The 115,343-nt window shown below is 41.5% G+C and carries 103 protein-coding genes (1 of these 103 running past the window's edge); 55 read left to right on the forward strand and 48 right to left on the reverse strand.

Annotated features, from left to right (window positions below; genetic code table 11):
• The 6 genes from JWQ34_RS17795 to folP all read right to left on the reverse strand — a co-directional run.
• Positions 1–1,203, reverse strand: a 1,203-nt coding sequence (locus JWQ34_RS17795; RefSeq protein WP_299359594.1) for a DUF6377 domain-containing protein, incomplete at its 3' end; no start/stop codon positions are given.
• 366 nt (positions 1,204–1,569) lie between these two features.
• Positions 1,570–2,778, reverse strand: a complete 1,209-nt coding sequence (locus JWQ34_RS17800) for a formylglycine-generating enzyme family protein (protein WP_299359597.1) — start codon at positions 2,776–2,778, stop codon at positions 1,570–1,572.
• The gene (locus JWQ34_RS17805) at positions 2,727–4,433 is read right to left on the reverse strand and encodes an arylsulfatase (protein ID WP_299359599.1); all 1,707 of its coding nucleotides are present in this window, start codon (positions 4,431–4,433) and stop codon (positions 2,727–2,729) included. The genes JWQ34_RS17800 and JWQ34_RS17805 overlap by 52 nt, the downstream gene beginning before the upstream one ends.
• Positions 4,434–4,487: 54 nt before the next feature.
• Positions 4,488–5,978 (reverse strand): sulfatase, encoded by a 1,491-nt coding sequence (locus tag JWQ34_RS17810; protein ID WP_299359602.1) that lies wholly within the window; start codon positions 5,976–5,978, stop codon positions 4,488–4,490.
• A complete protein-coding gene (locus JWQ34_RS17815) occupies positions 5,951–7,342 on the reverse strand; it encodes a sulfatase-like hydrolase/transferase (RefSeq protein ID WP_299359604.1) in 1,392 nt (463 codons plus the stop codon). The genes JWQ34_RS17810 and JWQ34_RS17815 overlap by 28 nt, the downstream gene beginning before the upstream one ends.
• 405 nt (positions 7,343–7,747) lie before the next feature.
• Positions 7,748–8,602 carry a dihydropteroate synthase gene (folP, locus tag JWQ34_RS17820; RefSeq protein WP_299360181.1) on the reverse strand — a complete coding sequence of 285 codons (855 nt, stop codon included), beginning with the start codon at positions 8,600–8,602 and terminating at the stop codon, positions 7,748–7,750.
• Between the two features lie 158 nt (positions 8,603–8,760).
• Between folP and JWQ34_RS17825 the strand changes: the two genes are divergently transcribed.
• Genes JWQ34_RS17825 through JWQ34_RS17840 form a run of 4 tightly spaced genes read left to right on the forward strand, consistent with a single transcriptional unit; the run spans position 8,761 to position 12,000 of the window.
• The gene (locus JWQ34_RS17825) at positions 8,761–9,303 is read left to right on the forward strand and encodes a DUF1599 domain-containing protein (protein ID WP_299360182.1); all 543 of its coding nucleotides are present in this window, start codon (positions 8,761–8,763) and stop codon (positions 9,301–9,303) included.
• Positions 9,300–10,451 carry a BT_3928 family protein gene (locus JWQ34_RS17830; RefSeq protein WP_299359606.1) on the forward strand — a complete coding sequence of 384 codons (1,152 nt, stop codon included), beginning with the start codon at positions 9,300–9,302 and terminating at the stop codon, positions 10,449–10,451. The genes JWQ34_RS17825 and JWQ34_RS17830 overlap by 4 nt, the downstream gene beginning before the upstream one ends.
• Complete coding sequence (locus tag JWQ34_RS17835; RefSeq protein WP_299359608.1) at positions 10,448–11,506, forward strand: ABC transporter permease; 1,059 nt, start codon at positions 10,448–10,450, stop codon at positions 11,504–11,506. Before JWQ34_RS17830 ends, JWQ34_RS17835 begins: the two co-directional genes overlap by 4 nt.
• Positions 11,503–12,000, forward strand: coding sequence for a shikimate kinase (locus tag JWQ34_RS17840; RefSeq protein ID WP_299359611.1), 498 nt, complete (start codon positions 11,503–11,505; stop codon positions 11,998–12,000). The genes JWQ34_RS17835 and JWQ34_RS17840 overlap by 4 nt, the downstream gene beginning before the upstream one ends.
• A gap of 3 nt (positions 12,001–12,003) precedes the next feature.
• Here JWQ34_RS17840 and JWQ34_RS17845 read toward each other — a convergent pair whose 3' ends face one another.
• Both JWQ34_RS17845 and JWQ34_RS17850 read right to left on the reverse strand, forming a co-directional pair.
• Positions 12,004–12,372, reverse strand: a complete 369-nt coding sequence (locus tag JWQ34_RS17845; protein ID WP_299359614.1) for a response regulator — start codon at positions 12,370–12,372, stop codon at positions 12,004–12,006.
• 243 nt (positions 12,373–12,615) lie between these two features.
• Positions 12,616–14,238 (reverse strand): hypothetical protein, encoded by a 1,623-nt coding sequence (locus tag JWQ34_RS17850; RefSeq protein ID WP_299359616.1) that lies wholly within the window; start codon positions 14,236–14,238, stop codon positions 12,616–12,618.
• A 213-nt stretch (positions 14,239–14,451) separates the two neighbouring features.
• Between JWQ34_RS17850 and JWQ34_RS17855 the strand changes: the two genes are divergently transcribed.
• Positions 14,452–15,036, forward strand: a complete 585-nt coding sequence (locus tag JWQ34_RS17855; protein WP_299359618.1) for a hypothetical protein — start codon at positions 14,452–14,454, stop codon at positions 15,034–15,036.
• Here JWQ34_RS17855 and JWQ34_RS17860 read toward each other — a convergent pair.
• The 7 genes from JWQ34_RS17860 to rsfS form a co-directional block, all read right to left on the reverse strand.
• Positions 15,026–15,376 (reverse strand): DUF2304 domain-containing protein, encoded by a 351-nt coding sequence (locus tag JWQ34_RS17860; protein WP_299359619.1) that lies wholly within the window; start codon positions 15,374–15,376, stop codon positions 15,026–15,028. The genes JWQ34_RS17855 and JWQ34_RS17860 overlap by 11 nt on opposite strands.
• Positions 15,377–15,378: 2 nt before the next feature.
• Positions 15,379–16,089, reverse strand: a complete 711-nt coding sequence (locus JWQ34_RS17865; protein WP_299359621.1) for a glycosyltransferase family 2 protein — start codon at positions 16,087–16,089, stop codon at positions 15,379–15,381.
• Positions 16,090–16,190: 101 nt separating this feature from the next.
• Complete coding sequence (locus JWQ34_RS17870; RefSeq protein ID WP_299359622.1) at positions 16,191–18,689, reverse strand: DPP IV N-terminal domain-containing protein; 2,499 nt, start codon at positions 18,687–18,689, stop codon at positions 16,191–16,193.
• 184 nt (positions 18,690–18,873) lie between these two features.
• Positions 18,874–21,786, reverse strand: a complete 2,913-nt coding sequence (locus JWQ34_RS17875; RefSeq protein WP_299359623.1) for a hypothetical protein — start codon at positions 21,784–21,786, stop codon at positions 18,874–18,876.
• 119 nt (positions 21,787–21,905) lie between these two features.
• Positions 21,906–22,544 carry a lactate utilization protein gene (locus tag JWQ34_RS17880; protein ID WP_299359625.1) on the reverse strand — a complete coding sequence of 213 codons (639 nt, stop codon included), beginning with the start codon at positions 22,542–22,544 and terminating at the stop codon, positions 21,906–21,908.
• A 99-nt stretch (positions 22,545–22,643) separates the two neighbouring features.
• Complete coding sequence (gene ftsH, locus JWQ34_RS17885; RefSeq protein ID WP_299359626.1) at positions 22,644–24,755, reverse strand: ATP-dependent zinc metalloprotease FtsH; 2,112 nt, start codon at positions 24,753–24,755, stop codon at positions 22,644–22,646.
• A gap of 52 nt (positions 24,756–24,807) precedes the next feature.
• Positions 24,808–25,182 (reverse strand): ribosome silencing factor, encoded by a 375-nt coding sequence (rsfS, locus tag JWQ34_RS17890; RefSeq protein ID WP_299359627.1) that lies wholly within the window; start codon positions 25,180–25,182, stop codon positions 24,808–24,810.
• Positions 25,183–25,237: 55 nt separating this feature from the next.
• Here rsfS and JWQ34_RS17895 point away from each other — a divergent pair, with 55 nt between their 5' ends.
• The 4 genes from JWQ34_RS17895 to pfkA all read left to right on the forward strand — a co-directional run bounded on the left by JWQ34_RS17895 (position 25,238) and on the right by pfkA (position 29,255).
• Complete coding sequence (locus JWQ34_RS17895; RefSeq protein ID WP_299359631.1) at positions 25,238–26,011, forward strand: biotin--[acetyl-CoA-carboxylase] ligase; 774 nt, start codon at positions 25,238–25,240, stop codon at positions 26,009–26,011.
• A gap of 2 nt (positions 26,012–26,013) precedes the next feature.
• Entirely contained in the window at positions 26,014–26,466 is a 453-nt protein-coding gene (locus JWQ34_RS17900; protein WP_299359634.1) for a protein-disulfide reductase DsbD N-terminal domain-containing protein, read from the forward strand.
• 4 nt (positions 26,467–26,470) lie between these two features.
• Positions 26,471–28,195, forward strand: a complete 1,725-nt coding sequence (locus JWQ34_RS17905; RefSeq protein ID WP_299359636.1) for a protein-disulfide reductase DsbD — start codon at positions 26,471–26,473, stop codon at positions 28,193–28,195.
• A 79-nt stretch (positions 28,196–28,274) separates the two neighbouring features.
• Complete coding sequence (gene pfkA / locus JWQ34_RS17910; RefSeq protein ID WP_299359638.1) at positions 28,275–29,255, forward strand: 6-phosphofructokinase; 981 nt, start codon at positions 28,275–28,277, stop codon at positions 29,253–29,255.
• Positions 29,256–29,318: 63 nt separating this feature from the next.
• On the opposite strand, the gene JWQ34_RS17915 is transcribed toward pfkA, so the two are convergent.
• Positions 29,319–29,846, reverse strand: a complete 528-nt coding sequence (locus JWQ34_RS17915; RefSeq protein ID WP_299359643.1) for a 5'(3')-deoxyribonucleotidase — start codon at positions 29,844–29,846, stop codon at positions 29,319–29,321.
• Positions 29,847–29,983: 137 nt separating this feature from the next.
• Between JWQ34_RS17915 and JWQ34_RS17920 the strand changes: the two genes are divergently transcribed.
• The 13 genes from JWQ34_RS17920 (at position 29,984) to JWQ34_RS17980 (ending at position 37,528) form a co-directional block, all read left to right on the forward strand.
• Complete coding sequence (locus tag JWQ34_RS17920) at positions 29,984–30,658, forward strand: 30S ribosomal protein S16 (protein ID WP_299359645.1); 675 nt, start codon at positions 29,984–29,986, stop codon at positions 30,656–30,658.
• Positions 30,659–30,733: 75 nt separating this feature from the next.
• Positions 30,734–31,258 (forward strand): ribosome maturation factor RimM, encoded by a 525-nt coding sequence (gene rimM / locus JWQ34_RS17925; RefSeq protein WP_299359648.1) that lies wholly within the window; start codon positions 30,734–30,736, stop codon positions 31,256–31,258.
• A 99-nt stretch (positions 31,259–31,357) separates the two neighbouring features.
• Positions 31,358–31,813 (forward strand): hypothetical protein, encoded by a 456-nt coding sequence (locus tag JWQ34_RS17930; protein ID WP_299359650.1) that lies wholly within the window; start codon positions 31,358–31,360, stop codon positions 31,811–31,813.
• The gene (locus tag JWQ34_RS17935) at positions 31,810–32,241 is read left to right on the forward strand and encodes a hypothetical protein (RefSeq protein WP_299359652.1); all 432 of its coding nucleotides are present in this window, start codon (positions 31,810–31,812) and stop codon (positions 32,239–32,241) included. The genes JWQ34_RS17930 and JWQ34_RS17935 overlap by 4 nt, the downstream gene beginning before the upstream one ends.
• Complete coding sequence (locus JWQ34_RS17940; RefSeq protein WP_299359653.1) at positions 32,238–32,438, forward strand: helix-turn-helix transcriptional regulator; 201 nt, start codon at positions 32,238–32,240, stop codon at positions 32,436–32,438. The genes JWQ34_RS17935 and JWQ34_RS17940 overlap by 4 nt, the downstream gene beginning before the upstream one ends.
• A gap of 58 nt (positions 32,439–32,496) precedes the next feature.
• Positions 32,497–32,913 carry a glyoxalase/bleomycin resistance/extradiol dioxygenase family protein gene (locus JWQ34_RS17945; RefSeq protein WP_299359655.1) on the forward strand — a complete coding sequence of 139 codons (417 nt, stop codon included), beginning with the start codon at positions 32,497–32,499 and terminating at the stop codon, positions 32,911–32,913.
• A 98-nt stretch (positions 32,914–33,011) separates the two neighbouring features.
• The gene (gene trmD, locus JWQ34_RS17950; RefSeq protein WP_299359658.1) at positions 33,012–33,683 is read left to right on the forward strand and encodes a tRNA (guanosine(37)-N1)-methyltransferase TrmD; all 672 of its coding nucleotides are present in this window, start codon (positions 33,012–33,014) and stop codon (positions 33,681–33,683) included.
• A 95-nt stretch (positions 33,684–33,778) separates the two neighbouring features.
• On the forward strand, positions 33,779–34,342 hold the full coding sequence (locus JWQ34_RS17955) for a sigma-70 family RNA polymerase sigma factor (protein WP_299359661.1): 564 nt from the start codon (positions 33,779–33,781) through the stop codon (positions 34,340–34,342).
• A 43-nt stretch (positions 34,343–34,385) separates the two neighbouring features.
• A complete protein-coding gene (locus tag JWQ34_RS17960) occupies positions 34,386–34,865 on the forward strand; it encodes a hypothetical protein (RefSeq protein ID WP_299359664.1) in 480 nt (159 codons plus the stop codon).
• A gap of 5 nt (positions 34,866–34,870) precedes the next feature.
• Positions 34,871–35,119 carry a hypothetical protein gene (locus JWQ34_RS17965; RefSeq protein WP_299359667.1) on the forward strand — a complete coding sequence of 83 codons (249 nt, stop codon included), beginning with the start codon at positions 34,871–34,873 and terminating at the stop codon, positions 35,117–35,119.
• A gap of 129 nt (positions 35,120–35,248) precedes the next feature.
• Positions 35,249–35,596: a 50S ribosomal protein L19 gene (rplS, locus tag JWQ34_RS17970; protein ID WP_175270515.1), complete on the forward strand. Its 348-nt coding sequence runs from the start codon at positions 35,249–35,251 to the stop codon at positions 35,594–35,596.
• 264 nt (positions 35,597–35,860) lie between these two features.
• Positions 35,861–36,883: a ParM/StbA family protein gene (locus JWQ34_RS17975; protein WP_299359673.1), complete on the forward strand. Its 1,023-nt coding sequence runs from the start codon at positions 35,861–35,863 to the stop codon at positions 36,881–36,883.
• Positions 36,884–36,907: 24 nt separating this feature from the next.
• Entirely contained in the window at positions 36,908–37,528 is a 621-nt protein-coding gene (locus JWQ34_RS17980; protein WP_299359676.1) for a polymer-forming cytoskeletal protein, read from the forward strand.
• Positions 37,529–37,610: 82 nt separating this feature from the next.
• Here JWQ34_RS17980 and JWQ34_RS17985 read toward each other — a convergent pair whose 3' ends face one another.
• From JWQ34_RS17985 to JWQ34_RS18000, 4 genes are read right to left on the reverse strand one after another with little or no spacing between them, the layout of a single operon-like run.
• Positions 37,611–38,273 carry a phosphatidylserine decarboxylase family protein gene (locus tag JWQ34_RS17985; protein WP_299360184.1) on the reverse strand — a complete coding sequence of 221 codons (663 nt, stop codon included), beginning with the start codon at positions 38,271–38,273 and terminating at the stop codon, positions 37,611–37,613.
• Between the two features lie 18 nt (positions 38,274–38,291).
• A complete protein-coding gene (locus JWQ34_RS17990) occupies positions 38,292–39,098 on the reverse strand; it encodes a phosphatidate cytidylyltransferase (RefSeq protein WP_299359678.1) in 807 nt (268 codons plus the stop codon).
• Positions 39,099–39,101: 3 nt separating this feature from the next.
• The gene (locus JWQ34_RS17995) at positions 39,102–39,308 is read right to left on the reverse strand and encodes a hypothetical protein (protein WP_299359680.1); all 207 of its coding nucleotides are present in this window, start codon (positions 39,306–39,308) and stop codon (positions 39,102–39,104) included.
• 1 nt (position 39,309) lies between these two features.
• Positions 39,310–40,236 carry a CPBP family intramembrane glutamic endopeptidase gene (locus JWQ34_RS18000; protein ID WP_299359682.1) on the reverse strand — a complete coding sequence of 309 codons (927 nt, stop codon included), beginning with the start codon at positions 40,234–40,236 and terminating at the stop codon, positions 39,310–39,312.
• 42 nt (positions 40,237–40,278) lie between these two features.
• Here JWQ34_RS18000 and dusB point away from each other — a divergent pair, with 42 nt between their 5' ends.
• Both dusB and apaG read left to right on the forward strand, forming a co-directional pair.
• On the forward strand, positions 40,279–41,289 hold the full coding sequence (gene dusB, locus JWQ34_RS18005) for a tRNA dihydrouridine synthase DusB (RefSeq protein WP_299359685.1): 1,011 nt from the start codon (positions 40,279–40,281) through the stop codon (positions 41,287–41,289).
• A gap of 115 nt (positions 41,290–41,404) precedes the next feature.
• Positions 41,405–41,791 (forward strand): Co2+/Mg2+ efflux protein ApaG, encoded by a 387-nt coding sequence (apaG, locus tag JWQ34_RS18010; RefSeq protein ID WP_299359687.1) that lies wholly within the window; start codon positions 41,405–41,407, stop codon positions 41,789–41,791.
• Between the two features lie 148 nt (positions 41,792–41,939).
• Here the strand turns inward: apaG and JWQ34_RS18015 are convergent, their stop codons facing one another.
• The 4 genes from JWQ34_RS18015 to JWQ34_RS18030 all read right to left on the reverse strand — a co-directional run bounded on the left by JWQ34_RS18015 (position 41,940) and on the right by JWQ34_RS18030 (position 44,194).
• Positions 41,940–42,632 (reverse strand): zinc metallopeptidase, encoded by a 693-nt coding sequence (locus JWQ34_RS18015; RefSeq protein WP_299359690.1) that lies wholly within the window; start codon positions 42,630–42,632, stop codon positions 41,940–41,942.
• Between the two features lie 136 nt (positions 42,633–42,768).
• Positions 42,769–43,677: a prohibitin family protein gene (locus JWQ34_RS18020; protein ID WP_299359692.1), complete on the reverse strand. Its 909-nt coding sequence runs from the start codon at positions 43,675–43,677 to the stop codon at positions 42,769–42,771.
• A 13-nt stretch (positions 43,678–43,690) separates the two neighbouring features.
• Complete coding sequence (locus tag JWQ34_RS18025) at positions 43,691–43,876, reverse strand: DUF6358 family protein (RefSeq protein ID WP_299359695.1); 186 nt, start codon at positions 43,874–43,876, stop codon at positions 43,691–43,693.
• A gap of 3 nt (positions 43,877–43,879) precedes the next feature.
• On the reverse strand, positions 43,880–44,194 hold the full coding sequence (locus tag JWQ34_RS18030; protein WP_299359698.1) for a rhodanese-like domain-containing protein: 315 nt from the start codon (positions 44,192–44,194) through the stop codon (positions 43,880–43,882).
• A 124-nt stretch (positions 44,195–44,318) separates the two neighbouring features.
• Between JWQ34_RS18030 and JWQ34_RS18035 the strand changes: the two genes are divergently transcribed.
• The 3 genes from JWQ34_RS18035 to JWQ34_RS18045 all read left to right on the forward strand — a co-directional run bounded on the left by JWQ34_RS18035 (position 44,319) and on the right by JWQ34_RS18045 (position 48,847).
• A complete protein-coding gene (locus JWQ34_RS18035; protein WP_299359701.1) occupies positions 44,319–45,437 on the forward strand; it encodes a DUF4407 domain-containing protein in 1,119 nt (372 codons plus the stop codon).
• A 234-nt stretch (positions 45,438–45,671) separates the two neighbouring features.
• On the forward strand, positions 45,672–47,540 hold the full coding sequence (locus JWQ34_RS18040; protein WP_299359704.1) for a M61 family metallopeptidase: 1,869 nt from the start codon (positions 45,672–45,674) through the stop codon (positions 47,538–47,540).
• A 2-nt stretch (positions 47,541–47,542) separates the two neighbouring features.
• Positions 47,543–48,847 (forward strand): M20/M25/M40 family metallo-hydrolase, encoded by a 1,305-nt coding sequence (locus JWQ34_RS18045; RefSeq protein WP_299359706.1) that lies wholly within the window; start codon positions 47,543–47,545, stop codon positions 48,845–48,847.
• A 49-nt stretch (positions 48,848–48,896) separates the two neighbouring features.
• Here JWQ34_RS18045 and JWQ34_RS18050 read toward each other — a convergent pair whose 3' ends face one another.
• From JWQ34_RS18050 to JWQ34_RS18070, 5 genes are read right to left on the reverse strand one after another with little or no spacing between them, the layout of a single operon-like run.
• Positions 48,897–49,967, reverse strand: coding sequence for a PA0069 family radical SAM protein (locus JWQ34_RS18050; RefSeq protein WP_299359708.1), 1,071 nt, complete (start codon positions 49,965–49,967; stop codon positions 48,897–48,899).
• A gap of 29 nt (positions 49,968–49,996) precedes the next feature.
• Complete coding sequence (locus JWQ34_RS18055) at positions 49,997–50,632, reverse strand: response regulator transcription factor (protein ID WP_299359711.1); 636 nt, start codon at positions 50,630–50,632, stop codon at positions 49,997–49,999.
• Positions 50,604–51,425 (reverse strand): ATP-binding protein, encoded by an 822-nt coding sequence (locus tag JWQ34_RS18060; protein ID WP_299359713.1) that lies wholly within the window; start codon positions 51,423–51,425, stop codon positions 50,604–50,606. Before JWQ34_RS18060 ends, JWQ34_RS18055 begins: the two co-directional genes overlap by 29 nt.
• Positions 51,398–52,057, reverse strand: coding sequence for a hypothetical protein (locus JWQ34_RS18065; protein WP_299359715.1), 660 nt, complete (start codon positions 52,055–52,057; stop codon positions 51,398–51,400). The genes JWQ34_RS18060 and JWQ34_RS18065 overlap by 28 nt, the downstream gene beginning before the upstream one ends.
• A gap of 28 nt (positions 52,058–52,085) precedes the next feature.
• Positions 52,086–53,009: a hypothetical protein gene (locus tag JWQ34_RS18070; protein ID WP_299359717.1), complete on the reverse strand. Its 924-nt coding sequence runs from the start codon at positions 53,007–53,009 to the stop codon at positions 52,086–52,088.
• 224 nt (positions 53,010–53,233) lie between these two features.
• On the opposite strand from JWQ34_RS18070, the gene JWQ34_RS18075 reads away from it, so the two are divergent.
• The 8 genes from JWQ34_RS18075 (at position 53,234) to JWQ34_RS18110 (ending at position 59,152) form a co-directional block, all read left to right on the forward strand.
• On the forward strand, positions 53,234–53,440 hold the full coding sequence (locus tag JWQ34_RS18075; RefSeq protein ID WP_299359719.1) for a hypothetical protein: 207 nt from the start codon (positions 53,234–53,236) through the stop codon (positions 53,438–53,440).
• A gap of 24 nt (positions 53,441–53,464) precedes the next feature.
• Positions 53,465–53,980 carry a phage tail protein gene (locus JWQ34_RS18080; protein WP_299359722.1) on the forward strand — a complete coding sequence of 172 codons (516 nt, stop codon included), beginning with the start codon at positions 53,465–53,467 and terminating at the stop codon, positions 53,978–53,980.
• Positions 53,981–53,983: 3 nt separating this feature from the next.
• Positions 53,984–54,793 carry a caspase family protein gene (locus JWQ34_RS18085; RefSeq protein WP_299359725.1) on the forward strand — a complete coding sequence of 270 codons (810 nt, stop codon included), beginning with the start codon at positions 53,984–53,986 and terminating at the stop codon, positions 54,791–54,793.
• Between the two features lie 33 nt (positions 54,794–54,826).
• Positions 54,827–55,453, forward strand: coding sequence for a hypothetical protein (locus JWQ34_RS18090; protein ID WP_299359727.1), 627 nt, complete (start codon positions 54,827–54,829; stop codon positions 55,451–55,453).
• Positions 55,454–55,503: 50 nt separating this feature from the next.
• Positions 55,504–56,583 (forward strand): metallophosphoesterase, encoded by a 1,080-nt coding sequence (locus tag JWQ34_RS18095; RefSeq protein WP_299359730.1) that lies wholly within the window; start codon positions 55,504–55,506, stop codon positions 56,581–56,583.
• Between the two features lie 49 nt (positions 56,584–56,632).
• Positions 56,633–57,256, forward strand: a complete 624-nt coding sequence (locus tag JWQ34_RS18100) for a thiamine phosphate synthase (protein ID WP_299359732.1) — start codon at positions 56,633–56,635, stop codon at positions 57,254–57,256.
• 27 nt (positions 57,257–57,283) lie between these two features.
• Positions 57,284–57,853, forward strand: a complete 570-nt coding sequence (locus JWQ34_RS18105) for a thiamine diphosphokinase (RefSeq protein ID WP_299359734.1) — start codon at positions 57,284–57,286, stop codon at positions 57,851–57,853.
• Between the two features lie 144 nt (positions 57,854–57,997).
• Positions 57,998–59,152: a DUF6515 family protein gene (locus JWQ34_RS18110; protein WP_299359737.1), complete on the forward strand. Its 1,155-nt coding sequence runs from the start codon at positions 57,998–58,000 to the stop codon at positions 59,150–59,152.
• 390 nt (positions 59,153–59,542) lie between these two features.
• On the opposite strand, the gene murF is transcribed toward JWQ34_RS18110, so the two are convergent.
• Both murF and recQ read right to left on the reverse strand, forming a co-directional pair.
• Positions 59,543–60,862, reverse strand: a complete 1,320-nt coding sequence (gene murF / locus JWQ34_RS18115; protein WP_299359740.1) for a UDP-N-acetylmuramoyl-tripeptide--D-alanyl-D-alanine ligase — start codon at positions 60,860–60,862, stop codon at positions 59,543–59,545.
• A 57-nt stretch (positions 60,863–60,919) separates the two neighbouring features.
• Positions 60,920–63,076, reverse strand: a complete 2,157-nt coding sequence (gene recQ / locus JWQ34_RS18120; protein ID WP_299359742.1) for a DNA helicase RecQ — start codon at positions 63,074–63,076, stop codon at positions 60,920–60,922.
• A 487-nt stretch (positions 63,077–63,563) separates the two neighbouring features.
• Here recQ and JWQ34_RS18125 point away from each other — a divergent pair, with 487 nt between their 5' ends.
• Positions 63,564–66,065, forward strand: a complete 2,502-nt coding sequence (locus JWQ34_RS18125) for a M14 metallopeptidase family protein (protein ID WP_299359744.1) — start codon at positions 63,564–63,566, stop codon at positions 66,063–66,065.
• A 76-nt stretch (positions 66,066–66,141) separates the two neighbouring features.
• Here JWQ34_RS18125 and JWQ34_RS18130 read toward each other — a convergent pair whose 3' ends face one another.
• The 3 genes from JWQ34_RS18130 to JWQ34_RS18140 all read right to left on the reverse strand — a co-directional run bounded on the left by JWQ34_RS18130 (position 66,142) and on the right by JWQ34_RS18140 (position 70,986).
• Positions 66,142–68,583, reverse strand: coding sequence for an outer membrane beta-barrel family protein (locus tag JWQ34_RS18130; protein WP_299359747.1), 2,442 nt, complete (start codon positions 68,581–68,583; stop codon positions 66,142–66,144).
• Between the two features lie 398 nt (positions 68,584–68,981).
• Positions 68,982–70,628: a PspC domain-containing protein gene (locus JWQ34_RS18135; RefSeq protein WP_299359749.1), complete on the reverse strand. Its 1,647-nt coding sequence runs from the start codon at positions 70,626–70,628 to the stop codon at positions 68,982–68,984.
• A gap of 25 nt (positions 70,629–70,653) precedes the next feature.
• Positions 70,654–70,986 (reverse strand): PadR family transcriptional regulator, encoded by a 333-nt coding sequence (locus JWQ34_RS18140; protein ID WP_299359751.1) that lies wholly within the window; start codon positions 70,984–70,986, stop codon positions 70,654–70,656.
• A 186-nt stretch (positions 70,987–71,172) separates the two neighbouring features.
• Here JWQ34_RS18140 and JWQ34_RS18145 point away from each other — a divergent pair, with 186 nt between their 5' ends.
• Genes JWQ34_RS18145 through JWQ34_RS18155 form a run of 3 tightly spaced genes read left to right on the forward strand, consistent with a single transcriptional unit; the run spans position 71,173 to position 76,907 of the window.
• Positions 71,173–74,313 carry a SusC/RagA family TonB-linked outer membrane protein gene (locus JWQ34_RS18145; RefSeq protein WP_299359753.1) on the forward strand — a complete coding sequence of 1,047 codons (3,141 nt, stop codon included), beginning with the start codon at positions 71,173–71,175 and terminating at the stop codon, positions 74,311–74,313.
• A 13-nt stretch (positions 74,314–74,326) separates the two neighbouring features.
• Positions 74,327–75,988 carry a SusD/RagB family nutrient-binding outer membrane lipoprotein gene (locus tag JWQ34_RS18150; protein ID WP_299359755.1) on the forward strand — a complete coding sequence of 554 codons (1,662 nt, stop codon included), beginning with the start codon at positions 74,327–74,329 and terminating at the stop codon, positions 75,986–75,988.
• A 31-nt stretch (positions 75,989–76,019) separates the two neighbouring features.
• Positions 76,020–76,907 (forward strand): hypothetical protein, encoded by an 888-nt coding sequence (locus JWQ34_RS18155; RefSeq protein ID WP_299359758.1) that lies wholly within the window; start codon positions 76,020–76,022, stop codon positions 76,905–76,907.
• Positions 76,908–77,031: 124 nt separating this feature from the next.
• On the opposite strand, the gene JWQ34_RS18160 is transcribed toward JWQ34_RS18155, so the two are convergent.
• From JWQ34_RS18160 to JWQ34_RS18175, 4 genes are all read right to left on the reverse strand, one after another.
• Complete coding sequence (locus JWQ34_RS18160; RefSeq protein ID WP_299359760.1) at positions 77,032–77,952, reverse strand: LD-carboxypeptidase; 921 nt, start codon at positions 77,950–77,952, stop codon at positions 77,032–77,034.
• A gap of 84 nt (positions 77,953–78,036) precedes the next feature.
• Entirely contained in the window at positions 78,037–79,194 is a 1,158-nt protein-coding gene (gene bshA, locus JWQ34_RS18165; protein WP_299359762.1) for an N-acetyl-alpha-D-glucosaminyl L-malate synthase BshA, read from the reverse strand.
• A 129-nt stretch (positions 79,195–79,323) separates the two neighbouring features.
• On the reverse strand, positions 79,324–81,132 hold the full coding sequence (locus JWQ34_RS18170; RefSeq protein WP_299359764.1) for a serine hydrolase: 1,809 nt from the start codon (positions 81,130–81,132) through the stop codon (positions 79,324–79,326).
• A complete protein-coding gene (locus JWQ34_RS18175) occupies positions 81,119–82,750 on the reverse strand; it encodes an amidohydrolase (protein WP_299359766.1) in 1,632 nt (543 codons plus the stop codon). Before JWQ34_RS18175 ends, JWQ34_RS18170 begins: the two co-directional genes overlap by 14 nt.
• Positions 82,751–82,871: 121 nt before the next feature.
• On the opposite strand from JWQ34_RS18175, the gene mutL reads away from it, so the two are divergent.
• The 6 genes from mutL (at position 82,872) to JWQ34_RS18205 (ending at position 90,075) form a co-directional block, all read left to right on the forward strand.
• Positions 82,872–84,728 (forward strand): DNA mismatch repair endonuclease MutL, encoded by a 1,857-nt coding sequence (gene mutL / locus JWQ34_RS18180; protein WP_299359768.1) that lies wholly within the window; start codon positions 82,872–82,874, stop codon positions 84,726–84,728.
• A gap of 30 nt (positions 84,729–84,758) precedes the next feature.
• Entirely contained in the window at positions 84,759–85,484 is a 726-nt protein-coding gene (locus JWQ34_RS18185; RefSeq protein ID WP_299359770.1) for a rhomboid family intramembrane serine protease, read from the forward strand.
• Positions 85,485–85,490: 6 nt separating this feature from the next.
• Positions 85,491–86,351, forward strand: coding sequence for a rhomboid family intramembrane serine protease (locus JWQ34_RS18190; protein ID WP_299359772.1), 861 nt, complete (start codon positions 85,491–85,493; stop codon positions 86,349–86,351).
• Positions 86,352–86,521: 170 nt separating this feature from the next.
• A complete protein-coding gene (locus JWQ34_RS18195; RefSeq protein WP_299359774.1) occupies positions 86,522–87,460 on the forward strand; it encodes an endonuclease/exonuclease/phosphatase family protein in 939 nt (312 codons plus the stop codon).
• Between the two features lie 190 nt (positions 87,461–87,650).
• Positions 87,651–89,114 carry a cysteine--tRNA ligase gene (gene cysS / locus JWQ34_RS18200; protein WP_299359776.1) on the forward strand — a complete coding sequence of 488 codons (1,464 nt, stop codon included), beginning with the start codon at positions 87,651–87,653 and terminating at the stop codon, positions 89,112–89,114.
• A gap of 97 nt (positions 89,115–89,211) precedes the next feature.
• On the forward strand, positions 89,212–90,075 hold the full coding sequence (locus JWQ34_RS18205) for a hypothetical protein (RefSeq protein ID WP_299359778.1): 864 nt from the start codon (positions 89,212–89,214) through the stop codon (positions 90,073–90,075).
• Between the two features lie 148 nt (positions 90,076–90,223).
• Here the strand turns inward: JWQ34_RS18205 and JWQ34_RS18210 are convergent, their stop codons facing one another.
• Together JWQ34_RS18210 and JWQ34_RS18215 are read right to left on the reverse strand one after the other, a co-directional pair.
• Positions 90,224–91,186: a MoxR family ATPase gene (locus tag JWQ34_RS18210; RefSeq protein ID WP_299359780.1), complete on the reverse strand. Its 963-nt coding sequence runs from the start codon at positions 91,184–91,186 to the stop codon at positions 90,224–90,226.
• A 6-nt stretch (positions 91,187–91,192) separates the two neighbouring features.
• Entirely contained in the window at positions 91,193–92,563 is a 1,371-nt protein-coding gene (locus JWQ34_RS18215) for a peptidylprolyl isomerase (RefSeq protein ID WP_299359783.1), read from the reverse strand.
• Positions 92,564–92,737: 174 nt separating this feature from the next.
• Between JWQ34_RS18215 and JWQ34_RS18220 the strand changes: the two genes are divergently transcribed.
• Entirely contained in the window at positions 92,738–93,301 is a 564-nt protein-coding gene (locus tag JWQ34_RS18220; protein WP_299359785.1) for a hypothetical protein, read from the forward strand.
• A gap of 1 nt (position 93,302) precedes the next feature.
• A complete protein-coding gene (locus tag JWQ34_RS18225; RefSeq protein ID WP_299359787.1) occupies positions 93,303–93,881 on the forward strand; it encodes a non-canonical purine NTP diphosphatase in 579 nt (192 codons plus the stop codon).
• Between the two features lie 132 nt (positions 93,882–94,013).
• Here JWQ34_RS18225 and JWQ34_RS18230 read toward each other — a convergent pair whose 3' ends face one another.
• Positions 94,014–96,713 carry an OstA-like protein gene (locus tag JWQ34_RS18230; RefSeq protein ID WP_299359789.1) on the reverse strand — a complete coding sequence of 900 codons (2,700 nt, stop codon included), beginning with the start codon at positions 96,711–96,713 and terminating at the stop codon, positions 94,014–94,016.
• Between the two features lie 47 nt (positions 96,714–96,760).
• On the opposite strand from JWQ34_RS18230, the gene tilS reads away from it, so the two are divergent.
• Genes tilS through JWQ34_RS18245 form a run of 3 tightly spaced genes read left to right on the forward strand, consistent with a single transcriptional unit; the run spans position 96,761 to position 99,924 of the window.
• Positions 96,761–98,101, forward strand: a complete 1,341-nt coding sequence (gene tilS / locus JWQ34_RS18235) for a tRNA lysidine(34) synthetase TilS (protein ID WP_299359791.1) — start codon at positions 96,761–96,763, stop codon at positions 98,099–98,101.
• Positions 98,098–98,586: a hypothetical protein gene (locus JWQ34_RS18240; RefSeq protein WP_299359794.1), complete on the forward strand. Its 489-nt coding sequence runs from the start codon at positions 98,098–98,100 to the stop codon at positions 98,584–98,586. The genes tilS and JWQ34_RS18240 overlap by 4 nt, the downstream gene beginning before the upstream one ends.
• Before the next feature lie 33 nt (positions 98,587–98,619).
• Positions 98,620–99,924: a DUF3472 domain-containing protein gene (locus JWQ34_RS18245; RefSeq protein ID WP_299359796.1), complete on the forward strand. Its 1,305-nt coding sequence runs from the start codon at positions 98,620–98,622 to the stop codon at positions 99,922–99,924.
• Positions 99,925–100,071: 147 nt separating this feature from the next.
• Here JWQ34_RS18245 and JWQ34_RS18250 read toward each other — a convergent pair whose 3' ends face one another.
• A complete protein-coding gene (locus JWQ34_RS18250) occupies positions 100,072–101,037 on the reverse strand; it encodes a 2-oxoglutarate and iron-dependent oxygenase domain-containing protein (RefSeq protein ID WP_299359799.1) in 966 nt (321 codons plus the stop codon).
• Positions 101,038–101,124: 87 nt separating this feature from the next.
• On the opposite strand from JWQ34_RS18250, the gene JWQ34_RS18255 reads away from it, so the two are divergent.
• Both JWQ34_RS18255 and JWQ34_RS18260 read left to right on the forward strand, forming a co-directional pair.
• Complete coding sequence (locus JWQ34_RS18255; RefSeq protein WP_299359801.1) at positions 101,125–102,555, forward strand: S41 family peptidase; 1,431 nt, start codon at positions 101,125–101,127, stop codon at positions 102,553–102,555.
• Positions 102,556–102,663: 108 nt separating this feature from the next.
• Positions 102,664–104,553, forward strand: a complete 1,890-nt coding sequence (locus tag JWQ34_RS18260; protein ID WP_299359803.1) for a DUF6600 domain-containing protein — start codon at positions 102,664–102,666, stop codon at positions 104,551–104,553.
• 553 nt (positions 104,554–105,106) lie between these two features.
• Here JWQ34_RS18260 and JWQ34_RS18265 read toward each other — a convergent pair.
• The 6 genes from JWQ34_RS18265 to ileS form a co-directional block, all read right to left on the reverse strand.
• The gene (locus JWQ34_RS18265; RefSeq protein ID WP_299359805.1) at positions 105,107–105,472 is read right to left on the reverse strand and encodes a hypothetical protein; all 366 of its coding nucleotides are present in this window, start codon (positions 105,470–105,472) and stop codon (positions 105,107–105,109) included.
• A gap of 134 nt (positions 105,473–105,606) precedes the next feature.
• A complete protein-coding gene (locus JWQ34_RS18270; protein ID WP_299359807.1) occupies positions 105,607–106,908 on the reverse strand; it encodes an ammonium transporter in 1,302 nt (433 codons plus the stop codon).
• Between the two features lie 45 nt (positions 106,909–106,953).
• A complete protein-coding gene (locus tag JWQ34_RS18275; RefSeq protein WP_299359809.1) occupies positions 106,954–107,109 on the reverse strand; it encodes a hypothetical protein in 156 nt (51 codons plus the stop codon).
• Between the two features lie 414 nt (positions 107,110–107,523).
• Positions 107,524–108,129 (reverse strand): lipoprotein signal peptidase, encoded by a 606-nt coding sequence (locus tag JWQ34_RS18280; RefSeq protein ID WP_299359812.1) that lies wholly within the window; start codon positions 108,127–108,129, stop codon positions 107,524–107,526.
• On the reverse strand, positions 108,130–108,513 hold the full coding sequence (locus tag JWQ34_RS18285) for a TraR/DksA C4-type zinc finger protein (RefSeq protein ID WP_299359814.1): 384 nt from the start codon (positions 108,511–108,513) through the stop codon (positions 108,130–108,132). It abuts the gene before it with no gap.
• Complete coding sequence (ileS, locus tag JWQ34_RS18290; protein WP_299359817.1) at positions 108,514–111,897, reverse strand: isoleucine--tRNA ligase; 3,384 nt, start codon at positions 111,895–111,897, stop codon at positions 108,514–108,516.
• Positions 111,898–112,360: 463 nt separating this feature from the next.
• Between ileS and JWQ34_RS18295 the strand changes: the two genes are divergently transcribed.
• From JWQ34_RS18295 to recO, 3 genes are all read left to right on the forward strand, one after another.
• Positions 112,361–114,247 carry a hypothetical protein gene (locus tag JWQ34_RS18295; protein WP_299359818.1) on the forward strand — a complete coding sequence of 629 codons (1,887 nt, stop codon included), beginning with the start codon at positions 112,361–112,363 and terminating at the stop codon, positions 114,245–114,247.
• Between the two features lie 411 nt (positions 114,248–114,658).
• The gene (locus tag JWQ34_RS18300) at positions 114,659–115,024 is read left to right on the forward strand and encodes a diacylglycerol kinase family protein (protein WP_299359820.1); all 366 of its coding nucleotides are present in this window, start codon (positions 114,659–114,661) and stop codon (positions 115,022–115,024) included.
• On the forward strand, positions 115,014–115,343 hold the start of the coding sequence (recO, locus tag JWQ34_RS18305; RefSeq protein ID WP_299359822.1) for a DNA repair protein RecO. Its footprint extends 396 nt past the window's final position; only the first 330 of its 726 coding nucleotides appear in the window; its start codon is at positions 115,014–115,016; its stop codon lies beyond the right edge, outside the window. Before JWQ34_RS18300 ends, recO begins: the two co-directional genes overlap by 11 nt.

Genomic DNA, 115,343 nt, shown 5'->3' on the forward strand with positions numbered 1-115,343 from the left:
ATCAATGTATTCAGAAATAAGATTAAAGTAATAGCCAATATATTCTTCTTTTATTGTATTTGCTTCGTTTAATTCGATAATGGTATTTTGCAGATTATGGTTTGTTTCTAAAATTATTTTATCAGCAGTTCTTAACTTTTGCAGTTGCTTGTAAATAATAACCGCAAACACTATTACCACACATATCAATACCGTTAACAATGATGCAAAGAAAAACAATGCGCGTTTTTGTTCCATTTCATTATTTATCCTGTCGCTGGCAATAACGGGTAATATGGCACTTACCTGCAATTTCCGCTGCCTGGCACCGTAAAATATAGCATCGTCCATAGCTTGTTTAATGTATACATAGGCATTTTTCACATCGCCGTTTTTATACAATAATTGGGCTAAAGTCGTCATTGCTGCAGCTTCCTTTGTAGACGACCGTACATCAGCCATAGCAGCGGTAATTAATAGCTCAATGGCCTTATCAGGTGTATTTTTCCGTATGTAGATATCACTTAAAGTTGAGGCAGTAACTGCAAACTCGTGGTCTGTTAAACGGTAATGGTCAATAAGCATTTTTAACTCATCAACAGCCTTACTTGTATTGCCGGTTTTTAAATATTTTAATCCGTTATAATAAATATATTCAAAAGAGTTTCTGTTACACAATGCAGCTGCCGAATCAATATATTTTCCTGCATTGTCATTATAGATGAGCGTGAAATAGTTATCCTTATCAAAATCCGCCAGGTCATAGTACGTTCGGGCGGTCAAAAAATAATATTCCTTTTTAGCTTCATTATCCAGTAATTTAACATTAACAGTTTTTAACGAGTCGAATGTTTCTTTAAACATGCCTGATGAAAGCAGGATAAATCCAAGCTTGATTCTGCTGAAGGCAATTTTTACCGGGTCATTTAATAAACGACCTGTTTGCTGTAGTTTTTGCGCATAGCTAAATGCCTGTGCATAATTAAAGCTTTTATATTCATGATAAAGTTTTAAATAAATAGCATATTTTAAGTTCAGATCTCCGTTGCTTGCTGCATATAAACTATTTTGCAACTTTTCAATTCCTTTCAGCTTTTCATCATCATACGATTTTTTTTTATCCAATGTAGAATTGAGCTTTGATAAAAGGGTATCATAGCTTTTATTTGAAAACGCAGTATGAAACAATAATAAAAATGGAATTATGGCTAATATCCGTTTCATGATAGCGTGTAATTGTAAGCTCTTTTATAGTTGGTTAAGATTGCAGGCTATGCCTGGACAACGTTTTTTAAAAGTATAAAAAAATATTGAAGCACTTATATATTTTTCCGAGTTGGCCGTGAAAAACGCCGACATAGATCCACAAGTGATGTTTTAAATAACCAGGAAATAGAGATCAGGCAGTGTTGTGAAAAAAATAAGCTGAACAAGCTTAAAATATTTACTGATAATGGCGTCAGTGGCCTGGATTCTAACCAATTTCAGAAATGGTTAAATGGGCTATTAAATATAATACACAATGATCAGGATCTGACGAGCATCTGTTATAATTAATATTTGGCAACCGAATTATAAAACAAATAATGTTTAATCTTGCACGCACCTAAAGCCCAAATGCTCCATGCCGCTATCCTCGGTGCTTTTCATCCTGCGGGCAACGCGGTAGCCTGAGCAATAGCTGTCATTACACAAGAAAGAACCGCCACGGATAACCCGCTTTTTTGCATAGGGCTCGTCCGGATCATAGCTTGTAGCTGGTCCTTGTGGGTTGGTAACTCCCTGCGGTTTGTTTATGGTTTCATAGTATTTGTTGTTGTAATAATCGGCACACCACTCCCAAACATTACCGGCCATATCATATAAGCCATAGCCGTTAGGTTTAAATGAGGCTACCGGTGCAGCAAAAAAGAATTTATCCTTCAACGTGTTTTTATTTGGGAAATCGCCTTGCCAGGTATTGGCTTTGGGTGTTCCGGCATCCACCGCCTCATCACCCCATGGATATATTTTATTGTTCAAACCTCCGCGAGCGGCCCATTCCCATTCGGCTTCAGTTGGTAAACGCTTGCCGGCCCATTTGCAATAAGCTACGGCATCAAACCAGGATATGTGTACTACCGGATAATTCTCTTTACCTTTAATATTACTTTCCGGCCCATGCGGGTGTTTCCAGCTGGCTCCGTTTTTCCAGGTCCACCATTGGCTGTAATCATTTAAGTTTACCGGGCGGGCGGGTTGGTTAAATACCAATGAGGCGGCAACCAATAATTTATCATCAGGCTTGGGCGTGCCTGGGGGTACTTGTTTTTTAAGTTCTTCCCAATCCGGTTTCTTTTCGGCAGTGGTAACGTAGCCAGTTGCTTTTACAAACTTGTCAAATTGCGCGTTGGTTACTTCGGTAGCATCTATCCAAAACCCGTTTACGGTTACTTTATGTTTGGGATATTCATCAGGGCTGGCTTGTTTATTATCGCCGCCCATGCCAAATGTGCCGCCTTTTATCCAAACCATTCCTTTATGTGATTTATCAATGGCCGTCTTACTTCCTGCCGGACCTGATAACCCCGGAAACCTGGCAGGGATATTAGACTCGCAACAAACCGCGGACTTAGTTGCCGCAACCGGCTTTTTAACAACGACAACTGTGTTGGGTTTTTGTTTACAGGCGGTAAAGCCAATTGCCAATATAATTGCCGAAAATATTAAATACGAGTGTTGTTTAAAAACCATATTGCAATAGTTGCTTATTTTTTTCTTTGACCGGGTTTTGGCAATACCATGTGGGTATGCGCCCATTGCTGCCAAAGGCTGTCTAAATGTTTTACCTTATCGGGATGTTGATCTTTAAGATCATTTGTTTCGCTTCTGTCCTCGGCCAGGTTAAATAAATGCCAGTTATGGTCACTTGTCGATACCAACTTCCAATCACCAACTCGTGCATAGCGTGCCTGGAAATGCTCATTAAATATTTCTTCGTGCCCTGCAATGGCTTTTCCTTCAAACGAAGATACTAAACTAATACCCGGTGTTGGCGGTATAGGATGGCCTTTGTATGTTTTTGGATAAGTTGCTCCTGCCAGCTCTGTAAACGTTGTCATAAAATCCATTACGTGGCCTACCTGCTTGTTAAAGCTGCCTTTTGGCGCGGTTATACCCTTTGGCCAAAACGCTATCATAGGGGTATGCAAACCGCCCTCGTACGACTCTGCTTTCCATAACCTGTAAGGCGTATTGGCCACATTGGCCCAACGCTGCCCAATTGATGAATAAACTAATTCTGTACCCGGAATATTATCTTTCTTTAACGAATAGCTGATCTTTCTTCCATCGCGGGTTTCGTCAGGCCGGTCAAAACCGGGACCGTAGCCTGCCGCGCTCTCCGCGCTGGCACCATTGTCTGATAAGAAAACAATCAGCGTATTATCCAGTTGCCCGGTTTGTTTTAAAGCGTTAATAATACGACCAATTCCCTGGTCCATACAATCTATCATGGCGGCGTGGATAGCCATCAATTGTGCATCATAATCCTTATCGGGATTATTCTCCCACTTCAGATCGCCGTTCCAGCGTGGCGAAAGTTTGGTGGTTTTAGGGTCGATCAACCCTAACTTTATCATTTTTTGATAGCGTGCTTCACGGATAGCATCCCAGCCGCCTTTGTACACGTCTTTATATTTAGCAATGTCCTGCGGTTTAGCCATTAACGGCCAATGCGGCGCATTCTCTGCTACGTATAAAAAGAAAGGCTGTTTGGTTTTGGAAAAACCCTTAATATAAGCTACCGCAGTATCGTTTATCGCATCGGTATGATAATAGTTTTTAGGTACCGAGGTAATTGGTTTAGTGCCGCTAACCAAACTAAACGGATCAAAAAAATCAACCACACCCCAAATAGTGCCAAAGTATTTCTCGAACCCACGGCTAGTTGGATACTGGCTGATGGGTGAAAATTCGGGGTACACTTTATGATGATCCAGCCAGGCTAGTTGTTCTTTTGCATCAGGCTGACCGTTGGTGTTTGACACATGCCACTTGCCCGACATAGCGGTATGATAGCCAGCCGTTTTCAATACCTCGGCCAGCGTAACCGCGTTTTCGGTGATATGGCCCAGGTAGCCGGGCTCATCCTCGGCATCCGTCATTTTACCAATACCAGCCTGATGATTGTATAAGCCCGTAAGCAACGATGCACGCGTTGGGCAGCAGCGCGATGTATTATAAAAATTAGTATAACGGATTCCGTTCTGTGCCAAGTAGTTAATATTGGGCGTATTGATCTCACCGCCATAGCAACCCACATCACTAAAACCCAGGTCATCAGCCAGGATCACAATAATGTTGGGGCGTTTGGGTTGTTGCTGAACGGGCTTTGGTTTATTAGTCCAGGCAATTAAGCAGGCTACGGCAATACCAACAATCGGCAGTAATAAATAGCGTTTGTTATGTTTCATGGCAATAGGTTATAAAGCGCCTAAATTATTATTTATTTACGGTTTCTGTATTTATTAATCCACCGCGCCGGTTTTAGGCTGACGGCTGAACGCTTTCATTTCGGTTGCTATACCTTCGTCATTTTGTTGTTTCATAAACTCGGTCAGTTTAGCTTTTAACTTAGCTTTGGTCGGGGCATACTTAGGGTCATCGGCCAGGTTCTTCAAATCAAAAGGATCATTTACCACGTCATACAATTCTTCCTCGGGGCGCACCTGGTAATAATTAGAACGAGCCGCGTTGGCCTCCTGCCACTCTTTAAAAAACGGCATCCTAACTACCGTGTTCTTAAACTTTTCGGTAAAATTTAAATTGTGGATATACAAAAACTGCTTGCTCCTTGCCGACCGGATAGCATAAGCATCACTACCTTGAATAATGCCGCGCGTGGTTTCCTCGGCAAAAACATAATCGCGCACATGTGTTTGCTGCCCTAATAATACCTTTTTAAAGCTGACACCGTCAAACCCCATGTTACCGTTTCCGTCTTTTGACCCGGTGTTTATTTTAGTGGGATCGCCGCCTGCAATATCTATCAGTGTAGGTGTAATGTCAATATACTCCAGCATGGCCGGGTTGCGGGTACCCGGCTGGATCCTTCCGGGCCATTTGGCTATAAAGCCTGAATGCAGGCCCTGATCATACAAAGTCCATTTGGAGAAAGGGAACGAGTTGCCCTGTTCTGTAGCGAACATGATGATGGTATTGTTTTCCTGGCCGGTGCGTTTAACAATGTCTAAACAAACGCCTATCAAACTATCCAAATAGGTTATCTCGGCAAAGTATTTTGCCATGCGCCTGCGGGTAAGTTTGGTATCAACCATGTTGGGGCCCAGTTTTACTTTTTCCGGATCATAGGCCGATTGGTTACCGCGGGTATAAGGCTCATGCGGCTGATTGCTGGTAAACATTAAATAGAAAGGTTTGTCGGTTGATTTTTTTACCCACTCGTCAGCCTTGCTCAAATCAATATCTATACCAGAGCCGTTGTCTTCATCGCGGCCGCCCAAAAAGTCAAACGGGTATGATTCGTCTGGGGCGTAATGCCTTTTACCTATAATAGCCGCGTTATAACCCAGTTGTTTTAAATATACCGGCAATGTTTTTATGCCCTTATAGATCATGGTATGGTTAGGATACGCGCCGTTGCGTACCGGGCCTAATCCGGTTAAAAGCGATTGCCGGGTTGGCGAGCATACGGGTACCATATTAAACATATTATCCAGACAAACACCTTCGCGGGCCAGGCGGTCCATATTAGGGGTATGCACCTGGGTGCTGCCAAAGGGGCCAATATCGGTCATGGTCAGATCATCAGCCATGATAAATACGATGTTAGGACGCTTATCCTTTTGTTTTATAGGTTTGGCAGGCGATGGCTTTAATGCCAGTAAAGCGCCTGCACCTAAAAGTACTGTCGAGATCATTACGCCTTTTATAACGTGTCGTTTGTTAAATATCATCATCATCATAACATTTATTTTAAACGTGGCATGGTTAACCACCAGGCCATTAGTTTTTCTTTTAATTGGGCTACCTTTTGAGGCTCGTTAGCTGCCTCGTTGGTTGTTTCTTTTCTGTCTTTAAGGATGTTGTATAGCTGTATATCGCTGCCATCATTATTCATTAACAGCTTCCACTCGCCTGATCTGACAGCTAAATTAGGGCTTTTATCTATCGGCCTTGGATAAGCAAAGCCGGTAGCATTGCGGCCATACTCCCAAAACAGATCTTTGCCTCTTAACGATGGTTTGCCTAGTAATGCCGCGCCCCGGTCCATGCCATCGCCTTTATAACCTACAGGTAAACTGACGCCTGCAAATTTGGTAAGAGTTGGTAGTAGATCGGTCGAGCTTAGTTCAGAAGTTTCATCAATCGTTCCGGCCGGTACGTGGCCCGGCCACTGTATAATAAATGGCATACGCGTACCACCTTCATATAACGATAGTTTAGACCCTCTTAATCCCATAGCCCGGCTTCCCCTAAAACTTGGCAGCGGACCATTATCGCTGGTAAAAATTACGATGGTGTTTTTATCAAGCCCCATAGTTTTCAAGCCATCCAATAGGCGGCCTATTTGCACATCGTATTCTTTTAATACCAATTTAAAGGCGGCCTCTTCTTCGGGGTTCATAGGATATTTGCCGGTGTATTCGGTTTCTTTTCGTGGCACCCAGGGCGTATGCACATCATCGGGCCAAAAATTTACAAAACAAGGCTGGCCCTTATGCTTTTGCATAAAAGCTAAAGTTTTATCAACAAAGTATTTAGTGCGATCCCATCTTTTAATGCTGTCTTTGTCAGACCAGATCCAGTTGGTAGCGGTAAGCAGAGGATCAGGGTCGGGGCTCTCATAGGTGCTGTTATGCTCATCAATGCCATAGTTTTCAAATCCCGGCGCATTTTTTACATCGCGGCCACCACCCATGTGCCACTTGCCGAAATGCCCGGTTGCATACCCCGCGTTTTTAAATATGCGCGCGATTGATGGTGCGGACGGATCAAGGAAATCGGCCTGCTCGGCATTTTTATTGTGTTGCCGGTTATCTAAATAAGTAGAGAAGTTCCAACGTGCCGGGTTCATGCCGGTTAACATGCCCACACGCGATGGTGAGCATATTGGCGCGGCGCTATAGTACTGCGTAAACTTGCGCCCGTTTTGGGCAATGCGATCTATATTGGGTGTAGGTACAAAGTTGCCGCCGAAACAAGCGACATCGCTAAAACCCATATCATCCGTTAAAATAATAATAATATTGGGGCGATCTGCTGCTACTTTCTTTGGCACAGGCTTGTTTGTCCAGGATATTAACCCGGTTGCTGTTAGGGCCGCAACCAACATTAATTTATACACACTTTGCTTTTTCATTTTATAAAGTTGATCTATTTTTTAGTGCAGCCTTTATTGTCATCAAGTTTTTACAACTATTGAAGGCATGTTTTACTATTAATTGGGCGCTATTTATGATATCTGTGAAGATACGGTGTTTGTATATAAATGATGGTGGCGCTATTTTGTCAGCACCTGTTTTTTGCAGTACGAGTTTAAGATTTAGGCTAAAAAAGTTGTTTCATCTGTTTTATTTTTAGCTGTTTCACACCCCTAAAGCCGAACAAAATACAAGAGATTGATTATCAATAAATAAACTAACTAGTACACGTAAAGTTACTGACGTTTAGGTTGTTTCATTTTGTTTCATCTCGTTTTTACAAAAGGCTATTTATCAATTAGTTAACTCAAAACTTGTTTTACTATTTCGTGAAACAAGCACAATCAGGTATTCACAACCTCCCAGATCTTCACAACCTCAACAGCTTCTTTAACATCATGTACCCTCAATATATTAGCGCCCTTAGTAAGGGCGATGGTGTTTAAAACCGTAGTGCCATTTAAAGCATCGGCAGCAGTACCGCCCAGTAAACTATAGATCATTTTTTTGCGTGATACACCTGCCAGTATAGGTAAGCCTAACCGGTTAAACTCATCCAACCTGTTTAATAACGCATAACCATGTACCGGCTTTTTGGCAAACCCAAAACCGGGATCAATAATTACATCATTTATCCCTAATTGTTTAAGCTGGTTATAGTAGTCAACAAAATAGTCGAGCACCTCATTAAACACATCCTCATAATTGGCAAGGCTATTCATGGTTTTAGGGTTGCCTTTCATGTGCATCAGTATGTAAGGCGCGTTTAAACGGGCCATAGTAGTAAACATATCCGCATCTAATTGCCCGCCTGATATATCATTAATAATATGTGCCCCCGCTTTTATAGCCGCCTCGGCAACTTGCGCGCGAAAGGTATCGATTGATAAAATAGCACCAGGGAGCTTAGTAACAATAGCCTCAACAACTGGCAACAGCCGGTCCATTTCTTCCTGTACAGAAATATCGTCAGCGCCGGGGCGCGATGAATAAGCGCCCAGATCAAGAAACGTAGCGCCATCGGCCAGCATTTTTTCGGCTTGCTGTAAGGCATCTGCTATAGAGGGTTGACGGCTATCGGCATAAAAAGAATCGGGCGTAAGGTTAATTATGCCCATTACTTTTGGTGTGGATAAATCTATGAGTTTACCCGCTACGTTTAGCGTAGTCTTTTTATGAAAAAATGTATCTTTAGCCACTGGTTGTAATAGCAATTTCAAGTTTAAACGTTGTAAAGTTAGCTTATATCTTTAAACTTTTGATTTGACTAATACAACCCCTTTCCCATGACGCAAGCAAGGCCGAAGGCCGGAGGTCTTTAGGGTTATATTATTATTCATATAACTGTAAAAAGAATATCTTGAACAATACATCAGCCGAATACGAAGCCGTAATTAATATCTGCAAAGGCCTTTTCATGAAAAAAACGCATGATTATGGTACCGCCTGGCGCATATTGCGTTTAGAGTCTATAACCGACCAAATATTTATTAAAGCGCAGCGGATACGTACGCTCGAAGAAAAACAGATCTCAAAAGTAGGTGAGGATATTACCGGCGAATATATTGGCATAGTTAACTATTGCGTTATTGCCATGATGCAGCTGGAGTGTACCGCCGAAACCCCGGTTGAGCTTGCACCCGACCATGTGGGCCGCTTATTTGACGACAAGGTTAAAGAAACAAAAGAGCTGATGTTTGCCAAAAACCATGACTACGGCGAAGCCTGGCGCGATATGCGCATAAGCTCATTAACTGATCTGATATTAATGAAGCTGTTGCGGGTTAAACAAATTGAAGACAATAAGGGCCTTACCCTTGCATCCGAAGGAATAAAGGCTAACTATCAGGATATTTTAAATTACTCGGTATTTGCGTTGATCAAATTGGGCGTACAATGAAGAATGGATTATTGTGGTTCTGCCGGATCGCTGTAGGCTTGCTGTTTATCTTCTCAGGCCTGATCAAAGCTAATGATCCGCTGGGCTTCTCCTATAAATTAGAAGAATACTTCGAGGTTTTCCATATAACCTTTTTAAACGAGTTGGCGCTTTGCTTTGCCATTTTGCTTTGCGCTATGGAAATGATATTGGGTTTTGCTTTGCTTATAGGCGTTCGTGCTAAAAAGGTAGCCTGGGGCTTATTGCTGATTATTATCTTCTTTGCCTTTTTAACATTCTACTCGGCGTTTTTTAAAGTGGTGCAAACCTGTGGCTGCTTTGGCGATGCTATTCCGTTAACACCATGGCAATCATTCAGTAAAGATTTGGTATTGCTGCTGTTGATTATAGTAATATTTAAAAACAAAGAAAACATAAAGCCAATATTTGGCCCTAAAACCGGCGAACGTTTATTTATTATTTCTATAGTGCTATCGGTAGGTTTTGGGTTTTATACATATAGCTTTTTACCTATAGTTGATTTTTTGCCGTATAAAGTTGGCGCTAATATCCCGGACGAAATGAAAACCCCGCCGGGTGCCGTGCCAGATGAGTTTGAGTCGACTTACAACTTAAAAAATAAAAAGACAGGCGAAACCCGGTCAATGACTGATAAAGAATACCTTAAAACCGGTATCTGGAAAGACAATAACTGGGAGATACAAGGTACCCCGGAAAGCAAACTGATTAAAAAAGGTTTTGAGCCTAAAATACGCGACCTTTCTATACAAGATGCACAACGTAATGATTATACAACAGAATTGCTCGGCAATCCGTTTTACAGCCTTTGGATAGTAGCGTATGATCTAAAGAAAACCGATGGCGCGGCTATAAACCGTTTAAACGCATTGGCCGCTAATTTAACGGCAAGTTTTAATATGCGTACCATATTGCTTACGTCGGCTTCGCCGGCAGACGCGGCGGCTTTTGCAAAGCAATACCATTTAATAAGCGAGATATTTTATGCTGACGGTGTTCCGCTAAAATCAATGGTGCGGTCAAACCCCGGTATCATCTTACTTAAAAACGGCACTATTATTAATAAATGGCATTACCATACCGTGCCTGATTACGACCATTTGGTAAAAGAATACTTGCAGAAACAATGATCAACTACCTCATTCGTAAATTTTTTTATGGCTCGGCAGTAATGCTGGGTATTGTGGTAGTGGTTTTTTTTCTGTTCAATATTTTACCTGTTGACCCTGCCCGTATGACGCAAGGCCAGCGTGCTGATGTGCAGTCGCTGCAAACCATACGCAAAGAGTTTGGGCTGGATAAACCCATACCTGTTCAGTTTGCTTATTATATGAATGATCTATCGGCTATAGGTATTCATTTAAATACGCCTGTAGAACGGTTACGCTATCACTATATCCCGCTGTTTGCTATATCATCAGCCAAGGTAGTTGCCTTAAAATGGCCCTATTTAAGGCGATCTTATCAAACCAGCAAAGATGTTGTTTCGCTTTTGTTGGAAGTGGTACCTAACACCTTGATATTGGCTACAACGGCTATGCTGTTTGCTATTGTTATTGGTGTGTTTTTAGGTATTATAAGTGCTATACATAAAGATACCTGGATAGACCGCTCGGCACTAGCATTTTCAACTTTGGGTATCTCGGCACCCTCCTTTTTTGCAGGAATCATCATTGCCTGGATATTTGGGTTTGTGTTGAGTAAGTATACGGGCCTTAATATGTCCGGCAGTTTATATAGCTATGATCCGTTTAAAGGCGAGGTAATAACCTGGAAGAATTTAATATTACCCATGGTTACCCTGGGGTTTAGGCCGCTTGCTATTATTGTGCAGCTTACCCGCAATGCCATGCTGGATGTTTTGGGCCAGGATTATATCCGCACCGCTAAAGCTAAAGGATTAAATAATAACACGATCATATATCGCCACGCATTAAAGAACGCGCTTAACCCGGTTATAACTGCTATTGCTACCTGGTTTGCATCTTTGCTGGCGGGCTCTTTTTTTGTGGAGTATGTGTTTGGTTACAATGGGTTGGGCAAAACAACGGTTAACGCGTTGGAAATGTCGGACTTCCCGGTAGTGATGGGCTCTATTTTATTTATCGCTTTTATTTTTGTGGTGATAAATATTTTGGTTGATGTTGTTTATGTTTGGATAGACCCAAGAGTAAAATTACAATGAAGCTATTTTTTATAGGATTTATGGGCTGCGGCAAAACCACCTGGAGCCGCAAGCTGGCTAACCACCTGGGCTACGAGTTTATAGATCTTGACCATATACTGGAGGCCAAGGTGGGCATGACCATTGCCGAATATTTTGAAGCGCATGGACAAGATGCTTTCCGGCAATTGGAGTCGTCTATATTAAAAGAAACCGACTACCCCGAGAGTGTCGTAGTATCAACAGGTGGCGGGCTGCCCTGCTTTTTTGATAATATGGAGTGGATGAATGCTAACGGGCAAACCTTGTATATAAAACTATCGCCTAAAACTTTGGCCGAACGACTAGATAAAGGCAAAACGACACGCCCCTTAATTCAAGGTTTGCATGGGGATGCATTGGTAGCATTTATTGCTGTTAAACTAGCTGAGCGTGAAGAGTTTTATGAGCAGGCAACCCATATTGTAAATGGGATAGATATGTCTGTAGAAATATTAGCTGAAGTAGTTAAGTAATATTTAGGCGGCCTCTACGCTCATAAGGGCGGTTGATAACTCAACACGTCTTACAGGTTTAACCAAATAGGCAATGGGCTCTGTACGCATGGCATCGCAAACAATTACGGTATCTGTAATTGATGATTGATAGATAACCGGAATATTTAAATACTTTTTAATATAAGCACCCAGGTCAATCCCACTTTTTTGGCCGCTCAGCATAATATCGGTTATAACAATATCGATATCTTTGCCTTCTAACTGCAATACAGCATCTTCATACGACTCTGAAACACCAACCACTGCATGCCCCAGCTTAACAACCAACTGCTTAAGCGCAGCCGCTATTATTGGCGAGTCTTCTACAATAAAAATGTTTAGTTTAAACATGCTAATACTGCTAAAATTTACTTAGTGTGAGACGCGATAATGCTGAATAAGGTTATAAAACGCTTACGCTGCTTAACTATTATGTAAAACTAAGGCATTAAAAAGATTTTGATCCATTTTGCATGTGGACAAATAATGGACAAATAAATAGAGCGGCAGGTTGTAAAACACAAAGGACAGCATGTTGTGTTTAGCCATAAAATGAAAAAACAAAGGTGGACATCTAATAAAACGCAGGCCTTTTTATATAGACCCTACAATGTTTTCTATATTTTCGTCCTTGTTAAGTTCCATTTTTTTACGCAGGCGTTGCTTGGATTTTTTTATCCCTTCAATCGTTATCCCCAGCATATTAGCCATTTCATAATTGCTAAGCTGCAACTTAATAAGCGATAGTATGCGTGCATCGGTAGTAGTAAGATTTGGGAACTTTTGTTTCAGGGTAGTGAAGAAACCGGTATGCACCTTTGCAAATAACTTTTTAAAACTGTCCCAATTTTCATCGGTCATTATATGGGCCTTTACCAGGTTTTCCAGGTTCTCCATATCTGATGCGGCAATATGTTGCAATTGCAGATGTTCGATCTCGGCCCTAAATTCTTCTATTATCTCGTTTTTTTGTTTAAGATTATCCGTAAAATAAAGTAACTCCAATTCAGCGTTTTTCAATTCCTCATTAAGCAATTGTTTTTCTGATACTAAAAGATCTTTTCGTTTCCTTTCTTTAATGTATAGCAAAACAGCAATGGCCACCAATAAAATAAATACTACAATAAAAGCATTGCGCTCAAGGGTTTGAAATTTGGCTTTTGCATTAAGACTGGTTATTTGCTTGTCTTTTTGCGCGGTTTCATATTTTAGCTGTAGCTCGCTTATTTGTTTTACATTATCAAGTACCTTTAATGAGTCGCGCATGCTACGCATGCGGGTATAATATGTTAAGGCATTCTTATAATCTTTGGTAGCGATATAACAATCATATATATGCCCGTGTATTTCCATTACCCGATATGGTTCTTTCAAATCGCCTGCTATTTGTAACGCCTTATTTAATAATTCAATACCTTTTGCAGTATGCCCCTGGAAATAATTAGCCTGGCCAAGCCATGAATATGCGTATGTTAAAGAGCGCTGCTGATTGTATTTAGTAGCCAACTCAACCCCCTTGTTACCATAATAATAAGCTTTCTCAAAATCGCGCTGATCTTTATAGTACTGGCAAATATTATCGTAAAAGCGTATGCGCAACCGTTCGTACTTAGGGCTCGACTCGGCTATTTTTAAAGCAGCCAGGTTAAGGTCAATGCTTTTATCAGTACCAGGCTGATGATTATTTAGGCTAACTCCGCGTGTAAACATGGCCTTTAGGCCCAAATAAGCAATGATGTGCGCGGTATCCTTATCAGCAATTGACATATTTAACCCATTATCAGCGGCCTTAAAAGCCATAGGGTAATTATTTGTTTCTTTATGCAGATTAGCTATAGTGCCCTGTATTTGAATTTTGGCCGGGCGCACATTATATTTTTCAGCATCAGCCAGGCATTTCATGCTTAGCTGCATGGCTTCTTTATGATTTGCAGCCTGCCAATAATAGTTGGCTTCAAATAGCTCGGCATATACCAGCGCTGTATTATCGCCGGTTTGTTTTTGTAGTTGATAAAGCCTTTTTGCAACTATTTGTAAAGAGTCATTATTAATAGTTTCAACGCGCTTGCCGGTAGTTATCAGTTTTTTAATTTCGGCGGCGGTTTTACTTGTCGATTGCTTATTAATTAACGGAGAATTGGTGTTGTTACAAGCTTGGAAGGAAATTATGAGGCATATACCTATAAAAAAGCAACGCTTTTGAGTCTGTTTACACATCAGGAAATAAAGCGAATGGTTAATGCTTGTGTAACAAATATACTAATGGTTAACAACATTTTCATTACAGGCTACAGTAATTTTTAGTGACAAAACAGACTCCTGTAAAAAGGAGCTTTTTGCGTTTCAAAAGGGGGAGAAAAATGCCTATAATTGAAGCTGCAATTTGTAGCTGATAGAAAAATAGTATCCCGTATGATAAAGCATATTTTAATGAGAATAAAAGGGTCTTTAGAGATCTGGTTTAACTTTTATGTCTTAAAAAAACGAAAGCTAACCATAGGCTCATCAAAAATTAAACTGGCAAAAGAATGGATACTGTCTGAATATGATGCTCTGGATGCCAGCAAAGCATCAGACTGGCAACGCCTGTTTGGCGATAACCGCCTAACCAATATACTGGCCGAACATGTTTGGGAGCACATACCTGACGAAGAGACTTTCTTATCCAACCAAAACTGTTATGATTACTTGCAAAAAGGCGGCACATTAAGAATTGCGGTGCCCGATGGTAATAATCCAGATAAAGAATACATAGAATGGGTGCGTGTTGGCGGTACCGGCGTTGGTGCCGATGACCATAAAATACTGTACACCTATGATGTAATGAAAAGCCGCCTGGAGAAAGCTGGCTTTAGGGTTGAGTTATTAGAATATTGGGACGAAAACGGAAAATTTAACTATACCGATTGGACACTCGATAGTGGTATGATTCACCGCTCACGTAGATATGACCCACGTAACCAAGCCGGTAAATTAGGCTATACGTCTTTGATTGTGGACGCGGTTAAGGATTAACTTTTTCGTTATATACCTTCGCCTTCAACAACGCTATATCCTGCGCCATTTGTTTGTTTTGTTTATGCAGTTTTGATGCTACTACGCTTAGGTGCAGTAAATAAACCAATATGGCAAAAATGCAGGCGGTAAATACCAGGTTAGGGGCTTCGTAAACCCCAAAGAGTTTTGACATCACCTCAAGTCCACCTCGCCAAAAAGAAAATATAACCAGTATGAATGTGCATACGCACCATACTATGGCATACTCCTCACGCAGTTTGCTTTTAATGATCAGCCTTGAAATATAAAGCAGGAACAGTAAGCTGGTAATAATAGTAATGATCTGTATGCGGGCCATAGTTATTGGGGTTTACGTATTGCGGAAAATAGCATAGCGATGGTAACTTTTATACAATAATACAAAGAAGCAAAATTTCTGATAGATGATTGACCACTCAATCGGTTGGCCATAACAACCGGAGTTTCTTTTATACTTAAACCGGCTTTTGAGAAATATACCAGTGATTCAGGTTCAGGGTATTCGTCCGGGTAATCAATCGCTGCCAGTTCAATCGCTTTTTTATCAAATAAACGGAAACCCGACGTGCTGTCAAAAATATGCATCCCGGTAAATGCCTTATTTAGCCAATGGAAATATCCTATCCCCAGTCGGCGAGTAGATGATGATTGAAAACCCTCCTTCTCAATAAACCTCGAGCCAATAACCAGGTTAGCACCGGTAGCTTCATAACAGGTTATTAATTTTAATAATTCTTTAGGCGGATGCTGTCCATCTCCATCCATTTGTACGGCAAGGTCGAAGTTATATTGCAATGCATACAGCAATCCGCTTTGCACGGCGCCACCTATGCCCAGGTTAATGGGTAGATCTATCACTTTTACTTTATGTTGTTTTGCAACAGCAAGTGTGTTGTCGGTTGAGCAATCATTAACTACAATCACGGTTATATCATATCCCGGAATAATCACCCCATCCAATTCTGCCAACAATGCCGGCAACGATGCCTGCTCATTATAACAGGGTATGATGATGAGTAATTTGTTCGGCATCCGGCAGGTAATAAAAATATGTCGTAGTAAAATTAATAAATTTTGTAACGGAGGCACAAGGAGACGCAATGCTTTGCGTCTCCTTGTGCCTCGGGTTTGATTTATCTTTTCTTTCCGTTCATTTCAACCTCTCGGGTCATTTCTAAAATATCTACAGGTTGCGAATAATCGCCTAGTAAATGCTGTACAAAATAATCAGCCTTGCGCCAAAAAAAGTATTCGGACATATCGCCGTAGGCATGGCGCTGGCCCGGTAGTAATACATACTCAAAACGCTTGTTGGCTTTTATCAGCGCGTTAATTACACGGATACTGTTAGCCGGGTTTACGTTGTTATCAATATCACCAGTTGATAGCATCAAGTTACCTTTAAGGTTTTTGGCGATGTCCGGGTTTTTATCAATGGTGTATTGGAATGTGGTATCACCTTTGGCGGTAATTACTTCTTTTATACCATTGTGCTTTTCGCTCCACCAGCTGTTATATACCGCGTTATCGTGGTTGCCCGATTCGGACACGGCCACTTTATAAAAATCAGGATATACAAACATCGCAGCAGCACTCATAAAGCCACCACCAGAGTGGCCGGTAATACCAACTTTGGTAATATCAATAAAGTTAAAACGGTCTGCTAATTGCTCAACTGCTGCTTTCTTGTCGGCCAGGCCATAATCGCGCAGGTTGCCATAGCCGAAGTTATGGTACCATTTAGAGCGCTCCGGACTGCCACCGCGGTTACCCACGCTCACTACAATAAAGCCCAGTTGCGCCAGGCGGTCAACATAGTTCATGCTGGCTGCGCTTACGCTAAAGCCGGAGTTTACCGCTTCTGTTTGGGGGCCCGGATAAACGTATTCTATGATAGGGTATTTCTTAGTCGCATCAAAATCATAGGGCTTGTACATTACCCCGTACAAATCGGTAATACCATCATCAGCCTTAATTTTAAATGGCTCAGGAAACTTGTAACCTGTCGCCATTAATCTTGATAAGTCGGCAGTTTCAAGGTCCATTATTTTATAACCTGCATTATCATACAAAGCCGATTTTGGCCCTGCGTTTACTCTTGAATAGTTATCTACAAAATAACTTGGCCCATCATTTATATTGCTGGTATGGTTAAAGTTGCCCGGGTTTAGCAGTTTAAGGCCGCTACCATCCAGGTTAACACGATAAAGGTGCACATAGTAGGGGCTTTCGCCCGGCTCGCGCCCAGATGCCGTAAAGTACAACACGCGGTTCTTCTCGTCTATCCGCACAATATCATCACAGTGGAAAGACCCAGAAGTAATGCGGTTCTTCATTTTACCGGCATCATCATATAAATAAAAATGTGCCCAGCCATCTCGTTCGCTCCATTCAATTAGTTCTTTGCCGCCGTTTATAAGGCCGGGGGTTGATATCTCTACATAAGTATTCATCCGTTCATCAGCCTGTATGTTTACTTTGCCCGTGTGTATATCTACGTTGCAGATGTCCAGCTTCTTCAAGTCGCGGCCAATGCGGTAGAAATAGAATTTATCCGCCGTACCCAGCCATACGCTGGGCTTAAACTCATCGTCACGATTTTTGGCTAAGGCAGGGGCCTGCCATGCACCTATCGATTGATCCTTAAATAAAGCGACATTTAATTTCTTAAACGTCTTAGTGCTAAAATCAAATAGCAACATTTCGCTGGTTGAGGTTTCTTTCTCGCCAGGCATAAGGTATTTGTAGGTTTGCAGGGTTGGGCGTGGTTCGGCAATGCTATTTATTACCCAAAGGTCTTTAACTTTGCGTTGGTCGTTACGCTCCATCACAAAATATTTCGAGTCGGGCGACCATAACACACCAGCCGGGCGCCTTTTTTTGTTGGCTCCTTTATCTGTAATTGACTCATCATCGCCACGGCCGCTGCCGTAGGCATAAAACTCAATGCCGTCTTTAGTTAACTGATGATCTACAATGGTGGTATCAGTCTCGTCCTTTACTGCTTTTTTGTAGTTGTCTTTATCCATCCAATACAGGTTAAAGTTTTTAGAGAACACAATTGCCGAACTATCAGGTGCTATAGATGCCCAGATAGGCTTTGGTTTAACTTTATTAAAATCCTTCAACTCGGCCAGCTTATTGTTCTGCAGATCATAAGTAAAATAAAAGGTTTTCTTCTCCAGCGAGTCGGCAGCCTTTTTATCCTTGCGGTCTTTTTTCACCACATCAATAGTGCTCTTCAGTTCAAACTGTATCGATTTCTCGTTATTAGTGAACTTTAAATTCTCTATAGGCAGGTGTTGGGCATCAAAAGGGTCCTTTACAATCAGCGTTATTTCGGCAGCCAACCTGTCATTATCAAACATTTTTGTTTTTTTCCTCGTAGCGGGATCAACGATGTACCAGCTTTTTATCTCGCTGGTTTCATACACATACCAAAACCGATTGGTCAATTTTAACCAATGCGGATCTACCACCTGCGAGAAAACCATTTTACGCAATTTATCGGCGTTAAATTTAGAAGCCAGTTGGTAATTGCCTTTAGCGGGCGCGGGTGCTGCAACAGGCGCTTGCGCTTTAACTTGCAGCAATAATAATAGGAACAGAACGGATAAGTAAATTTTCTTCATGCGAATTGGATAAGCGTTTTTTTAAGAGATCAGTTCAGCCAAATAAATTGGCTGCCTAAAAGTATAAAAAGATGCGCTAAACAAAAAGCAGCCATAGCTAAGCTATCGTAACATTTATATAGCAATTGCTTAAAAGACTCGCAAGTGATTTAAAACGCGACCTTATCAAAAAAACCAACAACCATTACATCCCAATCCCCGGCCCCGGCTGTATAGTTAATGATTGCAGGTTGCTTTTAAGCGCCTGGCTTTTGGCCGCTTGCCCGTTTTTATTATAATAACTAATTAACCAAGGGTATGCCTTAAATAGGTAAGGATTGTACTTTATAGCAGTTTCATAGCTGGCTGCCGCTAATGCCGGATCAGTAGTTTCTTGTATTTTGCCTTGCGTGTACGCATATTCACTTGAATATGCGTTATCTCCATTTACCGGGAATCCTTTTAGTGTTTCGGCAGCTTTTGCGGTGTTGCCGGTCGCGGCCAGTAAACGGATGTTCCGTAATCCGTTGTCGCTACCACGGCCATTTCTTCCGCCGCCAAAACCCATATTAGGCGTTGCCGGCACCTGGTATTTAGCAACCGAATCTTTTTGGCCCAGTTCATTATAAAATTCAGCAATTTGCAGGTCGAACCCGGCACGACCATTACCACTGGCTTTTAAAATGCGTTGAGCCTGTTGCAGGGTGACAATCGCTTTATCGTATTGTTTGTTTGCTGCCAGTGCATCGGCGTATAGGGCCCTGTATTCAAAGTTCTGCGGCTTTTGCTCTACAAGGTGTTGCAGTATAGCAATCGGCTCGGCATAGCCTAATTCTGATTTAAGCGAGGCCACAAAAGCGGCAGCGTCATCGCGCTGATCCCTTAAATAAGTAGAAACGGTGGCACCATTTTTTACATATTCCTCGGCGGCTACAATTGCATTGGCAATTTGCCCGTTGCGGCGATACATTTCGCGTAGTTGTGCATTGATCGCGGCCAGTTCCTGATAATCATCCTCTAACTTATAAGCTTTATTTAAAAACATTGCTTGCTGACTTACCGATGTAGGTTGATCTATTAGTTTGGCATTATAGCGAGCTAATACCAAATCGGCATGAGCTACATAAATAGGCGCATATTTAGGGTTTATAGCTTCGGCCTTGTCCAGCCATTGTGCCGAGGCGGTAAAATCTTTCTGTGCCGATTTTAGCCTGGAATAAGCCAGGTAAGTTGGCAGGTATTTGCTGTCATACATCAATGAGGTGTCCAAATAAGCCGATGTTCTGGTTGATGCGCCGCCTCTTCTTGTTCCACCAAGATTTAAATATACCTGCGCCCAGTTATCAGCCATCGCGCTTTTATCGCCTGCTAAATAAGCTCGTTGCTTTTTAACCAGCTTGTCAATAAACGCGTACATACCGGGATCTTTGGTTTTAAGATCGTTGGTTGTATTCATCGATTTAAAATCGAGCGGATGCACTTTTACCGGCTCAAAATAGGCCGGGTAAGTTTGCGCAAAATACTCCGACTCGTTATTCTGCGAGTAATAATCCAACGTTCTGTGCTCGGCCATAGCTTTATAATAATGGGCTCTAACCTGCCGGGCCTCCTCATCGGTTAATACGGCAGCGTGATAAAGATGAGTGTACTCATGCAGTATAACGTTGCGCTCTTCATAAGCGCCTCGCTCTACATATTCCATATCCGCGCAGCCGCTGCCTACGCCCCTTATATCCATCCACTGGCGGTTATCAAACGTGGTCATGTACCTAAAGCTGGGCGAATGCATAGTTATTGCCAGATCGATATGTAATGGCGACACCCGGAATGATTGCCTTTGTTTAGACAGGAATGGAAAGTAAACCACCGCGGCATACATTTGATTCCAAACCATAGCCTTTGCCAAATTGCCCGGATAATAAGATATGTCCGGAAAAACCTGCTCGAAGTTTTTCATGTCGGTGATCTTTACATTTTGCAGCACACGGGTTACCGAATCATAAATAGACAGGTAAGGGATACGTTTAGACTTAATCACCGCCGACAATCCATTATGGGCCGGGCCATAATGCTTTTTGAGCAGCAATATCTGGCTAAAAATATGCTCAGCCGAGTCTAACCTCAACTTTCGGTTCATATCAAAAGCACTGTAATAAAATGAGCCGCGATACATTAATGGCAGTACAGATGTTGGATATTTTTGCTGTACAGTACGGGTATAATAAATAGCTTCGTTTATTTTATTGGAGCTGAATAGCGCATCGGCTTTTTCAAGAGCGCCTCTTACTTCATCGTCATCTTTCTGCGCATAATCGGCATAAGTCAGATTTGTATGGCCGTTACCCCAATGCCAGTTGGTTGCAAAGTGCAGAGGATTAACAGCCAATGCTACTTCCCATTGTGCCGCCATGGCATTTAACTGCGTAGCATCAACCCTGCGCCAAATGGCATAACCGTAGCTAAAGCGCGCATCGGCATTATAAGGATCAATAGCCAATGATTTTTTCAGCGGAGCCTCTGCTTGCTCAGGGTGCTGATCCCAGAAATAAACATCAGCCTCTAATTGATACGCACCGGCGCTTGCAGCATTTTGTTTTTCTATCTTTTTGGCGATGGCAAGGCTTTCAGGATATCTTTTTTGTAAAAGCGTGGCCCGGCCCATTATCAATTCTGTTGCCTCGGAGTTGGGGTTAGTTTTTAATATTTTTTTACAAGTGATAATAGCTTCAGGGAGTTTCCAGGCTTGTATCTGCAAAGTGGCTTTAAGCTGTAAGGCTTTTATATTGTTGGGCTCGCTTTTTAGTACGTTGGTTACCAAATTCTCTGCATCAAAGTATTCATTGTGTAGTATCAAATAATCTGCTTTTAAAAGCTTGTAGGGCGGTGTAGGGCCTCCGGTATTTATTAATTGCAAGGCCTTGTCCCATACCCCAAGCTTTAGCATTTGGTCTATTTGCTTAATTTTAGCCGAGCCAGTAGTTGTAGGAGCATGCAAAAGCTGAGCTTGCATTTGTTTAAGATTTGCCAGGGCTAATGTGGCATTGTCAGGATCGGTAGTTTGAGCACTAGCGGTTTGTATAGCTATGATACAGCTTAAAATGAGAATCAGTTTTTTCATCGCACTTAAAAGTAGTGATTTTTTAAAGAATTAATTACATAGGCATCCTCCGGGTCTTTAGGAGACACTAGTAAATTATTGCAAAACCGTCAGTAGAGACAAATAGTAAATGAGATGGATTATCCCTCCAACAAAAACACAAACAACTCTTTAGGCCCGTGTGCACCTAAAACCAGTGTTTTCTCAATATCGGCTGTACGGCTTGGGCCGGTTACGTTTGATATCATGGATGGAATATTAGTGCCGTATTTTTTCTTTATCAATGCAAAGCCATCTTTCAGATCAGGAACTAATTGCGAGGTATAAGCCAGCACAATGTGCACACCGGGATAAATACTTAGCCTGCGGCCGGCTGCGCTGGCGTTTGATAGCATAATACTGCCATTACGTGCAATAAGCGCCTCGCAAAGGGTAAGGCCAACTTCGGCTTGCTCAAAGTCTTTGTCGGTTTCAAAGAAAGGGTATTCATATCGGGAAAGAATTTCTTGCAGCGTAGGTTCCCAGCAATATATTTTGCGCCAGTTGCGCTGCTCGGCTAGTTCTAATAAGGTTTCAATAAATTGTACTTCATCCTCACAAAAAGCAAACTGTCCCTGCACGGCCATAAATTCTTCGGCAAACATTAAATCCAAATTTTCGGGCGCGGGCGGATACAGTGGCGTGTTCTCCAGGTTAGGGTATGGGTTATCCCTTTTCTCCAGCAATGCCTGGCGTACCTTTTTTAGCAGCTTTTCTTTAGATGTGGTAATGTTTTTCATTGTTGGGTTTCGAGCTTTGCGTCAAAAATAGCATAAAATTAAAAAGTCCTTAGCGTTGAGTTAAAAAACTTTTAGCTAAGGACTTTCGGTTGTTGTAATTTATTCGCCCGAACTGGCTTCTTTTTCTTCTGGATTTCTTTCGAATGTTCCTGAGTGGTCCGCAACACCCTCGTGCGATAATGCTTGTGCTGCAGGCTCCTGGTTTGACTCAGGTACACCGTTTACAAACTCATCATAAGTAGTACGATGCTCGAATGGGCGCTTACCCAATATTTCTTCCAGATCAGACTGGAACAATATCTCTTTCTCCAACAACTTGTCAGCCAATTTAATTAAGCCTTCTTGTTTATCCAACAGCAGTTGCTTGGTACGTGCATAAACCGCGTTTATTTGGTTGCGCACTTCGTTATCAATTAGCTCTGATGTTTTCTCAGAGTATGGTTTGTTAAACTGGTATTCGCCCTGCGTATCATTAAATGATACGTTACCAACTTTTTCATTCATACCATAAATAGTAACCATGGCGTATGATAGTTTGGTTATGCGCTCCAAATCGTTTTGCGCACCGGTTGAGATCTTACCAAAAGTAATATCCTCGGCAACACGGCCACCCATGGTCATACACATACCATCTTCTAACTGCTCAATGGTATATAAAAACTGCTCTTTAGGCAGGTATTGCGCGTAACCCAACGCGGCAACGCCACGCGGAACGATAGATACCTTAACCAACGGATCAGCATGCTCCAAAAACCAGCCTGCAATAGCATGACCCGCTTCGTGGTAAGCCACAATGCGTTTTTCTTCGGGAGATATGATCTTGTTCTTTTTCTCTAATCCACCAATTACACGGTCGATAGCATCCTGGAAATCCTGCATATCAACAGCCTCTTTGTTTTTACGGGCGGCAATCAATGCGGCCTCATTACAAACGTTGGCTATTTCTGCACCGGCAAATCCCGGAGTTTGTGCCGATAGTTTTTTAGCGTCAACACCCTCAGCCAGCTTAACCGGTTTTAAGTGTACTTTAAATATTTGTTCGCGGCCAATCAAATCAGGTTTATCTATGGATACTTGTCTGTCAAAACGTCCCGGACGCAATAATGCCGAGTCCAGTACGTCAGGACGGTTAGTCGCTGCCAGTATAATAATACCGGAATCTGTACCGAAACCATCCATCTCTACCAATAACTGGTTCAATGTGTTTTCACGCTCATCATTACCGCCTACGATATTGTTTTTACCACGGGCGCGGCCAATGGCATCAATCTCATCAATAAAAATAATACATGGCGCTTTGTCTTTTGCCTGACGGAACAGATCACGTACGCGTGATGCACCCACACCCACAAACATCTCCACAAAATCAGATCCTGATAGTGAGAAGAAAGGCACTTGGGCCTCGCCTGCAACAGCTTTAGCCAATAAGGTTTTACCCGTACCCGGCGAACCTACCAATAAAGCGCCTTTAGGTATTTTACCACCCAGGTTAGTATATTTTTTAGGGTTTTTCAAGAAATCAACAATTTCCATAACCTCTTGCTTGGCTTCTTCCAAACCGGCAACATCATTAAAGGTTACAGATACCTGCGCTTCTTTATCAAACAAGGTAGCTTTTGATTTGCCGATATTAAATATCTGGCCGCCAGGGCCGCCACCTGCGCCACCACTCATGCGGCGCATAATAAACATTAGCACACCGGCAAATAAGATGATCATGATAACGCTTTGTACCAGGCCGTTTGATAAAAGGCTGTCATGCGGTACATATTTGACGCTTACCTTTTTTGCATCAGGCACATCCTTTTGCGCGTCATCAATAGATTTTTTTAAGCTTTCATATGATGCATCAGTAAAAGTAAACTGGGCTTCATTACCGGTAACACCAAAAGAATGCTGTGCTTTAACAACCTCGGCATATTGTGGTTTTTTTAAGCTGTCTTTTTTAATGTGTACTTCGGCAACTAAATAATCGCCGTTTTTATAGGCCTCAACATAATCAACATCACCCGGTTTAAGCATTTCTGTTTCAAACCGTCTAAAATCAATCAAAGTGCCGCCGTTACTGCCAGAAAAGTATGCTACACCAATAAATGTAGCTATAGCAACAGCATATAACCACATAAAATTAAATTTCGGGGGTTTAGGTGTTATCCTTTTATTAGGTATTTTACGTATCGGTTTTGGTTTATCCAATTTTTTATCTTCCATCTCTATTTAAAATCTCACTTACAACTAACACTTATAAGTTATTACTGCGTGATTAAGCGCTTTTATAACTTTTAATCTCGGCATCGCCCCATAGCTCCTCTACGCCATAATACTCGCGCTTATCTGTGCGAAAAACATGTATCACTACATTAATATAATCTAATAATATCCATTCGCCATATTCAAGGCCCTCTTTGCGCCAGGGGTCTTGTTTTAGCGCTTTGTATACTTCTTCCTCAATACTGTTAGCAATTGCTTTAACCTGTGTGGCCGAGTCTGCATGACATATCACAAAGTAGTCTGTCACCGAACTATGTAGATTACGAAGGTCTAACCTGACAATGTCGTTACCCTTTTTTTCCTGTATGCCATGTATGGCTAATTCAGAAATGTAAGCTGATTCATTTATCGCTTTATTTTTTACCATCAAAAAGAATTAGTTTTGAACTTTGAACGTTTTTGAGTTTAGCATTATTATAACATTGCAAAATAACATATTTTCAGGATTATTTGTTGGACAAAATTTACTGACATTAAAAGAAGTTGACTCTACCAACAATTTCCTTAAAAACATATTGTCAAATTCTAAGCCAGTACCAGAGGGAACGGTCATTATGGCAGAAACACAATTTGCCGGCCGGGGCCAGCAAAACAACCAATGGCACAGTGAGCCCGGTAAAAACCTTACTTTTAGCATATTATTAAAACCAACATTTTTGGCCGTTGCAGATCAGTTTGATCTTACACGCGCCGTAAGTTTGGGCGTTTATGATGCATTATGTCCGATATTGGGCGATCAGCTTAAAATAAAATGGCCTAATGATATTTATTATGGCGATAAAAAATTAGGGGGAATGTTAATTGAGAACTTATTGCAGGGCCAGCAAATAAAAAGTGCCATAATTGGTATAGGGCTCAATATTAACCAGGAAATTTTTCCGGATGGCGCAAGCAATGCTACTTCTGTAAAACAGATATTACAGAAGGATTACGATTTACGTTTTATATTAGCAGAGATTTGCAACAACATCGAGGCATATTACCTTAACTTAAAAGCGGGTAAAATAGATTTTGTAAGGAATACCTATTTAAACCGACTATATTGGTTTAAACAAAATAAACGTTTTAAGGCCGCCGGGACGGAGTTTAACGGTACAATTACCGGTGTAAAAGAAAATGGTTTATTGGTGGTAGATAGTAATAATAAAGAAACAACATACAACCTAAAAGAAATAGAATTTTTAAACAACAAATAGTTATGAAAAAATTATTGGCCATAGTTGCCGCAATAATTATTACTACCGGCGCATACGCGCAAATTGTGGCTCCGGTTAAATGGGCCTATGCTGCTAAAAAGACAAGCGCTACCGAAGTAACCGTTTTCTTAAAAGCATCAATAGCCGGCGGATGGCATATATACTCTATGAATGTTAAAGATGGCGGGCCTATTAAAACATCGTTCACTTTTGCTAAATCAAAAGATTACACATTGGTTGGCAAACCCAGCGAGCCCAAACCGAGAACCAAGTTTGAAAAAGCGTTTAATATGGACGTAAGCTATTTTGAGAACGAGGTTGTTTTTCAACAAAAAATTAAATTAAAATCGCCAAAGGTTACGGCTATTAAAGGCCAATTGGAGTACATGACCTGTAATGACATGAAATGCCTGCCGCCTGATGATGTGAGTTTCTCTATCCCGTTAGGTAAATAATTATATGATAACAGCCGCTAAAAGCTTTTTCACCAAAGCCATATTATTAATGTCGCTTGTGGCGATGACGTTTTTTACTGTCGGGATAAATACGGCTAAAGCGCAAGGGGATACTAGCGGTGTAACTTTCACCAGCATACCCACGGCTGCTGATAGTATTGCTATGCGCAAAAAGGCACAACAGGCAGCTGTTGAGAAAGCAAAAGCAACCATATCGGCTCCTGCCGCAGAAAAACCAAAAACCCTTTGGGATATTTTTATAGCCGGTTTTGTTGGGGGTTTTCTGGCGGTTATAATGCCGTGTATTTATCCATTATTGCCATTAACAGTTAGCTTTTTTACCAAGAAAGCAGGTAGTCGGGCAAAAGGGATAAGAGATTCGTTGATTTACGGCTTGTCGATCATCGTTATATACGTTGCTTTAGGGGTTTTAATATCCGCTGTATTTGGCTCGTCTGCTTTGAACGAGCTGGCAACAAACGGCATATTTAATATCTTCTTCTTCCTGCTGTTGGTGGTGTTTGGCATATCGTTTTTGGGGGCTTTTGAAATTACCTTACCCGCGTCATTAGGTAACAAGCTCGATCAAAACTCTGATAAAGGTGGTATTGCAGGCATTTTCTTCATGGCGGCTACCCTGGTGGTGGTATCTTTTTCATGCACCGGCCCTATTATTGGCACTTTATTGGTTGATGCCGCATCAAAAGGCGACAGGCTTGCCCCGGCAGTTGGCATGTTTGGATTTTCATTGGCGCTGGCATTGCCGTTTACTGTTTTCGCATTATTCCCTTCGGCTTTAAAATCACTGCCAAAATCGGGCGGATGGTTAAATACAGTAAAGGTTGTATTGGGTTTTTTGGAAATAGCTTTCGCTTTAAAGTTTTTATCAAATGTAGATCTGGCTTACCATTGGAACTGGTTTGACCGCGAGATATTCTTATCGCTATGGATAGCGCTGGGCGTATTATTGGGTCTTTACCTTTTAGGCAAGATCAGGTTTTCGCATGATAGTGCTACGGATTATGTTTCTGTACCGCGTTTCTTTTTATCGGTAATAGTATTCGCATTTGTGTTTTATATGATACCGGGTTTATGGGGAGCGCCATTAAAATCAATCAGCGCGTTTTTGCCGCCTATGGCTACGCAGGATTTTGATCTTTCGCAAATCCCAGGCGGTGGCAATAACTCAAACGGAGCGGCAATCAAACAATCATCCTTTGTAAAAAAATATGCGGACAACTACACCCGCATTAAAACACGCGGGCTGGATGCGTGGTATGATTATAAGCAGGCTTTGCAGGTATCAAAAGAATTGCATAAACCTATAATGATAGATTTTACCGGTTTTAACTGCGTTAACTGTCGCAAAATGGAGGCTAATGTATGGTCTGACCCCGAAGTGTTTAAGCGGTTAAAAAACGATTATGTATTATTACAGTTAGTGGTTGATGACAAAGCGGCGCTTGATCCTGCCGATTACTTTACATCAACCTACAGCGGAAAAAAGATAACCACTTTGGGTGGTAAATGGAGCGACCTGGAAGCTTCGCGGTTTAACGCTAACTCGCAGCCATTTTATGTATTGCTGGATAGTGACGGTAATATGCTTGCAGACAAAAACGGCAAAACAATCCCTCCTTCGCCCGCTGATTATGATGTAAATAGCTATTTAAAGTTTTTAGATAGTGGAATTACAGCCTATAAAAACACACAACAAGGCAAAAAATAATGTAAATTTGCGGCGCAAACGGCAAGCTGATTAAAAAATTTGCCGCGAACAGAATAGAAACATCTGCCAGTAAATTACAATGACCCCGATAAAAAAAATAGGACTTTTTACGTCCGGTAGTGACTCTCCAGGAATGAATGCCGCGATTAGGGCGGTTGTACGTTCAGCTATATTTTATAATATTGAAGTTGCGGGTATCCGCCATGGATTTGAGGGAATGATCAATGGGGAGATCATCCCAATGGGTACAAAATCGGTATCAAATATTATACAGCGTGGTGGTACCATGTTAAAAACCGGGCGAAGCGAACAGTTTAAAAGCCCCGAAGGCCGCAAGCTGGCGTATGAGCAGCTTAAAAAAAATGATATACAAGCATTAGTTGCTCTTGGTGGTAACGGTACTATAATCGGAGTTAAAGAATTTAATGAAGAATATCCGGATATTGCTGTTATAGCTGTGCCATGTACAATAGATAATGACTTGCGCGGGTCTGATTTTACCATAGGTTATGATACCGCTATCAATACGGTAATTGAAGCTGTAGATAAGATACGAGAAACAGCCGAATCGCACGACAGGCTGTTTATTGTTGAGGTAATGGGCCGCGACTCGGGCATGATTGCCTTACGTACCGGCATGGGTGTAGGTGCCGAAGCTATTATGGTGCCCGAAACCAAGTCTGATTTGAATGCTTTATTTGACAGGTTAGAAAGAGGCCGCAAAGACAAAACATCCAAAATTGTAATGGTTGCCGAAGGTGACGAACCGGGCGGTGCTTTCGAGATTGGCCGTGCCATAATGGAGCGCTATCCGCATTACGATACCCGTGTATCTGTATTAGGCCACATCCAGCGCGGCGGTAAACCAACTTGTATGGATAGGGTATTAGCCAGCCGTTTGGGCGTGGCAGCTGTTGAGGCATTAATGGCAGGCCATACCGGCGAAATGGTAGGCCTTATTCATAATGACATTGTATTTACTCCGCTAGGTCAATCAGTTAAACATCATCATGATGTTAATGCGGAGTTTATACGTATTGTTGAAATGCTTTCTTTATAACAGTTTTGAGTTATGGTGATGAGTTTTGAGTAAGTAATTTAACTCAAAACTCACTACTTAACTCTACAATAACTTCTCAGCTACTTCCTTCCAGCTATTTACACGTTCGTACCCGGTTAATAGTAAGTTATGTGGCGATGTGTACAAAAGTTTACGGCCATTAAAACGGGTAAAGTTTTTGGTGCGGTCATCTATCATGATATCCGTATTCACAATCTTGTAGCCGCAAAACATAATATTGGTCCATGATATAAAAGGGAAATGATCGCCCAGCCAGGCCTGCTTATCTTCTAACGAGTTAGGGAACTCTGTTGCTGCTGATACAATAAATACATCGTACTTTTTAGTTAACTCTTCAATAACCTCGCGGCTATCGGCTATTACTTTCAAATCCCTGAAAAAACCTTTGCGATTAATGTATTCGCGCAGGGTATGGTCCAGTTCGGGCGGCAGCAATTCTCTAAACTCCTTGCCATGCATTTGCTCAAGGGTGTAATTATATCCGTGTTCTTGCTGATAAATGGTTATAAACTTGTCAATGGGGTCGGCAATAACCTCGTCCATATCTATTGCAATACTTAACCTATTCATGGCGGCAAATTTCGCCTATTTGGGCCTAATAACCTCATTTTGAAGTTTGTTTTTTTATTGTAAATATAATTGCTACCTTTGCGTCCCCGCTGAAATAAACTCCGGGGGAATGTTGAACACATAATTTAAAAACAAACATGGCAACTAAAATCAGATTGCAAAGACATGGTAAAAAGGGTAAACCTTTTTATTACATTGTAGTAGCAGACGCTCGTGCTCCGCGTGACGGACGCTTTATTGAGCGTTTGGGTTCATATAACCCAAACACAAACCCTGCAACTATTGACATTAACTTCGACAAAACTCTTAACTGGGTTAATGATGGTGCACAACCAACAGATACTTGTCGTGCTATACTTGCTTACAAGGGTGTTATGTATAAAAAACACTTACAAGGCGGTGTAAAAAAAGGTGCTTTAACCGAAGATCAGGCTGCAGCAAAATTTGCTGAATGGTTAGATCAAAAAGATGGTAAGATCACCGGTAAAAAATCAGACTTAAATACAGCTAAAGATACAGCCCGCAAAGCTGCGTTAGTTGCTGAAGCTAAGAAGAAGGAAGATAAAGCTGCCGCGATTGCTGCAAAATACACTCCTCCTGCTGAAGAAGTTGAAGAAGAAGCACCGGTTGCCGAAGTTGAAGAAACTCCAACCGCTGAAGCAGAAGTTGAAGAAGTACCAGTTGCTGAAGTTGAAGAAACTCCAACCGCTGAAGCAGAAGTTGAAGAAGTACCAGTTGCTGAAGCCGCTACTGAAGAAGCACCTGCTGCTGAAACAGAAGTTCCGGCTGCAAAAGCTGATAGCGCTGAGTAATTTAGCTACAAAAAACTTATATAATGGCGAAGCAACCGATAGGTTCTTCGCCATTGTTATTTAAACGCATTTATAATGAAAATTGAAGATTGTTTCCGCATAGGTAGTATATTAAAAACCAAAGGACTTAAAGGCGAAATACAAATGTATGTAGATTTTGACGGCTTGGACAATATAGACTTCAACGCCATATTTGTGGAGATAGCCGGCAAGCTGATCCCATTTTTTGTAGAGTCGGTTAAATACCATCAAAACGGCCAGGCTTACATATACCTGGAAGATGTTGACACTATTGAGAAAGCGTCACCCCTGGTAAAAAAAGACGTTTACCTGCCCAATAAACTAAAACCTAAAAAGAAAAAAAGCGACTTTACGCTAAAGGATCTGATAGATTTTACCGCTGTTGATGAAAATGAAGGGGAGTTGGGTAAAATAACCGCAATACATGAATACCCCCAACAACTAATTGCCGCGGTAACCTACAAAAACTGTGAAGTGCTTTTCCCGCTTAATGAAGAAATTATAGTGGCAATTGATATAGTGAAAGAAATTGTAACCGTTGATTTGCCGGAAGGGTTGCTGGATATTTATTTGGATTAATCCCCTAGCCCCCAGAAAAGGGTATAAAAAAACATTTTGTCAAGCATGCTTGACATTTGTAAAGTTTGTTTTACATTTGGTAAATTAAACTTTACAAATATGAAAACACGCTTTTTATTTCCGCACCAATTCCGACTGATTGGGATAATGCTATTAGTTGTTATTACCATAATTTGCGGTATCCACAATTATCAAACCGGCGGCATCTTTAATTCTACCTTTCTGGGCAATCTTAATCCCATCCCTCACGATGTTTGGGTGCGAATGATCTATAATGACATTCTTCAGGTCGGTATCATTCTCGGTTTACTGTTTATTGGCTTTTCTAAAGAAAAAATTGAAGACGAGCAGCTGGCTCAATTACGACTTGATTCTTTGCAATGGGCCGTGTATGTTAATTATGGATTATTTATCCTATGCATCGTGTTTCTGTATGACTGGAAATTCCTTTCGGTAATGATATTTAATATCATTACGCCGCTTCTGTTTTTTATTATCCGCTTCCGCTGGAAAATTTATTCTATTAACCGTGACTTTAAAAATAGCTTAGCATGAAAGAACGTTTTTTATTTCCATATTGGTGTAAGTACCTGGGCATAGTATTGTTTCTTGCCCACCTGCCTATATACATCGTTAAAAAAATGATGCATGTACAATTTGATAACAATGACCCAAGCCTTTTTAGCGGGCAGCATATTTTCTATATCTCCACTGCATTGTCGATGGTAATAGGTTTACTAATGATAGCTTTTTCTAAAGAAAAGATAGAAGATGAACAAATCTCGCAACTAAGGCTCGAGTCATTGAAATGGGCTATATGTTTTAATTATTTATTACTGATAATCAGCCTTACGTTTACCAAGGGCTATGATGCTATAGATATCCTTCGAATGAATTTATGGTTACCGCTGATGGTTTTTATCCTGCTGTTTAGGTGGAAAATGTATCGTAACAATAGGTTAATAAAAGACGACGCGATATGAAAACCAACATCCGCGTAGAGCGCGCCATAAAAAACATAACCCAGGCAGATCTCGCTGGCCTGATAGGTGTATCCCGTCAAACCATTAATACTATAGAGAGTAACCGGTATGTGCCGTCAACAGTACTGGCGCTAAAAATTGCACGTGTATTTGGTAAACCTGTTGAGGAAATATTTATTTTAGAGGAGGGAGATTAGCTCCGCGGCCCCCTAAAGGGGGAGAAAAGACATAGATTGTTAATTTATACAATGTAAAATGGAAACTAAAACAGCCTTTGCGCCCTTGCTTACCATCAAAAGGGGTGTAACCAATATTGATTTTTACAAAAAAGCCTTTGGCGCAGTTGAAAACTGGCGACTGAATAATGATGATGGAACAATGCACGTAGCCGAATTTATGATAGACGGTGCCATATTCCACTTGCATGAAATGATGCCGAAAAGCCCTGCAAAGGTAAGCCCCGAAATATTTAATACCAGTACGGTAACTATTGGTTTATTTACTGCCGATGTTCATGGCGTATTCAACCAGGCTATTGCAGCCGGCGCTACCATTATTTCGCCGGTAACCGATTACGAATACGGCTACCGCCAGGGCGAATTGAAAGACCTTTTTGGCCACCATTGGGTAATACAATGCCACATACCTGCATCGCCTGATTGGAAGGGATAGAAAGAAGAATTAAAAGGTTAGAGTCAAGAATTAAGAGGCTTTTTGTCTTGATCTTGACTCTTAATTCCTGACTCTAACAAAAAAACTATCTTTGCGCTATGCGTTTTGATATCATCACTGTATTGCCCGGTTTGTTAGAAAGCCCTTTTGCTCACTCTATTTTGCAGCGTGCGCAAAAAAAAGGCATTGCCGAAATACACGTCCATAACCTGCGCGATTACTCGACCGGTAAACAAAAAAGCGTTGATGATTATCCTTACGGCGGCGGCAGTGGCATGGTAATGACCATTGAGCCATTTGCCAAATGTATTGAAGCCTTAAAAGCCGACCGTGAGTATGATGAGGTGATCTTTATGTCACCTGATGGGGAAACGCTTAATCAGTCTATGGCTAACCAGCTATCCATCAAAAAAAACATTATTATACTTTGCGGGCATTATAAAGGCATTGACCAGCGCATCCGCGATATATTTGTTACCCGCGAGATCTCGGTTGGCGATTATGTGTTATCGGGCGGCGAATTGCCTGCGGCTATTGTGGTTGACGCAGTAGTGCGATTAATTCCCGGTGTATTGTCTGATGAAACATCGGCTCTTTCTGACTCTTTCCAGGACGGCCTGCTGGATGCCCCGGTATATACCCGCCCAGCCGACTGGAACGGCCATAGGGTGCCCGATATACTATTAAGCGGCAACACCCCCGAAATAGAAAAATGGCGCTTTGAGCAGGCGGTAGAACGGACAAAGCAAAGACGCCCGGACATTATGTAGAGACGCATACTTCACGTCTTTCAGGCACACCCATTAAACTTTTGTACATTTAGGTTGCAACGTAAATGCAATAACTGCATTATACTATAGCAACCATGACCCCCGAACAGGAACGAACCCTTGTTGAGCAGTGCCATCAAAACCCCGCGGCTTTTAGCGAGGTGTTTGATATTTGGTATAAACCCTTGTTTGGCTACATTATGCGGCGTACCGGCGATTACGACCTGTCTAAAGATATCGCGGCCGAAACATTTCTGAAAGCATTTTTAAAAATAGGGGGCTTTCAATGGCGGGGTATAGGGTTGTCGTCCTGGTTATACCGAATTGCTACTAATGAGCTTAACCAATATTATCGCAGCAGTAAATATTTGCCACAATCATTGCAAGAATTGTTGGAAAACCCGCAAATGGAAAAACTGCTGCACCAGCAAACGGATAACGAGCGCGAAATAATGGAACATGAGCTGAAGGCCCATAACGATTATAATTTAATAAGGTTAAACCTGCTTAAGCTGGATGTTAAGTACCAGGAGGTTATAGCCCTGCGGTATTTCGAACAAAAATCAATAAATGAAATGGGGCTGATATTGGCTAAAAATGAAGGCACGGTAAAGTCATTGATATCCCGCGGGTTGGAAAAATTGCGTAATATGCTTTAACACTGCAACCAAAACAAGTTTTGGCATTATAGATATAGTTAACATGAAAGATAAGGACGAATTTTTAAAGCAAATGGAAAGTTTACAAGTGCCGCAGGTTGACCCGGCAAAACACCAGCAAATGGTGAAGATGGCCATCATGAACGCGGGGCGATCTGCTACTTTAGGTGTATGGCTAATAGTTGTGCCCTGCTATTTTTTACTATGTGTATGCATGTATTATTATTTCCACGTACATACAACCTGGTTTGGGGCTCTTTTCCAGCTGATAACCAGTTTGAATAAAACCCCCGGGTTTGATTTTATGGCGCCTGTTGTATTGTTTGTGCTGCCAATTATTGCTATCGTTGTTAATAGCCTGGCTATAACTCATTTTCAATTTAACGGTGTAAACAAAGTAAAGGAGTTTAACATCACCATAAAAATTAAGTTTTTAAACATACTGCTTATACTAATAAGCCTTTTAATTATAGGCGTTTTTATAAGTTTTACTATGGTTCAAAATATATCAATTAGCAATTAAGCATCATGAAATTAAACTGGTTTACACGCAAGGGGTTTATTTATTGGCCGGCATCGATAGTAGGATGGGTTATATTAGTATTGGCCGCGGCTTACGCTGTATATACTTTTATTGATATCGACAGCCGATCGCACTCAAATAGTGATACGCTTATCAATTTTGTATTTAACCTTTTACTAATAGGATTGGTTTATACTATCATCGCTTATTTTACCGAATCAAGGCCACAAATTCATCGGCGCGACGACGAATAATTTGAAGCTGTTTTGTTAATAAAAAAGAATTTGTTAATTTTTTAAAACAGACTTTTTATTATCAAAAATAATCCCTATAATTGCAATCCGATTTTTACGGTTTAAAAATCGCGTTTAGAGCTTAAAATCATGGATTTAGTAAAATTTGTAGAAGAGCAAACAGTAACAGTTAACAAGTTTCCGTCATTTAAAGCGGGTGATACTGTAAGCGTACATTATAAAATTAAAGAAGGAACCAAGGAGCGTATCCAGGTTTATCAGGGTGTAGTTATCCAACGTAACAGTGTTGGTGTGTCTGAAACATTTACCGTACGTAAAGTTTCAAATGGAATTGGTGTTGAGCGTATATTCCCTGCCAACTCGCCGAATATTGATAAAGTAGAAGTTAACAGCCACGGTAAAGTACGTCGCTCTAAACTTTACTACCTGCGTGCCCTTACTGGTAAAGCAGCTCGTATCAAATCAAAAAGAGTATAATTACAACAATACTTATAAAAAGCCTTCCCGGATAAACCAGGAAGGTTTTTTTTTGCCTTGTGGATAAAAGAATTAGGTATCATTGTAACAAGCAAGCAGTAAAAACCGTATATTATTTTTTTTTATAGCTTAATTTTATAAATTTGGTGAACCTGGGTTTTATAATGGGTTGATTTCCACTACAAAATTGTATAAATCCGGCAACTGAAAAATTTAACTTAGAATTTAGTATATCATACAGCATCTTTAACCTAAAACAACAGCATGTTACTATCTCAATCTTTTTCCAGTTTAATTGAAAACAATAATTCAGCGTTAAATAACACATCTTCAGACCTGTTAAACGGCTTGAAGGTTTTCCACAACAACCAATGGTACATTTGTGGTAATTTAGCTTTAAACGAAGGCCTTTCACCTCATAAACTGCTTAATTCATCTCCGGAAGACCTGGATTATCAATTATTAATAAAGGCAGCCATGTTATTGGTTACTGATGATGTTGAGCAACCGGTAACAATTACTACAGGTTTCCCTTATGCTACTTACCGCATTTATAAAGATGTGGCAATTGAGGAATTAAAAAAGACACATATAGTTGAGTATGATGCGTCAACTTTTGGTGGTAATGGTAAAAGAACGTCAATACTTGATGTAAAAAATGTTGATGTGATCCCAGAGATAGTTGCTTGCTCTATAGCTTTGCGTAAAGGCGAAGAAGCAGCAAAAGGCAGTTTCTTTATACTAAGCTGCGGCTTTGGAACGTTTGAATCTGTGTTAAGCATGGACTCGGGCGTGGTTGAGCAAAGTATGATAAGCACACACGGCTTACGTTATGCTATTAACTACATGGCCAATGAGCTGCAGAAGAGCCATTACCTGGAGATGCGCACCATTAATGCATTAGATGATGCCTTCCAGAAAGGTTATTTGTTTATTAACAGAAAGAATATTGATGTCAGAGAAATCCGCAAGGCCGCTTTAAGATCATATTATAATGAGGTAATATCGCCTAATTTAAGGAACGTTATTACTGATAAAAACTTGATGAAAACCAATAAAGTTTACCTGTGTGGTGGTGGTATGTACTACCAGGATCTGGTAGATTGCTTTAAAGCCGAGTTTGGCGAGATAGTACAATTAGAAGTTGTAAGCGACCCGGCTACGTTAGCGAGTAAAGGTTATGCCTTAAACTCATTACGTGTGTCAGGTGGTTTAGAAAGATCATCGATCGGTATTGATATCGGCAATGCAACAACCGTTGTAACCCGTTTCAGTAACGACCAATAATAATATAGTACTAACTAATACCCCATGTTAAGCCTTTTTAAAAAAGAAACTCCGACAGTAACTGACTCTATCAGTAATATCAAGGACCTTGTTTGTGAAGGCCATGATTATTTTTCTGATGAGTTGATCATACTGGATGAGCACCTTGCCGGCAATTTATTTTGTGCCGAAAAAGTTGTTATTGAGCAACATGGTGTACTTACGGGTAATATCACCTCAAAAACCTGCACCGTTACCGGTGTTGTAAATGGCGACATCCTATCATTAGATCTGCTGGATATTAGAAGTAATGCGGTGGTTAGGGGTAATATACAATCGGCAACAGTAAATATTGAGCCGGGAGCTGTAATTAATGGCTATATAACCGTTGGCGAAGATATTGAAGCGCTTACCGAGCAGTGGAACAGAACTAAATTCTCGACTGACGATTATCTTACTACTAAATTAAACAAAGAGCTGACTGCTTTAAACAAGGCAAGCGATGCCAACGATATTGTTGTAGAACAAAAAATTGAGCCGGGTCTGGTTGCCGCTATTACCAAACGGGAAGTTAAACCGGACATAGTAGCTGCACAACCAACACTGGCCGCGGCCGCACCACAAAAAGCTAAAGAAGAACCGGTTAATAACCAGCGTTGGTGGTAATAAAATATTTATTGCTGGTTAGAGCAAAATAAAAGGGACCTGATATATCAGGTCCCTTTTTATGTTTTGATGCTTGTTGTTATTAAGCCGGAAGCTCTGCTATAACGGTAACACCGCCTTTTACAACCTCGCCAATTTCTACGTTTATTTTTGAACCTAGTGGTAAAAACAAATCAACCCTTGAGCCAAATTTAATGAACCCGAATTGATCACCTTGCTCAACCTTGTCACCTTCTTTTACATACCAAACAATACGGCGGGCCAAAGCACCTGCAATTTGCCTGAATAGTACTGGTGTGCCCGCACTGTTTTCGGTAACAACGGTGGTACGCTCATTTTCGGTTGATGATTTTGGGTGCCAGGCTACCAAATATTTACCGGGGTGATATTTAAAATATTTAACCACGCCACTTATTGGGTTACGGTTAACATGCACGTTTATAGGCGACATGAAAACAGAGATCTGTATGCGTTTATCTTTTAGATATTCGGTTTCGGTGGTTTCTTCAATTACTACCACTTTGCCGTCTGCCGGGCAAAGCACTACTTTATCATCTTGGGTGATATCAAATAATGGGTTCCTGAAGAACTGTACAATTATTACAAACAGGGCGAATGACAGGATATAACCTAACCATCTTACAAAAGTATATTCGGGTAAATAAAACTGAATAGCGGCGTTTAAAACAAAGATGAATAAGATGCAAAGTGCAAGTGAGGTATATCCCTCTTTATGGAAACTCATTTTTTTCATACGGCAAAATTAAGCATTTGTAATGAAGTATAGGTAAGCATATACAATTGGCGCGGCAATTAATAATCCGTCAAACCTATCAAGCAGGCCGCCATGGCCCGGCAATATACCGCCCGAGTCTTTAACATCAATGCTGCGTTTAAACATAGATTCTATCAGATCGCCGGTAGTACCAAAGCAACTGATAAGTATGCCTATCCATATCCAATGCTCTAAAGCAATATCAGTATAATATAAGCTGATGATATAAGCTGCTAATGCTGTGATCAATATTCCACCGATCAAGCCCTCCCAGGTTTTTTTTGGCGAATGGCGCTCAAATAGCTTGGTCCTTCCAAATTTACTGCCTACCAAATACGCCCCGGTATCATTGGCCCAAAGCAGCAATAAAAACACCATCGGGAAATGGAAGTTGAACGTACCGCCAACGTAAGCCAGCGCATGGAAAAAGGTAAAAGGTATGATAGTAAATATCAACCCTAAATAAGTGTAAGCAATATTGGTAAAGGGCGAGGCGTGTTTTTTAAATAACTCCTGTATAAATACGGCGCTTAATGTAATTGGCAGCAAGAATAATAGTTTATGATAATCAGCATCATAAGTAACCAACGCAAATACGATATAAATGAAAGCGCCGTTTAAAAGTCCGGTTAGTTTATCGGGTTTAACGCCGGCTTGGTTTATCAAGCCATAAAACTCCCACAAAGCAAAGCCGCTTAACAGTAAATAAAACACCCCGAATACATAATGATCCAGTAAAACGGAGGCGAGCATCACAATAATAAAAAAGAAGCCCGTTATAGCGCGTATCCTCATACTTTAAATTTGGTTCAGGATCATTAGTTCAATAGCGTTACTAAAATCCTGTTGGTGTATATAAACCTCAACATCGCCAAAATCGCGGTGTGATGAAGCTTGTTTATTTAATAATACCGCATCAATCTGGTGCTCGCACAGCACCTGTTTTACAATTTCTGATTGGTAAAAATCAGTCGAAGCAAAAATCTTGATCCAGTTCTTCTCCATTTTATAATATGGGCATTTTTTGTTTGCCCGTTGCTATAATACGGTACAGATACAACAAAAATAAAACAATTATCAGGCTAAAAAGGTAGCTGCCATAATTAAATATATGCTGATCATCAGGGTTTACCTTTATCATTTTATTTTGATACAGGTAACTTACAATAACGGCGGTGCCATTATTAATAAAATGCGCCCATACCGCAGGCCATACACTGCCACTCCAAACCACAAAATAGCCAAATAGTACACCCAAAAACATCCGAGGTAAAAAGCCAAAAAACTCCATATGGAAAGCGCTGAATAATGCCGCGGTTATCCATACAGCGGCATGCGCGTTGTTTGTCCATTTGGTAAAAATGGTTTGTATACATCCTCTAAACATAAACTCTTCAACAATAGCGGTAAGCAGGCCAACCACCAGCAATTTAAATATCATGCTGCTAATGGTTTTCATTTGTAATAAAACGGCGGTAAGCTTTTCGGCCTGGTTCTCGGTTTCGCGCATCCATCTTTGCAATCCATCTAAAAAATGTGGCAATACCATTTTTTGATTAAAATTGCTCAAACACTCAATTAATGGGGTAGATATAACCATTACACAAAAAACAATAACCCATAGCAAGGGCGGAAATTTAAACGAGGGCCTTATATATTGCTGCGGATCTTTCATCACCCAAATGGCGAAAATAAATGATGCCGCTATAATTGGTATGGTTGTACTTACAATTTGCAGTAGCCACAAAGCATTAGCTGTAACGGGGTTGGCCAGGTTAAGCCGGGCAATATCCATTAATGCGTCAACCCCATATATGGCAATAACGGCAGCGGACCCAATTAAATAACCCACGCCAATAACACCTATAGTTATAGCAATAAAAATTACAAATTGTAGGGACGGGTGATAGTGTTTATTAGTGGTTAATGTCATTTGGCTTAAAAATTGTATTTTTGTAGCGCTTAAAGATAAGCCATGTCTGTACAAATAGGAAATATTGATTTAGGAGAATTCCCGCTGCTGTTGGCACCGATGGAAGATGTGAGCGATCCGCCTTTCCGTTACGTATGCAAACAGCATGGCGCGGATATGATGTACACCGAGTTTATCTCGTCCGAAGGATTGATTCGTGATGCCGCCAAGAGCCGTAAAAAACTGGACATTTTTGAGTACGAACGCCCTATTGGTATACAGATATTCGGCAGTGATATTGAGCACATGCGCGAAGCGTCAGAGATCTCATCGCAAGCAGGCCCGGATTTGATCGATATTAACTATGGCTGCCCGGTAAAAAACGTGGCTTGCCGTGGCGCGGGCGCAAGTTTATTGCAGGATATTGATAAAATGGTAGCCATGACCAAAGCGGTTGTAGAGGCTACGCACTTACCTGTAACTGTAAAAACCCGCTTAGGCTGGGACGATAATACCAAGAACGTACAAGAAGTTGCCATGCGTTTGCAGGATGTAGGCATAAAAGCCCTAACCATACATGGCCGTACCCGTGCGCAAATGTATAAGGGATCGGCAGATTGGTCTTTGATACGCGAGATCAAGAAAAATCCGCAGATAGAGATACCCATTTTTGGTAATGGCGATATCGACTCGCCTGAAAAAGCGGCAGCCTGGCGCATGGAATATGGCGTAGATGGCATGATGATTGGCAGGGCGGCTATTGGCTATCCGTGGATCTTCAGAGAAATTAAACATTATTTTAAAACAGGTGAGCACCTGGACAAACCAACCTTTGCCGAGCGTATTGATGCCTGCCGTACCCACCTGGTAAAATCAATAGAATGGAAAGGCCCTAAAACCGGCGTTTTTGAGATGCGCAGGCATTATGGTAACTATTTTAAGGGGATTGATAACTTTAAAGAATACCGCATGAAACTGGTTACGGCCGGTACTTTTGAGGAGTTGGAAGACATTTTACAGGAGATTGAACACAACCCAAGGTTCGATAATTCCGTATCTACTGTAGAGATTTAACATTTTAGTTTTTTCGCTTTATATAAAAAAATATATATTGCTTAAAATTATGCCATTAATATGGCTTAATTTTTGAGTTGATGGTTTTATAGTTGAATTAAACGATACTTATCTAATGGTTACTTTTATAACTGAAGGAGTTAAGGTTTCGGTAGAAACCATTTACCAGCCGGAATATTCAAACCCGGCAAACGATCATTTTATGTTTGCCTATAAAGTTAATATAGAGAACATGGGCAGCTATGCTGTACGCCTGATGAGCCGTCATTGGCATATCTTTGATTCGAACGGAGCCAAACGCGAAGTAGAGGGCGAAGGTGTGGTTGGCCTGCAGCCGGTAATTGAGCCGGGCAGCTCGCACGAGTATGTATCAGGCTGTAACCTTAAAACAGATATGGGCAGCATGAAAGGCGAATACCAAATGATGCGCCTGATGGATAACGCCGTTTTTGATGTACAAATACCAGAGTTTTATTTGGTAGCGCCGTATAGAATGAATTAACCACCGCCCTGAAGGGGAGTAAGAACGCAGGGTTTATAGATTATAATATAAAAGGCCTCAGTTATGTTTAACTGAGGCCTTCCTTTTTTTGTTTAAGCGTTTCAAAAGCTCCCCCTTTAGGGGGGCTGGGGTACGAGACTCTTAGCGTTTAATTCCTCCTATTCGTTAACATCGAAGCATAATACAACAATGCCGCTAATGAGCCTAAGGCGGCAACCACATAAGTCATAGCGGCCCACCATAGGGCATCTTTGGCCTGCTCGTGTTCTTCGCGGGTTTGCATAACGGTGTAATTGTTGTTTAACCAGGTCAGGGCACGGTTACTTGCATCAAACTCTACAGGCAGCGTAATAAAAGCAAACAGGGTAACAATGGCCAAACCGGCAACGCCTACAGCTAATACTATTGGGCTATGTGCAAAAAACAACAGCATCACACCAATAAACAAAGTAAATTGTACCAGGGTTGATGCTGCATTGGTTACCGGTACCAATGTGGTCCGTAAGCTTAACCAGCTATAACCCGTGGCATTTTGCACGGCGTGCCCGCACTCGTGTGCCGCTACTGCGGCCGAGGCTACACTACGGCTATAAAACACATCCGGACTTAGGTTTACCGTTTTTGTTTCGGGATTGTAATGATCTGTTAGCTGCCCTTCTACGGATATTACCTTTACATCATAAATGCCATTATCGCGCAGCATTTTCTCGGCAACCTCCTGGCCCGATAAGCCGGACAATAAACCGATCTCTGAATATTGTTTAAATTTACTTTTAAAACGCCATTGCACAATTAAGCTTACAACAGCAATTACTATCATTAATAACCATGCTGATCCCATATCTATATATCTTAAAATGAATGTTTATCTTTTTAGAATGGGTATTTCAAAAAGTATTCCGATGTATAAACGGGATGAAAGCACTGACAAAATAACAGGCGCAACTGCTTGCCTCAATTTGAAAATTCGTGCGCTTCTACTTATCACTCAACATAATCGGATTGCCACCTTTACCGCCACCCATAATAATGATCTTGGTATTTGGCGATAGCGCGATATCTTTTTGAGCGCGGATATATTCGTATTGTAATTGTTTGTCAGACAATCCGGTTGACAGGATCTTCTGATAATCAGCAATACCCTGTGCTTCTACACGCTTAACATCTGCTTCCTGGCGTGCTTTAGCTAGCACAAATTGCATTTTTTGCGATTCCTGCTCGGCTTGTATTTTTGACTCGATGCTGGCGCGAACAGTGGCCGGCAAAGTAATATTACGTACTAATATTTGCTGAACATCTAGACCGTTCTTAGCAAAATTGTCGGTAATGGTTTTATTGATCTTAAATTGAAACTCCTGGCGTTTGGTAGAATACAGATCAACTGCGGCATAACTAACCGCGTTATCTCGTATAGCGGTCCTGGTTACAGGGCGAACAATTTTATTTACATAGTCATTACCAATATTTTGCAATATAAATGGCGCTTTTGATGGGATAACTTTATAAAGTACCGATAGATCAATAGTAACTTCTAATCCGTCAGACGATAACACTCGAATAGCATCGTCACCCTCAACAGGGCCTTCGTTGCTCTTGGCGCTCATGGTATAATTTTCTGTCTGTACGCTAAAGGTTGTAACCTGCACCAGTGGATTGATAACATGTAACCCACTTTCCAAAACATTGTCCTGCACCTTGCCAAAAAGTGATTGCACACCAACGGTACCAAATTCTATCTGTTTAAACATAGACGAGGCTAAGCCCAACGCTAATATAACACCGCCAACAATGGTTACCGTACCGCCAAAGCGACTACCCGGTTCTGGCGAACGTTTAAGCACGGTACCTGCTACAAGTACAATGACACCTAAAATTAAAAAGAGCATATATTTATTTGAGTTAAGGTTTAAGCGTATTACGTATTTCTTTCATCAACTTTATTTTTAGTATGACGAAGATGGTGCCGCCAAAGGTGGCCGCCATTATAAAATCATATCGTTTACCGGTTATACCCAGGTATCCCAATATCAAACAAAAAAATATGCAGAAGGTATAAAACGAGCTTAATGCTATTTTTTTGCCCATGGTTTAATATACTGAAAGATCGGGGTCAATCTCGGCAGCCCAGGCTAATATACCGCCTTGCAGGTTCGACAGGTTAGTATAACCCAATTGCTCTAATTGCATAATTGCTGCCGCGCTGCGTTTACCGCTGCGGCACATTACCACAACCGGTTTATCTTTGCTTACTTTATCGGCTTCAATTAGAATGCCGCCTAACGGTATTAACAGGCCGCCAATATTTGATGTTTCGTATTCAAAATCTTCCCTCACATCGATCAGTTGGAAATCTTCGCCGCTATCTAATTTTTCTTTAAGTTCTTGTACGGTTATTTCTTGCATGGTATTATAAATTGTTTTTACAGATCAAATGTAGTTGTTATGTATAAATAATTACGTCCTTATTTTGTAACAATCGGGGCTCAAGTGCGTTTCATATATGTTTACCATATTTAGAGTATAATAAATGGATAAAGTTACCCGGTTTTTTTGGTTTTGTTCGGGCGCACACGTTGATACCTTAAAAAAGTATCCTATTGAGCATAATAAATATGTAGGTATTGGCGCTACCATATTCTTTACGGCGCTATTTGCTTCACTATCGGGCGGTTACGCCATGTATTTTGTTTTTAATGGAGATGCTTTCGCTGTAGGTTTTGCCATTCTGTTTGGCTTGCTATGGGGAACCGCCATTTTTAACATGGACCGTTATATAGTATCCAGTATTAATAAAGAGGGTACCACCAATCAGCAGATCATACAAGCGTCGCCACGGATCTTATTGGCCATAATGATTGGGATAGTAATATCGCGCCCGCTGGAGTTAAAGGTTTTTGATAAAGAGATTCGCCAAAAACTAAAAACCGCCTACCTAAAGGGCCAGCATAGTAAAATAGATACCCTGCAAAAAACGTACAACGAAAAATACACCCAGGAACTGGCAAAAAACACCGAACTGAAAAAAGAAAAAGACTCGCTGGAAAAAGACATTAACCGATCACGCAGCCAGTTGAATGAAGAGGTGTTTGGCGAAAAAAGCAGTCAAACATCAGGCATAGTAGGATATGGTACTTACGCTAAACAAAAGCAAACCATTTTACAGGAAAAGGAGGACCGGTTAAAATTGGTTACCGGCGATGCTGAAAAAATGGACGATTATTTAAGCCGGCGCAAAGAGTATGAGGGCGTTAACGCTGTAAAAATGTTTAGCAGCACTCAATTAGATAGCCTTGCAAAAATAGCAGGCTTTGCCGACCGTAACTGGGCCCTTGGCCAACTAACCTATAATGAAAACGGCACCCGCGACCTGGATACTTACCTGGCTATATCGTTTATTGGTTATCTGTTCATCCTGTTTGAATGTTTGCCGGTGTTTGTAAAGCTGATGTCGCCCAAAGGGCCTTATGACGTAGCTATGGCCAAAACCCACGAAGCAAATGTGTACTATGCCGAGCGGGATAAAGAGCGCGATATAACGGTTATAGACTCCGTTTATAAAGATCATGTAAACGAAGACATAAAGCGGCGAAAAAATACACTTACCAACCGGTCGGATAACGATAGGGACAGGCATAGGTATGATTAGGTGGGCGGTTACTCACCCCGACATCGCTACGCTTGTCGACCCTCTCTTCGCTGTGCGGAAAGAGGGTAACTAAAATCGAATAACCCTCTTTCCGTCAAAGGCGAAGAGAGGGTGGTCGAGCGAAGCAAAGACCGGGTGAGTCAACGGCGCGCTGATTAACTCACCTTTATCTCCAAAGCCCTCTTTTGCTATTATTTATATTTAATCGTATTTTGAGCACAATTCACTAATACGATGAAAAAAATATTTCTACTCTTTTCCCTTGCTGTATTAATTGCAGGTGCTTCATCAGCGCAAACAGCAATCAAACCCATTTATTACGCAATATCGTTCCCTAATGCGGTGCATCACGAGGCCGAAATTACAATGACTATATCGCAGGTTCCCGGCTTTATACGTTTGCGCATGAGCCGGTCTTCTGCTGGCCGGTATGCCACGCACGAGTTTGGTAAAAATGTTTACAATGTAAAAGCAGCCAATGTAGACGGCTCTCCGCTTGAAGTAAAGCAAATAGAAGGCGATATATATGAAGTTAAAGACCATGGCGATGTAGTAAAAGTAAGCTACACTTTATTTGCCAATTGGACAGACGGCACATACGCCAGCATTGACCCAAGCCACGCCCACCTGAATATGCCCGCCGCTTTTATGTGGGTGGAGGGAGCAGATAAAAGACCGTTAAAGTTTGAGTTTGACGATCTTGATAAATATGGCTGGAAAGTTGCCACTCAATTAAAGCACGAGGGATCAAACATCTATTCGGCGCCTGATATGCAGTATATGATGGATAGCCCTACCGAGCTTTCGGCATTTAAAGAAACCAGTTGGGATGTGCTTAATACCGATGGTAAAAAAGAACGCATTAACCTGACCATTCACTCTACTGATGATCAGGGTGTTATTGACAACTTCGGCAAAATGGTGCAAAAAGTAGTACTGGAAGAAAAAGCGGTATTCGGCGAGCTGCCAACCTATGATTATGGCGAATACACTTTTTTAGATGACGTATACCCAACCAACGCCGGTGACGGCATGGAGCATCGAAACTCTACCTGTATTGTTGATGCTGCAGATAAGGTTGCGGGTAATGAAGTAGACCTGTTAAGCACTTTCTCGCACGAGTATTTCCATAGCTGGAACGTTAAACGTATCCGCCCAAAATCATTAGAGCCTTTTAACTTTACCCATGCCAACATGAGTAATGAACTTTGGTTTGCCGAAGGCTTTACCCAATATTACGGCGAGTTGTTATTGGTTCGTGCCGGGTTCCATACGCCCGAAGAATATACCCGGGTTGTAGGCGGACTGGTAAATTCTGTTTTAAATACTCCCGGCGCTGCACATTATCCGGCGGTTGAGATGAGCCGGAAATCTGTTTATACGGATGCGGGTGTATCTATTGATCCTGCAAATTATGGCAACAACTTTTTAAGCTATTATTACTACGGCGGAGCAATAGCATTAGCACTTGATCTGCGTTTACGCAGCGAGTTTAATTTAACACTCGATGATTATATGCGCACCGTTTGGCTGGCACGTGGCAAAGTAATGAAACCCTACACAGTGGCCGATCTGCAAACCGACCTGGCTAAACTAACCAAGAACCCCAAATTTGCCGACAGCTTTTTTAACCAATACATTTATGGCTTAGACAAAAACAACTACGAATCCTTGTTAGCAAAAGCAGGTTTTATTTTACGCAAAGTCGCACCGGGTAAAGTATGGTCGGGCTTGCCAACGCAGACTATACGTGGCCGCTCCGGACAGGCTATTGCTATGCCGGGAGCCGGTTATGCCATTATAGCAAATACAGTACAGGGTACGCCTTTTTATAAAGCTGGTATTGATGCCGGCGATGTGCTGTTAAAGGCCAATGGACAAGACCTAACCGATGCCGCCTTATTTGCTAAAGTAATTGCCGATAAAAAACCCGGCGACAAGATCACTGTTGATTATAAGAACCGCACCGGGGCGCATACCACAATAGTTACGCTGGAAGAAAACCCGTACCTTGAGGTTGTAACTGCCGAAAAAGCCGGCAGCCAATTAACCGCAGATCAAACCACATTCAGAAACAACTGGCTATCATCAAAAGCAAAATAACCATGAAAAAGTTTGTTACAGTAATTGCATTAATAGTCACATCAACCTACGGCTTCGCGCAGGATATTGACCGGTTGATACAACAAAATGATGTAGAGCGCATAATAAAAACGCTATCTGCCGATGATATGGAAGGCAGGGGCACCTTTACACCGGGTATAGAAAAGGCCGCGAAATTTATAGAGAACGAGTATAAAACCATCGGACTAAAACCAATGGAGGGGAACCCGGGCTTTCGCCAAAACTTCACCATGATAAAATCTACACCGGTAAAAAGCGCGGTTAGCATAAACGGCGAAAGTATCCCGGCGAGTAATTATGCCATAGTGTCTAAGGCTTCATTTAATTGGAGTAATATGGCCGATGCCGAGGTTGCGACTGTGACGCCGGATATGGATTTCAGGCAAGAATATCGTAAATATTTTACCAGGGGCAAAAGCACCCTGGTAATAGTCGACCCAAAATTCGAAGAGTTTTTTAAACAGCTGCAACGTTATATTAATGGCGGCACAGCCTTTAAAGATGCACCCATAGCGCCACCGATGGTTTTGGTTTTGGGTAAATACGATGCTGTAAAATCTTTTAATATTAGCGATGAAGTTAAACGCGATGAGTTACCGTTGTTTAATGTAGCCGGTATAATCCCTGGTAAAACCAAGCCTGATGAATTTGTAATATTCTCTGGCCATTATGATCATTTGGGTATACTTAAAGATGCCAATATGATGCAGGGCGATAGTATTGCCAATGGTGCCGATGATGACGCATCGGGCACTACAGCCGTGATCACACTGGCTAAGTATTTTAAACGGCTAAACAATAATGCCCGTACTTTAATATTTGTTGCATTTACTGCAGAGGAAATAGGCGAGTACGGCTCAACGTACTTTGCTAAAACGGTTGCGCCTGAAAAAGTAGTGGCCATGTTTAATATCGAGATGATTGGCAAGGAAGCTAAATGGGGGCCAAACTCGGCTTTAATAACAGGCTTCGAGCGGTCAGACTTTGGGCCGATACTGCAAAAGAACCTGGAGGGTACCGCCTTTAAATTTTATCCCGATCCGTATACAGATCAGAATTTATTTTATCGAAGCGACAATGCTTCATTGGCAAGAGTAGGTGTGCCTGCACATACCATATCAACCGACCAGATTGATAACGATAAACTGTATCATACCGTTAAAGACGAATTTAGCTCGTTAGACCCGGTTAATATCACCTCTACAATAAAAGCTATCGCGTTAAGTTCTCGTACAATAGTTTCGGGGCAGGATACACCTACAAGAGTGGCTAAGCTGGAGCGGTAGTTGAAGATCATAGAAGTCGAAGTTTTTTAAACTTAAGTCTGATAATTAACTAAAACATACTCGTCTGCTTCCCGCCCTTTGGTGTAAACAAAGTATAATCATGCGGCGGCATTTCGCGGCCCGATAGAAACCGCGTACAAGCCATTCGATATAGCTGATGGATCGATTGCGCCACCGGCCCTTCGCCGCGCATACGGCGGCCAAACTCGCTATCGTTTAAATTACCATCATGGCAGGCCCGTATCATATTTAAAACTTTTTCGGCACGATCCGGGTAGGCTTTATGTACCCAATCGGTAAAGATCTCGCCGATACTACCATTCAGGCGCACAATGGTAAATCCGGCACCCAATGCGCCTCTATCTGCCGATGCCTTGATAATATCAGGGATCTCATTACTATTCAACCCCGGAATTATCGGCGCAACCATTACCCTAACCGGTACCCCTTTTTCTGATAGTTTCTGAATAACAGCTAATCGTCCATTAGCCGTAACTGTGCGCGGCTCTAGTTTTTGCCGCAGCGACTCGTTTAACGAAGTGATTGATATATTAACGTGTACCAAATTCAATTTTGCCAACTCCGTTATTATATCCAGGTCCCGGATGATGACATTATTTTTGGTGATAATACTTACCGGGTTTTTGTATTGCAGAAAAACCTGCAGCAGGCCACGGGTTATTTTTAACCGCCGCTCTATAGGCTGGTAGCAATCGGTGTTGCCCGATAACAGAATAGATACCGGCTGATAGTTTCGCTTATTAAAATATTTCTCCAGCAATTCGGGCGCGTTACGTTTTACAATTATTTTGCGCTCGAAATCCAATCCTGCGCTAAAGCCATAATATTCGTGCGTATTACGTGCGTAACAATAAATACAGCCATGCTCGCATCCCTGGTAAGGGTTAATGGAGTACATGTGGCTCAAATCTGGGCTGTTCGATTCGCTTACTATTTTCTTGGGCGTTTCTTCAAACAATTGCGTGGCGCTATTTTCAAGCAACGGTTCATCCAACCCCTCAATATGATCTAATACATATTTGCGCTTTAAAAATTTGTTGTCGGTATTAACCTGCGCTCCACGCCCCTTAAAAAACTCCGGATTATCCTGATATGCCATAATACAAATTTGCTAAAAATATTAGCAAATTACAATTCTATCAGGTTATTTTTTATGGCATATAAAACCAAGCCAACGCGGCTTTTTATTTGTAATTTTTCAAATAGCTGGTCCCGATAACCATCAACAGTACGCACGCTTATACACATTTGGTCGGCTATTTCTTTGTAGGTAAGTTCGGTGCCCGACAGTTTTAAAAACTCCAGTTCCCGGGTATTTAGCTTTATAGCCTCTGTTTGTTTATTAAAATTATTAATTAAATGCCGGGTTACAAATGTTGGGTAATAGGTTTCGTTATTTGAAACTTTATCCAGAGCTTGTTCAAACTCCTCGGGCTCGGCATCCTTTAATAGATATCCTTTAACGCCTATTTTAACCATTGCTAATACCTTTTCGGCATCTTCAAACATAGATAGTATAATAATATGTACATCGGGATAATTACTGCGGATCCATCGCGCTGTGGCAATACCATCCATTTTGGGCATATTAATATCTAATAATACAATATGGGGCTTTAATTTAGGGGTAAGTTTTTGCATCAGCTCGTCCCCATCGGCGGCTTCAAAAAGTATTTTATATTGAGAGAATTTATTAATAAGCGATGCTATTCCGCTTCTAAAAAGGCGGTGATCATCAACCAATGCTATCTGGATGGGTTCCATCTGCGCTTAAATTTGTAAAGGTTTTTAGGCTAATTTTAACACAACAACCTTTACCCGGCCAACTGTCAACAATTACAGTTCCACCAATTAAAGTTGCCCTATTCTCCATGTTTTTTAACCCCAAGCCGACTTGCTCCTGCAATTGCGTGGCCAAAAACCCTATTCCGTCATCTTCGACGGTTAAATTAAATAATTGAGCCGAATATTGCAAGCTGATTTTCAAATGTTTAGCGGCCGAGTGTTTTAATACGTTGTTAATAGCCTCTTGAAATATTCTGAAAATTAACAGTTCGCGCTGTTCGCCTAGATCATAAACAGCCCCTTCAACAGATAACCCTGCAGCTATAATACCGCTTTTGTTAATTCTTTCAATCTCAATTTCAACTGTTTTAACAAAACCAATGGTGCGGATATATTCAAAGCTTAAGCTTTTCGACAGGTCGCGCAGATCATTTATGGTTTGAGCTATCAATTCCCGGCTTTCTTTAATTTTTGACCGCTTCTCCATATCGGGCATGTTGTCGGTTAGAGCCAGGTTAAGTTTTACAAAAGATAGCACCTGGGTTATATTGTCATGTATTTCCTGGCTGATATGGCTCAGGGTTTGTTCCTGTATTTCTATCTGAGTTTTAAGCAATTCAGACTCGAACGATAATTTCATTTGAGCTTTTTCATCAATATGTTTCTTTTTGCGCCGGTTATAAACGCTGATATAAATAATAATGAAGGTTGGCGCCAGTAAAAAAATTAGCGTGGTTAGTATAATTAAACTTCCGAAGTTGTTGTTAACCATTTTTTGCAGATAAAAGCATAGCTCCAGCAGCCATATAAAATAATATTGAGCACCTTAAATATAAGATAAGTTAGGTGACCTTTGTTAGGGCCTATCGTTATTGTTTCTAACTGTTTAGAAAAAATATTGCAGCCCGTATCTCCAAAATAAAAAAGTAAGGTGCCCGCTACCCACCAAAACTCGGGCGAGTATTTCAGATCAACATACAGGTCATCTTTAAGTAGTAAATAATAATAATATAAACTATACAAAACAAACATTGCAGACATTATTACGCAGGTAACATAGTCATACGATAAAAACCCTGGATTTATAAGTCCATATATATGTGAAACAATGAAAATTGCAAACCCGGGAATAATAATGGGTTTGCAATTAACATATTTACCAAGGAGATTTGCCAACATCGTAAAAGTGAAGCCGGCTTCAAAAAAAATAAAAATATTATAAAGCCACTGATTATTATGGTATCGCTTTCCAATATATTTCCCTGCAATTTCGTTAACACAGGTTAGCAACAGGTACAACACCATACTGCGCCATACCAGGCTCCGGGCTCTTAATAAGCATATTACAGCTACCAGGAAGCAAATAACTTCGGCTACGATACTTACGGTGAAAAAGTTTGGCATAGTTTATTAGTAGTAATAATGATATTTATTATTGCCCCATAGGCGGATTGGGGTCACAATTGCTCGGGCAAAGTTCGCCATTATCTTGCCCGCCCGGGCCGGCGATCACTAAAGGCCTAAATTTTGCTAAAGCTTTCCTGGCTGTGCCGCAATCAAAATAATCTTTATGGGTTTTAAATAACGGTATACCGTGCGATTGTGTCGGCACCCATATAAATGCTTCTTTATTTTTAACCTCCTGTTTGTTTATATCAGGGTCAGTGGGGCCATGTTTCGCAAAGTAAAGCCGTATCCCGTCATGCGGGTGCGGGTCGTTAACAAAATCTTCTAACAGATCAAGGTCAAACCATTCACTGTTGGTTGTCATAGTGTCCCAACCAAATTTTTGCACCATTTGTTCGGCCTTGTTCCTGTCTATATAATGCGGGCCCGGATCGGTACATGGGGGCTCGGGTCTTCTATTATGATTATATAACTGTTCTCCTCTTCTGTAAAACCTCTTTGTATACAATTTCTCTTTTGATGCAGCCAATATGGCCACATCAGCCGGATCATGGTCAAAGTAATCATGATGAAAGCTACCTGAGATAACAGCGGTGTTGGGCCCTGCTTTCCTGGTTGGCATCATTATTATCGTGTTTCTTAACCGACCCGGGCCGACACCCAAATTACTGGCAAAATAAATCCGCATGCCATCAGTTGGGTCCGCGCTGTGCCTTGGGTCGGCCTTCTCCTTTAACAATAAGTCAACAATGCGTTTAAACGTTGCTGCATCAAACCACATACTTTGCCGGGTGGGGCCAGTGTCCTGCCCGCGATTTTGCTGATAAAAATCGACCATCTCTTTGGCCTCGTCTTGTGGTATGCCATTTAACGATATGCCCTGGCCGTGCACCTTTGTTTTACCTCCTAATAAAACAAAGCAAATAATAAATAGTCCTAGTTTTTTCATGATGTGGGGTTTTGGGTTAACAATAAATTAATTAGGGCTAAAGTACAACACAATTATTGGTAACCACCCCGTGTTTTCACGGTATTTACTGTGTTAAAAACCTGTATCATTACCGTTTAACCCACATTGCGCCGGCTGTGCGCTTTATTCAATTTTGGGTTGTGCTATCAATAGTGATGGCATCCGGTTACGCCGAAAACGGTTTAGAGTAGGCACAACTTATCATGAACACTAAAGACATTATTGACAATCGCGGCGACATATCGTTGGTAGATACCGCCAAAGCACAAACCGAATTCTGCAGCATCTGGCCCAGCGTAAAAAGCGGCCTTGTGATTTTACAGAACCTAATTAAAAACCCCATAGCAAAAGGCGCCATTGGCATTGTAATAGCCGCCGGGGATGCTGTTTCTAAACAAATATGTAGTTAATCAGACCATAAAAAAGAACTCAAAATGGACCAACTATTTGATTGCCCGATAGGTGCTATAGTAGCATTCGCTGGGCCTAAAGACAAAATTCCAACCAATTGGATTTATTGCAATGGTGCTTTGCTTGACAGAACGTTACCACAATATGCAGCGTTATTTAACGCCATTGGCGACACATGGGGTGGCGATGGAGCAAACAAGTTTGCGCTGCCAGGTTTGCAAGGCTTGTTTTTAAGAGGAGTTTCTGACGATTCTGGCATTGACCTCGAGGCAGGCGTTAGAGACAAATCAAGGCCGGACCTAAACAGCTCTGGCAATGGCGGCAACGCGGTAGGCTCTAAACAGCCGGACCAAGTGGCAAGTCATAATCACGCTGTAAACCCCGCACATAATTTTATGGATAATTCTATAGGTCCAAACTCTGTGGACGGCGGAGGCAACGTTAATTATGGGCCAATGCAAATAACCACCGCTAACTATGGCGGCAGCGAAACCAGGCCTAAAAACGCATACGTGTATTACATCATTAAATTCAAGTAAACCATGGACAGGGCGTTATTAGTGGGTATTAATAAATACCCTACAGCACCATTAAATGGTTGCGTTAATGATATTGTTGACATGGCCGGCTTTCTTGTTGATAAACTAAGCTTTGGCAATGACAATATCAGGTTATTGGTTAATGAGCGGGCTACAACTGATGCTATTATTGAAAGGTTGGGATGGTTGTTAACCGGAGTACAAAGCGGCGACAGGGTTTTGTTTTATTACAGTGGCCATGGTGTACAACTACCTACCCGGAACCCACAAGGCGAGGTAGACGGATTGGACGAAGCAATTTGTCCTGTCGACTTTGACTGGACCGACCAGCATGCAATCAGGGATAAAGACTTTCACAGGATATTTTCGGCGGTACCTGCCGGGGTTGAGTTTGTTTGGGTATCAGATTCTTGCCATTCGGCCGATTTAAGCAGGGAGTTTTTATTACCAGAAATCAAAATTAAAACAATCATCCCACCTGCGGACATCCAATGGCGGATAAACACGGCGATATCAAAAAAGGTCTCAACAATGGGATTTAAAAACGCCGCCGAGAGCTTGAATGTAGCCCTTGTATCCGGCTGCAAATCAGATCAAACATCAGCTGATGCGACCTTTAATGCACGCGCAAACGGCGCGCTATCCTATTTTTTACTGCTGGAGTTAAAAAAAGCACAAGGCTTGAGTAAACCCCTCAATAAAATTGTCGAGAATGTGAATAATACCCTACGTCAACAACGGTATGAACAACAGCCTCAAATAGAGGGCAGCATGTTTGTACAAAACAGGTCATTCCTGCAATCGGGAAGTTAAAAATCAATCCTTATCAAATTAATACTAAGTATCATGAAAAAAACAATGCTATTATTATGTATGCTGTTTACCAAAGCGGCTTTCTGTCAACAAGCCGACCTCAACAAGGTAACATTTGGTTTTGGCGCCGGTTATAGCCATACGTTCAACAAAGTGTACGATTATTCATTAACTACCGATGGGAATTATAATTTGAAAGCACAAGAACTAAGCAAAAATGCTTTTGTAATTTCATCAGTAGTTATGGTTAAACTGGGTAAGATATTTGTTGATGATGGCAACCAATTATTTAAACAAAACACTACCAAGGGGGTCGCTAAGGCGCCTGCCGACCTCCTGGACCGGATGTCAGTCAATATTTCTTTAAATTTGATTAACGTAACGTCTGATGTGGCTTTTAACAAAAGCATTGACGGGGGATTGGGGTTAGGATATTTCCTTAGTGAGAATTTACAAGTTGCCTTGTTTTATGACATTACTCAAAAGCGCCAGTTGCGGGATTATGTCATTAAATCTTATGAAAACCTTCCTGTACCCAGCAATGCTAATACAGTTTACAACGCTTTGGATCCCAATGATGATAAATTATTTTATAACAAAACAATAAGCGGGTTTTCGCTTAAACTGGTTTTCTCATTGGCTAATAAGAAAGACAAGTAATTAATTACGCAAATTTAAAACAGAAATGCTATCCAAATGTAATTGATCACATGCGCAAACTACTTCAACGCCTGTTAACCAAACCTGTTATAGATTTGGCTAACAGGCTTTCTTCAAGGCCTGATAAAACGCAGGTGGATAAGGCGCTAAGCGATCTTTACCAAAATATCACTACTAACCCCGGCGAACGGGGGCAGGTAATTGAGTTCGATGCGGCAAAAGACCGTTTTATTATTTTATCAGATCAGCATAAAGGCGCACGCGATGGCTCTGATATTTTTGCCAAAGCCGCCAAAAACTATTTGGCGGCTTTAGATCATTATAACCATAAGAGGTTTCTTTATATCAACCTGGGCGATAGTGAGGAACTTTGGGAAAACATTTTCTTAACCATCAAAAGGCATAATAAAAACACATTTGAGGCCGAGAAGAAATTTTTAACCCGAGATGCATTTATCAAAATATTTGGCAACCATGATCTGTATTGGGATAATGACCCGCTTGCTGCCATAAGCCTGATGCAAATTTACGGGCAGAAAGTAAAAATATATGAGGGCGCTATCTTGCAAACTATTATCGACCATAAAAAACTAAACATTTACCTAACCCACGGCCACCAGGGCGACTTGCAAAGCGATGGCAACTGGTTCAGCAAATGGTTTGTGTCTGATATTTGGGCACCGTTTCAATCCTACCTTCGTATTAACCCAAACACCCCGGCAAATAACGACCAGTTAAAGACAGATCATAACCGTTTGATGTATGATTGGAGCTCGAAGCGAAAAAACACCTTATTAATCACCGGGCATACGCACCAGCCGGTGTTCCGCTCGTTAACCGAGTTGGAGGCGCTTTATGAAAAACTGTCGGCCGCTACCGGCGATAAGGCCGCGCAATTACAGGCAAAAATTGATAAGCTGCATTTAAAAGAATCGCGTCCACCCGATTTTAAGGGTTATTTAGATACTTACTTTAACAGTGGCTGTTGTTGCTTTGATGATGGCGATATAACCGGCATTGAAATTGCCGATAGCTATATCCGCCTTATTAAATGGGAATATAAAGGCAATAAAAGCGAACGCGTAGTGTTGGAAGAATGCCTGTTAAAAGATTTAAAGCTACAGCCTTAGATTTAGCGTTTCCATTGCTTAATTTCGAAGCTGGTTTTATAGCCCACGCGTGAAAAAATATATATCTAAATTTCATTACCTAACACAAGACCTGCCCAATCGCACCCATATTGAGCAGGCACAAATTGCCTGCGAGGCCGGGGCAAACTGGCTGCAGTATCGCTGCTTTACTAAAAATGATGACGAGCTGATTATTGAGATCAATCAAATTGCCGGCATCTGCGATGATTGGGGCACTACATTAATCCTCACTAACCATTATCATTTACTGGATAAGGTAGACGCGCAAGGCGTACATATAGAAGACTTTGAAGCTGATTTTGTCGCTATCCGTAATCAGATAGGCGAAGATAAAACGCTGGGTGCATCAGCAACGAACGTCAAACGTCTACTGACAACCCAAACTACCGGCGTGGTTGATTATTGCGGATACGGCCCATTTGCACATACCAATACCAAACCCAATGATAAGCCATTGCTAGGTTTTGAAGGATACCGGCAATTACAACGGCACCTAATAAATATACCGGTCATCGCCGTAGGCGGCATACAACTGGCAGATGTTGAACCGCTATTGGAAACGGGTGTTTATGGCATTGCGGTATCGGCTGCGATTAATTTAGCACTAGACCCAAGTCGGGCCTTTAAAGAAATTTACAGAAAAATATATTGACAAGCATTACAACTAATCACTAACCCCATGTCCTCTCACCACATTGTTCGCGAAAAACAGGAGCCGGCCTTATTGGTACTAGGCTTGGATAACTTTGAGGATGAGCATTTGGGCCAATTATTAGAGTGGAGCCCAACTTTAATAACCACGCCTTTTATTGCCGAGCAGCTAAACGCGTTTGGCATTAAGATAGACTGGGTATTAACCGATGATGCCGGCGAAGACCTTCAATCAGACATTAAACATTTACCCGTTGGCGATAACACCATAATTACTGCCGCCTTAAATTATTTAATAGCACAAGGCTACCCGGCGGTTAATATAGTGACCGATGAATTTGAGCTAAATAATTATCTGCCTTTTGCCGACAAAATAAACCTGGTGATGTTTTATGATCAGCAAAAAATATATGCGATCAACTCGGGTTTTAATAAATGGAAACCTGGGGGCGAACGCATTAAAATATTATCACCAGCAAATAACCTTAAAGCAAGCGGATTGGAAAAAACAGGCGATAACGAGTTTAAAACAATTTCCGATGGCTTTTTTAGTCTCGAATTTAATGCGCCGCTAATATTTATTGCAGAAATACTGTAACCTTTTACCCCTAAATACATCTATTATTATACTTGAATTTAAGTATAAACGTTATATATTGTGCTAATTAAACCGTTTGCAATTTTATAAGTCTAAAAAGTAGTAATCGGCACTATTAATGCTGATGAAATATTAACCAAAAACATGAAAAAGATATATAATAACGTAATTGGAATTGCTTTAGGCGCACTGATATGCCTGGGCCTGGCACTTCCGGCTCACGCACAAAGAGGCGGCGAGCATGCCGATACTAAGACTTCGGGAGGAGGGTCAACCCCACCTCCGGCAGCGCCTGCACCACAGCGCCCTGCTCCGCAACCGGCGCAGCAACAGCCGCAAGTTCAGCGCAGTAATCCGCCACAACAGCAGCAACAACCGCAAGTTCAGCGCAGTAGCCCGCCACAGCAGCAGCAACAACCGCAAGTTCAGCGCAGCAACCCGCCACAACAGCAGCAACAACCTCAAATGCAGCGCAGCAACCCGCAGCAGCAACAACAAAGCAATGGCTTTGGCAGTCAAAGAGGTACCAATGCAGCAGGAGGGTCTACTACTTTTTCGCCCCGCGGACAGGAACACCAGCAGGAACAGGTTTTCAGGCCTGCTAACCCTAACGGTACCCGCCGTTACCCAGGTATAGGGCAAAGAAATAATACCTATACGCCAAAAGGATATGGTGATTCATACCGTAGCGATGGTTACCGAAGCTATCCTGGTTTAGAATATGGCAGAAACCGTATTACAGTAAGGCCGCGTGGTTTTTATTATAATAACCGTGGTTATTACGGCACTTATTACAGACCTCAATTGGGCTTTAGCTTAAGTGTTTTACCTTACGGATATTATCCGTTTTATTTTGGGTCAGACCAATACTATTATAGCGATGGTTTGTATTACAGACAACAACAAGACAATACCTATAGTGTAGTTGAGCCTCCTCTTGGTGCAATCATTAATAAATTACCCGCAAAAGCACAGGCAATTGCTATTAACGGCATGCAATACTATGAGTTAAATGGTGTTTATTACCAGCCAATTACCAAGGATGACGGTACATTAGTTTACCAGATTGCAGGTAAAGACGGCGAGTTAAACACTGCCGATGTTGGCACCGCACAAGATGACCTGCCACAAGTTGGCGACTTGGTAGATAACCTGCCGGAAGGCTGCAAGGTAATAAGACTTAACCACCAAAAATACTATGTATCGCAGGAAGGGTATTATTTCCAGGATGCGATTGATAGCAATGGCGACAAAGTATTTAAAATTGTAGGTACCCCAACTGACGCGCCGGGCAACTAATAATTAATCGACATAAAATATATAAAAGGGTGGGGGCTTAGGCTTTAGCCCTTTTTTGTTTTAAACATTATAGCTCTTGTAAAGGCATTCAAGAAAACACCGATACCCCCTGACGCTTATACACAGAAATAAAAGGATGTTTGTTTAACGCGAGGGTGAAACAAAACAGGGCTGATCTGGCTTCATCAAAATCCTTTCCGTGATCAAAAGCAACCGGGTGTCTGTAGTGTTAAAACGAGTCGCTGTCCGAATGCCGCTGACTCGGATGATTATATAACGAAGCGATAAATAACAAAGCCCACCGTTACCATACCCACCCAATTACTCAAACTCACTCATGAAAAAGGGCTGCATTCTTAGCGGCCATTAGCGCTACTACTTATATAATAGTTAAAGCAACTCCACCAACCGCTCCAAGGCCATACCCCTCGACCCTTTAATCAGTATAGTTGAATTTCTTATAGGATGAGCCTTTAACGCGATCATAGCATCTTCGGCTGTTTCGTAAAAAAATATCTTTTGCCTTTCACCTTTTACCTTTTGCCTCAAAAATTCTTTGCCGATAAATATCCGCTCATCAACTTCTGTAACCAACGCTTTTTCTATAACAGCTTTATGTTCGGCAGCAGCCTCAGTACCCATTTCAAACATATCGCCCAGGATTAAGATTTTACGGGTGGCGGTTATTTTACCGATGTTGTCGATAGCTACCATCATACTACTGGGGTTGGCGTTATAATAATCGCATATCAAAGTATTTGTAGCCGTCTGCACAATTTGCGAACGGTTATTTTTAGGTTGATAACCCTCAATACCCGCATTGATCTTGGTAACCGGCATTTTAAAATAAACGCCCATACAGATAGCCGCTAATATATTATCCAGGTTATAAGCACCGGTTAATTGGGTTTTAACGCTGTAGCTTTCGCCCGAACTGTTATTGGTCCAATCCAAAGAAAGTAACGGCGCGTTTTCTGTTATCTCGCCACTTACTAAATCGTCAATAGCATCCCCATAAAAAACAGGCGGAGTAGCAAACTTGCGTGCAGCCGCCATATCCATTAAAACAGAACTATTGCTATTTATAAAAGCGACCCCGCTATCCCGGCTCAAGAAATCATATAACTCGCCTTTTGCGATCTTCACTCCTTCAATACTACCGAACCCTTCCAGATGCGCCTTGCCTACATTAGTAATTAACCCATGCGTTGGTTGTGCAATGCTGCAAAGCAGTTCGATCTCTTTTATATGATTGGCGCCCATTTCAATAACCGCCATTTGGTGCGATGCATTGATACTTAAAATAGTTAATGGTACACCGATATGGTTATTCAAATTGCCCTGCGTAGCCAGCGTATTAAAATGTTGCGATAATACGGAGTTAATTAACTCTTTAGTAGTGGTTTTGCCATTAGTGCCGGTAAGGCCAATAACCGGGATGGTTAATTGTTTACGATGATAACGCGCCAGGTCTTGCAAGGTGGTTAGCACATCGGCAACCAATAAACACTGATTATTGTGCTTATAATCGGGGTTATCAATTACCGTATACGCCGCGCCTGCTTCCAATGCTTGCTTGGCAAAGGTGTTGGCATCAAATTGAGCACCTTTAAGGGCGAAGAATAAACTGCCCGGGGCTATTTTACGGGTATCGGTAGTGATAACCGGGTGTTGCAGGTAGTGTTGATATAGTTGTTCCGTAGTTGTCATGCCATTAAAGTGTATTCAGGTGTACATAGGTACAGTACAAAGTTACATATGGTAAAGTTATTCATTTCTATTAATCCAACCCAATACAGCTTTTATTTCGCCATAAGTAAAATCAGCACCTAGTATTTCCTTTAAAGGCGCTAACCTATCGGCACCGTAACTTTCAATTGCATCTTGTATGGCGGGCATCTTATCAGGTAGCACCATCTCCGAAACATCCAACTCACCCGATTGCACGAAATGACTCAAATGGCTTTCCACTGTCGATACTGAAAGTCCTCGCTCGGCGGCTATCTCGGCTATGGTTTTATCTTTTTGATAAAGCTCTAAACTTACCCGGCGGGTATCACTGGCGCGTGGTGTGCTTATGCGTTCGGTTTTAGCTTTGCGCTCACGCTTTTTACTTTTCTGGGCGATCTTTGAATTTAAGCCACGCTCGTGCGCATAAGCTTTAACCGGCTCTAAAAATTCGCGGCCATATCGCGCCAGCTTAACATCGCCAAAACCTGATATAAACCGCAGCTCATCTAAACTCTGCGGCAGGTAGGTGGCAATTTCCATCAACGTAGCGTCTGATACGATGATATAGGCCGGCACGTTTTCCTGCAAGGCAATATCCCGGCGGGTGTTTTTTAATATGCTTAGTAAATCGTTTTCAAATGGCAGGGCTTCGGTGTGTCGCTCTTCAAGTGTTTGTGTGGCTATCAGATCAACTTTTTCCAACCCTTTTAAAACGGCCTGGCTTTTGGTGGTTAGTTGTAATACCGGGTATTCTGTTTCGGTAAATTGCAGGTAGCCAAGGGCCACCAACTCGCGCAGGTAGCGCTGCCAGTCGGCTTTGCTTAGGTCTTTGCCTACGCCGTAGGTTTTTAGCTCTTTATGTTCCTCACGGATCTTTTCATTTTTTGATCCGCGTAAAAAATCTATCACGTAAGTGCTGCCGAAACGCTCTTTCAGCCTAAATACAGCCGATAGGGCTTTCTGTGCTATCAACGTCCCATCAAACTTAGTGATCTCGCTCAAACAAACATCGCATGATCCGCAATGGTCCGGCGCTTGTTCATCAAAATAATTCAGTAAATATTTACGGCGACAAGTAGGTAACTGGCAATACTTCGCCATATCATTGAGCTTGCTCAGCATGATCTGCGTTTGCTCTGAGTCACCATCAATGCTTACAAAGCTTTTTAGTTTGATCGCATCGCCCGGCGAATAAAACAACAGCGCGGACGATTCTAACGCATCACGCCCGGCGCGACCGGTTTCCTGGTAATAGCCTTCAATGTTTTTAGGCATATCCATGTGTACCACGTACCGCACGTTTGATTTATTGATACCCATACCGAAAGCGATAGTCGCTACGATGATCTTTACATCATCACGCAAAAATGCCTCCTGGTTCTTAGCTTTTAGGGCATTGTCCAAACCGGCATGATAAGCCTCTGCCGAGTAACCTTGCGCTTTCAGATCAATAGCCAAGGCCTCAACCGATTTGCGCGACAAACAATATATAATACCCGACTCGTCTTTTCTATCCTCCAAAAAATCAAGTAACTGGTCAAAGCTGTTTCTTTTGGGATTAACCCGATAAGTTATATTGGCCCGGTTAAAAGATGATATGAAGATCTGCGGATTTTTAAGATTTAGCTTTTCAAGTATATCCTTCTGCGTCAACTTATCAGCAGTAGCGGTAAGGGCTATAACCGGGATGTTGGGGAAATGGTCCTTTAATCCAGCCAGCATTAAATACTCGGGCCTAAAATCATGGCCCCAATGCGATATACAATGCGCTTCGTCAATTGCTATTTGTGCAACGGGTACTGGCAAGGATCTTAGAAAATCAACCAGCTTATTGCCTGATCCAAACAAACGTTCGGGAGCCAGGTATAAAAGCTTAATATGATTGCTATTGAGTTTGGTAATGATGCGGCTTTGTTCATCCGGGCTTTGTGATGAGTTTAAAAACGCTGCCGGTATGCCTGCTACGTTCAGGCTATCCACCTGGTCCTTCATTAACGCAATTAATGGCGATATAACTATGGTTAGTCCATTTAATAGTACGGCAGGCAGTTGATAGCATAGTGATTTACCGCCACCTGTTGGCATTAACGCCATTACATCCCCGCCACTTAAAACATGTTCTATAATGGCTTCCTGCTCATGCCTGAACTCGCTGTATCCAAAATATTTTTGCAGGGCCTGGTTGGGTGTCATGTGGTGTGTTAATGTGCTGATATGAAGATATGCAAATGTGCAGATTTTGGATGAACCGATTTAAGAATTTTTTGCTAATTATGCCTCCCTAATTACTGTTGTATCCGCTTTCATAAGGGGGCACTAGTTATTGATTTCCAAATTTCGTATATTTGTATATGATCGCCTGGCAAGATCATCTGCAAATTCTGCACAATGCGAGGGTGCAATTGCATTTGAGGCATGAGTGATTAAATTCTTTAAATCGTTCTTTTACAACTAGTTAACTAAAAATATTACTATCGGTATTACAGCTAATGCCCGATAAATAGCAAAAATTACTACCGGCATTATGCTCAATGCCCGATAAACCTTGTTTTTTACTACCGGCAAAAAGCTTGATACCCGATAAATAGCAAAAATTACTACCCGTTAAACGCCCAATACCGGTAATAATGAAAGAGGCAGGGAGTGAGGATAATCGTAAAAATTATTACCTTCACTCTATATGTCGAAAAAGTTACCATTACTGTTTATTGGGTTATGTTTTGCTATGGCATCCTTTGCCCAAAAAATCCAATCGCCTTCAGAGTTCCTGGGCTACGAGTTGGGTACCCAATTTACCTATCAACACCGGGTTGCCGAATATTTTAAATATGTAGCCACATTATCAAAAAATGTAAAGCTGGTACAATATGGCACCACTAATGAGGGCCGTCCGCTGATGGCTATGTTTATCGCATCCGATGCAAACATTGGTAGATTGGAAGAAATCCGTAAAAATAATTTAAGCCTTGCAGGTTTAGGCGATAATGCCACCGCGGCCATTAATTTAAACACCCCGGTAATAGTTTGGTTAAGCTATAATGTACATGGTAACGAGCCATCATCAATTGAGGCGGCTATGCAAACTTTGTTTGATATGGTTGATCCGGCTAATAACCGTACCAAAGCCTGGCTGGCAAATACAATTGTGGTTATTGATCCCTGCTTAAACCCTGACGGGCATGAGCGTTACGTAAATTTTTATAATTCGATGAAGGGAGCCGCGCCAGATCCTAACCCATCAGCACGCGAGCATATTGAGCCATGGCCGGGCGGCAGGGTAAACCATTATTATTTTGATCTGAACCGCGACTGGGCATGGCAAACACAAAAAGAAACGCAGGCACGGGTAGGCTTATATAACTCGTGGTTGCCACAGGTACATGTTGATTTCCATGAGCAGGGCTATAATGATCCGTATTATTTTGCTCCGGCTGCCGAGCCTTTTCATAAAGACATTACCAAATGGCAAAAAGAGTTTCAGACTACTATAGGGAAAAACAACGCCAAGTATTTTGATCAAAATGGCTGGCTGTATTTTACCAAGGAGGAGTTTGATTTGCTTTATCCATCGTACGGCGATACCTATCCTATTTATAACGGTTCTATCGGCATGACATACGAACAGGGTGGTATTGGCGCAGGCCTGGCAATTACTACCCGCATGGGCGATGTATTGACTTTGAAAGACCGGATTGCACATCATCATTCTAATAGTTTAAGCACTATCGAAACCGCATCGGCCAACGCCGCAAAAGCGGTTGAGGAATTTAAAAAGTATTTTGATAACAGCCGTACCAACCCAACCGGCGAATACCGGGGCTATGTTATTAAAAATGATAATGACTATAGAATGCAGGCCCTTACCAGATTATTACGCAAAAACGGTATCCAATATAGATTAGGTGTAAAAAGCACAGCCACAGGCTACAGTTATTTTAAAGGCAAGACAGAACAATTTGATATTGACAGCCGTGATATTACCATAAGTGCTTATCAGCCAAAATCGGTATTGCTAAATGTGCTGCTGGAGCCTAAAACTTTTGTTGCCGACTCGAACACCTATGATATTACCGCCTGGTCATTACCTTACGCTTATGGCTTACGGGCATATGGCCTAAAAGAAGCTGTAAAGCAAGGGGCTGGCCAACAAATAGTTGATGTAACGTTAGCGCCGCCGCCGGCTCAAACCACGCCACATGCGTATGCTTATGTTGCACCCTGGCAATCAGTAAATGATGTTAAGTTTTTAAGCGAGTTGCTAAAAAAGAATTTAAAGGTTAGATATGCCGAAGCGCCGTTTGAAGCCGCTGGCAAGCAGTTTGGTGCCGGGTCATTAATTATAACCAGGGCCGGTAATGTCGATGCTAAATTTGATGATAGTGTGCGTGGCGCCGCTAATGAGATCGGTGTGGAAATTACCCCGCTAACAACAGGTTTTGTAGATAAGGGCGTTGATTTGGGATCGGGCTCCATCCATTTTATACATCCGCCAAAAGTAATGCTGGTTAGCGGCGAAGGTGTAAATTCGGAAGCGATGGGCGAGATATGGCACTTTTTTGAGCAGCAGATTGGTTACCCGGTTACACTGGTTAATTATAAAAACCTTAACCACGCAAAGCTGGGCGACTTTGATGAGATCATTTTCCCGGACGGTAATTATGATGATTTCCCGTCAGACAAATTGCAAGGCTGGGTAAAAGATGGTGGTAAGCTAATTGTTTTGCAGGACGCGGTTGCGCAACTGGCCGGCAAAAAAGGGTTCGATATTAAAAGGAAAGATGCAGATACGGTAAAAGATAAGCCATCAGTAAAATTATATGGAGATCGTGTCCGCGATTTTATTAAAACCACCGTTCCGGGCGCTATTTATAAAATGACACTGGATAATACCCATCCACTAGGATTCGGCTATCCCGACTATTACTATACACTTAAACTAAGTGAAGATGTGTATTCGCTTTTAGGTGATGGCGGTTGGAACGTTGGCACCGTTAAAAAAGATGGCTATGTTGCCGGTTTTGTAGGCGCGAAAAGTAAAAACAAAATTAAAGACGGCCTGCTATTGGGCGTACAATCTATGGGCCGCGGCTCGGTAGTTTATATAGTTGATGACCCATTGTTCCGCAGTTTCTGGGAAAACGGAAAGCTAATGTTTGGTAACGCGGTGTTTATGGTGCAGTAAGCAGTTTGCAGTAGATAGTTTGCAGTTGGCTAAACAGAAAACCTTGCCAACTGCAAACTATTAACTGCCAACTTATTTAGTTCCCATTCCCGCTTACTCTGCCGGCTTCGTCTTCGGCGCCGGTACGGTGGTCGCGTTTTTTAATTGTTGAGTTGCCAAAATTGTAGGTAAAGTTTAATTTTACCAGACGGGTATCGCTTTTTTGGCGGATAGAAAAATCGTTACCTAGTAAATGGCTGTCAATATCATTACGGCGCATATTAAAAATATCATCAACCCCTAATTTGACATTGAATTTTTTGTTGGCAAATGAACGGCCAACCGCGGCGCTTATACCATAACGTGGAAATATCTCATATATACCATAAGTTAATGATGAGTGATAATCGCCGGTAATTTCGCCCTTGAACCCGCTGAATAATAAGTACTGGGTGGTCCTGAAAACGAATGCCTTTTGGCCGTTATCAATATTGCCACCATTTATATTGTTCGATTTAAAGCCCAGGTAAAACCCGTTAAAGTTAAAATTACCGTTCCACCAGCTGGTAATGGTGTATGGAGAGTAAATGTTAATGCTGTAATTATTTTGCACCTGTAGGTTATCATTGGTTTGGAATGATTTATTGCCCTGAGTTAAAATGATCTCTGTTATAGCATCGGTAGTTCTGGCATAGCCCAAGGTAACTGTAATGGTTTTATTATAAGTGTAATTAAGCTCGAAGTTGTTGGTGTATTGTGGTTTTAAGAATGAGTTACCTTTACTATAGGTATATGGATCAAGGTAATACACAAACGGATTTAAATTATCATATTGAGGGCGATCAATACGGCGACTGTAAGACAGTCCTAGTTCATTCTTTTTGCCAAAGTTTTGATTTATAAAAACGCTCGGAAAAAAATCAAAGTAACTACGGTCAACCGGTGTGCTGCCAATCAGTTTACCGTTTGATTGTGTATACTCTGTCCGCAGGCCCAATTGTACCGATCCGTTGGTGTACTCTTTATTAAGGTTTACATACGCCGCATTAATTTTTTCGGTGTATACAAACCGATTGGTACGGCTGGTATCATTTACATAAACACCGCCCACGGCTTTTTGCGCCTGCAAGTCATTGTCTGTTTTAACACGGCTAAGCTTTGCACCGGCTTCCAGCTTCATGCTTTTATTTAGTGGTTTGGTGTAATCAACCTTGCCGCTGCGTATGTCTATAACCGAAGGTGTTTGGTTGCGCAGCAATTGCGGGGCATGTTGGATGCTGCCGTTTGCTGTAAAATAATCGGTATTATAATCAGCGTTGGTGTTATTGTTAAATTTAGAATAATCCAAATCAAAACTTAAAGCCTGCCCTAAGGTGTCCAGCTTTAAACGATCGTTTAGATTTACAGCTATATTTTTATAAGATTGATTAATGGTTGATGCGGTGTATAGCGAAGAATCAACCGTGCCACGCTGTGCACTAATATTGGTACTATTAAAATTGCCATCATGCTCGGTGGTCGAATACCCGCTTACTACCACGCCAATAGTATGGTTACTGGTAAGGTCCAGATCGGCACCTGCATTATAGCTATTATAATGGTTTACCTGTGGCATTTGTGTAGCCTGGTTAAAATAGGTTTTTTTGCCTGTGCTATCGATGGTTACCCGGTCAAGGTTCATACCGCGGTAGCGTGGGATATCCCCATGGCTAAAAGTGCCAAACAAATTAAGGTTGCCTTCTTTATGATTGATGTTTAAGCTCAGGTTGTCCTTGTTGTTTTTACTGCGGCTTACACCTGCATTAATACTGCCGTTGGTGCCGCTTTGTTTATTCTTTTTTAACCTGATATTGATAATGCCCGAGTTACCTGCCGCGTCATATTTAGCAGACGGATTGGTAATGATCTCTATAGATTGTATAGTAGTACCATCTGTTGAGCGAAGTAAAGTAGCTAACTGAGTTGATGACAAGTAAGTTAATTTATCATTTATCATTACGGTTACGCCTTGCTTGCCTTTAAGACTTATGTTATCGTCTTTGTCAACACTCACGCCAGGAGCTCTTTCCAGGATCTCCAAAGCAGAGTTACCTGCGGCAAGGATGCTGTTCTCCACATTCATAACCGTGCGGTCTATTTTACGTTCTATTAAAGGTTTGGTCGAAAGAATATTAACCGCGTTTAGATTTTTTACATTGGTGTGCATTACCAGGGCAGGGATACTAATGCCGCCATTATCTGCAGTTAAGTTAATTACAGCGCTGGCGGTTTTTGTATAGCCTACGTTGGTGGCTTTTACAATATAGTCGCCGGGTTTAATATTGTCGAAAGTGTAAACGCCGGCATCATTGGTTAAGGTGCCTTTAACCACGGTCGAATCTTTTGCTTTTAATAAGCTCACGGTGGCATAGTCTATTACGGCGCCTTGATCGTTTACCAATTTGCCTGATACTTTTGTTGTGCTTTGCGCAAGCGTGGCGCTTAAACTAATCAGGGTAAGCAACAGTGTATAATATATTTTAGTAATAGTTGTTTTCATGTCGTATAAAGTTTTGGGCAATAACAATCCCGTAAAAGAGGTTTCGTTCTTTTTAAATAGTTAATTAAGTTTTTGATGTTTGTTAACCGGCTTGTGGCAGGTTAGTGTTTGTCATAGCAATAGTTTTTGGGCAGTGGCAAATGTTTTTTATATAAGATGCGAAAACCCGCAGGAAGGTTACAAACTATTTTAACTTTTTAATGCAGGCACTAAAATAACTACGACGTCATTGTAAAAAGAGAAGGGGATAGCTTTATTAAACCTGTTGTGGACCACAGTTTTTACTGGGATATTATTTACGGTCGTGTTGGGTTGGCGAAGATTTACATACAAGGTTAATATAAGCCCGCCGCAAAGCAGCAGACTTATATACCTCAGATATATAGCAAACGCCTTCACTATTTTACTTTTAATGTTTTGGTACTATCCGGTTTCGGTGCAGCGGTAACAAGCGTATCAACTTTGCACTCCAAACCATTGGTTGTCATTATAAATGGTGCCGATGTCGCATCGGGCATTTTGTTTTTTTCTTTACAACGATATATATCAATGCCGTCTCTTACAAAATCGCTCAGCCTGTTATCAATTATTACAATTGAGTTTAATGGCACTTTTAACGTAACCTCGATCTCCTGGTCATGCCATGAGTTACCCGGCAAGCGTTGTAAGTAGCGATCAAATTTTAAAACAGAATCTTGCTGTGTAAATATGTATTTGGTATTACGTGCATTTAATAAAGCGTCTTCATAATGGCTGCCTTTAGCACGTATGGTTTCAACCAATACCGGTTGGCTAACATCGCTCTTTTCTATGTGGATAGATAAGTTGTTTCGTTCAAAATCATCAAAATCATTATCGTTAGTGATCACAATGTTTTTAAAGTTTGCTTGCATGTTTAAACGCAGGCTATCATCATGCGTAAAGTATTTTACGTCATTCAGTTTTAAGTAGTAAGTGTTTTTTGATGGAGTAGATAAGGCAATGGTTTGGTTAAAGCTAGCTGACGACCTAAAACCAGCTGCAATCTTCGACCCGTAAAATACCAGCACACCAACGGCAAACAACCATCCCACAAATATTACCGAGCCTATAGACTTATCTAAAGTACGCGTATTAAATATAGCCTTTAATGTTAGCAGGAAAATAGCCAGCAACGGTATAAATGCCACCACAAAGCCAGAGAAGTATATATAATTGGCGTATTGATTAACCATTAACCCAAAAGGAAACAGGTGGTTATGCGTATCAGCCCACAGGGTTATCATAGCCAGGCAAACAATTAAGAATATACCAAAGCCCAGGCAGGTAAGCAATATTAATATACCAAACACTTTAACAAATACTTTACCCATGCCTTTAATAAACTTGCCCAGATGAAAAAAGAACTCGCTTATAAAATCTCTAAGTTTATAGATCAATGGTTTTGCTTCGTCCTGCAGATTGGTTAAATGGCTGCGTACAGCGCTTAATTCTTCTTCGAAATTGTTTTTAAATCCCTGCAGGTTTAGCTTCTCGCCCTTCATGGCCATGCGGTCGGCACGAGTAATAGCTTTAGGTATTACTATCCACAATATAACATATAGGAAAAAGCCTGTGCCAAAAAATACTATCGCTATCGCAAATAGCAACCGCACCCAAATGGTTTGTATATCAAAGTAATTACCCAGGCCCGCGCAAACTCCACCCAGTAGGTGATCGTCCGGATCGCGGAATAATGTGCGCGAGCCGCTATTGCCATACGCATAGCTATTTTGCTGTGCTGAGGGTGCATCCTGCTCGGCATTTTCAAAATCCTCAACTGTACCCATTTGCTCAACAACATGTTTAACATCCTGCTCAACAATAACCTGTTTGTTCTCGTTGACTAACATTTCAGAGAACATCTCGGCAATGCGGTTTTCAATATCCGTGGTGATCTCATGGCTGTCGGCCGAGTTCAGGAAATGACGTTTTACATCCGTCATATAATTTTTTAACATCTCGTAAGCATCCTCTTCAATATGAAAAACGATGCCGTTTATGTTTATAATGATTGTTTTGTTCATGATATAATTTTTTTAACGGTTTGGGTTATTTCTTTTTTCCGATTGCTGTTTGTACGGCAAATGATAGTTCCTGCCACGTTCTGTCCAGTTGCTCAAGCGTTTTTTGGCCCTCGTCAGATAGCGCGTAATACTTGCGTGGCGGGCCTGATGTGGACTCGACCCAGTTATAAGTTAGCAAGCCGTTGTTTTTTAAACGGGTTAATAATGGATATAAAGTACCCTCAACCACAAGTAGTTGTGCCTTTTTAAGCTCGGCAATTATATCAGACGCGTAGGTTTCATCGCGGGCGATGATAGAGAGTATACAGTACTCCAGTATACCCTTACGCATTTGGGTTTGTGTATTTTCAGTAATCATATTGCAAAGATATATGTTTTAAACTGTATTATGCAATACATAGTACTAAAAATATTTTTATTTTAAAGAAAAATGCACTTTTCGAAAAAAAAAGTTTGTTTTTTGTTTGATTTAATTTGTGAATTTGATAGCGGAACATTACTTTTATAATTAATTAACTATTAACTGATCTTATTATTAACAAACATGAAAAAACTTCTACTAGTAAGTTTGTGTTTCCTGGTGTTATGCGTAACACAAGTATTTGCACAAAACCGTACTGTTACTGGTACGGTTACCGCCAAAGATGACGGCCTACCCATTCCGGGAGTAACAGTAAAAATCAAAGGCACAGGTGTTGGAGTGCCAACCGATGTGAATGGTAAATTCTCTATAAGTGCGCCGGCTGGCTCAACACTTGTATTCTCTTTCATTTCTTATTTATCGCAAGAGGTTTCTGTTGCGGGCAAAAATGTCATTAATGTATCCCTTGCTCAGGACAACAGACAGTTGAACGAGGTTGTGGTAACATCTTTTGGTGTTAAAAGAGAGGCCCGCTCTCTTGGTTCAAGCATTGGTAAAGTTACCAACGATCAAATTACCCAGGTATCTGAGCCCGATTTGTTAAAAGCAATGGAAGGTAAAGTAGCAGGTGTTGATATTCGTTCATCAGAAGGTACCCCCGGCGCTTCAACACGTATCCAGATACGTGGTAATACGTCATTCAGTGGAGATTCTCAACCACTTATCGTGGTTGATGGTGTGCCATACAGTAATGATATCGTAGTTACCTCCAGCCAGACAACAGGTGGTGGTGCTTACGGTAGTGGTATTGGAAACATTGACCCTAACGACATTGCCGATGTGCAGGTGTTAAAAGGTTCTGGTGCTGCTGCATTATATGGTTCACGTGCATCAAACGGTGTAATTTTGATAACTACTAAAAGCGGTAGCGCATCAAGAAGCAAAAAAGGTTTAGAGGTTGTTCTGAAAAGCTCTGCTTCTATAGAGAAGATCGCTGCCTTGCCTGATGTGCAAAATAGCTATGGTACAGGTTCATTTGGTAACTACTCAGAATCAAATGGTTCATGGGGCCCTGCATTTGGTGGTTCTACTAAAACTATACCGGCATGGTCTGCTTATCTTGCTGCTTACCCTGAATTATTTCCTAATGGTACAGTGCCTTATGTTGCACAACCGGATAACATAAAAAACCTGTTTAAAAACGGTAGCGTTTATGAAAACTCTGTTAGCATTAACGGCGGTGACGAAAAAAACTCTTTTGTTTTAACTGCTTCCCAGTTAAACCAAAATGGTTACATGATCAACCAAAACTTTAAACGTTCAAATATATCTGTAGGTGGTAGTTCAAAACTGGCCAATGGTTTAACTGTACATGGTAACTTAAGTTATGCCAGTACAGATCAGGTGGGTGGTGATTTTGGTGAAACACAAAGCGGTGCGCCATCATTATTCTCACGTACTTTGTTGTTAGGCCGTAACTGGGATTTGACCTTACCATATCAAGATAAAAAAGGTAACAGTATTATTTATGCAGGTGCCGGCCAGTTTGATAACCCAATATGGTCTGCAAAGTATAACACCAATACTACTAACGCCGAGCGTTTTATCGCTAACATGAAGTTAGATTATGATATTACCAAATGGTTAAACGCTTCGTACGCGTTAGGTACTAACACATTTATAAATAATCGCCGTCAGATCACTGAAATTAGTTCAAGGGCTGCCGGTGGATTAGGCAGTTTAGTGGTAGACGCTTACCGTAAACAGGAAATTGAATCAACATTCCTGTTGAACCTGCATCCAAAAATTCAAGGTGATTTTACCCTGAATGGTTTATTGGGAGCTAACTTTAACCAGCGTACAGTTACCGACTTAACGAATGTTGGTAATCAATTTGTAGAACGTGGTTATTACACGTTAGCAAATACAGTACAAAAATTAATCGGCGAGGATAGCTATTCAAGAAGAAGAATTTTGGGTGTATTTGCTGAGGCAACTATTGGTTACAAAGACTACGCGTTTATTACCGCTACCGGCCGTAACGACTGGTCATCAACATTGCCGGTTTCTAACCGAAGCTATTTTTACCCAGCAATATCAGGTACATTTATATTTACAGATGCCTTGGGAATTAAGAGCAACGTATTGGATTACGGTAAGTTAAGGGCAAGCTGGGCAAAAGTAGGTAGGGATGCTGATCCTTATAACCTGACCGCTTCTTTTGGTTATAATTCTAATTATTTAGGGTTACCATCTTTAGGTATCAGTTCAAGAGCATATGATCCTAATTTGAAACCAGAGTTTACTAAAGAGGTAGAGTTAGGTACTGAGTTAAGCTTCTTCCAACAAAGAATCAACTTAGATTTCACTTACTATAATAAAAACTCAACTAACCTGATTTATCCAATTACAACTCCAACCAGTACCGGTTATTCAAGTTACTATACCAACCTTGGTAGTATCAATAACAAAGGTATCGAGGTTCAGTTAACTGTTAAACCGGTTGTTTCACGCTCTGTTACATGGACAATTAGTGCAGCGTTAACTAACAATAAGAACACTGTTACCAGCTTAATAGCAGGTTTAAAAAGCTTTCCTCTTGGTTACTTAGGATACGCCGAACCAGGGATGCCTTATGGTTACTTCAGGGGTTCTGTTGCCGCACGTGACGATCAGGGTAATTTCTTGATAGAAAAATCTACCGGCCTTTTAATTACTGCTAAAGATCCTGCTTATATCGGTAATCCAAACCCTAAGTACAAGTTGGGTGTAACCAACACCGTAACTGTTAAGGGTATCACTTTGTCTGCTTTGATTGATTATACCCAAGGCGGTTCTGTTTACTCAACAACTATCGTAAACGAGTTAGGACGTGGTGTAGCTAAAATCACCGAAGACAGGCAAACTACCTGGGTATTACCGGGTGTTTATGGCGATGCAAACACGTATAAATCACTATTGGATGCAAGCGGAAACAAAATACAAAACACAACCCGCGTAGCTTCCAACGATTTATATTTTGGTAATAGTTTTGCCACAAACGGTCCTCAGGAAATGGCCATTTATGATGGTACTGTTTACAGGTTAAGAGAGGTAAGCCTTGGCTATAACCTTCCTAAAAGCCTGATAAAAAAATCACCTTTTGGTTCAGTTCGTTTTAGCTTAACAGGCCGTAACCTTTGGTTCTTTGCGCCTAATGTACCTAAAGGAACTAATTTTGACCCTGAGACCAGCACTTTTGGCGACGGAAACAACCAAGGTATAGAACTTTCTACGGCGCCCACAGTTAAACGCTATGGATTTAACCTTACTCTAACGTTCTAATAAAAATAAAGATATGATACGTAAATTAAAATATATAATTCCTGCACTTGTACTGATGACATCGTGCAAGAAGACATTGGATATTAATACCAATCCGTATGCCCCAACAGCAGTGTCAGAAGGGCACTTGCTTACAGGCATTGAAAGAAATTTAGCGAGTGCTGTTAATCAAAGCGGCCTGTCGTATGGTTTGGAGGTTTATATGCACCGTATAACCGTACGTGAAACCCCTAATGGATATGGCTTAACCGGCAATGACGTTGGCTGGGGTGGGTTTTACACTAATGTACTTACCAATGCAGATTTCCTTATTGCTGAGGGTACCAAAAATGGTAACCTGCAATATGCCGGTATTGGCGAGATACTTAAAGCTTACGCTTACAGCATATTAGTAGATGTGTATGGCGATGTGCCATATAGCCAGGTTAACAAACTTGTTTCTGATGGCATAACCAACCCAAAGTTTGACCTGGGTAAGGATATTTATCCGCAGTTAATCACCTTGCTTAATAAAGGCATAGCTGATGTTACCGGTACTACCGCTACTAACGTTAACAAGCCTGGTACTGATGATCTGATCTACGGAGGCAGCACTGCTAAGTGGGAAAAAGCCGCGAATACCATTAAACTAAAAATGCTTTTGCAACAAAGAAAAGTGACCAATGTTACCGCTGATGTTAACGCGTTAATAACAGCTAATAAACTGATAAGTACTACTGCAGAAAGCTTTTTATTGCCACATGGCCCTAACGCTGCTACTGATGACCGTAACTCTGCTTATTCGCAATACTTTGCTTCTCAGCGTACTACTAACATAAGTCCATGGTTTTATGAAATTTTAAAAGGATACAATCCAAATATCTATACAGGTATTACCGATCCGCGTATCCCTTATTATATCTATCAGCAATTAGCCAAGACAACAACTGTTACACCTAACCCTAGTGAGTATAGGGATGGCAAGTTCTTATCTATCTATTTTGGTTCAACCGGCCCTAATGCAGGCCAATCGCAACAAAATTATATGTCGATGGAGGGTATATACCCTGCGGGTGGAAAATATGACGATGGCGTAGGCGGTACAGCAGTCAACGGAAGCGGAACAGGCGCTGCACCAGATCGTTTTATTACTTATGCTGATGTATTGTATATGAAAGCAGAGTTAATAAATACCGGTGTAATTACCGGCGATGCCAGGGCTACGTTACTAGCTGCAATAAATGAATCAATGAAACAAGTTGATTATGTAATTACTACGTATGTTAAACCAACAGCACAAACTGTTCCGGCATTAGTTGGTGCAGCTGCAACTACTACTTACGTAAACAAAGTAATGGCAGCATACGATGCTAATCCGGCTCAACAACTCGAGCAGATCATGACCCAGAAATGGATCTCGAGCTTTGGCTTTGCGGTTGACGCATACACAGATTACAGAAGGACAGGTTTCCCTGTAATTTTTGACCCGAATAACCCTGCCATGGCACCGGGCGGTAAGGTACAGCCACCTGTTGGTGGTAACCCAAGCCAGCCGGTACAGCTTGCTGTAACAGTTTCGCAACCTAAAAAGTTCCCGCTTACCTACCCTTGGCCACAGGATGAATTGAATGGTAACTCGAGCGCGCCTGCACAAAAAACAGATCTGTCAACCTTTAAACCTTTCTGGTTACCATAAAAGTTATAAATACATTTAAATATAAATTGATATGAAAAAAATACTAATATATTCACTTACTGCAATGGTATTAATGATATCATGCCGTAAAAGTGATAACCCCAAGTTAGTGGGTGTAGAAAGGGTTCCACTACCCCAGCTTACAGTTGATGCAACTGCTGACCAGGTAATAAAAAGCGATGCACCTGCTGCATTTGCCGGAAAATTCACGGTTAGTTCGTATTTTCCAGACGATGTAAAGCCAGCTAAAATAGATATCGTAGTTATTAAAAACGGAATTACAACTAACGTACAAACGCTGCAAGCAAATGTAACTACATTTCCTGCTACCGTGAGTGTTACAGGTGCGCAGCTGCAAGCGCTTTTTGGTAACGTGGTAACTGTTTTAGGTGATTCTTACACCATTGGTGCTAATATTACTACTGCAGACGGTAAAGTTTTTCCTGCGTTTTCTACAATAGGCAGCCAAACCAATCCTGGTGTAGCAGCCCTTATAGGTTCAACCCCAACCATCACTTACGGTTGCCTTTGCGGTTTCCACATGACAGATTACGGCGCTGTTGGAACAGATGTTCCATACAAAGTTATAGCCGATGGTTGGCAGGATTACGCTTTAGGCAGTTCTATCCCGGTGCACATTATTGATGCTACGCACCTTTCTTTTAAATACAATAATGATGCTAATGCTGTACCAATAATAATTGCGATTGACCCCGCAACAAATAAAACCTCTGTTGCCAAACAGGTATATGGTGATTATTCGATTAGTGGCACACTAACTACATTTTCGGCAGTAAGTGTTGTGGGTAGTGTAGATAACCAGGTATTACCCTGCCAGCTTAGAGTAGGAGTTAGGCTTGCACACACTGCAGGTGCTAGTTCTTATGGTAGTGGTACTATCACCTTGCAAAAGATTTAAAACTCTTTAAATATAAAAGGCCGCCTAATTTAGGCGGCCTTTTTTTATGCCAATTTTTTTGTGCAGAACCGAATTGAGCGGCCTTTCGTTATCTTTTAGAAGCGAAAAATATCGATAATTTTTTTTATAAATAACTTATTACGGCACCATCCGTCTCAACGGTCATATTCAAAGTTTTACCCAACACCAACGCCCGGTTATCTGGCACATGCCCCGCCGGGAAATCAAAGCAAACAGGATAGCCATAGTTTTTTACCACATCCATAACAATTTCTTCTACCGTTTGCCCAAAGGGTATATCATTATCTTTTACTTCGGTAAAGCCGCCAACTATTAGCCCGGTCAGCTTTTTTAGTTTGCCGGCCCTGTCTAACGTGCGTATCATGCGATCTATGGCATATAAGTATTCGCCTACATCCTCAATAAACAATATTTTGCCATCATAATTAAAGTCAGATACCGACCCTAACGATGCAATAAGCAGGCTTAAATTGCCACCAATTAAAATACCGGCACTTTGGCCGGCCCGGTTTAAACCATGTGATTTACAATGGTAAGTTATTTCATAGCCAAACAAGGCGTTTTTAAGCGTTTGTAGGGACTTTGTCGATGCATCGGGTATATTCACCGGCATTTGGCCGTGGATGGTTTGTAGATTATAATTGCTAAGCAAATGGGCATGTAATAACGTGATATCACTAAAGCCCACCAACCATTTAGGATTTTGCGCGAGGAGGCTAAAATCTACCTTGTCTATCATCCGTATAGTACCGTAACCACCGCGGGCGGCAATAATTGCTTTAATGCTGTCATCATTAACAAAACGCTGCATATCGCGGGCACGTAAATCATCATCGCCTGCAAACTGATGGTAGCTGGCCTCAATGGTTTCGCCCAAAACAACTTCAAGTCCCCATGATTGTAAAAGCGTAATTGCATCCGTCATGGGTTTAGGCAATTTCTTAGCCGGGCAGGTTATGGCAATCTTATCGCCTTTTTTAAGGTACGGTGGTTGTATTATCGCTGATGGATTTGCTGTATGCATATCCAATATTAAAAAAACTTTCTGACTTTATTTACCGCTCTCTGGTTATAGCCTATCATCCGGGTTGGTGGTGTATATATACACCTACGCTTTTGCGCAGCTTGCCGCTTGTGTCCGTGTTTTGGCTATTACCTCAATATAATAGCTCTCATATATTGGTAATATCTTAGCCAGATCGAACTCTTTGGCGCGTGCAAGGGCGTTTTCTTTAAAGGTAACCAGGCGGGCCTCATCCTCTAAAATATAGATAGCGCTATCGGCCATGCCTTGTATATCGCCAATATCTTTTAAAAAGCCGGTTACACCGTCAATGTTCAGTTCGGGCAATCCACCCGCGTTCGAACTTATTACCGGTACTTTGCAAGCCATTGCCTCTAATGCAGCCAATCCAAAACTTTCAGATTGTGATGGCATCAGGAATAAGTCTGATACGGAAAGTATTTCTTCTATAGCATCCTGTTTTCCTAAAAAGCGGGTATCATCGCCCACGCCCAGATCGCGGCATAATTGCTCGCAATCGCTACGCTCGCCACCATCGCCCACCATTAATAGTTTAGATGGTATCTTCTCGCGGATCTTGGCAAAGATGCGTACCACATCTTCGGTGCGTTTAACCTTGCGGAAATTGGAAGTATGTATTAGTATTTTTTCACCTTCGGGAGCAATCGCTCGTTTAAAATGGTCTTTAGCCTGTAGGTTAAAACGGTTAAGATCTATAAAGTTTGGGATAACCCTGATCTCGTTCTCTATCTCAAAAAACTCGTAAGTATCTTTCCTTAAACTTTCAGATACGGCGGTAACACCGTCTGATTTATTTATAGAAAAAGTAACAACCGGTTTATAGGTGCGATCTTTACCAACCAGTGTAATATCGGTACCGTGTAAGGTAGTTACAACCGGGATATAAATGCCGTAGGTTTGCAATATTTGCTTTGCCATAAACGCCGCTGAAGCATGCGGAATAGCATAGTGTACGTGCAAAATATCTAGTTTTTCAAATAGTACCACATCAACTAAACGGCTGGCCAGGGCCAACTCATACGGCGGGTAATCAAACAATGGATATTTAGATACAGATACCTCGTGGTAAAACAGGTTTTCTGAAAAGAAATCCAATCGGGCGGGTTGATTATAGGTTATAAAATGAACCTGGTGACCATTATCGGCAAGGGCCTTGCCTAATTCTGTGGCTACAACCCCGCTACCACCGAAGGTTGGGTAACAAACTATTCCGATCTTCATTAACGTTGAAATCTGTTGTGATAATTAATACTGCAAGTTTAACAGCAATTTACGGGAATAGTGTTTACATTTTGTAATATTAATGAGATATCGAACATCCGAAATCCGAACATCGAACATCCGACATCATCACATCCCTTTCGCTATCGCTTTATAAACCACATCCTGTATCCTCGGCCTGATGCTTAAACTGCCCAGTTTGCTGCTTGCTTTAGGATAGGTGCGGTTTGATAAAAATATGTACACCAGGTTATATTTAGGATCAACCCAAACACAAGTGCCCGTGTAACCGGTATGGCCATAAGTATCAGGCGATGCCAGTTCTGATGGATATTTACGATCGGTAAGCGGGTCCCAACGGTCAAAACCCAGGCCCCTGCGGCTTACCGGAGATTGTTTGGATGTAAACAGATCAACCGTTTCGGGTTTGAAAAATTGGTCGCCGCCGTAGCGGCCTTTGTTTAGCAGCATTTGGTACAGTATAGCCAGGTCATTAGCGCTGGCAAACAGCCCTGCATGGCCGGCAACGCCGCCCATTAACGCGGCTGTAGGGTCATTTACATACCCCACCAACTCCGAATGGCGATAAACCTCATCATCCTCCGATGGCACGATCTGCGTAAACGAAAATCTGTAAAGCGGTAAAAACCCTGCGGTTTGCATGCTCAGCCTGTTATAAAACTGTTGCTGTACATAAGTGTTAAGCGACGTAGCTAGGATGTTTTCTATAACTTGCTGCATAAATATCATGCTCAAATCGCTATACACATATTGCCCGCGCGTTTTAAGCGGCGAGTTAAGCATGGCCGGCAGCATAATGTCTTTATAATAATCCTTACGTAAATAGTAGCCATTGTTAACTTTAATAGGGTAATCGGCTGACGAATCGGCGCTATGGTCCGCAGGTTTTATTTTGTCGAAAGTCGGTATATCGGGTATCAGCCCTGCCTGGTGCAGCAATATTTCTCGTATTTGTAAATTGGCTTTGTTGGTATTGCGGGTAACCGGCCAATAATATCTTAGAGTAGAATCAATATTTAGCTTCCCTTCCTCTTTCAACTGCATTGCCGCGATAGTAGTGGCAGATATTTTGGTCATGGATGCCACATCAAAAATGTCGGTAATTTTATCCGGCAGATCAGGGGCATAGGTATGATAGCCATAGGCTTTATTAAATATAACCTTGCCGTCCTTTGCCACCAATACCACGCAGCCGGGTGTGGCGTGTTCTGACATGGCCTCTTTGGCTATCTTATCAATGTCCTGCAGGTTGTTAGCGTTAATGCCTACCGCCTCGGGTACGGTATATTCCAGCCGGGTCTTTTCGGTTAAAAATCCCGAGCCAAACCTGTAGCGTTGGGTAATACTACTAGCTATTTTTTGGGTGATAGCTACACCGCCGAATATAGCCTGCGCACTAAAGTAAGCGGCTATTAATGATGTCCGGTCCGAATAAACAATGGGGGCGTTAACCTCATTTAACTTGTCTAACGCGGCTCCTTTACCAAAATAGGCTATAATCAAATTTCTTTGCTGCTGGTTATCGGTAATGAATTTAATCAGCTGGTTATTATCCAGATCAGCCTCGGTAAGCTGAACAATGATAGTATTGTATAATTTAAGATCGTTAGTAAGATGAATTATGTTTTGTTTACCAGTATATCCAGCTACGCTAAAAGATTGCACTTGGGCATATTTATTCAGCAGGCTATCAAAGCCGGAGGCAAATTGGTTTGATAAATGTACACTGGCAATTTTAAGATTGCCAACATTACGTAGCGGGATTAGCGAGTTGTTGTTATTTAACAATACGGTTGATTTTTCAACCAGTTTTTGTTCTCTTAAATAAATCTGACCGGAGTTTTGCGCACATGCAGAATTGAATAAGGTAAATGCCAATAAAATTATAAGCAAGCAATTCGGCTTATTTTCGTTCATATACTTTCTCTCCGTTTATATAGGTTTTTAATACGTTTACTTTGGGTAGAGCGCTTGCGCTGGCTTTCATCAGGTCCTGATCTGTTATTACAAAGTCAGCATATTTGCCAACCTCAATGCTGCCTTTTTCTTTTTCTTCGAAATTAGCTTTAGCCGCCCAAATGGTCATGCCTTTTAATGCTTCAGTACGACTTAACGCGTTTTCCATCTGGAAGCCATTGGCCGGGAATCCTTTTTGGTCCTTACGCACCACAGCGGCGTAAAAAGTATAAATAGGGCTAATGTTCTCTACCGGGAAATCTGTCCCCAAAGGTATCCAGCCATTTTGTTCCATCAATTGTTTGTAGGCGTAGGCCGATTTTAACCGCTGGCTTCCTAACCTTTGCCCAGCCCAATACATATCAGACGTAGCATGCGTAGGTTGTACCGATGGAATAATGCTGTATTGACCAAACATATTAATATCCTCAGGAGCTACCATCTGCGAATGTTCAATACGCCAGCGGCGATCATTTTTGCCTTTTAATACAGCGGCATAAACTTTAAGCATCACCCTGTTGGCCGAGTCGCCAATGGCATGGGTACACATCTGGAAACCTTTATCGGCAATTTTTTTAGCTACTTCTTCAAAATGCTTTTGGCTGCTTAACAAAAAGCCGCTCCAGTTTTTTTGGTCGGTATAGGGTTGTAATAAACAGGCCCCACGCGATCCTAAGGCCCCATCAGCATAAACTTTAAACCCGCGTACATTAAGGCTGGGAGTTTTATATACGCCCCGTTTAAACAGGTATTCGTAATTTTCGGGTTTATCAGACAGTAGCACATATAACCGCATTTTTAAAGCGCCTTTGTGTTGCAACTCGGCAATGGTATTAACCATGGTATAGGGCAGGCCGCAATCATCAACTGTGGTTAAGCCTACGGCAAAGCAATTGGTTTGCGCGCTTAAAAACGCATTTTGTGTGAGTTGCTCGCTTGGGTCGGGTATTTTACGGGTTACAATACCAACGGCATTATCAACCAGTACACCGGTTAATTTGCCGTTTATGGTTTCAATTTCGCCTCCGGCAATTTTTTGTCCCGGTTTAATACCCGCGATATTTAGCGCGGCCTGGTTGGCAATAACCGCATGGCCATCAACCCGGTGCAATATTACCGGCCTTACCGGGAACAGCGCGTCCAACTTTGCCTTATCCGGAAATTTCTTGCCGGCCCATAAGTTTTGGTCCCAGCCGTTGCCAATAACCCAGCCATCGGTGTTATGTTCGGCAAATGCTTTTACGGTATCAATAACGGCATCCCAACTTTTAAGCGCTTTTAAATTTACTTCTTGCAGGCCCAATCCATATTCATAAAAATGGGCATGGGCATCAATAAAACCGGGATATATAGCTTTGCCCCCTGCATCAATAACCTCATGGGCAAGGTATTCATTTTCTAATGTAGCGGCATCGCCTACGGCAACAATTTTACCTGCATCAACTACAAACGCGTTGGCGGTGGTAAACGCGCTGTCCACGGTATATACTACTGCGTTTTTTACCAGAAGATCGGCATTGTACTCTTTTTGCTTGCAGGCTGCTACAAAAAGCAGCAGGATGGGCCATATTTTTCTCATAAAGGTGATGTGTGGTATAAATATATTACACTTTAAAGTATATACAACTATCAGATGATAAAGTTATGCCATCAAATATTTAATTTAGCATCGAAAACGAAATTGAAGGGAAATTTTATAAATGTCAGATATAATTCAGCTTTTACCGGACTCAGTAGCTAACCAGATCGCCGCAGGCGAAGTAGTACAGCGACCCGCATCCGCAGTAAAAGAACTGATAGAGAATGCTATTGATGCCGGGGCAGATAAGATACAGTTGATTGTTAAGGATGCCGGCAAATCATTAATACAGGTTATTGATAATGGCTGCGGCATGAGCGGTACCGATGCCCGCATGAGCTTTGAGCGCCATGCTACGTCAAAAATTAAAAAAGCCGAAGATCTTTTTGCTATCCGCACCATGGGTTTCAGGGGCGAGGCAATGGCATCTATCGCGGCTATCGCGCAAGTCGAATTAAAAACCCGCCGCCATGAAGATGAGTTGGGTACCCAAATATTTATTGAAGCATCTGAAGTATTAAAGCAGGAAGCTTGCGCCGCTAATGCGGGCACGTCCATATGCGTTAAAAACTTATTTTATAATATACCGGCGCGCCGTAACTTTTTAAAAAGTAACCCGGTAGAGATGCGCCATATTATTGACGAGTTTCAACGGGTGTCATTGGCCCATCCCGAAGTGTTTTTTACCTTGCATCATGACGGGCAGGAGGTTTATCATTTACCATCAACCACGTTAAAACAGCGCGTTATCCACCTGTTTGGTAATAACTATAACCAGCGCCTGGTACCGGTTGAGGAGGATACCACCATTATTAACCTGCGCGGATTTGTAGGCAAGCCCGAGTTTGCCAAACGCACCCGTGGCGAGCAATTCTTTTTTGTAAACAGCAGGTTTATTAAGGATCCGTATTTAAACCATGCGGTATTAACAGCTTTTGAGGAGCTACTGCCTGATGATACTTACCCGCTGTATGTATTGTTTATTGACATTGATCCGTCAAAAATTGATATTAACGTACATCCAACCAAAACCGAGATAAAATACCAGGACGAGAAAGCTATTTATGCGATCATACGCTCGGCGGTTAAGCGTTCTTTGGGGCGATATAACATTACGCCAAGCCTTGACTTTGACCAGGAGAACAGCATTGAACACCTGATAACTCCAACACCGTTCGACCAGATAGTAGCGCCGGTTATACAGTTTAATCCTGATTTTAATCCGTTTACTGATAAGAAGACGGATAGGGAAATTCCTTTTTTACGGGATAGTGGCGGTGGTAGCCGTAGTAATCCCATCCCTAAAAACTGGGATACTTTGTATGAAATAAGTAAACGGGATACTACCACGCAGCAGCAGATACACGTTGAAGAAACTCTGGCCGTTAATGAGCAGGAGATAGCCAAATCAACCGACAGGCAGTTTTTCCAGATCCATAACCGGTTCATCATGTCGCAGATTAAGTCAGGGTTTATGCTGATCAGTCAACAGGCCGCGCATGAGCGTATTTTGTATGAACGTTTTTTACAACAGCTGCAAAACCACTCGGGTGTGAGCCAACAGAGTTTATTCCCGCAATCGCTTACACTAAACAGTAGTGATTTTGAGTTATTACGTGAGTTGATGCCTGATATACGCGCGCTGGGTTTTGACCTGCGTGAGTTTGGTAAAAATACCGTAGTGGTTGAAGGTATACCTGCCGACCTAAATAATGTGGGCGAACACGAGTTATTAGAGCGTTTGCTGGAAGGATTTAAAAACAACCTGGCCATATTAAAGCTGGACAAGCGCGATAATCTGGCCCGGTCATTGGCGCGTAACGCGGCCATAAAAGCCGGTACAAAGCTATCATCAGAAGAGATGAACTTATTAACCGACCAGCTTTTTGCCTGCCAAATGCCAAACCTTGCCCTTAATGGCAAGCCTGTAATTAGTACCTTTACACTAAATGAATTATTAGAGCGGTTTGAAAAATAACCCGATAAATTGAATTATATTTAAGCATCTATGCAATCCCCCTTCGCAAACCTTCCGCCGGTTGTAAAAAACCTGTTAATTATAAATATTTTATGTTTCCTGCCGTCCCTTTATTATAGTCATGGTTTTGCCGATGGCGCAAATGACCCGGTAGGCGCATTGTTTGGCGTATATTATTTTAATTCGCCATTATTTAAGCCCTGGCAGCCCATTACCTATATGTTTATGCATGGTGGCTGGATGCATATTATCTTTAATATGTTCGCGCTTTACTCCTTTGGGGGTATTGTTGAATATGTTATGGGATCGAAACGTTTCCTGGCCTTTTACTTTATTTGCGGCATAGGCGCGTTGGTATTGCAAATGTTTGTACAGGCATTTGAAGTGCACGCTATAACCGGGCATATAAGTATTGCTTCACCCGAGTTGGACTCTTCTTACTTGATCTACGGCAGTCAGGCGCAAAAACTATTTGATATATATCACGGTACTATGGTTGGCGCGTCAGGCGCAATATTTGGAGTACTAATTGCCTTTGGTATGCTTTACCCAAATGCCGAGTTAATGATCATGTTTATACCTGTACCGGTTAAAGCAAAATATATTATACCGGTATATGTTTTAATTGAGCTTTCATTAGGTATCGGCCAGCTCGGCGGCGATAACGTGGCACACTTTGCGCACTTGGGCGGAGCCATTTTGGGCTTTATCCTGGTAAAAGCCTGGCGCTTACAAGGCCCGCGAGATTTTATATAAGAGACTATGACTTTTTGGCAAAATATTAATAACAAGATGTTCTATTCGGGTAGTAAATTATACTTGCTCATAGGCATTAATGTTTTTGTTTTTTTGGTTATCAGTGTCCTGTCGATATTTGAGCAGTTAGTATTCCGTACGAGTATCATTGATGCTTTTAGTAAGGAATACCTCTCGCTGCCCGCTTATCTGCCTAAACTAGCCGTTCGTTTTTGGACACCGCTTACTTACATGTTTATGCATGCGGGTATTTTTCACATCTTGTTTAATATGCTCTGGTTATATTGGATGGGACAGATATTTGAAGATTACCTGGGTACCAAACGCACTTTAGGCTTATATTTACTAGGAGGATTATCGGGCGCGGTTTTGTTTTTAGCTGTTTACAATATTTTCCCGTTTTTTAACCAAAGTGGCGCTTTATTGGTAACTTCAGTTGTTGGTGCATCGGCCGCTGTAATGGCAGTAATTGCGGGCGCTGCAACCATTGCGCCAGACCATACCATAATGCTGTTTGGAGTAGTATCCATCCGGCTAAAATGGATAGCTGTATTTTATGTTGCCATGGGCTTTTTTGGTATTACAGGAGCAAACGCGGGGGGCGAGATAGCACATTTGGGAGGCGCATTATTCGGTTTTACTTATGTAAGGCAATTGCAAAAAGGCCACGATATGATAGCTTTTATAGCTAATATGTTTAAAAGAAAATCTAAATTAAAGGTAGCGTCAACCAATCGTGACAAACCCTCATCGGGTACGCCGCGGCAGGAAGAGGTAGATCGTATATTAGATAAAATTTCGACAACGGGATATGATAACCTGAGCAAGCAGGAAAAAGAAACTTTATTTCGGGCCAGCAAAAAATGAAGGCAAAGCAAAAATTACCCTTTATTGATAAGGTATTTTTATGTATAAACTGTGGTTTATGCCTGGCTTTGCTTATTAGTTACCTGGCCCCAATCACTGATCCACAGAAACGCTGGACAATCGCCTTTTTCGGCTTGGCATACCCCCCTATACTGCTAGGTAATCTAATTATGATTGCTTATTGGGCGTTTCGCAAAAAATGGCTGATACTGATATCTGTTTTAGGGATACTTTGCGGCATTAACATATTACAAAACAACATCGGCTTTCATATTGGCGACCGCAATATGGTCAAATCGCAAGCCGAAAACGCTGTCCGAATGATGACCTATAATGTGCATAGTTTTAAAAAATATGGATCAAACAAAGATATATCAACCAAACACGAAATATTAGAGATTATAGCCACCCAACAACCGGATGTTATTGGCATGCAGGAGTTTTATACCCGCAAGCGAGGGCAGTATGACATGGTTGATTCTATAAAGAAAATCATTGGGTCAGACAATTATTATGTAGAAAATTTCTCTGGCAATAATGATGAAAAAACGGGCATAGCGATTTTTTCAAAATTCCCTATTATAACCAAAGGATTAATACAACTTTCGCCGCTATATAGCGGTAACCAATGCTTATATATCGATATTAAAAAGAATGAGCATGTTTTTAGGGTATATAGCGTGCACCTGCAATCCATTAATTTTGAACCGGAAGATTACCGGTATATAGACACTGTAACAAAAAGCGGTAAAACAGATCTATCATCGACAAAAAGGTTGGGCGGCAAACTAAAAAGGGCCTTTATAAAACGCAGTGAGCAGGTTGCTATCATAAAAAAACACGCAAGCCAATGTCCGTATCCCTATATTATAGCAGGCGATTTTAATGATACGCCTTCGTCATACGCTGTGAATCAAATGGCCGTAGGGTTAAAAAACGCGTTTCGTGAAAGAGGGTTTGGTTTAGGCCGAACTTATAATGGCGATTTCCCTAATTACCAGATAGATTATATTATGACCTCGCAGCAATTTAATGTGACCGGTTATAAAATTATCGAAAAAAAATTATCAGACCATTACCCGGTATGTGTTGACCTGGTATTAAGATAAGGGAAGTGGAAAATGGTGGCCAGACTATGTTGAAGCGCACGCTGCACCACGGTGCAACAGGCCATGAACGCTTAATACCATTCACTCAATCAACCAATGTCAGTCATTTTAATATAAAACCATTCACTCAATTAACTTAATCAGCCATTCACTTTATCACCATTCAACCTAAAATCGTAAGTTTGCCACCATGCAACAAAATTTGTTTGTTTATAATACTTTAACACGTAAAAAAGAAGAATTTAAGCCGCTTAACGCGCCACATGTAGGCATGTATGTTTGCGGACCTACTGTTTATAGCGACGTGCATTTAGGCAACTGCCGCACTTATATATCATTCGATTTAATGTTTAGGTACCTTACCAAAATTGGTTATAAGGTGCGCTATGTACGTAATATTACCGATGCAGGGCATTTAGAAGGTGATAACGGTGACCAGGGCGAAGATAAAATATCAAAAAAAGCAAAATTAGCCCAGTTGGAACCAATGGAAATTGTACAAAAGTACACGGTTGGTTTTCATGATGTGCTGCAAATATTTAACACCTTGCCACCCAGTATTGAGCCAACTGCTACCGGCCATATTATTGAGCAGATAGAACTGGTAAAAATAATATTGGAGAAAGGTTATGCTTACGAAGTGGACGGTTCCATTTATTTCGATGTTGAAAAATATAACAGCACCCAGGATTATGGCGTATTAAACGGCCGCAAACTGGAAGACCTGTTAACTAATACCCGCAACTTAGGCGGGCAGGATGATAAACGCGGTCCGCTTGATTTTGCCCTTTGGATAAAAGCCAAGCCAGAACATTTAATGAAATGGCCATCGCCATGGAGCGTTGGTTTCCCGGGATGGCATTTAGAGTGCTCGGCCATGAGCCATAAATATTTGGGCGGCCAGTTTGATATACATGGCGGGGGTATTGATTTGATGCCGACACACCATACTAACGAGATAGCACAAAATGTGGCCTGCTGTGGTAAAAACCCGGCTACCTACTGGATACATACCAATATGCTGACGGTTAACGGGCAAAAAATGTCAAAATCATTAGGTAACAGCTTTTTACCACACGAGCTTTTTACCGGTGAGCATTCTATATTGGACAGGGGATACAGCCCTATGTCCGTGCGCTTTTTTATGCTGCAGGCACACTATCGCAGTACCCTTGATTTTGGCAACGAGGCCATGGAAGCATCAGACAAGGGGTTTAAACGATTAATGAACGCGGTAACGTTATTAGATGGTTTAAAAGCATCGGGCAGTACAGATGTTGAGCTTGCACCATTAATGCAGCGTTGCTATGATGCCATGAATGATGATTTTAATAGCCCCGTATTAATAGCCGAATTGTTTGAAGCAACACGCATTATTAACTCGGTGCATGATGGTAAAATGAAACTGGATACTGCTAATCTGGAAATTTTAAAAAACATCATTACCACTTTTGTGTTTGATGTTTCGGGGTTAAAAAATGAACAGGCTGATAATGATGACCTGCCTAAAATTATGAACCTGGTAGTCGCGTTGCGTAATGAGGCGAAGACTAATAAGGATTATGCTACCTCTGATAAGATAAGAGATGGCTTACAAAACATCGGGTTCCAGCTAAAGGATAGCAAAGAAGGAACTAACTGGAGTAAAATTTAATTCAGTATTTAACGTTATTTAAAAAATAAAAGCAGATACTTGGTTCGTACAAACCGGGTAAATATTAAATCATCAAATCGCCTAAAATAGAACAAAAATGAAAAAAATAACATTGGCTGCCATCTCCTTTATGTGCTACACAGCAATAGCTGTAGCGCAAACACCGGCAACGGTTAGTAAAGTGATTGAAGCCGAGGATAACTTTGGTAAGCTAGTTGCCCGCAAAGGTATTAAAGCCGGTTTTTTGGCCGTTGCCGATGATGAAGGCATTATATTCAGGCCCAAAGTTGTTAAAATAACAGATTTTTATGCCAATGTTGAAAAGCAACCCGGCACCCTGCAATGGACACCAAAGTTTGCCCGTATATCATACAATGGAGACCTGGCTTTTACCGCCGGCCCTTATGTTTACGCTAATGGCAAAAGCGATGATGATAAAGTTTATGGTGATTATGTTTCTGTATGGCGGTCGGACGCTGATGGGAAATTGAAATTACTAATTGACCTTGGCATACAACATCCTGAAATGGAAAAGGAGGCTACTGTTGATTTTAAAGAACCTGATGCGGCTAAAAAACCTGTAATAAACAAAGACCCATTTAATGGCAAAAATATTATACTGGCTACTGATAAAATGTTAAACCAAGGGTTAACACTATCATCATTAGGTGCTTATAAAGAGTTTTTAAGCCCCGAGGGTCGCTATTACTTCCCGGGTTTTGACCCAATGACCGGTACCGACAAAATATTAAAGTTTTTAAATAACGAAGCCATCAGCATATCTGCCGAAAACATTAGCGGTGGCCGATCAACTAGTAATGACCTGGCTTATACCTATGGCCGTGCACGCATCAAAAAAGGCAACATCGTAAGTAACTTTAATTACGTGCGTATTTGGGAGCTTGATGCCACTCATAAATGGAATATTTTGTTGGAAGTTTTTTCGGCTATTGAGAATTAGGTTGTTAAAGATAGGTGATTGAAGATTAAAGATTAGTTGACTGTCTGTAACGATATAAACAAAGAAGGCTTGCCGTTATGGTAAGCCTTCTTTGTTTATAGGTAAAATTATTAACCGATGGACAGGACTAATCTTTAATCACCAATCTTTAGAACAACTGTGCTATAATATCATCTGTAGATAACCCTTCGGCCTCGGCATGGTAGCTGCGTACAATTCGGTGGCTTAATATAGGTTTGGCAACTGCCTGTACATCTTCAATATCAGGCGAGTACTTGCCATTAATAACCGCGTGGCACTTAGCACCTAGTATTAAAAACTGCGATGCCCGTGGGCCTGCCCCCCAGTTTAATAAGCGTTTTACTTGTGGTGCTGCAAATTCGCTATCGGGGCGGGTTTTAGCAACCAGTTTTACCGCATACTCTAATACATTATCAGCAACCGGGATATTTCTTACCAATTGCTGGAAATAAATGATCTGCTCGGCATTTAATATTTTACTTACACTTTGTTGCGTGGTGCTGGTAGTGTTTTTAACTATTTGCAGCTCTTCCTGGAACGATGGGTAGTTTAATGATACCTTAAACATAAAACGATCTAACTGTGCTTCAGGCAAAGGATAAGTGCCTTCCTGCTCGATAGGGTTTTGGGTAGCCAAAACAAAAAACGGTTGTGCCAGTTTGTGGGTAACACCTGCTGCGGTAACCGATTTTTCCTGCATTGCTTCTAAAAGAGCGGCCTGCGTTTTCGGCGGAGTACGGTTAATCTCATCAGCCAAAATAATATTGGAGAAAACAGGGCCGGGGATAAACTTAAAGCTTCTATCCTCGCCCAATATCTCAGACCCGATAATGTCTGACGGCATCAGATCTGGGGTAAACTGTATGCGATTAAAATCAAGGTCCAGCACCTGCGATACGGTTTGCACCAGCAAGGTTTTTGCCAATCCCGGCACACCAACCAATAAACAGTGCCCATTACTAAAAATGGATATCAGCACAAATTTCACCACTTCATCCTGCCCAACAATAACATTGCTTATTTCTTTGCGTATTTGCTGATAAGCCTGCTTTAAAGCATCTGCTGCTTCTACATCGGATTTGTGCTGCATAGTGTTTTAAGGTTTAACCTGGGCGCTTGTAGTTGGTGTTGCCCAATCTTTTAACACAGAGCAAGCCTGGTATTGTGGGTCTATTTTAATAAAAGTTTCTTTTCGCTTTTTAGCAAACCACTGGCTTACGGTGCGGTTAGTTTTATCCTCGGTAGCAAATGCTTTTATTTTAGGGAAATCCTGGTCAAGGTTGGCTTTATGCGCGTTGGTTACAGATTTTAAATAAAATACCCGGTAGCTTTTTAGGCCTCTTTGGTCGGTAAACAAAACAGGTTTTGATACGCCGCCTGCTTTCATGGTATCAACCACAACTGCAATTTGCGGGTCTAGTTTATCTGTCGGGATATAGGTTGAACGTGTTTCACCTTCGGGGTTCAGGATCATACCGCCGTTGTATTTGGTTTCTTTACTATCCGAATAAAAAGCAGCCGCGCTCGAAAAGAAATCAACCTTTTGGTTTTTTATGATCAGATTATAAACCGTATCGGCCTTGCCTTTTGCCCTGTCCAAACTTGACGCGGTAATTGGCGGCGTAATTAAAATATGGCGCACATGCACCTGCTCGCCACGGCGCTCTAACACCTGTAAGAAAAAGAACCCATAATCCGGCGATTCAAAAACGGGCGAATATTCACCGGCCTTTAGCCTAAAGGCCCAGCCGGTAAACTCTTTAACAAAAGTATTACGGTCTGCAAAACCTACGTCGCCACCTTGTGGTGCCGATCCTGGATCTTGTGAATAAGCGGTAGCAAGTGTGGCAAAGTCTTCGCCTTTTTTTATCCTGTCAAGTAAGTCTTGTGCTTTTTGGCGATAAACGTCTTTTTCGTCCTTATTAAGCTTTGGCTGAAAAACAATTTCGGCAACCTCAACCTCCTTGTTAAAAGTAGGTAAACTGTCCTTAGGCATTTTGTTAAAATAATCTCTAACATCTTGCGGGGTGATATTTAATTTTTCGGTGATATGCCCCTTCATCTTTTCGGCAAGCATCATTTCTCTTACATCACCATGTATCTCTTCTTTATATTGCAGTAATGAGCGACCTAAAAATTGCTCCAATTTATCCTGGCCACCGGCACGTTGTGACATGCCGCGCATACGGCGGTCAATTTCATTTTGTATATCGTCTTCTTTTACATCTATACTATCAATGGCAGCTTGTTGTACCAGCAATTTTTGCGTAATTAACCCCTGGGTTAACATACATTTATCCGGATGCACATTTTGTATCAGGTATTGGGCATTTAATAACTCAATATCCGATTGTAAAATAACACTGTTACCTATAACGGCTATAATTTTATCTAACATTATCCGCTGCGCGTTAGCGGCGGATGAAAACAAAAACACACTTAAAACTACTATCCCAAACTTTCTCATTAATCCTATTTAAATATACTGCAGATCGGTACCTGCAAAAACGTCCGAATTTCGGTAAAATTTATTAATTATAACTGCAAAACACGGCCTTTTAATATAAGCGGTTTTATAATTATGCGAATATGCCAATAAAGCTTCAAACAGTTTAACTATTTTTGGTTAAAATTTGTTAAAGTGAGAGCAGACAACCCCGCCGCGTTAAGGTTTATACTACAGGATGATATTTATTTGCTGCAAGGCGATAAAGCATTTGCAAGCCAAACAGTTACCCAACCCATTGCAGAAACCCAACCCGAACCGGTTGTCGAAATTGCAAACACAACCCCAATTACCGAGCCCGTTGCAGAAACGCCGGCAATAGTATTTAATTATCTGGGTAAAAACAAAAAGCAGTTTTTAATAATAACGCACTATCCGCAGCATGAATTTATTGCTGATGAGCATTTAACCGCGCTACAAAATATCCTTAAACGCAAAGAGTATGATATAGACGATGTTGCTATACTAAACCTGGCTAAAGCTACAGTCACCGCACTGGATGAATTAGTGACTCATTTTAATCCCCAAAAACTATTGATACTGGGCAAAGATGCCCAGCCTGCAAACATGGGGGTAATAGCGCTTAATCAAACTAAACAGTTGCCTGATTTAACTGCTTTATACAGCTTTAGTTTTGATGAGATGATGAGCAGTGTAGATAATAAAAAGGCGTTTTGGGAGCAAATGAAAAACCTGTAACATGCAGCAATTAGTATTTGCAACTAATAATGCCCATAAACTGGAAGAAGTTGCCGCGAAACTGGCGGGCCGAATAAAACTACTAAGCCTTAACGATATTAATTGCCATGATGATATTGCCGAAACCGGTACTACATTCAGGGAGAACGCGTCTATAAAAAGCCATTATATTTATAATAAATACCACGTTAATTGCTTTGGAGATGACAGTGGTTTAGAGATAGATACCCTAAACGGCGAACCTGGCGTTTACTCGGCCCGTTATGCCGGCGAGCACGGTAATCATGCAGCTAATATGGCTAAGGTGTTGCAAAATATGGCAGATACAACTAATCGCAAAGCGCGTTTCCGTACCGTGATCTCTTTGGTTTGGAATGGCGAAGAACACTTTTTTGAAGGCACGGTCGAAGGCACTATCCGCCGCGAATTAAGCGGTACCGCAGGCTTTGGATATGACCCTATCTTTCAGCCAGTTGGCTACGACATAACCTTTGCCGAAATGACCCTTGCCGAAAAGAATGCCATCAGCCATAGAGCAATAGCAGTAGAGAAATTGATTGAGTTTTTGAAAGGCTTATAGCTTCTCAAGATAAAAAAGCTGTCATTTCGAAACGTAGTGAGAAATCTTAAACGTCTTGCTACAGATCGCTTGTAAAGATTTCTCCCTCGTTCCTCGGTTCGAAATGACATTCGTATATTAAGTATTTTTTTACTACTGCTTTAAAATTATCGACTTCCTCATTAAATTAGTATCTCTTTTAACAACACTATCCTTGCGTGCCTTTATACCGGCAGGCAAGGTGGTAACAGTGTCCTTATGTAGTTTAATATTGGCCGGTTTGTTGTTAATACTGCCCTTGCCCATTTTTAAATCGGACTGTTTATTGTCAAGGCTATCTTTGCCTAATTTAATATCCCCCGGTTTTGATATACCCGGCTTGCCTGTTTTACCGGTAGCTTTGCCCCCTTTAGTAGTGGTTTTTGTAATACCCGGCTTGTTTTTATAAGCCGATAAAATAGACTCTTTTGATATAGGCCTGTCTTTTGGTTTCCAGATAAAGCCTTTCAGTATTTTATCATCCTCCTTCACTTTGCCTATTGGAAACCCATGGCCCTCATATTTATCAGCAAAGCTGTTACTTGATAATTCGCCTTTGTCAAATTCAAAACGTGCCTTACCACTAAACGTTTTTGTCATATCGGTCACTATGTTTTTAACCGTATCGCGTTTAAAGTAAATGGTTTGCGCGTTGCCAATAATAACGAACGAGCTTAGCTTACCATTTTTAAATGTACCATGCATTCGTTTGCCCCCGGCCTGGTTATAATGGGTCGAGTCGTTCTTTTCCAGGTTCACAATAAAAGCTGCGGGGAACATATCAAGGTTATCCAGCTTTTTATTCTTCATCTGTAGGTTTACGGTATCGCCCGATAGTTGCGAACCTTGCGTCCAGATCATGGGGTTAGTATACATGCGTATGGTAGAGTCGCTGCTGCTGTAAAACATAGAGTCGGCTTTAGCCTGCAAGTCCGATTTGTATATTTTGGCGTGATTATAACCCCTAACCATCCTGATACGTGTCGTATCACTTAACTCTTTGGGTGCAAGTAAAGCAAGCGAGTCTGCTTTCTGTTTTTCTTTAAGCGAATCTTGCGCTGTTTTTTTAGGACCGCTTGCTTTTGTTATTTTAGCCATTGCCTTTGGTGCCGGTGGCTTTGGTTTGCCAAAATACTCACGGCGTATAAAGCTGGTATCAACAGGCCATTCCATTGGTTCCAGTAAAATAAATTTTGGTGATTTTTTATAAACAATTGGCGCGGCCTTTTTAACTATGTGGATGGAGGTATCCCTATGTGTTATATCGTATTGTTTTTGCTTTATAATTTTAAACTCTTTGTACGTTACCATTTGGGTTGTTAAGGTATCGGCTACCAGAAACAGCGAATCATAACGTATGTTGGGCCGGGCTTTAGCTACCGCTCTTATAGTATCAGCATACTTATACACCGGGGTAAACGTAGGGATAACCTTTTTGGGGAACACCGTTTGGGTATTACTTTGCTGCGCCACCTGTTTGGTAACAGCCTTAACGGCGCTTTTTATATTGGGCTTTGGTGTTGATGCCGGTAGCTTTCCGCCGGATAGGGCTTTTTTTGTACTTGGATCCGTCAAGTTTTTTAAGGCGGCGCTTTTTGCTGCTTCTATTATTTTGGCATTTGCATTTGTTGTTGATGCCGGGAGCTTACCGCTGGTTATGGCTTTTTTTATAGTAGTATCCGTCAAATTCTTTAGGGCAGTAGTTTTAGCTGCTTCTATTAGTTTGGCATTGGCAGGTAGCTTTTTAGTGACAGAATCTTTTATAGCCTGTAGGGTTAGTTTTTTATCGATGCCTGCGTTGCCAATGGCGGCCATTTTTTTAACCAAATTATCTGTACTGGATACCTTCGCTTTTTTCAGCAATGAATCGGCAGTTGGTTTGTTGAGTAAGGAGTCTGTCGTTTTTTTACCCGCCGCTTTTACAGCCGTGCTGTCCTCGGTTACAAATATCATGTAAGCGTTTTGGGTCATTACGGCCAGTTCGTTTACTTTAAAGTATTCGCCCAGGTCGCCCTTCAAGGTTATTCGCTGTTCTGAGTCATTAAAGGTAACATGCTTAACCGCGCGGCCATAACCTTTATTTCTGTCATAAAATAAGCTGTCGCCTTTAAGCGATTTGGTGCCCTGCGTATACAAGTTCTTTTTCCCGAAACGTGCTTGCTTTAATACTGTATTATAAGTGCCGTTCTCTGTATATAAATTGTCCTTATCCTTGCCTGTTATAATGGTTGGCCCGTAAAAATAATTTATACGCGTGCCCGAGTTGTAGCGCATGGTGTCTGTTTTAATAACAGCATCCGGGGTGGTACATACCACATCGTATCTAAAATAGGCATCGCGTGTAAACGCAAAGTAATAGCCGTTTTTACTGGTAAGTACGTTGTCTTTATTTACCAGCTTGCCGCCATCTACATACGTGCCTATACGGGTGGCGGTGTTGTAAGTGAGGTTATCGGTAGTTAACACCGCGTCTTTATCAACCATTTTAACGTGGTTGGTTAATATGGCTATTTTGGTATTGCCGTTGTAGTTTAACTTGTCGGCATAAATATGTACCGTATCGCCCTGGTTAATTACCACATGGCTAAAGGCATCAACCATGTTAAGGTCGGGGTAAAAGTAGGCGCTGTCTGATGTTAGAGTAGAGTAATCCTGCCTGAATACGCCGTTTTGTACTTTAATTATCCGGTTGCCATTTGGCCCCGGTATAGCCTGCATGGTAGTAGAGCTAACCAGGTTAACCTTTGATTTGCTTTGGCCCCAAACAGACGCTGCCGCCAGTAAAAACAATAAACTTAAAACGTATTTATTCACTACTGCAAAATTAGTTTTTTGTTGGGGTTATTAAATTAATAATTTTGATGATGCTCCCGGATAAAAAATTTACCGATTTTATTGAACAAAACGGCCTGTTTGAACGTGACGGTACCGTTTTGGCCGCGGTAAGCGGCGGCATGGATTCAGTATTAATGGTTCATTTATTAAAATCATCAGGGTATAATTTTGCTATTGCGCACTGTAATTTCCAATTGCGGGGCACTGAAGCCAACGCAGACCAGGAATTTTGCAGGCAATTGGCCCATCAAAATAATGTGCCTTTTCATGCCATCAATTTTGATACCGAACAGTACGCATCTGATAAAAAAATATCTATCCAGATGGCCGCGCGCGATTTACGTTATGCATGGTTCGAGCAAATAAAACAACAACATAACTACACCGCCATTGCGCTTGCGCACCACCAAAACGATGCAATTGAAACAATATTGTTAAACCTGGTGCGGGGTACAGGTATCGCCGGGCTGCATGGTATTTTGCCTAAAAATGGATCATTGGCGCGCCCGCTATTGTTTTTAAATAGGGATGAGATACAGAAACTAATTGCCGAAAACAATTATCAGTATGTGGAAGACAGCTCCAACGCATCTGTAAAATATGCGCGCAATAAATTACGGCATGAGGTTATCCCCAAGCTACAAGAGCTTAATCCATCGCTTGAAAGCACCTTCGAAAACAACCTGAAACACTTCAGGGATCTGGAAACGTTATTGGAAGTTCGCCTTGCCGAATTAAAAAAAGAGCTGTTTGTTTATGAGGGTGATGATATTATTTTAAAGCTAGATGCCATTAAAGCCCTAAACCCCCAACAGCTACTGCTGTTTAAACTATTGCAGGAGTTTGGCTTTAATGAAACTGCTATTGATGATCTGATCTCGGTATTAAATAAACACTCGGGCAAAGTGTTTGAGGCTACTAATTTTAAGCTGATATTGGATAGGGATAAGCTCATCATTACGCCAAAAAATAAAGTAATATATGAAGCTATAAGTATTGATGCTGCCGATCATAGCATCAATTATGGCAACTATAAACTAACCGTATTGCATGATGATACGCCACTCATTATAAAAGATAATCCACTGGCTGTTTCTGTTGATGCGGATAAATTGGTTTATCCGTTAAACGTGCGTGGCTGGCAGCAAAGCGATAGTTTTTGCCCGTTGGGGATGAAAACCCATAAAAAGCTAAGCGATTATTTCATTGGCCAAAAAATACCATTGCACCAAAAAAGCGAGATCCCTTTGTTAATAAACGGTAATGATGAAATTATTTGGATAGGCGGCTATCGGTTGGACGATCGTTATAAAGTATCTAAAAACACCAAAAAAGTAACTATATTCGAATTGTATAAAGTAAAATGAGCGAAAAAATAGTTTACACCGAAAAACAATACCTGGGCCGCGAGTTTATCCCGCTTTCCATCCGTTTGGTATTGGCTATATTTTGTTTTGCCGCCTATGCTTTTACAGCCGTTGGCGATTCGAATGGCGATCTGTTGGCCGTAGTTGGCTTTGCTATTTTGATCATTTCTATTATCATGGGTTTCCTGGTGCATTTTAAGACTCGTGTGGAGAATAAAAGCATTTTGCTAAACGGCCTTTGGACAACCCGCCTGGTTAAAATAGACTTGAACAGCATTGTTAAAGCCGAAATAGCTCCATATAGTCGGTACTTATTTAACAACCCTGTATATAACCTGCATACTAAAGGTACCATCCGTTTTTTCGCTGCCGGTAAAGACGCTATCCACCTAACTGATAGGGACGGGTTGGTTTACATCATAGGTTCACAACACCCTGCCGAATTTTTAAGAGCTATTAAGGCCGAAATGGACGGCAAACTGTAGTGGCAGTTAGCAGATATAAATTTCAATAATTTCATGAGTAAGATATTTTTTACAGCGGTACTGTCAATAGGTTGCCTGTTTAATGCATTTGCTATGCAAAACAGGGTCGATACCGCCGCTGTTGTTGTTCCGCTGGGTGGTAATGCCTGGGTTAATCCGGGATCGAGGGCTGTAATTGATGATACGGGTTTAAGCAATTGGACTGCAAGCGATGATGTGATCAGCATTTACCTGCGGCCCGAAAAAAAAGGCAGTTTAGATATAGCCTTGAAACTGCATGTGCCCGATGGTAAAAGCAAAATAAGTGTCAGCTTTTTAAATAATACGTTAACCAGGGAGGTATCTAACACCAATACCGAAGTTGTTTTTTTTGGCGAGGCAAATGTTGACGAAGCGGGCTATATCAAGTTAGAACTGCGCGGCCTGGCTAAAACCGGGAAGGTATTTGCCGATGTAGAAGATTTGATAGTTATTGGCACTGCTGTTAAAGATGGTGCCGCTTATGTGAAGGATAACCACGGTAATTATTTTTACTGGGGACATAGAGGCCCATCAGTGCATTTAAATTATACGGTCCCGGCTAATGTTAAGAATACTACAGAATGGTATTATAATGAAGTAACCGTACCTGTTGGTAATGACGTTATTGGATCTTATTTTATGGCAGATGGTTTTACCGGGGGGTATTTTGGGATGCAGGTAAACTCGCCGGATACACGGCATGTTTTGTTTTCTGTATGGAGCCCATTCCAGACTGACGACCCTAAAAGCATACCGGATAGTTTAAAAATTAAACTGCTTAAAAAAGGTGCTAATGTACATACCGGCGAGTTTGGTAACGAAGGCTCGGGCGGGCAAAGCTATATGAACTACCCGTGGGTAGCCGGTAAAACCTACTGCTTTTTAATGCATGCCCAGGCAAATCTCGCCACAAAAACAACCATATATACGGCTTACTTTAAAACTGCTGATGAAATTAACTGGCAATTAGTAGCCAGTTTTAAACGACCAAAATCAGGCGATTATTTAAAAGGGCTGCACTCGTTCTTAGAGAACTTTGACCCTGCTTATGGTAACCAAACCCGCAAAGTGTTTTTTGGCAACCAATGGATAGTTGATACCCAGGGAAAATGGTACCCGTTAAATGACGCGCTTTTTACCGGTGATGCAACCGCGACCATCAACTACCGTAAAGACTATGCCGGTGGTGTGCAAAATGATAAGTTTTATCTGCGCAATGGCGGTTTCTTTAATGATTTCACGCCGTTGCGCACCCCACTAACAAAAGCACTAACGGATAAACCACATCCGCAAATTGATTTTAGCAAATTGCCATAAAATAACAAAACCGTCATTGCGAACGAGATACCAGTGTGGCAATCTCTGCACTAGGTATGCGAACGGCCTATCGTGTAGAGATTGCCACGCTACGCTCGCGATGACGGGTGTTTATTAGTTTGCCAACTGCAAACTAATAACTGCCAACTATTTTTTCAATCCAATTTCGCGCAAACGCTCATCCAGGTATTCGCCTGCGGTGATGTCTGTATACAGCTTAGGATGGTCGGCATTAACAGTTGATGGTAAAGATGTCAGATCCATATCTGATACCGGGTGTAAGAAAAACGGTACCGAGTAACGCGAATTTTTCATCAGTTCGCGCGGCGGGTTAACCACACGGTGCGTAGTTGATTTTAATTTGTTGTTGGTTAAACGCTGCAACATGTCGCCTACATTAACTACCAGGTCTTCGCCATGCGCTTTAACAGCAAACCAGCTGCCGTCACGGGTAAGTACTTCTAAACCATCGGCACTGGCACCGATTAATAAAGTTATCAGGTTAATATCCTCATGCGCTCCGGCACGTACTGCATCAGCAGGTACAGAATCCGGGTCTTCGATAGGGAAATAATGCAGGGTACGCAATATAGAATTACCGTTATGCACCTTGTTATCAAAATAATGCTCATCAAGGCCAAGGTATACGGCAATAGCGCGTAATAAATGTTTGCCGGTTTCTTCCAGTTTGCTGTATATATCTAATGTTGTTGTGTTAAAGGCAGGCAGTTCTTTTACTACCAGGTTAGCCGGGTATTCTTCTTTCAATACCGCGTCATCAGTAACCGTTTGGCCTATTTGCCAAAACTCTTTCAGATCGGGTGTTTTAAACCCTTTGGCAGTTTCTTTGCCTTTGCCGGTATAGCCACGCTGGCCGGCAAGCTCGGCTATTTCATAGCTTGATTTTACGCTGTCGGGCAATGCAAAAAGAGCTTTAACCTGTGCGTATAGTTCGTCAATTAGCCCTTTGCTTAAACCGTGATTGGTTATGGTAACAAACCCCGTTTCGTTAAAAGCTTTGCCAATATCATCCGAAAATTGTTTGCGCTCTGCCGCTGTACCGTTAGTATATTTATTAAGATCGAGGCGAGGGATATTTACTGCTGTGCTCATTGTATTATGGTATAAAAATCAAATGTAAAAATATTCAAATAAAAGTAGGTTATATATAAGTGCTAAGTTTATATATTTAAGTCGCCTATGAAACGCCTTTATATATTATTTCTTATCGCATCATTTAGCCTTGTTTGTAAAGCGCAAGACACAGTAAAAAGCAATTTAAATAAATATTATCCGATTAATCAACTAAAATCAGATTTTGTTTTTTTCAAGACTGCTTTAGAAAAAGCTCACCCAAGCCTTTATCGTTACGAGTTTAAGGATACTATTGATTTCTATTTTAACCAGGCGCTGGCTAAACTTGACCACCCGATGAATGAGTTGGAGTACTGGAAAGTGCTTCAAACAATGGTAGTTAAAATAAGATCGGGCCATACGCACGTGTCGCTTTCAAACGAAACCAGTAGGCAACAGTATACATCGCCTCATCTTTTATTGCCATTTACCGTTTATACCGAAAACAACAGGTTATATGTCAAAAATCATATAAAAGCCGATTCGCTATTAAAATCGGGCAGCGAGATCCTGGTTATAAATAATGAATATGGCACATCTATTTTAAAACAGATACAAGATTTTGTATCAGGTGATGGTTATAGTACCAGTTTTAAAGACTTTAATATTGAGTACACTTTTAACCAACTTTACAATTTATTACACGGCGATCAGGATCAGTTTTTAATTACCTTTAAATATAAAGGCGCCATAAAAACCAAGCTGTTTAAAGCCACAAAGCTTACACCACATTTTGCAGTTGCAGAAAGGCTGCCTACCGTTACTTATCCTGATGATATGCCCTCAACCGCATTTTTACGTATCCCTAATTTTGTTTATCAAAAAGAATATTTTGCATTGCACCGGCAGTTATTTAAAGATATAAAACGGCATAATGTTAAAAACCTGGTAATTGATTTGCGCAATAACCTTGGCGGCAAAGACATGATCGCCACTGACCTTATGCAATACTTTATGACAAAGGATTTTAAATTCACTCTTGCCAATGAAAGTTATGTAAATTCCGGCTTTTTTAAATACCTGGCAGATAATACAGCAAAAGGCACAACAACGTTGCAGGATATGGAGAAGATCGACCATCAGCTATACAGGTCTATTTATAATGAAGATGCAATACAGTACACCCGCATAGGCGGCTTTAAGGGTAATGTTTATTTATTAATAAACGGCGGCACGTTTTCGGCCGCAGCATTGTTTGCCGCTGCGGTAAAGCAACAACGGGATTGTGTAATTATTGGTGAGGAAACCGGTGGCGGGGCAGCCGGCTGTGATGGCGGGATATTAGTAGATGTTACCTTACCTAACACGCATTTAAAACTTCATTTACCTTTGTTTTGGACATACGCCATAAACATAAAAAGCGATCAGGGCAAGGGCCTCATGCCTGATATTAGAATCACGCCCGAGATGAACGAAAAATATTTCGCCGAAGGCCTTAACCCGGTTATTGAGGTTTTAAAGGATACAATTAACGCCGAGAATAAGAAAGCCCAATAACGCGATAACTTTATTTAAAACAATTAGCGTACTAAACGTTTTATACTTTATACTGTCCAAAAAATAAAGTCCGCACCTAAAGCCTGTATTCAAAAAAACGTTTAGATCATGAAAATATTAAATAAAATATGGGGTGTTAGCCTGTTGGCATTGTTGCTGATAGTAGCCGCTCCGCGTAAAAGTATGGCGCAGAATGAGTATATATCTGAACAAGACTTTTATGATGAATTACAACCTTACGGTACCTGGGTAAACGACCCGCAATATGGCGATGTTTGGGTACCCGATGTACAGGAAGACTTTAGGCCTTATGGCACACAGGGCCATTGGGTTCTAACAAGATATGGTAATACCTGGGTGTCAGATTATCCGTGGGGATGGGCAACCTTCCACTATGGCCGCTGGCGCTATGACGATTATTATGGCTGGGAATGGATACCGGGTTATGAGTGGGCACCTGCATGGGTTAGCTGGCGCCATGGCGGCGGTTATTATGGCTGGGCGCCGTTGATGCCGGGCATAAGTATCAGCCTGTCGTTTGGCAGGGGCTATCGTGTGCCTAATAATTATTGGGCCTTTGCGCCCGAGGCATATATTAATCGCCCGAATGTTTATAATTATTATGTGCCGCAATCAAGGGCAGTGAATATTATTAATAGGACAACCATTATTAATAATACCTATGTAAATGGGGGCCGCAGTTATATTGCCGGTCCCGGGGCTGCGGATATAGAGCGCTATACGCATCGTCGCCCGCCTGTATATGGTGTTAGTAATGCGTCAAGGCCAGGTGTTATTAGCGTACAAAACCAAACGGTAAATATATTCAGGCCGACAGTTAGGCGTACGCCTGATGCTAAGCCTGCACGGGTAGTTGATGCAAATGCTTACAAACAGCAAAACCCTAACCAGGGGATTGCACACCGTGGGCCAGGCGGTGCGGCCGGGTTTAACCCTGCCAATGCTGCAAAATTGGCTACTGTTGCCCGTAATACAAATGATAACAACAATGTAGTGCGTGTAAACCGTCGCCCGGGTAACAATCCAGGTGGGGGTCAGCAAGGTAATCGTCCGGAACAAAGGGGTAACCAAACTAATACCCCTCAGCCGGGACAACCTGCTGCAAGCGCGCCATCTACACCGACTCAAAGACGCGGACGCCCGGAGAATCGCCCTAATGTAACACCGCCAAATCAACAAAATGGTAATGACGCGCAAGTACAACAACGAGTGCAACGCGAGCAGCAAAGGCAACAACAAGTTCAGCAGCAGAATCAGACCGTACAACAAAATCAGGCACAACAGGTACAACGGCAAAGAGGGCAGGCACAACAGCAGCAACAGCCTCCACAACAAACGGGGAATGATCTGCAACAAAAGCAACAGGCTTTAAATGATCAGCAACGTAACCTGCGCCAGGGACGCAGGCAGCAAATGCAGCAACAGCAACAACAGATACAGTTAGGCCAGAGCGAGCAGGTGCAACAGCAACTGGATCAGCAACGTACAGGCAATACCATACAACAACAGCAACAAAGAGCTGTAAATGGTCAGCAGCGTGTATTGCGCGAGCAGGAAAGGCAACAAGCGCAACAACAACAACAAGCTCAACAGGCTCCGCAAGTACAACGTCAGCAACAACAGGCTCAACAGCAGCAAGCACAACAAGCGCAAAGAGATCAGCAGCGTGCTCAACGCGACCAACAGGCACAACAGCAGCAAGCTCAGCAACAAGGGCAACGTCAACAACAGCAAGCCCAACAGCAGCAAGCGCAACAGGCACAACAAGGGCAACGTCAGCAGCAGCAACAGGCTCAACAGCAACAGCAAGCTCAGCAAGCCCAACAACAGCAAGCGCAACAGGCACAACAAGCGCAACGCCAGCAGCAGCAACAGGCTCAACAACAACAAAGAGCCCAGCAACAGCAACAAAAGCAGGTTCAACCGCCACCACAGCGCCAGCAGGAACGCAGGCCGCCCGAACAGGTGAAGCCATAATGATACAAATGTGAAATAAAAAAGCCTGCTCCTGTAATTACAGGATGCAGGCTCTCACATTTAACCGATCAACAACAAACGATTAAAACTCTTTATTACGCGCAGTTTAGCAACGCTGTTTATTTCACAGCAAATCTTCTAAAAAGCGAAATATAATTTATTTTTATACCTGTGTTTACTGGCTACGGTACCGGGTAAGTTTAATTAAAGGCTGATCCCCCTGGAACCAGCCTTTCCTGCTATAGTGAAATCTTTATTAACTGATGGTGTCGCGATCATCAGGAGGCTGGCTTACAAATTTATGCACGTGTATTTAGTATTGTTGTAGCAATCAATCAAATCTAAAGGTGTGCGCTTGTAAAGCTGGCCAAATAAAGACGTACAAGAGGCTTGCATGTATTATTGGGTACCATAACTGCTATAAAAGCAACAGGAAGATTGAGATGATATCTGAAAGAAAAAGCTATACCCATGTGCGAAAACAGCAAAGGGCTATTAATCAATAACAGGTAATTGATTATTATTTAGCTAAGTAACAGATACCTTTTGGTTGCTACCAAAAAACGTGGAAGGGAAACAGAAAATCTGCGTTTTGAAGCGTGTATCTGTGATCGTTATATCCGGAGAAAAAATTAAAATACTTTATACAGTTAGTTGCGCTTTGCGGGATAAGATAAGCTGCAAATACCGGGTTGGTAATTTTATGAACCAGGCGTATAGCTTCCTGGTTGCCGCCGATAAGGTTGAACTTAATAAACGGGTTAACCGGTACATTTGGGGTATGAAATGCTTTTGATAAAGTGGTATGCTGATTGTTTTGATAGGCAAGCGCATGCGATTTGCCCTTGCTGATAAAGAACGCGCAGCAAAGCAATAGTGCAAATGATAATTTTAAGAAATGGCCTATCTTCAATTTCATTAAAACGTTATTCTATATGATAAAAATAAGAAAACTATTTGATTTTAACCGTTAACGATCTTCTTTTTTATCTTCTTTGTAATTAGAAATTAACAGCGGTTACAAATCGTAACCGCTGTTGTAATTGAATGCTATTAAAGTTCTTCATCGTGCTGACTAACGTCAAGGCCCAACAGCTCTTCTGCAGGTGTTACACGTAACGGGCTTATCATATCTGTTACTTTTAACAGGATAAATGCACCTATAAATGCGAAAGCAGATACAGCAACCAATGCTATCAAGTGTTTAACAAATAAAGCGGTTTCGCCATAAAATAAGCCGTCTGCACCTGCGCTGTTAACGCTTTTGGTAGCAAATACGCCTGTTAATAACATACCCGCCATGCCCCCAACACCGTGGCAAGGGAATACGTCCAATGTATCATCAATATTGGTTTTGCTTCTCCAGATCACTACCAGGTTACTAACTACTGCTGCAACTATACCTACTATTAATGAGCTTGATACTGTTACGAAACCTGCCGCCGGTGTTATGGCTACCAAACCTACAACTGCGCCTATACATGCGCCCATAGCTGATGGCTTTTTACCACGCAGGATATCAAAAAATACCCAGGCAATGGCAGCCGCGGCTGATGCAGTAGTTGTAGTAGCCAAAGCTGTTGAAGCTAATTCGTTGGCGCCTAATGCAGATCCTGCATTGAAACCAAACCAACCGAACCATAGTAAACCTGTACCTAATATTACGTAGCTGATACGTGCTGGTGTGTGTGACGCTGGTATCTCATTACGTTTTTTAAGGTATAATGCCGAAGCCAAAGCAGCCCAACCTGCAGACATGTGTACAACTGTACCGCCTGCAAAATCCAATACACCCATTTTAAAGAAGAAACCTTCGGGATGCCAGGTTGCGTGGGCAAGCGGCGCGTATATAAATACTATAAATAAGGTGATGAATATCAAATATGAGTTAAAGCGGATACGCTCTGCAAATGCTCCTGTTATTAACGCCGGTGTAATTACCGCGAATTTTAACTGGAACATAGCAAACAAGATAACCGGGATAGTGCCCCATGGTACGCCCAGCGTATTTTGCATCATAAAAAATGATTTAGGGTTGCCTATCAACCCCCAGCCGCCAACGTCCTCGCCAAAGGCAAGGCTAAAGCCAAATACTACCCAGATAATAGTGATCAAGCCCATACAAACAAAACTCTGCAGCATGGTAGAGATCACATTCTTTTTTTGAACCATGCCGCCGTAAAAAAACGCCAGTCCGGGTGTCATTAATAATACCAAAGCTGTTGATATCAGCAACCAGGCTGTGTCGGCTTTGTCTATAGGTGTTTTTGCAGCTGGTGCTACTACAGCGCCCGGAAACGCGAACGCGAGGGCCACTACAATAATAAGGATGCCAAATGGTACAAATTTTTTCATGTTGAAAATTGTTAAAGTGATTAATTAAAATGCTGGTTAGAGAAACTATGATTGCAGATATAGCAAAAACAGATGCTCGCGGCGTTGGCCGGCATCAAATGCCAATACATGAAAATGTCCGGATGAGGATGATAGTACCGATGGCACTGCACCAAATAACAGACCCGATGAGGGTTGTTGAATGAAATTTTTGACAATCATAGTTTGAAGGTTAAATAAATTGAGTTGAAATGAATTAAGTGCCGGTTTGGCGCGTAATTATTTAACAAAATGTTAAAAAACTATAAAGAACGCTATGATTTGATCGATTGCTTTTGCTAAAGTAGTAATATGTTTTAATTATCCTATAAAAATTAATAAAAAAACCGCAATAAATTATAAAATGTAATTTTTTTAAGCCGATTTATATATAAATATCATAAATAAAGGACAGTTGATTTGGTTTGTGTGCGATAGGGCGGGTAATTTATATGCAATTATCCATATTATGTAAAATAATATATTGCCAATTGCAATAATTAAGATAGTTGTGTTTGGTTGTCGCTAAAAAATAAAAGCAATACACACAAAAAAGCCGCTTAACGCGGCTCTATGTATTTTATATAGAAAAATGGGTTATTCTTCCACCATTTCGTTGTTGGGAGCGCTTTGTTCCGGCACTTCCTGTTTAAAATAGTGTTTCTGGAAGATCAGTATCAGGATAACACCTATTGATATAGATGCATCGGCCAGGTTAAATACCGGGCGGAAAAACATGTAATCCTGCCCGCCCCAAACCGGTACCCAGTTAGGGAACACGCCTGATATTAGCGGGAAATAAAACATATCTATAACACGGCCATGAAACAAGGGCGCATAATGATAAACCACACCATAAAACGTAGAGTCAATAATATTACCAATAGCGCCTGCCAATATCAGCGCGCCATTCATTATTAAGCCGCGATGGTATTTATGCTTAATTAAATAAACAATGCCGTACCCTATAGCTATTACCGCAACAATGCGGAACAGCGTTAAAGCCAGTTTGCCCCAATCGCCACCAAGTTCCATGCCGAAGGCCATGCCGTTGTTTTCGGTATAGTGCAGCATGCCACGGTCGCCCAGGAATTTAATTTCCTCGCCCTGGTACATATGGAACTTAACCCATATTTTAATGAGCTGATCGGCAATGATAATTAGTAAAGCGGTTAAAAAAGGTTTGGTATAAACAGCCTTCATTTATTGCTTTAATTTAGCTTCCATGGTCATCGTAGTGTGCGGTACTGCACGCAAACGCTCTTTAGGTATTAGTTTACCACTCTCGCGGCAAATACCGTAAGTTTTATTTTCAATACGCACTAAAGCGGCTTCTAATTGCTCAATAAATTTTTTCTGACGTGCAGCCAGTTGATTGATCTGCTCTTTCTCTAAAGTTGCCGATCCATCTTCCAGTGTTTTATAAGTACCTGCAGTGTCATCGGTACCGTTAGCATTTGGCGAACTTAAAGAAGTTGCCAAGGCATTTAACTCTTCTTTAGCGCTTGCTAATTTATCTAATAATAGATCTTTAAATTCTTTCAACTCAGAATCACTATATCTGGTCTTTTCGTTTTCTACTTTCATTTATACTTTATTAATAGCAATAATTATTTCGTTATCTTCAATAGTAGCTGTTTCACCTTCATTTAACTGATTATCAAGCACAATGCTGTCAGCTAAAATTTCGGCGCAAATATATGATAAATTATTATTTAGGGCACGGCTAATAAATGAATGATCTGTAAGCCTGACAGTTATTCTGTCGGTTACTTCAAATCCCTTGCTTTTGCGCAGATTCTGTATACGGTTTATCAATTCGCGGGATATTCCCTCCTCCTTCAACTCTTCGGTAAGGGTAACATCTAAAGCCACGGTTAGTTTGCCTAAATTTGCTACCTGCCATCCGGGGACATCTTCTGCAATAATTTCAACGTCAGCCGGGAGTATCAAATACTTAGTATCAAGTATCGGGATTTCTCCTTTTTCTTCCAACTCAGCTATATCTTCCTGTGTAAAATTATTTATCACTTCTGCCACAACCTTCATATCCTTACCCACTTTGGCGCCTAATGCTTTAAAGTTTGGTTTGATCTTCTTTTTTATAAAGCCGGCAGTGTCGGTAATATACTCTATATCCTTGATATTGGTTTCGGACAGTATCAGCTCTTTAATCTGGTCAACCTGGTTTTTAAAGCCTTTATCCAGTATCGGCAATAATATTTTACTTAATGGCTGCCTAACATTAATACCCACCTTTTTACGCAGCGATAATACTAATGACGATATATCCTGCGCCATTTGCATACGCTCTTCCAGCCTGGCATTTACCAAAGCTTGGTTATACTCGGGGAAATAAGCCAAATGCACTGATTCAAATGCCTCTTTTTTGGTGATGCTATTCAGATCGGTATATAAACGCTCTGCAAAGAACGGCGCGATAGGCGACATCAGCTTAGCTACCGTAGTTAAGCAGGTATATAACGTTTGATATGCAGAAAGCTTATCAGCCGAGTTGTCTGATTTCCAGAAACGGCGGCGGCTTAACCTAACAAACCAGTTACTTAAATTAATATCGACAAAATCCTGTATAGCCCGGGCCGCTTTGGTAGGCTCAAAATCAGCATAAAAATCGTCAACCTCTTTGGTCAGGGTATTTAATAGCGATATGATCCACTGGTCAATTTCCGGGCGATCATTTATGACTATTTCAGCTTCGCTGTATTTAAACTTATCAATATTGGCATACATCACAAAGAATGTATAGGTATTATAAAGCGTACCGAAGAATTTCCGGCGAACCTCATCTATGCCATCAACATTAAATTTCAAATTATCCCATGGCGCGGCATTGCTTATCATGTACCAGCGTGGCGCATCGGCGCCAAACTGCTCAATGGTAGCAAACGGATCAACGCCATTGCCTAAACGTTTAGACATTTTGTTGCCGTTTTTATCCAGCACCAAACCGTTTGATATGACGTTTTTAAACGCTACACCTTTATTGCCAACCTCGGCATTGATCTCTTTTATCTCATCACTAGCCTCGCTTAGCATAACGGCTATGGCATGCAGCGTAAAGAACCAGCCACGGGTTTGGTCGACACCTTCGGCTATAAAATCAGCCGGGTAGGAGTTTTTAAATTCTTCTTTATTCTCGAACGGGAAATGCCATTGCGCGTAAGGCATGGCGCCGCTATCAAACCAAACGTCAATCAAATCCAACTCGCGGTACATTGGCTTGCCTGTTGATGATACCAATATCACATCATCCACGTAAGGCCTATGCATATCTTCCAGCACAAAACCTTTGGGCATTAAGCCTACGGCGATAGATTTTTGGATCTCGGTATTCAGGTCAGCAATCGAGCCGATGCAAAGTTCCTCGCCGCCATCTTCCTCGCGCCAGATAGGTAGTGGTGTACCCCAATAGCGTGAGCGCGACAGGTTCCAATCCACCAAATTCTCCAGCCAGTTACCAAAGCGGCCCGTTCCGGTCGATTCTGGTTTCCAGTTGATGGTTTTGTTCAGCTCTACCATTTTATCCTTAACGGCGGTGGTTTTGATGAACCAACTATCTAACGGATAATATAAAATAGGCTCATCACTGCGCCAAGAGTGTGGATAGCTGTGTTCGTATTTCTTAACATCGAACGCTTTGTTCTCGGTTTTTAATTTTATGGAGATGAGTACGTCCGTTGGTTTAAAACCATCAACTGCGCGTTCAGCATCGCTGTAATATTCTTCTTTAACGTAGTAGCCTGCAAAATCTGTTACTTCATCAACAAACTTACCTTGCTTATTAACTAACGGTACGTCTTTTCCTGCTTCGTCCTTCACCATTACGGCAGGTACGCCTGCTTCTTTAGCTGCTCTAAAGTCATCCGCGCCAAACGTTGGTGCAATATGTACTATACCCGTACCATCCTCGGTAGTAACAAAATCGCCTGCAATAACACGGAAACCGTTTTCCTCCAAGTCGCTATTAGTTACATAAGGCATCAATTGCTCATAATGCAATCCAACTAATTCGGACCCCTTAAAAGTTCCTTTTATTGCCCATGGGATTAGTTTATCGCCGGCTTTATAATCGGCAAACGAAGTGTTTTCGCCATCTGCTTTAAATAATTTAGCAACCAGATCCTTAGCCAATACTACCGTGATAGGCTCGAAAGTATAAGGATTAAAAGTTGCTATTTTAACGTAGCTAATCTTTTCACCAACTGCTAGCGCGCTGTTTGATGGCAAGGTCCACGGGGTGGTGGTCCAGGCTAATATAAACAGATCAGTATTGATGTCACTATATAAAAACTCCGAATCCTTATCCCGTTTAACTTTAAACTGCGCAGTTATGGTGGTATCCTTCACCATTTTATAAGTGCCCGGCTGGTTCAACTCGTGCGAGCTTAGTCCGGTACCCGATTTTGGCGAGTATGGCTGTATGGTATAACCTTTATATAAAAATCCTTTGGCATGCAATTGTTTCAATATCCACCAAAGCGATTCAATGTATTTGTTTTCGTAAGTAACATAAGGGTGCTCCAAGTCGACCCAGTAGCCCATCTTTTCGGTAAGGTCGTTCCAGATATCGGTATAGCGCATTACCTCTTTGCGGCAGGCATCATTATATTCTTTTACGGTGATCTTTTTGCCGATGTCGTCTTTGGTTATTCCTAAGGCCTTCTCAACAGCTAGCTCAATAGGCAGGCCGTGAGTGTCCCAGCCACCTTTGCGTTTAACCTGATAGCCTTTAAGCGTCTTGTAGCGGCAAAAAATATCCTTAATGGCGCGGGCCATTACGTGATGGATGCCGGGCATGCCATTAGCACTTGGCGGGCCCTCATAAAATGTATATGGGTTATCGGCAGGGCGGCTGCTGATGCTTTTTTCGAAGATGTTATTCTCTTTCCAAAACTCCAGTACGTCTTTACCCGTTTGCGATAAATTTAATTGCTTATATTCCTTGTACATTAGCCTATTACACCTCAAATTTTAGAGGTTGCAAAAGTACGGAATTTAGTATGAAAAAGCATATATTTTGAGGATGAAATTATAGCGTATGATACTAAAACGACAAAATCCTCTCTTCGCGCAGCAAAGCTACTATGTGTACACATATATTAACCTCACCAGAGGTTTTAGAACTTGCTCCGTTAGGAGCAAAAGCTCGGTAGAAAATAGTTTAAAAGTTATCCTTTCGCTCCGTAGGTGCGAAATCTGACGCACGGATCTTATTCAAGCGGGTTGGTCGGCTTTTCGATGTACAAGTAATGTACCTACGGCACATAATGATTGCTTACTTTTATTTCTACCGACCTTAAACCCCTCTGGGGTTTTGCCTGCAAGATGTATATACACGGTAGTGAGGGGAGGCCTTTGTCACTTTATCCAATTTTCATATATTTATATTGCCAAATAAGTCTTTACAAGCACTATGATACGACATAAATTTTACCGGTATATAATGGTACTTATAGCCCTGCCTTTTTATGCATCGGCGCAAAACAGCAATAATTTTAAAGCAACCGACCGTTTTTTTGGTGTGCATTTTGATTTTCATGCCAACCCGGATACGCGCGGAATTGGCAAAACCCTCAAGGTCGAAGACGTAGGCGATCTACTGGACAAAGTTAAGCCCGATTATATACAGGTAGATACCAAGGGACATCCCGGTATATCAAGCTACCCCACCACGGTAGGCGTGGCCGCGCCTGATATTGTGCAGGACCCGTTAAGAATTTTTAGGGACGAAACCGCTAAAAGAGGTATCGGTTTATTTTCGCATTTCTCGGGAGTGTTGGATGCTCAAGCGGTTAAGGACCATCCCGATTGGGGGCGTATAAATGCTAATGGCCAACCGGATAAAGGTGCTACATCCATATTTGGCAAGTATGCCGATGATTATTTTATTCCGCAGATAAACGAGCTAAGCAGTAAGTACCATATTAACGGTGTTTGGGTTGATGGCGAGTGCTGGGCATTGCAAAATGATTATTCGCCTGCGGCGATAGCGGCTTACAAGAAATATAGCGGTAAAGACCAGGTTCCACATTCGGGAAGGGATGCCGATTGGGCAGCGTACAAGCAATTTACGCGTTATTCTTTTCATCAATATTTAACGCATTATATTAACGCCGTACATAAATTTAACCCCAAGCTGATCGTCACCAGTAATTGGTCATTCTCGTCATTTATGCCGGGTAAGGTTGACGCGCCGGTTGATTACCTGTCCGGTGATTTTGTAAGCGATGCCGTGCCTGATGTAGAATTTGAAGCCCGCGCCCTGGCTCCGCAAGGCAAACCATGGGATCTGATGGCCTGGGGATTTATGAATGATAAAAACGGTAAAGGCTTTTTCTGGAAAAGCGCACTACAATTAGAGCAAAAGGCCGCGCTGGTATTAGCACAAGGCGGCGGCTACCAGGTTTATATCCCCCAAAACCGGGACGCTTCGTTGCAATTAAATACAGTACCTATGCTGACAGAAGTTTCGGCCTTTTGCCGTGAGCGTAAGGCTTATTGCTATGAAAGCACTCCCATACCGCAGGTGGCACTATTGTTATCAGAGGATGGGCATTATAACGAGTCGCCGGGCATATTTGAGAACGGGCAGGGGGGCAACAACAATGTTAAAGGTATGTTGGCTATGCTGCTAAACTCGCAATACAGTGTGCAATTATTACAGGAACATCATTTACAAAACTCATTATCTAAATACCCGGTCTTAGTTATTACGGAGTGGAAAAAACTTTCGCCGGAGTTTATAACTAAAGTTGAAAATTATGTACAACAAGGCGGCAAGGTCTTAGCTATTGGCGATGGGCACCTGTTTACCAAAATGTTGCCTGATAACACCATGGCCGATAAAAACAACATAGCCGGGTTAACAGTACGTGCCCATGTTTATGGCAAAGGTACTATTGCTTGTATTGATGATAATATATCGCTTAAATACTTAAAAACCGGCAACGATACTTTGCGCCTGGCTGTTGCCGGGATCGTGACTAAGTTGTTCGCTGATCCTAAAGTAACCGTTACGGGATCAGCCAAAGTTCATGTTACTATAAATACCAAAGGCAAGTCTACCCTGATCCATTTGGTAAATGTGAACGATCATTTTGATGTTTTAAGTAATAACCAGCTTGATTTTAAACTGCCTGCAATAACCAATCAGCTAAACATCTCTGTAACTACCGCCAAACCGCGCGCCATAAAATTACAACCGGCAAATACAGATGTACCTTTTACTTATGTAAATGGGGTTGCGAGGTTTAGCGTGCCGGGGGTAGAGGTTTATTCGATTGTGGAACTGGTTAAATAATTAAAAACAAATTCTCTTTACCGCTTGCGGCGGAAAGAGGGAGTTCAAATCACCGCCACCATTTAACCGGCAACTTTTTTGTATATTGTAGCATCCTGATATTATCTGACGCTTAATAAAGCAAATCGAATATTGATATTTTATTTTCGCCAAAAATTTAATAAAAGTTCTTTGATTTTTATTAAATGAGCTGATTACTAGTCTTTAATGTGAAAAAATTACTACCGGCATGAGCTTTGATACCCGAAAAATTGTTAAAATTACTACCAGCATTAAGTCTAATACTAGAAAAGCGCCTCAAATTACTACCGGCATTAGGCCCAATACCCGGAAAACGGCAATTTTTACTACCGGCAAAAGTCTTAACACCGGTGTGATTGCAAGTCGTGGCTTTTCAGTAAATTTGATGCAATGAAAAAACTCATCCGCAGTTTTGGGTATGCATTTAATGGATTAGGCTATGCTGCTAAAACGCAGCTAAATTTTAGGGTGCACCTGGTAGCGTCTATGCTGGCAGTTTTTATGGGTTATGCCTTGCATATCTCGGTAAACGAGTGGCAATGGATCATCCTCTGCATCGCCATAGTTTTAATGGCCGAGTTGTTTAATACCGCGTTAGAGTTTTTGGTCGACCTGGTATCGCCCGATTACAACGAGCTTGCCGGCCATGTTAAAGATATTGGTGCAGGTGCAGTAGTTATTGCCGCGTTATTTGCCCTGATAACCGGTGCTATTATTTTCTTACCCAAACTGCTCTTGTTAATCCATGCTGCATAAAACCCGGGGCATAGTACTTAAAACTACCGACTATGGCGAAACCAGTGTCATCGTTCAGGTATTTACAGAGAAGCTGGGTTTGCAATCATACATCATCAACGGGGTTAAAAAGCCTAGGGCCAAAATAAGCCGCAATATGCTGCAACCACTGCACCTGCTTGATATGGTGGTCTATCATAAAGCGGCCGGTAACGTACAGCGGATTTCCGAATTAAAAACATCGCCCGTTTTACAAAGCATCCCTTACGATGTAATAAAAAGTAGCATGGTACTATTTTTAAACGAGGTGCTGTATAAATCCATCCGCCAGCAATCGGCA

Source organism: Mucilaginibacter sp. (assembly GCF_028288185.1).
Taxonomy (GTDB): Bacteria; Bacteroidota; Bacteroidia; order Sphingobacteriales; family Sphingobacteriaceae; genus Mucilaginibacter.

Bases quoted from the DNA above. Each gene is read 5' to 3' on its own strand.
- JWQ34_RS17935 (WP_299359652.1), top strand. From the start codon at position 31,810: ATGAAAGAACGTTTTTTATTTCCATATTGGTGTAAGTACCTGGGCATA.
- ftsH (WP_299359626.1), bottom strand. From the start codon at position 24,755: ATGGAAGATAAAAAATTGGATAAACCAAAACCGATACGTAAAATACCT.
- JWQ34_RS17850 (WP_299359616.1), bottom strand. From the start codon at position 14,238: ATGTGTAAACAGACTCAAAAGCGTTGCTTTTTTATAGGTATATGCCTC.
- apaG (WP_299359687.1), top strand. From the start codon at position 41,405: ATGGTTACTTTTATAACTGAAGGAGTTAAGGTTTCGGTAGAAACCATT.
- JWQ34_RS18130 (WP_299359747.1), bottom strand. From the start codon at position 68,583: ATGAAAACAACTATTACTAAAATATATTATACACTGTTGCTTACCCTG.
- JWQ34_RS18070 (WP_299359717.1), bottom strand. From the start codon at position 53,009: ATGAAAAAACTAGGACTATTTATTATTTGCTTTGTTTTATTAGGAGGT.
- JWQ34_RS18255 (WP_299359801.1), top strand. From the start codon at position 101,125: ATGAAACGCCTTTATATATTATTTCTTATCGCATCATTTAGCCTTGTT.
- JWQ34_RS18240 (WP_299359794.1), top strand. From the start codon at position 98,098: ATGAGCGAAAAAATAGTTTACACCGAAAAACAATACCTGGGCCGCGAG.
- JWQ34_RS18280 (WP_299359812.1), bottom strand. From the start codon at position 108,129: ATGAAGGCTGTTTATACCAAACCTTTTTTAACCGCTTTACTAATTATC.
- JWQ34_RS18160 (WP_299359760.1), bottom strand. From the start codon at position 77,952: ATGCATACAGCAAATCCATCAGCGATAATACAACCACCGTACCTTAAA.
- mutL (WP_299359768.1), top strand. From the start codon at position 82,872: ATGTCAGATATAATTCAGCTTTTACCGGACTCAGTAGCTAACCAGATC.
- JWQ34_RS17835 (WP_299359608.1), top strand. From the start codon at position 10,448: ATGATCAACTACCTCATTCGTAAATTTTTTTATGGCTCGGCAGTAATG.
- JWQ34_RS18045 (WP_299359706.1), top strand. From the start codon at position 47,543: ATGAAAAAGTTTGTTACAGTAATTGCATTAATAGTCACATCAACCTAC.
- JWQ34_RS17990 (WP_299359678.1), bottom strand. From the start codon at position 39,098: ATGAGGATACGCGCTATAACGGGCTTCTTTTTTATTATTGTGATGCTC.
- recQ (WP_299359742.1), bottom strand. From the start codon at position 63,076: ATGACACCCAACCAGGCCCTGCAAAAATATTTTGGATACAGCGAGTTC.
- JWQ34_RS18090 (WP_299359727.1), top strand. From the start codon at position 54,827: ATGAAAAAAACAATGCTATTATTATGTATGCTGTTTACCAAAGCGGCT.
- JWQ34_RS18020 (WP_299359692.1), bottom strand. From the start codon at position 43,677: ATGCTCTTTTTAATTTTAGGTGTCATTGTACTTGTAGCAGGTACCGTG.
- JWQ34_RS17805 (WP_299359599.1), bottom strand. From the start codon at position 4,433: ATGAAACATAACAAACGCTATTTATTACTGCCGATTGTTGGTATTGCC.
- JWQ34_RS18215 (WP_299359783.1), bottom strand. From the start codon at position 92,563: ATGAGAAAGTTTGGGATAGTAGTTTTAAGTGTGTTTTTGTTTTCATCC.
- JWQ34_RS17945 (WP_299359655.1), top strand. From the start codon at position 32,497: ATGGAAACTAAAACAGCCTTTGCGCCCTTGCTTACCATCAAAAGGGGT.
- JWQ34_RS17880 (WP_299359625.1), bottom strand. From the start codon at position 22,544: ATGAAAAACATTACCACATCTAAAGAAAAGCTGCTAAAAAAGGTACGC.
- JWQ34_RS18270 (WP_299359807.1), bottom strand. From the start codon at position 106,908: ATGAAAAAATTTGTACCATTTGGCATCCTTATTATTGTAGTGGCCCTC.
- trmD (WP_299359658.1), top strand. From the start codon at position 33,012: ATGCGTTTTGATATCATCACTGTATTGCCCGGTTTGTTAGAAAGCCCT.
- JWQ34_RS17930 (WP_299359650.1), top strand. From the start codon at position 31,358: ATGAAAACACGCTTTTTATTTCCGCACCAATTCCGACTGATTGGGATA.
- JWQ34_RS18110 (WP_299359737.1), top strand. From the start codon at position 57,998: ATGAAAAAGATATATAATAACGTAATTGGAATTGCTTTAGGCGCACTG.
- JWQ34_RS17840 (WP_299359611.1), top strand. From the start codon at position 11,503: ATGAAGCTATTTTTTATAGGATTTATGGGCTGCGGCAAAACCACCTGG.
- JWQ34_RS17905 (WP_299359636.1), top strand. From the start codon at position 26,471: ATGATAACAGCCGCTAAAAGCTTTTTCACCAAAGCCATATTATTAATG.
- JWQ34_RS18025 (WP_299359695.1), bottom strand. From the start codon at position 43,876: ATGGGCAAAAAAATAGCATTAAGCTCGTTTTATACCTTCTGCATATTT.
- JWQ34_RS17800 (WP_299359597.1), bottom strand. From the start codon at position 2,778: ATGGGCGCATACCCACATGGTATTGCCAAAACCCGGTCAAAGAAAAAA.
- JWQ34_RS17980 (WP_299359676.1), top strand. From the start codon at position 36,908: ATGTTAAGCCTTTTTAAAAAAGAAACTCCGACAGTAACTGACTCTATC.
- JWQ34_RS18015 (WP_299359690.1), bottom strand. From the start codon at position 42,632: ATGGGATCAGCATGGTTATTAATGATAGTAATTGCTGTTGTAAGCTTA.
- JWQ34_RS18150 (WP_299359755.1), top strand. From the start codon at position 74,327: ATGATACGTAAATTAAAATATATAATTCCTGCACTTGTACTGATGACA.
- JWQ34_RS18065 (WP_299359715.1), bottom strand. From the start codon at position 52,057: ATGCCAAACTTTTTCACCGTAAGTATCGTAGCCGAAGTTATTTGCTTC.
- JWQ34_RS18060 (WP_299359713.1), bottom strand. From the start codon at position 51,425: ATGGTTAACAACAACTTCGGAAGTTTAATTATACTAACCACGCTAATT.
- JWQ34_RS17845 (WP_299359614.1), bottom strand. From the start codon at position 12,372: ATGTTTAAACTAAACATTTTTATTGTAGAAGACTCGCCAATAATAGCG.
- JWQ34_RS18145 (WP_299359753.1), top strand. From the start codon at position 71,173: ATGAAAAAACTTCTACTAGTAAGTTTGTGTTTCCTGGTGTTATGCGTA.
- JWQ34_RS18000 (WP_299359682.1), bottom strand. From the start codon at position 40,236: ATGACATTAACCACTAATAAACACTATCACCCGTCCCTACAATTTGTA.
- JWQ34_RS18050 (WP_299359708.1), bottom strand. From the start codon at position 49,967: ATGGCATATCAGGATAATCCGGAGTTTTTTAAGGGGCGTGGAGCGCAG.
- dusB (WP_299359685.1), top strand. From the start codon at position 40,279: ATGTCTGTACAAATAGGAAATATTGATTTAGGAGAATTCCCGCTGCTG.
- JWQ34_RS18295 (WP_299359818.1), top strand. From the start codon at position 112,361: ATGATACGACATAAATTTTACCGGTATATAATGGTACTTATAGCCCTG.
- JWQ34_RS17860 (WP_299359619.1), bottom strand. From the start codon at position 15,376: ATGGCCCGCATACAGATCATTACTATTATTACCAGCTTACTGTTCCTG.
- JWQ34_RS17865 (WP_299359621.1), bottom strand. From the start codon at position 16,089: ATGCCGAACAAATTACTCATCATCATACCCTGTTATAATGAGCAGGCA.
- JWQ34_RS18085 (WP_299359725.1), top strand. From the start codon at position 53,984: ATGGACAGGGCGTTATTAGTGGGTATTAATAAATACCCTACAGCACCA.
- JWQ34_RS18265 (WP_299359805.1), bottom strand. From the start codon at position 105,472: ATGAAATTGAAGATAGGCCATTTCTTAAAATTATCATTTGCACTATTG.
- JWQ34_RS18195 (WP_299359774.1), top strand. From the start codon at position 86,522: ATGATTGCTTATTGGGCGTTTCGCAAAAAATGGCTGATACTGATATCT.
- JWQ34_RS17815 (WP_299359604.1), bottom strand. From the start codon at position 7,342: ATGAAAAAGCAAAGTGTGTATAAATTAATGTTGGTTGCGGCCCTAACA.
- pfkA (WP_299359638.1), top strand. From the start codon at position 28,275: ATGACCCCGATAAAAAAAATAGGACTTTTTACGTCCGGTAGTGACTCT.
- JWQ34_RS18105 (WP_299359734.1), top strand. From the start codon at position 57,284: ATGTCCTCTCACCACATTGTTCGCGAAAAACAGGAGCCGGCCTTATTG.
- JWQ34_RS18300 (WP_299359820.1), top strand. From the start codon at position 114,659: ATGAAAAAACTCATCCGCAGTTTTGGGTATGCATTTAATGGATTAGGC.
- JWQ34_RS17830 (WP_299359606.1), top strand. From the start codon at position 9,300: ATGAAGAATGGATTATTGTGGTTCTGCCGGATCGCTGTAGGCTTGCTG.
- JWQ34_RS18185 (WP_299359770.1), top strand. From the start codon at position 84,759: ATGCAATCCCCCTTCGCAAACCTTCCGCCGGTTGTAAAAAACCTGTTA.
- cysS (WP_299359776.1), top strand. From the start codon at position 87,651: ATGCAACAAAATTTGTTTGTTTATAATACTTTAACACGTAAAAAAGAA.
- JWQ34_RS18080 (WP_299359722.1), top strand. From the start codon at position 53,465: ATGGACCAACTATTTGATTGCCCGATAGGTGCTATAGTAGCATTCGCT.
- JWQ34_RS18140 (WP_299359751.1), bottom strand. From the start codon at position 70,986: ATGATTACTGAAAATACACAAACCCAAATGCGTAAGGGTATACTGGAG.
- JWQ34_RS18205 (WP_299359778.1), top strand. From the start codon at position 89,212: ATGAAAAAAATAACATTGGCTGCCATCTCCTTTATGTGCTACACAGCA.
- JWQ34_RS17920 (WP_299359645.1), top strand. From the start codon at position 29,984: ATGGCAACTAAAATCAGATTGCAAAGACATGGTAAAAAGGGTAAACCT.
- murF (WP_299359740.1), bottom strand. From the start codon at position 60,862: ATGACAACTACGGAACAACTATATCAACACTACCTGCAACACCCGGTT.
- JWQ34_RS17870 (WP_299359622.1), bottom strand. From the start codon at position 18,689: ATGAAGAAAATTTACTTATCCGTTCTGTTCCTATTATTATTGCTGCAA.
- JWQ34_RS18170 (WP_299359764.1), bottom strand. From the start codon at position 81,132: ATGAACGAAAATAAGCCGAATTGCTTGCTTATAATTTTATTGGCATTT.
- JWQ34_RS18035 (WP_299359701.1), top strand. From the start codon at position 44,319: ATGGATAAAGTTACCCGGTTTTTTTGGTTTTGTTCGGGCGCACACGTT.
- JWQ34_RS18225 (WP_299359787.1), top strand. From the start codon at position 93,303: ATGCAGCAATTAGTATTTGCAACTAATAATGCCCATAAACTGGAAGAA.
- JWQ34_RS18040 (WP_299359704.1), top strand. From the start codon at position 45,672: ATGAAAAAAATATTTCTACTCTTTTCCCTTGCTGTATTAATTGCAGGT.
- JWQ34_RS17975 (WP_299359673.1), top strand. From the start codon at position 35,861: ATGTTACTATCTCAATCTTTTTCCAGTTTAATTGAAAACAATAATTCA.
- bshA (WP_299359762.1), bottom strand. From the start codon at position 79,194: ATGAAGATCGGAATAGTTTGTTACCCAACCTTCGGTGGTAGCGGGGTT.
- JWQ34_RS17985 (WP_299360184.1), bottom strand. From the start codon at position 38,273: ATGAGTTTCCATAAAGAGGGATATACCTCACTTGCACTTTGCATCTTA.
- JWQ34_RS18245 (WP_299359796.1), top strand. From the start codon at position 98,620: ATGAGTAAGATATTTTTTACAGCGGTACTGTCAATAGGTTGCCTGTTT.
- JWQ34_RS17940 (WP_299359653.1), top strand. From the start codon at position 32,238: ATGAAAACCAACATCCGCGTAGAGCGCGCCATAAAAAACATAACCCAG.
- JWQ34_RS18125 (WP_299359744.1), top strand. From the start codon at position 63,564: ATGTCGAAAAAGTTACCATTACTGTTTATTGGGTTATGTTTTGCTATG.
- rsfS (WP_299359627.1), bottom strand. From the start codon at position 25,182: ATGGTAAAAAATAAAGCGATAAATGAATCAGCTTACATTTCTGAATTA.
- JWQ34_RS18210 (WP_299359780.1), bottom strand. From the start codon at position 91,186: ATGCAGCACAAATCCGATGTAGAAGCAGCAGATGCTTTAAAGCAGGCT.
- JWQ34_RS18095 (WP_299359730.1), top strand. From the start codon at position 55,504: ATGCGCAAACTACTTCAACGCCTGTTAACCAAACCTGTTATAGATTTG.
- JWQ34_RS18275 (WP_299359809.1), bottom strand. From the start codon at position 107,109: ATGATTGTCAAAAATTTCATTCAACAACCCTCATCGGGTCTGTTATTT.
- JWQ34_RS18055 (WP_299359711.1), bottom strand. From the start codon at position 50,632: ATGGAACCCATCCAGATAGCATTGGTTGATGATCACCGCCTTTTTAGA.
- JWQ34_RS18075 (WP_299359719.1), top strand. From the start codon at position 53,234: ATGAACACTAAAGACATTATTGACAATCGCGGCGACATATCGTTGGTA.
- JWQ34_RS18030 (WP_299359698.1), bottom strand. From the start codon at position 44,194: ATGCAAGAAATAACCGTACAAGAACTTAAAGAAAAATTAGATAGCGGC.
- JWQ34_RS18285 (WP_299359814.1), bottom strand. From the start codon at position 108,513: ATGAAAGTAGAAAACGAAAAGACCAGATATAGTGATTCTGAGTTGAAA.
- tilS (WP_299359791.1), top strand. From the start codon at position 96,761: ATGATGCTCCCGGATAAAAAATTTACCGATTTTATTGAACAAAACGGC.
- JWQ34_RS18190 (WP_299359772.1), top strand. From the start codon at position 85,491: ATGACTTTTTGGCAAAATATTAATAACAAGATGTTCTATTCGGGTAGT.
- JWQ34_RS17995 (WP_299359680.1), bottom strand. From the start codon at position 39,308: ATGGAGAAGAACTGGATCAAGATTTTTGCTTCGACTGATTTTTACCAA.
- JWQ34_RS17955 (WP_299359661.1), top strand. From the start codon at position 33,779: ATGACCCCCGAACAGGAACGAACCCTTGTTGAGCAGTGCCATCAAAAC.
- rimM (WP_299359648.1), top strand. From the start codon at position 30,734: ATGAAAATTGAAGATTGTTTCCGCATAGGTAGTATATTAAAAACCAAA.
- rplS (WP_175270515.1), top strand. From the start codon at position 35,249: ATGGATTTAGTAAAATTTGTAGAAGAGCAAACAGTAACAGTTAACAAG.
- JWQ34_RS17900 (WP_299359634.1), top strand. From the start codon at position 26,014: ATGAAAAAATTATTGGCCATAGTTGCCGCAATAATTATTACTACCGGC.
- JWQ34_RS18250 (WP_299359799.1), bottom strand. From the start codon at position 101,037: ATGAGCACAGCAGTAAATATCCCTCGCCTCGATCTTAATAAATATACT.
- JWQ34_RS17855 (WP_299359618.1), top strand. From the start codon at position 14,452: ATGAGAATAAAAGGGTCTTTAGAGATCTGGTTTAACTTTTATGTCTTA.
- JWQ34_RS18175 (WP_299359766.1), bottom strand. From the start codon at position 82,750: ATGAGAAAAATATGGCCCATCCTGCTGCTTTTTGTAGCAGCCTGCAAG.
- ileS (WP_299359817.1), bottom strand. From the start codon at position 111,897: ATGTACAAGGAATATAAGCAATTAAATTTATCGCAAACGGGTAAAGAC.
- JWQ34_RS17965 (WP_299359667.1), top strand. From the start codon at position 34,871: ATGAAATTAAACTGGTTTACACGCAAGGGGTTTATTTATTGGCCGGCA.
- JWQ34_RS17915 (WP_299359643.1), bottom strand. From the start codon at position 29,846: ATGAATAGGTTAAGTATTGCAATAGATATGGACGAGGTTATTGCCGAC.
- JWQ34_RS17960 (WP_299359664.1), top strand. From the start codon at position 34,386: ATGAAAGATAAGGACGAATTTTTAAAGCAAATGGAAAGTTTACAAGTG.
- JWQ34_RS18135 (WP_299359749.1), bottom strand. From the start codon at position 70,628: ATGAACAAAACAATCATTATAAACATAAACGGCATCGTTTTTCATATT.
- JWQ34_RS18155 (WP_299359758.1), top strand. From the start codon at position 76,020: ATGAAAAAAATACTAATATATTCACTTACTGCAATGGTATTAATGATA.
- JWQ34_RS18260 (WP_299359803.1), top strand. From the start codon at position 102,664: ATGAAAATATTAAATAAAATATGGGGTGTTAGCCTGTTGGCATTGTTG.
- JWQ34_RS17875 (WP_299359623.1), bottom strand. From the start codon at position 21,786: ATGAAAAAACTGATTCTCATTTTAAGCTGTATCATAGCTATACAAACC.